The organism is Arachidicoccus ginsenosidivorans, from assembly GCF_007971385.1.
In the GTDB taxonomy this organism is placed as follows: domain Bacteria; phylum Bacteroidota; class Bacteroidia; order Chitinophagales; family Chitinophagaceae; genus Arachidicoccus; species Arachidicoccus ginsenosidivorans.
Genome location: NZ_CP042434.1, coordinates 576,713 through 692,055, shown reverse-complemented (window position 1 = coordinate 692,055; position 115,343 = coordinate 576,713). Strand labels below are relative to the sequence as shown.

At 41.5% G+C, this 115,343-nt stretch carries 99 protein-coding genes, 1 tRNA gene, 1 other RNA gene and 2 pseudogenes (2 of these 103 running past the window's edge); 48 read left to right on the top strand and 55 right to left on the bottom strand.

From position 1 onward, the window contains the following. From FSB73_RS23850 to amaB, 4 genes are all read left to right on the top strand, one after another. Window positions 1-129 carry the 3' portion of a saccharopine dehydrogenase family protein gene (locus tag FSB73_RS23850; RefSeq protein WP_225974751.1) on the top strand. Its footprint begins 246 nt before the window's first position, so 129 of the gene's 375 nt are visible here — the last part of the coding sequence; its start codon lies beyond the left edge, outside the window; it ends in the stop codon at window positions 127-129. Next, the gene (locus FSB73_RS23845) at window positions 129-476 is read left to right on the top strand and encodes a saccharopine dehydrogenase family protein (RefSeq protein WP_225974410.1); all 348 of its coding nucleotides are present in this window, start codon (window positions 129-131) and stop codon (window positions 474-476) included. Before FSB73_RS23850 ends, FSB73_RS23845 begins: the two co-directional genes overlap by 1 nt. Window positions 477-518: 42 nt before the next feature. Further along, the gene (locus tag FSB73_RS02715; protein ID WP_146780021.1) at window positions 519-1,445 is read left to right on the top strand and encodes a DUF1338 domain-containing protein; all 927 of its coding nucleotides are present in this window, start codon (window positions 519-521) and stop codon (window positions 1,443-1,445) included. 81 nt (window positions 1,446-1,526) lie between these two features. Next, on the top strand, window positions 1,527-3,080 hold the full coding sequence (gene amaB / locus FSB73_RS02710; protein WP_225974409.1) for an L-piperidine-6-carboxylate dehydrogenase: 1,554 nt from the start codon (window positions 1,527-1,529) through the stop codon (window positions 3,078-3,080). A gap of 167 nt (window positions 3,081-3,247) precedes the next feature. On the opposite strand, the gene FSB73_RS02705 is transcribed toward amaB, so the two are convergent. From FSB73_RS02705 to FSB73_RS02680, 6 genes are all read right to left on the bottom strand, one after another. Continuing rightward, window positions 3,248-3,544 (bottom strand): GNAT family N-acetyltransferase, encoded by a 297-nt coding sequence (locus tag FSB73_RS02705; protein WP_146780020.1) that lies wholly within the window; start codon window positions 3,542-3,544, stop codon window positions 3,248-3,250. Between the two features lie 20 nt (window positions 3,545-3,564). Next, window positions 3,565-4,419 carry a pirin family protein gene (locus FSB73_RS02700; RefSeq protein ID WP_146780019.1) on the bottom strand — a complete coding sequence of 285 codons (855 nt, stop codon included), beginning with the start codon at window positions 4,417-4,419 and terminating at the stop codon, window positions 3,565-3,567. Between the two features lie 77 nt (window positions 4,420-4,496). Next, on the bottom strand, window positions 4,497-5,363 hold the full coding sequence (locus FSB73_RS02695) for a pirin family protein (RefSeq protein WP_146780018.1): 867 nt from the start codon (window positions 5,361-5,363) through the stop codon (window positions 4,497-4,499). A 96-nt stretch (window positions 5,364-5,459) separates the two neighbouring features. Then, window positions 5,460-5,810, bottom strand: a complete 351-nt coding sequence (locus FSB73_RS02690; protein ID WP_146780017.1) for a hypothetical protein — start codon at window positions 5,808-5,810, stop codon at window positions 5,460-5,462. 132 nt (window positions 5,811-5,942) lie between these two features. Then, entirely contained in the window at window positions 5,943-6,524 is a 582-nt protein-coding gene (locus tag FSB73_RS02685; RefSeq protein WP_146780016.1) for a Crp/Fnr family transcriptional regulator, read from the bottom strand. Window positions 6,525-6,754: 230 nt separating this feature from the next. Next, window positions 6,755-9,028, bottom strand: a complete 2,274-nt coding sequence (locus tag FSB73_RS02680; protein ID WP_146780015.1) for an aconitate hydratase — start codon at window positions 9,026-9,028, stop codon at window positions 6,755-6,757. Window positions 9,029-9,375: 347 nt separating this feature from the next. Between FSB73_RS02680 and FSB73_RS02675 the strand changes: the two genes are divergently transcribed. The 4 genes from FSB73_RS02675 (at window position 9,376) to FSB73_RS02660 (ending at window position 13,486) form a co-directional block, all read left to right on the top strand. Next, window positions 9,376-9,600 (top strand): PspC domain-containing protein, encoded by a 225-nt coding sequence (locus FSB73_RS02675; RefSeq protein WP_091394471.1) that lies wholly within the window; start codon window positions 9,376-9,378, stop codon window positions 9,598-9,600. A gap of 436 nt (window positions 9,601-10,036) precedes the next feature. Beyond that, entirely contained in the window at window positions 10,037-11,827 is a 1,791-nt protein-coding gene (locus FSB73_RS02670; protein ID WP_146780014.1) for a S41 family peptidase, read from the top strand. A 288-nt stretch (window positions 11,828-12,115) separates the two neighbouring features. Beyond that, entirely contained in the window at window positions 12,116-12,448 is a 333-nt protein-coding gene (locus FSB73_RS02665; RefSeq protein ID WP_146780013.1) for a HipA N-terminal domain-containing protein, read from the top strand. A 72-nt stretch (window positions 12,449-12,520) separates the two neighbouring features. Then, window positions 12,521-13,486, top strand: coding sequence for a HipA domain-containing protein (locus FSB73_RS02660; RefSeq protein WP_146780012.1), 966 nt, complete (start codon window positions 12,521-12,523; stop codon window positions 13,484-13,486). 148 nt (window positions 13,487-13,634) lie between these two features. Here FSB73_RS02660 and fsa read toward each other — a convergent pair whose 3' ends face one another. The 7 genes from fsa to FSB73_RS02625 form a co-directional block, all read right to left on the bottom strand. Then, window positions 13,635-14,288, bottom strand: a complete 654-nt coding sequence (fsa, locus tag FSB73_RS02655) for a fructose-6-phosphate aldolase (protein WP_146780011.1) — start codon at window positions 14,286-14,288, stop codon at window positions 13,635-13,637. Window positions 14,289-14,626: 338 nt separating this feature from the next. Continuing rightward, an RNA gene (gene ffs, locus FSB73_RS02650) (signal recognition particle sRNA small type) lies at window positions 14,627-14,726 on the bottom strand. A gap of 240 nt (window positions 14,727-14,966) precedes the next feature. Beyond that, window positions 14,967-15,173 carry a hypothetical protein gene (locus FSB73_RS02645; RefSeq protein ID WP_146780010.1) on the bottom strand — a complete coding sequence of 69 codons (207 nt, stop codon included), beginning with the start codon at window positions 15,171-15,173 and terminating at the stop codon, window positions 14,967-14,969. 187 nt (window positions 15,174-15,360) lie between these two features. Beyond that, window positions 15,361-16,023 (bottom strand): hexitol phosphatase HxpB, encoded by a 663-nt coding sequence (gene hxpB, locus FSB73_RS02640; RefSeq protein ID WP_146780009.1) that lies wholly within the window; start codon window positions 16,021-16,023, stop codon window positions 15,361-15,363. Between the two features lie 71 nt (window positions 16,024-16,094). Further along, the gene (locus FSB73_RS02635; RefSeq protein WP_146780008.1) at window positions 16,095-17,003 is read right to left on the bottom strand and encodes a lysophospholipid acyltransferase family protein; all 909 of its coding nucleotides are present in this window, start codon (window positions 17,001-17,003) and stop codon (window positions 16,095-16,097) included. A gap of 123 nt (window positions 17,004-17,126) precedes the next feature. Next, the gene (nadB, locus tag FSB73_RS02630) at window positions 17,127-18,749 is read right to left on the bottom strand and encodes an L-aspartate oxidase (RefSeq protein WP_146780007.1); all 1,623 of its coding nucleotides are present in this window, start codon (window positions 18,747-18,749) and stop codon (window positions 17,127-17,129) included. Window positions 18,750-19,004: 255 nt separating this feature from the next. Further along, a complete protein-coding gene (locus FSB73_RS02625; protein ID WP_146780006.1) occupies window positions 19,005-20,678 on the bottom strand; it encodes an amino acid permease in 1,674 nt (557 codons plus the stop codon). Between the two features lie 447 nt (window positions 20,679-21,125). Between FSB73_RS02625 and FSB73_RS02620 the strand changes: the two genes are divergently transcribed. The 11 genes from FSB73_RS02620 (at window position 21,126) to FSB73_RS02575 (ending at window position 36,537) form a co-directional block, all read left to right on the top strand. Then, the gene (locus tag FSB73_RS02620) at window positions 21,126-22,400 is read left to right on the top strand and encodes a dicarboxylate/amino acid:cation symporter (RefSeq protein WP_146788007.1); all 1,275 of its coding nucleotides are present in this window, start codon (window positions 21,126-21,128) and stop codon (window positions 22,398-22,400) included. Window positions 22,401-22,726: 326 nt separating this feature from the next. Further along, window positions 22,727-23,434, top strand: a complete 708-nt coding sequence (locus FSB73_RS02615) for a DedA family protein (RefSeq protein ID WP_146780005.1) — start codon at window positions 22,727-22,729, stop codon at window positions 23,432-23,434. Window positions 23,435-23,522: 88 nt separating this feature from the next. Beyond that, window positions 23,523-24,194, top strand: coding sequence for a phosphatase PAP2 family protein (locus tag FSB73_RS23840; protein ID WP_225974408.1), 672 nt, complete (start codon window positions 23,523-23,525; stop codon window positions 24,192-24,194). Beyond that, complete coding sequence (locus FSB73_RS27380; RefSeq protein ID WP_225974750.1) at window positions 24,110-24,292, top strand: phosphatase PAP2 family protein; 183 nt, start codon at window positions 24,110-24,112, stop codon at window positions 24,290-24,292. Before FSB73_RS23840 ends, FSB73_RS27380 begins: the two co-directional genes overlap by 85 nt. Before the next feature lie 202 nt (window positions 24,293-24,494). Beyond that, the gene (locus FSB73_RS02605) at window positions 24,495-25,826 is read left to right on the top strand and encodes a Pycsar system effector family protein (protein WP_146780004.1); all 1,332 of its coding nucleotides are present in this window, start codon (window positions 24,495-24,497) and stop codon (window positions 25,824-25,826) included. A 20-nt stretch (window positions 25,827-25,846) separates the two neighbouring features. After that, window positions 25,847-28,273, top strand: coding sequence for a polyphosphate kinase 1 (gene ppk1 / locus FSB73_RS02600; RefSeq protein WP_158639384.1), 2,427 nt, complete (start codon window positions 25,847-25,849; stop codon window positions 28,271-28,273). Window positions 28,274-28,436: 163 nt separating this feature from the next. Continuing rightward, window positions 28,437-29,435, top strand: a complete 999-nt coding sequence (locus FSB73_RS02595; protein WP_158639383.1) for an SdiA-regulated domain-containing protein — start codon at window positions 28,437-28,439, stop codon at window positions 29,433-29,435. Between the two features lie 45 nt (window positions 29,436-29,480). Beyond that, complete coding sequence (locus FSB73_RS02590) at window positions 29,481-29,849, top strand: hypothetical protein (RefSeq protein WP_146780001.1); 369 nt, start codon at window positions 29,481-29,483, stop codon at window positions 29,847-29,849. A gap of 32 nt (window positions 29,850-29,881) precedes the next feature. Next, on the top strand, window positions 29,882-33,430 hold the full coding sequence (locus tag FSB73_RS02585; protein ID WP_146780000.1) for a BamA/TamA family outer membrane protein: 3,549 nt from the start codon (window positions 29,882-29,884) through the stop codon (window positions 33,428-33,430). 56 nt (window positions 33,431-33,486) lie between these two features. Next, the gene (locus tag FSB73_RS02580; RefSeq protein ID WP_146779999.1) at window positions 33,487-35,856 is read left to right on the top strand and encodes a GAF domain-containing protein; all 2,370 of its coding nucleotides are present in this window, start codon (window positions 33,487-33,489) and stop codon (window positions 35,854-35,856) included. A gap of 117 nt (window positions 35,857-35,973) precedes the next feature. Then, window positions 35,974-36,537: a hypothetical protein gene (locus FSB73_RS02575; protein WP_146779998.1), complete on the top strand. Its 564-nt coding sequence runs from the start codon at window positions 35,974-35,976 to the stop codon at window positions 36,535-36,537. 16 nt (window positions 36,538-36,553) lie between these two features. Here the strand turns inward: FSB73_RS02575 and FSB73_RS23835 are convergent, their stop codons facing one another. The 3 genes from FSB73_RS23835 to FSB73_RS23825 are packed head-to-tail and all read right to left on the bottom strand — an operon-like array spanning window position 36,554 to window position 37,757. After that, window positions 36,554-37,156, bottom strand: coding sequence for an MFS transporter (locus FSB73_RS23835; RefSeq protein WP_225974407.1), 603 nt, complete (start codon window positions 37,154-37,156; stop codon window positions 36,554-36,556). Beyond that, window positions 37,042-37,500 carry an MFS transporter gene (locus FSB73_RS23830; RefSeq protein WP_262712597.1) on the bottom strand — a complete coding sequence of 153 codons (459 nt, stop codon included), beginning with the start codon at window positions 37,498-37,500 and terminating at the stop codon, window positions 37,042-37,044. The genes FSB73_RS23835 and FSB73_RS23830 overlap by 115 nt, the downstream gene beginning before the upstream one ends. Further along, entirely contained in the window at window positions 37,488-37,757 is a 270-nt protein-coding gene (locus tag FSB73_RS23825; protein ID WP_225974405.1) for a hypothetical protein, read from the bottom strand. The genes FSB73_RS23830 and FSB73_RS23825 overlap by 13 nt, the downstream gene beginning before the upstream one ends. A gap of 365 nt (window positions 37,758-38,122) precedes the next feature. Here FSB73_RS23825 and FSB73_RS02565 point away from each other — a divergent pair, with 365 nt between their 5' ends. Next, entirely contained in the window at window positions 38,123-39,031 is a 909-nt protein-coding gene (locus tag FSB73_RS02565) for an alpha/beta fold hydrolase (RefSeq protein WP_146779997.1), read from the top strand. A gap of 292 nt (window positions 39,032-39,323) precedes the next feature. Here FSB73_RS02565 and FSB73_RS27900 read toward each other — a convergent pair whose 3' ends face one another. Together FSB73_RS27900 and FSB73_RS27895 are read right to left on the bottom strand one after the other, a co-directional pair. Further along, complete coding sequence (locus FSB73_RS27900; protein WP_317132829.1) at window positions 39,324-40,358, bottom strand: AAA family ATPase; 1,035 nt, start codon at window positions 40,356-40,358, stop codon at window positions 39,324-39,326. Continuing rightward, window positions 40,352-41,929 carry an ATP-dependent Clp protease ATP-binding subunit gene (locus FSB73_RS27895; protein ID WP_317132828.1) on the bottom strand — a complete coding sequence of 526 codons (1,578 nt, stop codon included), beginning with the start codon at window positions 41,927-41,929 and terminating at the stop codon, window positions 40,352-40,354. The genes FSB73_RS27900 and FSB73_RS27895 overlap by 7 nt, the downstream gene beginning before the upstream one ends. Window positions 41,930-42,459: 530 nt before the next feature. On the opposite strand from FSB73_RS27895, the gene FSB73_RS02555 reads away from it, so the two are divergent. From FSB73_RS02555 to FSB73_RS02510, 11 genes and pseudogenes are all read left to right on the top strand, one after another. Further along, complete coding sequence (locus FSB73_RS02555; protein WP_146779996.1) at window positions 42,460-43,602, top strand: efflux RND transporter periplasmic adaptor subunit; 1,143 nt, start codon at window positions 42,460-42,462, stop codon at window positions 43,600-43,602. Window positions 43,603-43,720: 118 nt separating this feature from the next. After that, window positions 43,721-44,713, top strand: a complete 993-nt coding sequence (locus FSB73_RS27180) for an efflux RND transporter permease subunit (protein ID WP_317132827.1) — start codon at window positions 43,721-43,723, stop codon at window positions 44,711-44,713. 17 nt (window positions 44,714-44,730) lie between these two features. Next, window positions 44,731-46,943 (top strand): annotated as a pseudogene (locus FSB73_RS27370) (efflux RND transporter permease subunit). A 129-nt stretch (window positions 46,944-47,072) separates the two neighbouring features. Continuing rightward, window positions 47,073-48,419 carry an efflux transporter outer membrane subunit gene (locus FSB73_RS02545; RefSeq protein WP_262712467.1) on the top strand — a complete coding sequence of 449 codons (1,347 nt, stop codon included), beginning with the start codon at window positions 47,073-47,075 and terminating at the stop codon, window positions 48,417-48,419. A 218-nt stretch (window positions 48,420-48,637) separates the two neighbouring features. After that, window positions 48,638-50,193, top strand: a pseudogene (gene porX, locus FSB73_RS27890) (T9SS response regulator signal transducer PorX). A 25-nt stretch (window positions 50,194-50,218) separates the two neighbouring features. Further along, the gene (locus tag FSB73_RS02535) at window positions 50,219-51,583 is read left to right on the top strand and encodes a DUF1835 domain-containing protein (RefSeq protein ID WP_146779994.1); all 1,365 of its coding nucleotides are present in this window, start codon (window positions 50,219-50,221) and stop codon (window positions 51,581-51,583) included. A gap of 186 nt (window positions 51,584-51,769) precedes the next feature. Then, entirely contained in the window at window positions 51,770-52,576 is an 807-nt protein-coding gene (locus FSB73_RS02530) for an OmpA/MotB family protein (protein WP_146779993.1), read from the top strand. A 397-nt stretch (window positions 52,577-52,973) separates the two neighbouring features. Further along, window positions 52,974-53,345 carry a fluoride efflux transporter CrcB gene (crcB, locus tag FSB73_RS02525; protein ID WP_146779992.1) on the top strand — a complete coding sequence of 124 codons (372 nt, stop codon included), beginning with the start codon at window positions 52,974-52,976 and terminating at the stop codon, window positions 53,343-53,345. A 7-nt stretch (window positions 53,346-53,352) separates the two neighbouring features. Continuing rightward, window positions 53,353-53,799: a universal stress protein gene (locus FSB73_RS02520; protein ID WP_146779991.1), complete on the top strand. Its 447-nt coding sequence runs from the start codon at window positions 53,353-53,355 to the stop codon at window positions 53,797-53,799. 252 nt (window positions 53,800-54,051) lie between these two features. Continuing rightward, the gene (locus FSB73_RS02515) at window positions 54,052-56,286 is read left to right on the top strand and encodes a S41 family peptidase (protein WP_146779990.1); all 2,235 of its coding nucleotides are present in this window, start codon (window positions 54,052-54,054) and stop codon (window positions 56,284-56,286) included. A gap of 75 nt (window positions 56,287-56,361) precedes the next feature. After that, window positions 56,362-58,575: a S41 family peptidase gene (locus tag FSB73_RS02510; RefSeq protein ID WP_158639382.1), complete on the top strand. Its 2,214-nt coding sequence runs from the start codon at window positions 56,362-56,364 to the stop codon at window positions 58,573-58,575. A gap of 138 nt (window positions 58,576-58,713) precedes the next feature. Here FSB73_RS02510 and FSB73_RS02505 read toward each other — a convergent pair whose 3' ends face one another. From FSB73_RS02505 to FSB73_RS23805, 9 genes are all read right to left on the bottom strand, one after another. Beyond that, entirely contained in the window at window positions 58,714-59,061 is a 348-nt protein-coding gene (locus FSB73_RS02505; RefSeq protein WP_146779988.1) for a YciI family protein, read from the bottom strand. Between the two features lie 89 nt (window positions 59,062-59,150). Beyond that, entirely contained in the window at window positions 59,151-59,978 is an 828-nt protein-coding gene (locus tag FSB73_RS02500) for an alpha/beta fold hydrolase (RefSeq protein ID WP_225974404.1), read from the bottom strand. Between the two features lie 71 nt (window positions 59,979-60,049). Beyond that, window positions 60,050-61,063 carry an alpha/beta hydrolase gene (locus tag FSB73_RS02495; protein WP_146779987.1) on the bottom strand — a complete coding sequence of 338 codons (1,014 nt, stop codon included), beginning with the start codon at window positions 61,061-61,063 and terminating at the stop codon, window positions 60,050-60,052. A gap of 125 nt (window positions 61,064-61,188) precedes the next feature. Then, window positions 61,189-61,857 carry a hypothetical protein gene (locus FSB73_RS02490; RefSeq protein ID WP_146779986.1) on the bottom strand — a complete coding sequence of 223 codons (669 nt, stop codon included), beginning with the start codon at window positions 61,855-61,857 and terminating at the stop codon, window positions 61,189-61,191. A 256-nt stretch (window positions 61,858-62,113) separates the two neighbouring features. After that, window positions 62,114-62,869, bottom strand: coding sequence for an SDR family oxidoreductase (locus FSB73_RS02485; RefSeq protein ID WP_146779985.1), 756 nt, complete (start codon window positions 62,867-62,869; stop codon window positions 62,114-62,116). 123 nt (window positions 62,870-62,992) lie between these two features. After that, window positions 62,993-63,445 (bottom strand): helix-turn-helix domain-containing protein, encoded by a 453-nt coding sequence (locus FSB73_RS23820; RefSeq protein WP_225974403.1) that lies wholly within the window; start codon window positions 63,443-63,445, stop codon window positions 62,993-62,995. Window positions 63,446-63,471: 26 nt separating this feature from the next. Next, entirely contained in the window at window positions 63,472-63,966 is a 495-nt protein-coding gene (locus tag FSB73_RS23815; RefSeq protein ID WP_262712464.1) for a sigma-54 factor interaction domain-containing protein, read from the bottom strand. After that, entirely contained in the window at window positions 63,963-65,711 is a 1,749-nt protein-coding gene (locus FSB73_RS23810; RefSeq protein ID WP_225974401.1) for a GAF domain-containing protein, read from the bottom strand. Before FSB73_RS23810 ends, FSB73_RS23815 begins: the two co-directional genes overlap by 4 nt. 395 nt (window positions 65,712-66,106) lie before the next feature. After that, window positions 66,107-68,908: a sigma 54-interacting transcriptional regulator gene (locus tag FSB73_RS23805; RefSeq protein WP_225974400.1), complete on the bottom strand. Its 2,802-nt coding sequence runs from the start codon at window positions 68,906-68,908 to the stop codon at window positions 66,107-66,109. A gap of 187 nt (window positions 68,909-69,095) precedes the next feature. Here FSB73_RS23805 and FSB73_RS23190 point away from each other — a divergent pair, with 187 nt between their 5' ends. Then, entirely contained in the window at window positions 69,096-69,248 is a 153-nt protein-coding gene (locus FSB73_RS23190; RefSeq protein ID WP_158639381.1) for a hypothetical protein, read from the top strand. Window positions 69,249-69,285: 37 nt separating this feature from the next. On the opposite strand, the gene FSB73_RS02470 is transcribed toward FSB73_RS23190, so the two are convergent. The 3 genes from FSB73_RS02470 to FSB73_RS02460 form a co-directional block, all read right to left on the bottom strand. Then, window positions 69,286-70,068 carry an SDR family oxidoreductase gene (locus tag FSB73_RS02470; RefSeq protein WP_146779984.1) on the bottom strand — a complete coding sequence of 261 codons (783 nt, stop codon included), beginning with the start codon at window positions 70,066-70,068 and terminating at the stop codon, window positions 69,286-69,288. A 182-nt stretch (window positions 70,069-70,250) separates the two neighbouring features. Then, a complete protein-coding gene (locus FSB73_RS02465; RefSeq protein ID WP_146779983.1) occupies window positions 70,251-71,630 on the bottom strand; it encodes an NAD(P)/FAD-dependent oxidoreductase in 1,380 nt (459 codons plus the stop codon). Window positions 71,631-71,927: 297 nt separating this feature from the next. Continuing rightward, on the bottom strand, window positions 71,928-72,509 hold the full coding sequence (locus FSB73_RS02460) for a MarC family protein (protein WP_146787997.1): 582 nt from the start codon (window positions 72,507-72,509) through the stop codon (window positions 71,928-71,930). Between the two features lie 376 nt (window positions 72,510-72,885). Between FSB73_RS02460 and FSB73_RS02455 the strand changes: the two genes are divergently transcribed. The 4 genes from FSB73_RS02455 (at window position 72,886) to rpe (ending at window position 75,956) form a co-directional block, all read left to right on the top strand. Further along, complete coding sequence (locus FSB73_RS02455; protein ID WP_146779982.1) at window positions 72,886-73,761, top strand: DNA-processing protein DprA; 876 nt, start codon at window positions 72,886-72,888, stop codon at window positions 73,759-73,761. Between the two features lie 3 nt (window positions 73,762-73,764). Beyond that, window positions 73,765-74,352 carry a hypothetical protein gene (locus FSB73_RS23185; protein WP_158639380.1) on the top strand — a complete coding sequence of 196 codons (588 nt, stop codon included), beginning with the start codon at window positions 73,765-73,767 and terminating at the stop codon, window positions 74,350-74,352. Window positions 74,353-74,503: 151 nt separating this feature from the next. Continuing rightward, window positions 74,504-75,295: a tetratricopeptide repeat protein gene (locus FSB73_RS02445; protein ID WP_146779980.1), complete on the top strand. Its 792-nt coding sequence runs from the start codon at window positions 74,504-74,506 to the stop codon at window positions 75,293-75,295. Between the two features lie 10 nt (window positions 75,296-75,305). Continuing rightward, on the top strand, window positions 75,306-75,956 hold the full coding sequence (gene rpe / locus FSB73_RS02440) for a ribulose-phosphate 3-epimerase (protein ID WP_146779979.1): 651 nt from the start codon (window positions 75,306-75,308) through the stop codon (window positions 75,954-75,956). Between the two features lie 159 nt (window positions 75,957-76,115). On the opposite strand, the gene pdxH is transcribed toward rpe, so the two are convergent. The 4 genes from pdxH to rlmD all read right to left on the bottom strand — a co-directional run bounded on the left by pdxH (window position 76,116) and on the right by rlmD (window position 80,009). After that, window positions 76,116-76,784 (bottom strand): pyridoxamine 5'-phosphate oxidase, encoded by a 669-nt coding sequence (gene pdxH, locus FSB73_RS02435; protein WP_146779978.1) that lies wholly within the window; start codon window positions 76,782-76,784, stop codon window positions 76,116-76,118. 49 nt (window positions 76,785-76,833) lie between these two features. After that, window positions 76,834-77,760: a rhomboid family intramembrane serine protease gene (locus FSB73_RS02430; protein WP_146779977.1), complete on the bottom strand. Its 927-nt coding sequence runs from the start codon at window positions 77,758-77,760 to the stop codon at window positions 76,834-76,836. Window positions 77,761-77,879: 119 nt separating this feature from the next. Beyond that, a complete protein-coding gene (locus FSB73_RS02425; protein WP_146779976.1) occupies window positions 77,880-78,554 on the bottom strand; it encodes a rhomboid family intramembrane serine protease in 675 nt (224 codons plus the stop codon). Window positions 78,555-78,569: 15 nt separating this feature from the next. Beyond that, window positions 78,570-80,009, bottom strand: coding sequence for a 23S rRNA (uracil(1939)-C(5))-methyltransferase RlmD (gene rlmD, locus FSB73_RS02420; protein WP_225974399.1), 1,440 nt, complete (start codon window positions 80,007-80,009; stop codon window positions 78,570-78,572). 39 nt (window positions 80,010-80,048) lie between these two features. Between rlmD and FSB73_RS23460 the strand changes: the two genes are divergently transcribed. The 5 genes from FSB73_RS23460 (at window position 80,049) to FSB73_RS02405 (ending at window position 83,149) form a co-directional block, all read left to right on the top strand. After that, on the top strand, window positions 80,049-80,198 hold the full coding sequence (locus FSB73_RS23460; protein ID WP_192904124.1) for a hypothetical protein: 150 nt from the start codon (window positions 80,049-80,051) through the stop codon (window positions 80,196-80,198). 24 nt (window positions 80,199-80,222) lie between these two features. Then, on the top strand, window positions 80,223-80,495 hold the full coding sequence (rpsO, locus tag FSB73_RS02415) for a 30S ribosomal protein S15 (RefSeq protein WP_091394360.1): 273 nt from the start codon (window positions 80,223-80,225) through the stop codon (window positions 80,493-80,495). A gap of 172 nt (window positions 80,496-80,667) precedes the next feature. Then, window positions 80,668-81,603 (top strand): hypothetical protein, encoded by a 936-nt coding sequence (locus FSB73_RS23800; protein ID WP_225974398.1) that lies wholly within the window; start codon window positions 80,668-80,670, stop codon window positions 81,601-81,603. After that, window positions 81,600-82,904, top strand: coding sequence for a polyribonucleotide nucleotidyltransferase (pnp, locus tag FSB73_RS23795; RefSeq protein ID WP_262712463.1), 1,305 nt, complete (start codon window positions 81,600-81,602; stop codon window positions 82,902-82,904). The genes FSB73_RS23800 and pnp overlap by 4 nt, the downstream gene beginning before the upstream one ends. A 174-nt stretch (window positions 82,905-83,078) precedes the next feature. Next, window positions 83,079-83,149 (top strand) — tRNA-Gln (locus FSB73_RS02405). A gap of 99 nt (window positions 83,150-83,248) precedes the next feature. On the opposite strand, the gene FSB73_RS02400 is transcribed toward FSB73_RS02405, so the two are convergent. From FSB73_RS02400 to FSB73_RS02375, 7 genes are all read right to left on the bottom strand, one after another. Beyond that, window positions 83,249-85,966, bottom strand: coding sequence for a family 20 glycosylhydrolase (locus FSB73_RS02400; protein ID WP_146779974.1), 2,718 nt, complete (start codon window positions 85,964-85,966; stop codon window positions 83,249-83,251). 185 nt (window positions 85,967-86,151) lie between these two features. Next, window positions 86,152-87,420, bottom strand: coding sequence for an SbcC/MukB-like Walker B domain-containing protein (locus tag FSB73_RS02395; protein WP_225974397.1), 1,269 nt, complete (start codon window positions 87,418-87,420; stop codon window positions 86,152-86,154). Further along, on the bottom strand, window positions 87,387-87,827 hold the full coding sequence (locus tag FSB73_RS02390; protein WP_146779973.1) for a hypothetical protein: 441 nt from the start codon (window positions 87,825-87,827) through the stop codon (window positions 87,387-87,389). Before FSB73_RS02390 ends, FSB73_RS02395 begins: the two co-directional genes overlap by 34 nt. Next, complete coding sequence (locus tag FSB73_RS02385; protein WP_146779972.1) at window positions 87,797-89,905, bottom strand: AAA family ATPase; 2,109 nt, start codon at window positions 89,903-89,905, stop codon at window positions 87,797-87,799. Before FSB73_RS02385 ends, FSB73_RS02390 begins: the two co-directional genes overlap by 31 nt. Window positions 89,906-89,914: 9 nt before the next feature. After that, window positions 89,915-90,538, bottom strand: coding sequence for an exonuclease SbcCD subunit D C-terminal domain-containing protein (locus FSB73_RS23790; RefSeq protein WP_225974396.1), 624 nt, complete (start codon window positions 90,536-90,538; stop codon window positions 89,915-89,917). Then, window positions 90,457-91,185 carry a metallophosphoesterase family protein gene (locus FSB73_RS23785; RefSeq protein WP_225974395.1) on the bottom strand — a complete coding sequence of 243 codons (729 nt, stop codon included), beginning with the start codon at window positions 91,183-91,185 and terminating at the stop codon, window positions 90,457-90,459. The genes FSB73_RS23790 and FSB73_RS23785 overlap by 82 nt, the downstream gene beginning before the upstream one ends. A gap of 346 nt (window positions 91,186-91,531) precedes the next feature. Then, window positions 91,532-92,284, bottom strand: a complete 753-nt coding sequence (locus tag FSB73_RS02375; RefSeq protein WP_146779971.1) for a dienelactone hydrolase family protein — start codon at window positions 92,282-92,284, stop codon at window positions 91,532-91,534. Between the two features lie 294 nt (window positions 92,285-92,578). Here FSB73_RS02375 and FSB73_RS02370 point away from each other — a divergent pair, with 294 nt between their 5' ends. From FSB73_RS02370 to FSB73_RS26190, 3 genes are read left to right on the top strand one after another with little or no spacing between them, the layout of a single operon-like run. Continuing rightward, entirely contained in the window at window positions 92,579-92,908 is a 330-nt protein-coding gene (locus tag FSB73_RS02370) for a nucleotide pyrophosphohydrolase (protein WP_146779970.1), read from the top strand. Then, a complete protein-coding gene (locus tag FSB73_RS26195) occupies window positions 92,905-94,137 on the top strand; it encodes a DUF2075 domain-containing protein (RefSeq protein ID WP_146779969.1) in 1,233 nt (410 codons plus the stop codon). The genes FSB73_RS02370 and FSB73_RS26195 overlap by 4 nt, the downstream gene beginning before the upstream one ends. A 17-nt stretch (window positions 94,138-94,154) precedes the next feature. After that, window positions 94,155-95,048 carry a DUF2075 domain-containing protein gene (locus FSB73_RS26190; protein ID WP_262712462.1) on the top strand — a complete coding sequence of 298 codons (894 nt, stop codon included), beginning with the start codon at window positions 94,155-94,157 and terminating at the stop codon, window positions 95,046-95,048. A 27-nt stretch (window positions 95,049-95,075) separates the two neighbouring features. Here the strand turns inward: FSB73_RS26190 and FSB73_RS02355 are convergent, their stop codons facing one another. The 7 genes from FSB73_RS02355 to FSB73_RS02325 all read right to left on the bottom strand — a co-directional run bounded on the left by FSB73_RS02355 (window position 95,076) and on the right by FSB73_RS02325 (window position 103,867). Beyond that, window positions 95,076-95,888: a hypothetical protein gene (locus FSB73_RS02355; protein WP_146779967.1), complete on the bottom strand. Its 813-nt coding sequence runs from the start codon at window positions 95,886-95,888 to the stop codon at window positions 95,076-95,078. After that, a complete protein-coding gene (locus FSB73_RS02350) occupies window positions 95,873-97,534 on the bottom strand; it encodes a hypothetical protein (protein WP_146779966.1) in 1,662 nt (553 codons plus the stop codon). The genes FSB73_RS02355 and FSB73_RS02350 overlap by 16 nt, the downstream gene beginning before the upstream one ends. Continuing rightward, a complete protein-coding gene (locus FSB73_RS02345) occupies window positions 97,497-97,949 on the bottom strand; it encodes a hypothetical protein (RefSeq protein WP_146779965.1) in 453 nt (150 codons plus the stop codon). The genes FSB73_RS02350 and FSB73_RS02345 overlap by 38 nt, the downstream gene beginning before the upstream one ends. A gap of 724 nt (window positions 97,950-98,673) precedes the next feature. Then, window positions 98,674-99,540, bottom strand: coding sequence for an outer membrane beta-barrel family protein (locus tag FSB73_RS02340; protein ID WP_262712596.1), 867 nt, complete (start codon window positions 99,538-99,540; stop codon window positions 98,674-98,676). 17 nt (window positions 99,541-99,557) lie between these two features. Continuing rightward, window positions 99,558-100,679 carry a hypothetical protein gene (locus FSB73_RS02335; RefSeq protein WP_146779963.1) on the bottom strand — a complete coding sequence of 374 codons (1,122 nt, stop codon included), beginning with the start codon at window positions 100,677-100,679 and terminating at the stop codon, window positions 99,558-99,560. Then, window positions 100,619-101,398, bottom strand: coding sequence for a carboxypeptidase-like regulatory domain-containing protein (locus tag FSB73_RS02330; RefSeq protein WP_146779962.1), 780 nt, complete (start codon window positions 101,396-101,398; stop codon window positions 100,619-100,621). Before FSB73_RS02330 ends, FSB73_RS02335 begins: the two co-directional genes overlap by 61 nt. Window positions 101,399-101,521: 123 nt before the next feature. Next, entirely contained in the window at window positions 101,522-103,867 is a 2,346-nt protein-coding gene (locus tag FSB73_RS02325; protein ID WP_158639378.1) for an outer membrane beta-barrel family protein, read from the bottom strand. 439 nt (window positions 103,868-104,306) lie between these two features. Between FSB73_RS02325 and FSB73_RS02320 the strand changes: the two genes are divergently transcribed. From FSB73_RS02320 to FSB73_RS23775, 3 genes are all read left to right on the top strand, one after another. After that, window positions 104,307-104,606: a hypothetical protein gene (locus FSB73_RS02320; RefSeq protein ID WP_146779960.1), complete on the top strand. Its 300-nt coding sequence runs from the start codon at window positions 104,307-104,309 to the stop codon at window positions 104,604-104,606. 79 nt (window positions 104,607-104,685) lie between these two features. Next, complete coding sequence (locus tag FSB73_RS02315; RefSeq protein WP_146779959.1) at window positions 104,686-105,255, top strand: DUF3347 domain-containing protein; 570 nt, start codon at window positions 104,686-104,688, stop codon at window positions 105,253-105,255. Window positions 105,256-105,505: 250 nt separating this feature from the next. Beyond that, window positions 105,506-108,184 carry a multicopper oxidase domain-containing protein gene (locus FSB73_RS23775; RefSeq protein WP_225974394.1) on the top strand — a complete coding sequence of 893 codons (2,679 nt, stop codon included), beginning with the start codon at window positions 105,506-105,508 and terminating at the stop codon, window positions 108,182-108,184. A 140-nt stretch (window positions 108,185-108,324) separates the two neighbouring features. On the opposite strand, the gene FSB73_RS02305 is transcribed toward FSB73_RS23775, so the two are convergent. The 7 genes from FSB73_RS02305 to FSB73_RS02275 form a co-directional block, all read right to left on the bottom strand. Further along, window positions 108,325-108,846, bottom strand: coding sequence for a molybdopterin-dependent oxidoreductase (locus FSB73_RS02305; RefSeq protein ID WP_158639377.1), 522 nt, complete (start codon window positions 108,844-108,846; stop codon window positions 108,325-108,327). A gap of 52 nt (window positions 108,847-108,898) precedes the next feature. Continuing rightward, complete coding sequence (locus FSB73_RS02300; RefSeq protein WP_146779957.1) at window positions 108,899-109,303, bottom strand: cytochrome-c peroxidase; 405 nt, start codon at window positions 109,301-109,303, stop codon at window positions 108,899-108,901. Continuing rightward, entirely contained in the window at window positions 109,281-110,042 is a 762-nt protein-coding gene (locus FSB73_RS02295) for a cytochrome-c peroxidase (protein ID WP_146779956.1), read from the bottom strand. Before FSB73_RS02295 ends, FSB73_RS02300 begins: the two co-directional genes overlap by 23 nt. Then, window positions 110,033-110,458, bottom strand: a complete 426-nt coding sequence (locus tag FSB73_RS02290; RefSeq protein ID WP_146779955.1) for a TonB-dependent receptor — start codon at window positions 110,456-110,458, stop codon at window positions 110,033-110,035. Before FSB73_RS02290 ends, FSB73_RS02295 begins: the two co-directional genes overlap by 10 nt. A gap of 143 nt (window positions 110,459-110,601) precedes the next feature. Next, a complete protein-coding gene (locus FSB73_RS02285; protein WP_146779954.1) occupies window positions 110,602-111,147 on the bottom strand; it encodes a hypothetical protein in 546 nt (181 codons plus the stop codon). Between the two features lie 26 nt (window positions 111,148-111,173). Further along, entirely contained in the window at window positions 111,174-111,887 is a 714-nt protein-coding gene (locus FSB73_RS02280; protein ID WP_146779953.1) for a DUF1266 domain-containing protein, read from the bottom strand. A 53-nt stretch (window positions 111,888-111,940) separates the two neighbouring features. Then, window positions 111,941-114,436 carry a WG repeat-containing protein gene (locus FSB73_RS02275; RefSeq protein WP_146779952.1) on the bottom strand — a complete coding sequence of 832 codons (2,496 nt, stop codon included), beginning with the start codon at window positions 114,434-114,436 and terminating at the stop codon, window positions 111,941-111,943. Between the two features lie 481 nt (window positions 114,437-114,917). On the opposite strand from FSB73_RS02275, the gene FSB73_RS02270 reads away from it, so the two are divergent. After that, window positions 114,918-115,343, top strand: the 5' portion of a protein-coding gene (locus tag FSB73_RS02270; RefSeq protein ID WP_146779951.1) for a SufE family protein. 33 nt of this gene lie beyond the right edge of the window; only the first 426 of its 459 coding nucleotides appear in the window; the start codon lies at window positions 114,918-114,920; the stop codon falls past the right edge of the window.

The following is a 115,343-nucleotide window of genomic DNA, read 5'->3' as shown; positions in this document are numbered from 1 at the left end:
ATGGCTGATGGCATAGATTATGAGGCCTTTAATACCTCAGGTGGGTTATCTGCTTTGGCAGAAGTGTTGGACGGAAAGTGGGTTCCCTGGATTATAAAACGGTACGTTATCCGGGACATCGGGATTTAATGCAATTTTTGCTGGTTGATCTGGGGTTTAAAGCGCACCGGGAAAAGCTGGTGGAGCTCTTGGATAATACCTTACCTTTTACGCCCCAGGATAAAGTTTTGGTCTTTATTACGGTAAGCGGTCAAATTAAGGGTAGGTTTACACAAAAAGTATTTACCCGCACGATCTACAATCAGGAAGTGGCGGGTAAGGAACTGACCGCTATTCAGGTGACTACAGCAGGTGCAGTATGCGCTGTTATGGATCTGCATGCGGCAGGAAAACTTCCCCAAAAAGGATTTATTCGCCAGGAACAGGTGGCGCTGCCAGATTTAATGGTCTCTGATTTTGTTCGTTTTTATAAGTAGGGATGTGATTTGTTTATTGTTTCAACTTTAAAATTTAAAAAAATGACGCAGCACAAGGAAAAAGGCAAAAAAGATGAAATTAAGACTTTGGATCAGGTACTTGGTGGGTTGATGCGTCGTTATATCCAAAGGGTACCTGATGTAGAGAAGATCACGGGAGCCATGGTTGAAAAGGGTATCATCCCAGAAAAGACGGCCATTGAAAACGATCATATTGCCTTTAGGACAATGGGCGTACCTAATCTGGGGATAGCGTCGCTGGAAAAGATCTTTTTGCATTACGGTTATGAAAAAAGAGATTATTATCATTTTGAAGCAAAGAAACTGGATGCCTATTGGTATAGCCCGCCTGAGGATAAATATCCCCGCATCTTTGCCAGCGAACTACGGGTCGCAGACCTTAGTGAAAAGGCTCAAAAAATCATCCGCAAATATACAGATACCGTAAATGTAGATCCGGTGGATCAGCTGAACCTGGATGACGGCGCAGCCGTAGATCATTTTCTGCATACGGGGCGTTGGATGATTCCAACGCTAGCTGATTATGAAAGTTTACTGGAGGAGTCAGAATACGCCGCATGGGTGATTTACAATCATTATTACCTGAATCATTTTACAATCAGTGTCCATAATTTACCCAAAGGATATAATACGCTGGAACAGTTCAACAGCTTTTTGGAAGCCCTGGGTATCAAACTAAATAGTGCAGGCGGGAAGATCAAAGAAAGCAAAGATGGAAAACTTAGGCAAAGTTCAACGGTAGCAGGAAAACTGATGGCCAGTTTCCAAAACGGCAGGAAAAGAGAAATTGCCGGATCTTATGTTGAATTTGCGGAGCGTAAAATCCTGGATACTTTTCAGGATCTGCCTGCCAGTGAAATCAGGCGCATCCACAGGCGCGATGGTTTTGAAGCGGGTAATGCTGACCGGATCTTTGAAAGTACGTACAGGGCACAAACGGATGGGTAGGTAAGTAAGAAAGAAGCGTTGAGCTAACAAATAACTTAAATCACCAACTGGGCTTGAGCCGGGTTGTATAAACAATGATATATGGATTTACAAAAAGAAATGGAAGCTGTATTGGATCAATTTGCGATCAGGGCACATAATAATGGTGGATTTGACGGGATCGCGCATCAGCTAACCAAGGGGCAAGAAATCAGTTCTTTCTCGCCGGTAGACGCCAGGTTAATTGCAAAAGTTACCACCGCAACGCAAGCCGATTATCAGGCGATCATCCAAAAGGCGGCGGACGCTTTTTTAATCTGGCGGACCTGGCCGGCGCCCAAAAGGGGCGATATTATCCGCCAGTTTGCTGAGGCGCTGCGAGCGCAAAAACAAATGCTTGGAAAACTGGTTTCTTATGAAATGGGTAAAAGCCTGGTGGAAGGTGCAGGCGAGGTGCAGGAAATGATTGATATCTGCGACTTTGCCGTAGGACTATCCAGACAACTGCATGGACTGACCATGCATTCTGAAAGACCCAGTCATAGAATGTATGAACAGTGGCATCCACTAGGCGTCGTGGGTATTATTACGGCCTTTAATTTCCCGGTAGCAGTCTGGAGTTGGAATGCGATGATTGCACTGGTAGCAGGTAATGTTACGGTTTGGAAACCTTCTGAAAAAACGCCTCTGGCCGCACAGGCTTGTTTGCAGATCCTCTCCACGGTATTTAAGGTTAACCAGGTACCGGCTGGTGTCTGCAACCTTGTGCAAGGTTCTGGTGAGATCGGACAAATGATGGCGGCTGATCCGGCAATCAGCCTGGTATCCGCCACCGGATCTACTAGAATGGGTATGAGTGTTGGGCAGACGGTGGCGGCTCGCCTGGGAAAATGTCTTTTGGAACTAGGGGGCAACAATGCGATCATTATTACTCAAAATGCAAATCTTGACCTGGCACTCACCGGCGCTGTTTTTGGCGCTGTTGGTACGGCAGGGCAGCGCTGTACAACTACCAGAAGACTGATTATTCATGAGGCCGTTTATGAACAGTTTGTGGAGAAACTAAAAAAGGCTTACGAGCAGCTCGTTATTGGTAATCCTTTGGATCCTAAGGTTCATGTGGGCCCATTAATTGATCAGCAGGCGGTCTTGCAGTATGAAGCCGCACTGGTGGCTATTGAAAATCAAGGCGGGCAGATACTTTCAAAAGCTGGCAAACTAAGTGGTGACGGCTTTGAATCCGGCTGCTATGTCCGCCCCTGCATTGCCGCCGCAAATAGCGACCTGGCTATCATGCAGCAGGAAACCTTTGCCCCGATTTTATATGTCATAAAATATAAAACACTACAGGAGGCTATCCAGATACAAAATGGCGTGCCTCAGGGTTTGTCCTCAGCTATTATGACAGATAACCTAAAAGAAGCGGAACAGTTTTTATCCGTCTTAGGTTCTGACTGCGGTATTGCCAATGTTAATATCGGTACCTCAGGGGCGGAGATCGGTGGTGCTTTTGGTGGTGAAAAACAAACAGGTGGTGGCAGGGAAAGTGGCTCTGACGCCTGGAAGGCTTATATGCGCAGGCAGACAAGTACCATTAATTATGGCGATGATTTGCCACTGGCCCAGGGCATTGATTTTCATCTGGACGGTGCTTAAGTTTAACTAAAGTGGTTTTACGATCGGGGTATTGCATAAGACAGCGGACTGAAATATTGATAGCCGCAGTAGCGAAAGCAACTTGGTTTATCAATATTTTATACCGCTCCTTGTCATTGTCCTTGTCATTGCAACCACCATCCCGCAAAAAAAACGTAGCTCTAGTCCTAATTATCGCTCTCTTTGCTATCTCTTCTGTACTTCCAGGTCTTTAAAAAACTGCAATAGATCGTATAGTCTAATTGCTTTTCAGCGATAAAAGCAAATACTTTTTCTGCCAGCACAGAGGCAATGCCCTGGCCCCTGAGACCGGGTGATACTTCTATATGATGGAGATCTATATGATGATCCCTAAGACCGTACCTGACAAAAGCATACCCTTGCTTTGGATCAATAGGTAATGCCAATTTATGCTGCTCTTTATTGTCCACGAGTTTCATGGAGCTGTATATTGAAGTACTCAAGGTGTTATGTGTTTTAGTGACTAAAAATCTAAAGTGCCAAATTTGCCTGCCTTGTAATCGGCCTCGGCTTGTTTTATTTCCTGGGTGGTATTCATGACAAAATTGCCTGCAGCAGCAACGGGTTCTTCTATTGGCTCACCGCTTAAATACAAAAATTGACTATCTGTACAGCTACGAATCAGTAGTTCATCATTGGGCTGCTCAAATACAATAAGTTGATGCGCCTGGATCTGTTCTCCGCTGATAAGCAGCGAACCTGATATTAGATATAATAGGGTCCAATAACCGGGTTTTGCGAGCAGTTGTTGCTGTTTGCCTGGGGTTAACTCCCCGTATATAATCGTCAAAGGCGTTTGGCTCTTCAAGGGACCATTAAGCCCTTCATACTGGCCACTGATGAGTCGAAGTAAAGACCCGTCACCTGAAGCAATAAGCGGCTGCTCATTTTTTCGGGCTAATTGATAACTCGGTGGCTCATTTTTTAAATTAGCCGGGCTATTAATCCAAAGCTGAATCAGCGCATAGGACCCGCCATTTTTGAGCAATTCTTCTGTCGGACCTTCACTGTGTAATAAGCCGCTGCCGGCAAATATCCACTGTGCATCTCCTGGCTTTAAAACGCCACTGCCGCCATGATTGTCCTTATGAAAACCCTCGCCTTGCAGCATAATGGTGACTGGAGAAAAGCCTCTATGGGGGTGTGGATGGATCCTTCTGGCGGAGCCAGGCGTAATCTTCTGCTCGGCTATATGATGCAGTACAATAAAAGGACTGGCAAATCGGAAGTCCCGGTGTGGTAAAGGCTGTAAAACGGTTTCTGTCTCTGTTATCCTTTTTGAACGTGCGTCCAGAATATGCAATATTTTCTTTAACATGATAATTACTTTGATCTTGTTGGTTCCTAAAACAGCTATCCGCTTTTTAGAAAAAGCGGATAGCTGTTTTTATGTATTTAGGCTAAATGGCCAAATTTACCGGCATTAAAATCATCAATGGCTGCTATGATCTCTTGCTGCGTATTCATTACAAAAGGTCCGTAACTTGCGATAGGTTCATCAATTGGTTCACCACTCATGAGTAAAATGACTGCCTGTCTGGTGGCCTTTATGTCAATGTCTTCCCCCTCATGGTCAAAGAGGACAAAATCATGTTCTTTGACCGGTTTGCCATTGACCTCACCTGTGCCATTAATAAATAATAAGGCTGTATTATGCGTTTCTGGGATAGGAAGCGTTACAGTAGCTTCATTTTCCAGGTGAATATCCAGTAGATTCACCGGCGTATAGGTATTGGCAGCTCCTTTTTGCTGGCCAAAGCTGCCTGCTATGACTCTTACAATACCTTGATTATCTTCTAACTTTACAACCGGAATATCTTCCTTGGTTAAGGGCTGGTAATGCGGCGATACGGATTTATCTTTCTTAGGCAAATTGACCCATAGCTGCACCATTTCAAAATTGCCGCCTTTTTTAGAGAATTGCTCTTCATGATATTCCTTATGCAGGATGCCGTTACCAGCCGTCATCCATTGCACATCTCCTGGGTGAATAACCCCGCTGTTTCCCGCACTGTCGTGATGAGCGACACTGCCCTGATAGGCAATGGTGACGGTTTCAAATCCCTTATGTGGATGAACGTCTACGCCTCTTAAGTGGTCAGAAGGCCCAAAATCATATTGGGCATTAAAATCCAGCATCAGAAAAGGGCTGATCCGTCTTTGAGCCAGGGTCTGGGGAATAAAATTAAAGACCCTGAATCCGTCCCCTACCATGCCTGGATTGGCTGGTCTTGGGATGACTCTGTCTATTTTCTTTTTCATATTATTGTTTCCTTGTATCGTTTTATTTAATGTAAAATAAGGTGCATAACAAATCCGGGTAGCCCTTATCAAAGATGCTCTGTCGCTGGCAATATGCTAATTCAGACAGATTTTGAAAAGATCATTTTCAATACCTCCATCAATAAAGTTTACATGAACGCGTAGAGATCTGATTAATTCATCCAGACTCGCTGCCCAGCTTTGAATGCTATCCTTTCTCAAAATTTCTGGAGGTTCGGGATCCAAAGACAGAATCTTCCTTAATTTTCTTTCTTGTCTCTGATCTGTTCCCGGATCATATAATATCCCGTCAAAGACGATTTGATAAAGCTGTTCGATGCCAGCCTCAACGCCGATGACTGCTTTAATGTCATGGCGGGTGGAGAGTTGCTGCACCTCCGCTAGATCGGCTTCGCTATTAACGATGATCAGGATACTGTGTTTCATATGCTGTCTTTTTTTTAACGATACAAAGTTAGTTATCACAAAAGGGGTGCCCAATAATCCAGATTAAGAATGCTACTTAATCTGGATTAAGAAAAAATGTAAATTATTGATAATGAACCTTTTTTTATTAGGTTAATCTGGAAGGGGAGTATTATTGATCATTTTGGAAAAGAATTCCGGGGTCACACCGATAAATGAGGCGATTTGTTTATGGGGCAAGCTCCTTGTAAGGGTGGGATAAAGACGACAAAATGTGGCAAACCTTTCAATGGCCGGCAAACTGAGATTACCAATAAGTCTTTGCTGATAAGCGATAACGGCATTTTCTGCCAGCATTCTAAAATGTCTTTCCAGCTGGGGGATTTCTTTAAATGCCAGATCCAGTTTTTGTCGGGTTATAAACAGATACGCAGTAGGTTCCAGTGCCTCAATAAACAGTTCGGCGGGCTCCTGGCGGTTAAGACTTTTCATATCAGCCATCCACCAGCCCGGAGGCGCAAATTGCAAAACATGTTCAAAGCCATTACTATCCACCTTATAGCTGCGCAGAAGTCCCTCTGTTACAAAGGCTAGCCCCAGGTTAATTTCTCCTTCCTGTAATAAATAGTGCTTTTTTTTCAGCTGTCGCGGCTGAAAAAATCCCTCCAGCTCGCTCAACTGTTCATCCGTTAAATGGATATTTGATTGCAGGTGGGTCAGTAATAACGGATCCATAAAAGGTTGTTTTATCGGTTAAGGTTTGGGTTGCCAGTATATTTGTTGTTTTACTTGCACAAAATAAAAGTACATAATTTTCAAAAGATAACCGCCTGCTTACAGTATTAAGTCGCCCCATAATGTCCATAAAAAAGAGGCCTGCCAGTTATTTTTTGATAACGGGCAGACCTCAAAGGTCATTTGATTAAAGCGTTGCCGTATTAATCAAGACAATGCGGGTTGTAAACTTATCTGTTTTGCTCGAAGCTCTTACGAATGATATTGAGCGCCGCACCATGTTTGAACCATTCAATCTGTTGTTCATTATAGGTATGATTGACATCAAACTGTTCTGTAGTACCATCTGCGTGATGTAAAACGATGGTCAGTGGTTTTTCCGGTGTAAAAGTGGTTAAACCCAGAATATCGATAACGTCGTCTTCCTGGATCTTATCATAATCATTTTTATCCTGGAAGGTCAAACCCAACATACCTTGTTTTTTCAGGTTGGTCTCGTGGATACGGGCAAAGCTTTTGGCAATGATAGCACGAACACCCAAGTGACGTGGTTCCATGGCTGCATGTTCTCTGCTGGATCCTTCACCGTAGTTTTCGTCTCCTACCACGATGGTGCCGATACCAGCCGCTTTATAAGCGCGCTGTGTAGCAGGTACTGGGCCGTACTCCCCGGTGAGCTGATTTTTAACACTATCGGTCTTTTCATTAAAGTAGTTGACAGCACCGATCAGCATATTGTTGGAGATATTGTCCAGATGACCTCTGAATTTCAGCCATGGTCCTGCCATAGAGATATGGTCAGTGGTACATTTACCCTTTGCTTTGATTAAGAGTTTTAGCCCTTTCAGATCTGTACCTTCCCATTCCAAAAACGGACTTAAGAGTTGGAGGCGTTTAGAATCCGGTGAAACCTGAATCTGAATGCCTGAACCATCTTCGGCTGGTGCCTGATAACCCGGATCTTCAACATCAAATCCTTTAGTGGGTAATTCATCTCCAGTTGGGGGATCTAATTTGACCTTTTCACCTGCTTCGTTGATCAGGTAATCCGTCATAGGGTTAAAAGTAAGGTCACCCGCAATGGCAATGGCTGTTACTAGTTCCGGTGAAGCGACAAATGCAAAGGTATTTGGATTACCATCTGCTCTTTTGGCAAAGTTCCGATTGAATGAGTGTACGATGGTGTTTTTTTCTTTTTTCTCCGCACCGACTCTGTCCCACATACCAATACAGGGGCCGCAGGCATTGGTCAATATTTTTGCACCGATCGATTCAAATACATCCAGAATCCCGTCGCGTTCCACTGTGAAACGGATTTGTTCAGAGCCTGGGTTGATCAAGAATTCTGATTTTGCTTTCAGATTCTTTTCAGAAACCTGTTTGGCTAAAGAGACAGCCCTGGAAAGGTCCTCATAAGAGGAGTTGGTACAGGAACCGATAAGACCCACTTCCACTCTTTCAGGCCAGCCTTGCGCATCAGCAACTTCTTTCATTTTGGAAACCGGTGTTGCTAAATCTGGAGTAAATGGACCATTCAGGTGTGGTTCCAGTTCGGACAGGTTAATTTCAATGACCTGATCGAAATATTTTTCAGGATCTGCATATACTTCAGGATCCCCGGTTAAATGCTCTTTGATAGAATCTGCGACATCTGCGACTTCAGTCCTGCCAGTGGCTCTCAGGTAACGTCCCATAGAATCGTCGTAGCCAAAAGTGGAGTTAGTGGCACCGATTTCAGCACCCATATTACAGATGGTACCTTTACCGGTACAACTAATAGATTGGGCACCTTCGCCAAAATATTCAACAATGGCTCCGGTTCCACCCTTCACGGTGAGGATACCAGCTACTTTTAGAATAATATCTTTAGGCGCAGACCAGCCACTGAGTTTGCCGGTCAGTTTTACGCCGATTAGTTTAGGCCATTTTAATTCCCAGGGCAAGCCAGCCATTACGTCACAGGCATCGGCACCACCAACCCCAATGGCTATCATGCCAAGTCCACCGGCATTTACCGTGTGTGAGTCGGTACCAATCATCATACCCCCAGGAAAAGCGTAGTTTTCTAGTACGACCTGGTGAATAATCCCTGCACCCGGACGCCAGAATCCGATACCATATTTATTGGATACAGAACCCAGAAAATCATATACTTCTTTACTTTCTTCTTTTGCGAACGCCAGGTCTTTTGCTGCACCTTCTTTTGCAATGATCAGGTGATCACAGTGTACAGTAGATGGAACGGCTACTTTTGGCCGACCAGCCTGCATAAATTGCAGTAGCGCCATTTGTGCAGTAGCATCCTGCATGGCGACACGGTCAGGTGCGAAATTAACATAATCGTGTGCTCTTTGGAATTTTTTTAAAGGTTGGTCGCTGTGTAAATGCGCATACAAAACTTTTTCGGCAAGTGTGAGTGGTGTGCCGGTAACGGCGCGTGCTTTTGCAATTCTGTCAGGTAGCTCACTGTAGACCTTTTTGATCATGTCAATATCAAAAGCCATAACATTACAATTTAAATAGTGTGATATAAAATTGTTGCGAAGTTACTAAAAACAGGTGGATTTTTAAAACTTCAATCTGTTAAAATTTGGTTCACCTAATTTTTATGTTTGATGCTCCTAAAGCATGAAATCCTTTGATTGTTATAGTCTTGTAATAATATACAAGAAGATATTTTTGAGTTTTTCAGGATTTTGTATATTTGTCTGTCCATTTAGATACAAGACTTGACGTTGAAGGCCCAAATCTTGTAATCACGTGCGGTCCTTTTGTATGGATTAGGCATTTATACATTGCCCGATTCAAACAAGAAGCTATTTAAAATCTTTGGACACCAAAGTTTACTTAGATGAACAGATTTAGAAGTTTTATTGAGTGCAGGGCATTTGGGGTTTGTGCCGCTATCGGTACCAAACTGGGTATTGCCAGCTCCAGGATCCGTCTTTGGTTTATCTATATTTCATTTCTGACCTTCGGATCCCCGGTGATTATTTATATGGTACTGGCTTTCTGGATGAATATTAAACGCTATGTTTTATTTGCCAGACGCAATCCCTTGAAATATTCAGACTAATATTCAGTACATTATTTAGCCTAATACTCAGCCTAATTTCAGCGCAACCTTCCAACAGAAATTGGATCTGTGTAGCCTGCCTATGCTGGATTCTCGTGTCTGTATCTTGCAAATAAGGTTATTATCTGGACTTAATTTGCACAGCAATGCAAATTATATTCCCGAACCTTTTCATTATTAATATGCTATGTTTTCCCTTCTGGTAATAATAGCATCATGTTTATGAGAAAACAAGTTTATAGATGCCTGTGTTTAAGTTTGCTAATTTGTCCGCTTAAATCCTAAAATCCTAAAAGGTTATCGTCGTAATTTTTCCATTTAAGGTTGTTTTTTTCTGATTCATAGATTTTTATATTGGAATATGTCAAAAACCGCTATCTTTATTACAGTATTATTCAAATAAAATAATGCTCATATTCAACTTACAAAGCAATCTATGATTAATAAACGTGTATCAATTTTTTGCCTTTTACTGGCGGTGGTAACTGCATTTTCCTTTTCCTGTAAAAAGGTAGTGGATAGTCCTTCTAATGGTGGGGATGGCGCTGGAACAGAGACTGATCCCTATTACGGGGACTATACTTTTACGCATTCTTTGTACGATTCTCTATATATGTATGCTAAGGCATTCTATCTCTGGAACAATGATTTGCCCACTTTTGGGAAATTTAATCCCAAACAATATCAAAGTGCAGACAGTCTGGCTGGCCTGAAAAAGGAATTATATGCATTCACTCAGATTCCTATTAACGCAGAAACGAGTGAGCCCTATGAGTATACAACCTATGCCGGAGAATCTAAGTATTCCTATATGCTTTTGACTGCCGACAATACGGGTGGAGGCAATTCCTCGTTTTTCGTTCAGCCCAATACAAAATCATTTACGCTGGACGGATATGGCAATGACCTGGGAATCCATTTTGGATTTACCCCGCCTTACGCCGTAGATACTGATGGTAATTATATTTTAGATTCAGATGGAGACAGGACCTTTAATAATGATACGATTGTCACTGTTTTAAAATATGTGGACAATGGTTCACCGGCCCAAAAGGCAGGATTTAAACGAGGAGATATTATTTATAAAATGAATGGAGAGGCTAAAAGTTTTAATGATTTTACCAGCAATGATGCCTTAAATAAATACTACAATGATATCCTAGATGGTACCAGTCTGGATATAGTCACCATTGACTCTTTGTATCCCAAGAGCGGTAAGTGGAAAACCACTGAAAAAACACTGACAAAAACAAAATATGAATTTGATCCGGTGATCCTGGACTCAGTGATTGCTTTACCTAACGGGAAAAAAGTAGGGTATCTGATTTTGGAAGGGTTTACCGAGTTAAGCAATGCAAAGAAGCCGCTAGATGCGGCATTGGCAAAATTTGCAAATGTGACCGATCTTGTTGTAGATCTTCGTTATAATGGTGGCGGTGCAGTTGAAACCTCCCAGTATCTGGCTAATGCATTTGTTGCCAGCGGCAATGACGGTAAGACCTTGTTTTCCATGAATTACAACGACAGTCTAAGAGACGCGTCTACCTATTCCAGTTTTTTAAAAAGCGTGCTTAAGTCCCAGAAGTTATATAATGATGATGGCTCACCTTCAGGCAATACTACGTTTGATATTGATTACAGTGTAAAAGGCAATACTGAACTGGTGGCTAAGACAGGCGCCATCGCAACAACCAGCAAAAGAATTTATTTTATAGTAGGTGGCGGCACGGCTTCAGCCAGTGAACTATTGATCAATGCTTTAAAACCCTATAACAGCGTATTTTTAGTCGGCGCCTGGTATGCAGAATCCCCGGAAACAGATAATAATGGTAATACAGAAATCAGAACCTATGGCAAACCAGTCGGGTTTTTTGATCTTAGGGTAGGGGATTATACCGTCTATATGTCCATGTTCCAATCATTAAATGCTGCAGGAGAAGGTGATTATTATGATGGAATGTTGACAGATGCCCTGGGGTATGATGATGTGCTGGCAGATTTTGGTAAGTCTGAAGACCCTTTGGAATCACTGAACCGTATTTTGCAATCTTTGGACGATACTTATAAGGTGCCAGGTGCAAGTTCCAGGGTGTCATTAAAGAGCAGTTTTAAGGCTAGTAAGGTCAGGGGAAACAGCAGGTTGCGGTCTTCTTTGAAAAGTTTTGAAGATCAGCAAAACAGGCGCAATTTTAAGCCAATGGTCAGGACGCATGCTAAGTTGAAGTAAGCATACATTTTTTTAAGTTATTAAATAACAAAAGCCCAATTCGTTTTTATAAAACCGGATTGGGCTTTTTGGTAGCGGTGCGCTTGCATGTGGGAGCTTGCTTATTGAAAATGTTAGGCTATCAAGGATTCTTATATTAAGTTTGTCGCTGGTTTTATAAGCATAGTTTAAGTGTCTAAAAATTACCGCAAATAAGGCTGATTACACAATCATGCTTATATTTGCACCAGTTAATTCGGTTTGCCATAAATGCCTACCTGTGGTTAGAGCATAAAAAAAGAGGTTCATATGAGAAAGGCGATTATTAAATACACCAATAATATTGCGGGTATTTTAACTGAGCAAAATGATGGGAGCTTTATTTTTGAATACGACAAAAGCTATATCAGAAACTTTTCAGACAAATTTATTTGTTTTAGTATGCCTGTTAGTAAATTTCCTTTCTACAATCAACAGTTATTTCCATTTTTTGATGGGCTATTGCCAGAAGGATGGCTGCTTGATATTGCATGTAAGATCCTTGGTATTGCCAAGTCGGATCGCATGGGACTTTTATTAGCCTGCTGCAAAAACTGTATTGGCGCTGTCAGCGTCTACCCATTGGAAATAAATGAAAAGTAGATTAATGCAACCAGCAGTTAAGGTGTAACCATTGTTGCATTAGGAATGGAAAAGTTTAAAAATATTGATTAAATGACAAGGTGTTTGTATTGTTACGATAAGATAGATGATGCTATGGAAAGTGAGTTTCATCCGGCCTGTGCTAAGAAGTTTTTCGGCGTTCCAGAGTTGCCAAGACTGCCATATGACTCATCTGATATGCCCAAGTTAGCAAAAAAAATTTTAGAGAGCTCAGTGGCTGTTCCTGGAGTACAGCCTAAAATTTCTATGGGTTTAATTGAGGAAGTTTTGCAAACAGGGCAAAATGAAGAATCGACGGTTTTGGATGCACTTAAAGGACAATATATTTTAAAACCACAAGATGAGGATTTTCCGCTGATGCCGGAAAATGAGCACCTAACCATGCGGCTGGCGGAACTATTTAAAATTTTGGTGGTTCCTTCCAGTCTTATGCGTTTAAAATCCGGAGAGTTATGTTATGTTTCCAGAAGAATTGATCGCACTTTGACTGGAGAAATGAATCATATGATTGATTTTATGCAGATCCTCGGTTTGGAAGATAAATACTCTGGAACGATGGAACAGGTTGGCAAAAAAGTAGGGGAGTTATCTAGCTATATTCTCTATGATAAATTTCGTTTTTTCGAACTGGCAGTCTTTAATTTCATTGTCGGCAATAATGATATGCACCTAAAGAACTTCTCCATGCTGTTACTAGAGGATAAATGGAGCCTGGCACCTGCTTATGATCTGTTGAACGTGAAAATAGTTTTACCTAAAGATAGTGAAGAACTGGCCTTAAAGCTAGGCGGGAAAAAGAAAAAATTAAACGGTGCCTATTTTGAACGATTTGCGGTAGTCCTTGGCTTAAATCCTAAACAGGTACTTTCTGTATTTAACCGGATAGGTACCTGGCTACCCAAGGCAGAAAAGCTTATTGCCCGCTCATTTTTGCCTGAGGCTGCAAAGCAGGCCTATTTTAAAGTCGTCCAGGACAGATTAGGCATACTGGGCCTATTGCCCATGCGTAATCAGTAAAAAATAATCGCAACAGAAAGTCGATAATAAAAAGGTAGTAATAAAAAGGTCAGCTTTCTAATAAAGATAGCTGACCTAACTTAAAAACATGACAATTCACAAGAAATGTTTTGTTTTATCTGACTTATGCAAGATGCTTAGCCAGGATTTATGCGAATTTCTTGGCATCTTCCAGGAACTTAGCAAGACCGATATCAGTCAGTGGGTGTTTGAGTAATCCCAGGATAGGTTCAAGTGGGGAAGTCACTACATCAGCACCAGCTTCTGCACACTGGATAATGTGGTTGGAGTTACGGATAGAAGCCGCAAGAATTTCTGTTTCGAAGCCTTGCACGGCATAGATTTCGGCGATCTGAGAGATCAGGTTAATTCCTTCCCAGCCACTGTCATCGATTCTTCCGATAAAAGGAGATACGTAGGCGGCACCTGCTTTAGCCGCTAATATAGCCTGACCTGCAGAGAATACCAGCGTACAGTTAGTACGGATGCCATTATCTGTAAACCACTTGATTGCTTTAACGCCTTCTTTGATCATTGGGACCTTAACAACGATATTTTTATGCAATGCAGCGAGTTTCTTTCCTTCTTCTACAATGCCTTTAAAATCTGTAGATACCACTTCAGCACTGATATCACCGTCGACGATTTCGCAAATGGTCTTGTAATGCTGTATTACGGCTTCATGTCCTTTCACACCTACCTTCGCCATTAAGGAAGGGTTGGTGGTCACACCATCCAGGATACCTAAATCATTGGCTTCCTTAATTTGTTCCAGATCTGCCGTGTCAATAAAAAATTTCATCAGTCTTTTTTTTAGTTTAATGATTGGTAAATATATATTCTTTTAAAATCTTTAATTTTTCGTTTTTTTGCTGTGCGCCTTTAGCAGGGTGCCTAACAATCTTCTCCCAAAGGTACACAAAAATTAAAAATAGAATTAATAAGTATTAAAAATTTGCATTTAGTTGATGTAAGGCTAAAATAAACTTAAATAAGAAGGAAAACGGCGATTAGGGGCATAAAAAAAGGAGGTAATCCTCCAAACAACGCATAATGCTTATATCCTGCAAACGATCTAAGATCCAATACCTTCTTTAAACCCTTTACATTGATTCAGTTACCGATGCCTTCTGGAAATAAAGAAGGCAGGCTACTCACATCGCGCCGCTACAACCACCTACTCTTGCTGCCTTCCGGCCCTGGGAGGATTCAGTAGGAGCTGGCCGTGTGAGACCTGCCGGGTGCAAATGTAAAAGCCTTAAAGGTATTTGCCAAATTTTGCCGTCGTTTTATGGAAATAAAAAAACAGATCCGTGATTAGCGTTAAACCAACTGTCGGATCTGTTTTGTTTTTTGAGGAACCAGTCCCTCTAAAATAGGCTATCGTCTTAACTAAATGCAAGGATGCAATAATATTATTTGCGCATTGCAAGACTTTGACCCCAAATAAGTTAACCTATACTCGCCTCGCCGTGAAAACCTAGAAGTCTTTTTTAGCAGTGCCGTCAGCAATTGCTTTTAAGGCATTGGTTTCACTAAGGATTGCACTCATTTTGTTGCCTTTTCCATCATCGCCTTTAGCGATATAACCACCACGGGCGGTTTTAGAAACAACAGCATTATGCATGGGAACGTTCTTTTCTTTTGTTTTCAGACAATAAGCCTTAATAAATTTTGAAGTGTCCATCTTTTTAATTTTTGTTTGATAATCTAATGAAATTATGGGCAGAGAGTGTGTGTTTGCTTACTGGAAACGAACCCTAACCCCGGCACTGAAAGATAAATGTAAGTAGAATTTGCCAAAAATCGGACAATTAGGAAGCGTTTTTTCTCAAATTCCAATTTTGGCATTCTCTTGATTATCACACTATTTGTTAATTATCTAAAAGATTCAAGTGTAACTGATTGAAATTCTGTAAAGAAGATAATTTAAGGTCTGCAGCGGCCCATCTGGGCTCTTTATAATGCTCCGGACCCGGTACAATTACGCAACGCATTCTGGCGGCTTTAACGGCGATCATTCCATTAAAAGAATCCTCAAAACAGATACATTGGGTAGGCGGGGTGCCCAGCGCCGCTGCACAGTCCAGATAGACCTGCGGATGGGGTTTACCAAAGGGCAGATTACCCGCAGAAGCGATGGTATGCAGATACTTACCTATGCCCAGCTTTTCTACGACCAGATCAATCAATGGCAAAGAAGAAGAAGAGGCAATACCGATTTTAAAATTCAGTGCACTGAAAAATTCAAAGATATGATCCACGCCAGGCATCACCAGCCCCCTTTTGTCTACCTTATCCATCACTGACTGAAGGATTTTAGCCTCTGCCTTGTCATAGTGCGTCTCAGCTATCTGGTGCCTTGAAAGCCACCACTCGGTAAATTCCTTGGTTCTGAGCCCTGTGGTGGTAGCATACTGGGCGTCAGAAAGGACAATACCATACTCAGCAAAAATTTCCTGAGCAGCTTCTTTCCATAAGGGTTCGCTATCAATTAAAAGTCCGTCCATATCAAAAATAACCGTCGATAATCGCATATGAATTTGTGTTGTTTGTCTTTAAGCGTTTGACCTTCCATCATTACATTATTGGAAGGGAATGTTGTTGTTTAATTTGAATGATTCATTTGATCCGTTTGCAATAAATTTCGCGCATCTCTGTCCGGGGTAAAAGTATGTTTCCACCGGCGGTGACTCCAGAGATATCCAGGAGGGTCCTCCCGGATGTTGTTTTCCAGCAGTGCTGCGGTCTTCAGGGTAATCTCCCCTTTTTCAAAACTGCCGGCGGCCTTGGTGATACATTTTAACTCGGTGGTATAATAGCCCCTTTTAATTCTTTTGATATTGCAGAATACGACGGCATTATTCATTAACCTGGAGTTGGCGTCTGGTCCTTTGGCAAAGGGGGTTAATCTGCCAAAAAAAGGCAACCAGTAAGCACTTTTTAGAAAACGTGGATTCTGGTCGGCGACCAGTACAAAGGCCTTGCGCTCATTTATATAAGGTTTAAACTGTTCTTTAAACTTTTTACTATCAATAAGTACCGTTCCAAACCTGCCACGGATTTTTTGCATCAGCCTTTCCGCAATGGGACTGCTGACATGTGCATACACAACAATCTGTTTATATGGATTTTGATAGCTGTAAGAGAGATTGCACCATTCCCAATTAAAAAAATGACCCAGGACAAAATCAATACTAACACCTTCATTATAAAGTGCATGAATCGTTTCATGATCCCTTTTAAACCGTCGGTTAATGGCTTTCACCGGTAAGGAAATTAATTTGATCAGTTCCACAAAGTTATCAGTGAATCGGTAATAGAACTGTTTGCAAATCAACGCTCGCTGCGCATCTGATTTTTCAGGGAAGGCGATTTTTAGATTGTTTAAAATAACCTGCTTCCTGTACCTGACAATTCTGTAAAGGATAAACCCCGTGAAGTCACTAATGGCATACAACACCCGAAAAGGGAGCAGGGAAATCAGATAGAGGAAACCGTAAACAATATAATACATATTTGCTGACTGCTTTAGTGACTGATTACAAGAGTAGGTGCTCAGCGATATAAGTCGCAAATATACAAATAGGGCACGGGTAAGCTGCCCTATTTCAGGATAAATAAATAAAATAGTATAAAATTATAATATCACGCTTTGTAAGAGATCATTTTTCTTGGGATAATCTGTATTAAAATGAAGTCCCCTGCTTTCTCTTCTGAACTGTGCCCCTTTGACAATCAGGTAGCCCACAGAAATCAGGTTGCGCAGCTGGCAAAGCTGCGGGGAAACCTGGGATTGTTTGTATAAGGCTTCCGTCTCCTCAAAAAGCAGGTCCAGTCGGCGCATGGCTCTTTCCAGTCGGACATTGGTGCGGACAATGCCGACGTAATCGGTCATAATCTGTTCCAATTCTTTTACGCTTTGTGTAATCAGGATCATTTCTTTGGGTTCAGCCGTACCTAGTGCATCCCAGTCAGGAAAATTAAGGGCGGCAATTTGCTCGTTAAATTGCCCCAGTTGGCCGTTATTATACTGATGTAGAACATCCTCAAAGGCACGGTGAGCGAAGACCATCGCCTCTAGTAAGCTATTGCTGGCCAGTCTGTTAGCGCCATGCAGGCCTGTGGAAGAGCACTCACCGCATGCATACAGATGTTGAATGGAGGTTCTGGCTGATAAATCCGTTTTAACGCCCCCACAGCTATAATGGGCTGCCGGTGCCACCGGGATACCATCTTTAAATACGTCGATACCAATATTTTTGCAGTACTCAAAAATATTGGGAAAATGCTGCATGAATTTCTGCTGATCAATCGGCGTGCAGTCCAGATAGACATGTTGGGTACCATGCTTTTTCATCTCACTATCGATCGCTCTGGCTACAATATCGCGCGGCGCCAGATCTTTTCTAGGATCGTAGCGCTCCATAAAGGCTTCTCCTTTATGGTTACGCAAAACTGCTCCTTCCCCGCGGACAGCTTCTGTAATCAAAAAGGCAGGAGAAACGCCCGGTTCAAATAGTGCCGTCGGATGAAACTGAATAAATTCCATATTCTCAATACGGCCTTTGGCCCTATAAGTCATGGCTACACCATCTCCTGTGGCTACTTTGGGATTGGTGGTTGTCCTATAAGCCTGCCCGCAGCCGCCTGTTGCCAGCAGGGTGGCAGAGGCAAGGATCTTTTCTATGGTGCCGGTTTCTCTATTTAAAGCGTAAACACCATAGCAATTAATATCCCTGGAAGACTTAGTGACTAAGAAACCCAGATGGTGCTGCGTCAGCAACTCCACCACATAGTATTTATCCAGTATTTTAATGTTGTTATATCGACTGGCCTCTTCTATCAAGGCTCTTTCTATTTCTCTGCCAGTGATATCCTTATGATGCAGAATCCTGAAAGCACTGTGTCCGCCTTCTCTGCCTAAATTGTAATCGCCCCCTTCATTTTTGTCAAAACGGGTACCATAGCCTATGATTTCCCGGATGCGGTCGGGCCCTTCCTTTACCACTGCTTCCACTGCCGCCGGGTCACACAAGCCGTCACCTGCAATCAAGGTATCTTCAATATGCTTTTCAAAGCTGTCTTTCTCGAAATCCCAGACACCAGCCACGCCGCCCTGGGCATAATTGGTATTGGACTCTTCAGCAGAAGCAGCCTTTGTAAGTACCAGTATTTCTTTATCGGGCATTGCCTTTGCCGACTTGATGGCAAAAGTAAGTCCGGCTATTCCCGAACCAATGACCAGTAGATCCGTCGTCATATGTGGATGGATAGTTTTTTTAAGTAATGATTGAGTTGTCCAAGGTTTTTGTCATGCATATTTTGAATGCAAATGATTGTCAAAATTAAGGAATAATCCTGCTTGTGACTTAAAATAAAAATATTGGGCAAAAAAGAATAGCGATAGTGTCTGACCCATCAGACACTATCGCTATTCTATAAAATCTCTACAAATATCCACTATTTTCTGCACCAGCTTCGCTGATTGCCTGCAATAGCGGTTTAAACGGCCTTTTTATGAGCGTCCTTTTAATTTATTACCCTTGGCCAGATATAGGCCATAATAGATTAAATGGAAGATCACCATCACAAAAGAGAAGATAACCAGGCCTTCGTCTGACCCTTTGGTGTTAAAATGATGACAGGTGCCCAAAATGGCTAATATGATCGTTAATGCCAGGCCGCTAATGGCAGTGATATTATAACTGCGGCTGTGATCTTTAAATGAATCTGCCGCATTCAGGTTGCTTTTCAGTATGCCGCGTGACAGATAAACGTCCAGACCGATCATCATCCAGGCGATCAGACGGATCCAGGTATCCAGGGGCAAAAATACCATCATAAACAGGCAGGTAAACACGCCCAATATAGGCACTAGTGGTACAAATGGTGTTCTGAAAGCCCTTGGAGCATCCTTCATTTTACTGCGCATCACAAGGACACCGATACACACCAGGATAAAGGCAAACAAGGTGCCGATACTGGTCATTTCGCCAACGATTCTGCCCGGGATAAAGGCCGCGAACAGACTCACAAAGAGCATAAAAAGCAAATTGGACTTATAGGGTGTCTTATGACGTGGGTGCAGTTTAGAGAATATAGAAGGCAATAGACCGTCCTTGCTCATGGAGTAGAAAACACGACTCTGGCCTAAAAGCATAACCAGGATAACAGAAGAGTAACCCAGTAAGATAGCCACAATAATCAAGGTATTCAACCATGGGTAGGCAGGTATAACGACGCCGCCTGCGCCAATGGTACCCATTTGCTTGATGGCTATGGCTACCGGCGCCAGATCACTACTGCCACCGGTATTGAACATGGTATAATGCGCTACACCGGTCATTACATACGCAAAGGCAATATAGAGAACTGTACAGATGATCAGAGAGCCTAATATTCCGATTGGCATGGCTTTTTTAGGGTTTTTCGTCTCCTGGGCCGCCGTTGAAACCGCATCAAATCCGATATAGGCAAAGAAGACAACAGCTGCTGCTCTTACTACCCCAGACCAGCCAAAATGGCCAAATTCACCGGTATTTTTAGGCACTAAAGGCTCCAGATTTGCCGGTTGAACATAATGTAGTCCCAGTGCGATAAATACAATGACAATGGAGACTTTGACCACAACAATAATGGCGTTCACCCAGGCAGATTCACTGGTGCCTCGTATCAGCACCATGGAAATAATGACCACGATAAACACTGCCGGCAGGTTCAGGATGCCTGGCACACTATCAAAAGGCGTTGCGGTCAGCATATGGGGAAGGGCGATGTCGAAGCTTTTGAGTAGCTCATTTAAATAGCCCGACCAGCTGGAGGCAACAGTGGCTGCCCCAACGGCATATTCCAACACCAGATCCCACCCAATAATCCAGGCGATAAACTCACCCATGGTCGCATAGGAATAAGTATAGGCACTCCCAGCCACAGGGATCATAGACGCAAATTCTGCATAACATAGACCGGCAAAAGCACAACCGACAGCAGCAATAATAAAAGAGATCATAATCCCAGGACCCGCCATATTGGCTGCCGCAACCCCTGTAATGGAGAATAATCCGGCTCCGATAATAGCGCCAATACCCAGTGCAACTAAGGAACGGGCACTGAGCGTTTTTTTCAGGCCATCCGCGTCGGCGGATTCGGCAATCAGGGAACTAATTGACTTTTTTGCAAATAAGCTCATAATAATATTTAGATTCTTAAATTAGTTACGAGGTGGAAAATTAAGGATTAATTCTAAACAGTTTAACAAAACCTGCCTTTTTTTGGTGCTTTTGAATAAATTGAGCAGAAAATCAACTAATATCTGTTTGTTTTATTATCTTTCCGGATTTTGCGTTAAAATGCGTGGAAAATGGGCGCATTATCGTCAAATTTTATTGAAAAAGCCGTTTTATGGAGCAGGTATTGGCTTCAGTCGGTGGATAAAAAAGTATAAAAAGAAACCCTGTAAGCTAATGTCTGTTTGTTTTTTTGATTATCTTGCGGCTGTTTTTGTTCGCTTTCTCAAAAGCAAATCAATAAATAGAAGACTATAAATATAAAATAATATTAACCCTTTTTAAAATTGAATAAAAAATAGACCTTTCCAGGTCTGTTTTTCTAAGTAGAAAAGTTCCTGATGAAGTTAATGAAGAAGAATGCTAAAAACCGGCTAACCTTATATATTATTATTGCCATGGCCGTGGGCGCTATTATTGGCTATTTTGCTTATATATATATGCCTAAGCAGGATATACCCACCCTGGTTTCTATTGGCAAAATGATGACTACCTTGTTTTTAAGGCTGGTGCAGATGATTATAGCCCCGTTGGTATTGTGTACGCTGACAGTAGGTATAGCTAAGCTGGGAGATCTGAAAAGTGTGGGCAGGATCGGTGGTAAAGCCATGCTTTGGTTTATCTCAGCCTCCATTGCCAGTCTGTTTATCGGTCTAATGATCGTCCATTTAGGCAAACCAGGTATGGGCCTGAATCTAGGTAGTGCTAGTGGGGATGTAGGCGATATAATTTCAGGAACGCAGTCTTTCTCCGCAGAAAATTTTATCAACCACCTGGTGCCCAAAAGTGTGGTTGAGGCCATGGCGACCAATGAAATTCTCCAGATTGTGGTTTTTGCCATGTTCCTGGGTGTATCGTTAGCAGCACTGGGTGAAAGAGCTAAACCTGTCGTCAAAGCGCTGGATACGCTTTCAGAAGCCATTCTGGTGATGGTGGGCTATGTGATGTATACGGCACCTATTGGGGTTTTAGGCTCCATTGCCGGTACGATGGCCGTCAATGGCCCGGGCATATTTTGGTTTTATGGTAAATACCTGCTTTGGTTTATGCTGGCTATTGCCATTCTTTGGTTACTAATGGCCCTTGTTGGCTATCTGATTTTGGGTAAACGATTGGTACCCCTGCTTAAATGCATTGTCCAGCCCATGATTATCGCCTTTAGTACCACCAGTAGTGAGGCTGTATTTCCTGTATTGACAGAAGAACTGGAAAAATATGGCTGTAAGAATAAAATTGTGTCCTTTGTACTGCCACTAGGGTATTCTTTTAACCTGGATGGCTCGATGATCAATATGACTTTTGCTTCTATGGCCATTGCCCAGGCGTATGGCATACACTTAGATATCGGTACTCAGGTGACCATGCTCTTTGTACTGATGTTGACCAGTAAAGGCATGGCCGGGGTACCCAGGGCTTCGCTGGTCGTTGTTGCAGCCACCTGTGCTATGTTTGATATTCCACCGGAGGGCATTGCCCTGATTTTGCCCATTGATCATTTTTGTGATATGCTGCGTTCCATGACCAATGTTGTGGGCAATGCTTTATCGACGGCTGCGGTCAGTAAATGGGAGGGAGAGCTTAAAGATCCTGCGCTACTGGAACAGGCGCCCGCCAGAGCCGCCTGAGCTAAATAGTGATCTCGATGCTGTTCGGTGTAAAATCGGTGAACAGGACTGGTGTCTTGTCGTTTTAACCTTGCTTTGACCTATCTTTGGCACGGTTTATTCATTTTAAAGGTCGGTATACCATGTAGCAATAGAAGTGGATTTCTTAGTAACCACATGGTGCCAAAGGGGGTTGGTCCATTATTAAATAAAATTTAGGTTTAATTTTAATATTAATTACCAAAATCTGCGGTCACTACTGGTATGGGTAACTTAAATTTGCTGAGATACCAGATCGATTAATCTGTTACCTTATTTTCAATAAAAAGACAATATAATTAGAATCCATGCTGGATGCAATACTTTTGAGTTTTGACTGGAAACAACTTTTGAGCCCTGAGTTCTATATTCAGGCGGGTGGCCTTTGGTTAATCCTTTTTATCATCTTTGCGGAGACCGGGTTGTTTGTAGGCTTTTTCCTGCCGGGAGACTCCTTGTTATTTATAGCCGGCATTTATAGTGATGAACTGGCCAAATCCTTTGTGGATATAGGTAGTCCATTTTTAAACCTGATGGAGATTATTGTTTTGGTGTTCATTGCTGGCGTCCTGGGTAATATCTTTGGGTTCTGGTTTGGTCGCAAAAGCGGCCCGTTGCTATTTAAGAAAAAAGATACCTGGTACTTTAAGAAAAAACACTTGCAGCAGGCACATGACTTTTTTGAACAAAAAGGTGGGGGCGCTCTTATCCTGGCCAGGTTTTTACCGATTATCCGCACCTTTGCCCCTATTGTGGCAGGCATTGTAGGTATGGAAAAGAAAAAGTTTATGGTTTATAATATGATCGGCAGTTTCAGTTGGGCCTTGCTGCTACTGGCCGGTGGTCATTATCTTTACAGAGCCGTGCTTAAGGCTTATAATGTGGATTTAACCCATCACCTGGAATATATTATTATAATATTAGTGGTGATTACTACAGCACCCGTAATCATTAAGATGGTTAGAGGCGATAAAGGCAAAAAAGCCTCTAAAAACGCCTCCAAAGAAATCTCCTGAGGATATTGCTTCCATCAGCTTATTCAAACCGGTTTGGCTATTAACCTTTACCTTTACTACTGTAAGCAAATTATTATAGATAATAACGATGCAAACAGTAGCAGCAAATGATATTTCAAAATCCGTTTGGGTTATAGAGGAGCAACTTCCGAGCGTTCATTTTTCCTTAAAGACCAGGCGTGCCCTGCTGCATTTACTGGTAGTGCTGATATTGCCCTGCCTGGTCTGGGGCCAGAAAGGGTATAAGTATCCGTATAAATACGCAAATTCCTACCAATATCAGCACCAGGATAGCTTATCCTTGCCATCCAGTCTCGGTGCCAATGACAACCATTGTCGTTTTGATATTAATTTATTAGACAAAATCAACCCGGATACACCGGCCAGCCAATATCAAAAGCAGATCAGCAATAGCGCTTATTGGCTGCCGGCAGCTGTTGTCGTAGGAGAACTGGGGTATGGTTTAATTAATAACGATGCTTTAAATAAGCGCTATGCAGTAGAAACGACGGTAACAGTGGGCATTGGGCAGGCCATATCCATTGGATTAAAACAGCTTTTTAACAGGCCTCGACCCTTTATGACATTTCCGGATAGAATCCATCCAATTAATTACGGAACAGGTCCTTCTTTTCCCTCGGGCATACAACGCTCGCATTTTCAACAGCTACCTCCCTGGCACTTACCCGCAAGCAATGGACGGTTACGGTGCCTATTACGCTATGGGCCGGCTCAGTTGGGTATTCCAGGATGTATTTAGGACGGCATTATCCAACGGATGTTCTGGGTGGCATAGCGACGGGGATTGTAAGTGGTATACTTGGGCACTGGCTTACGGGAAGAATCTACGGGGATTAAAGCGGCCTTTGACTAAAAACAGGATTTTTGACCGGATAACACCATTATTTTTGCCAGGGTACAGTTAAAAAATAAGCGGTAAATTTGTTATGAATACAGGTAGCAGCAGAAGGGCAATTAGGTGCTTTTCAAGAGCCTTGCCTGCTTACCATAAATTGTTTTAATAAATGTAAAGTGGCCGTTCAGATTATAAATAGAGTATATGATTGAATCTTCTTTAAAATTAGTGGAAGCAGTGCAGGCTGAAGTCCAGGCATTTTTTGAACAGCACCAGGAAGAAAAGCGTGCTTATCATAACCTGGCCCATACGCAGGCCGTCGTAGCTGCAGCTAAACAAATCGGCGATCATTATCAGCTTAACGACCAGGATTTTGAAGTGGTGCAGATCGCCGCCTGGTTTCATGACATTGGTTATCATATTGAACCTGACGCTCATGAAAGGGCAGGCGCCGAGGCAGCAGCCGCTTTTCTGCAAAAAAAAGGTCAATCTGAGGCGCTGATAACTAAAGTGCAGGGTTGTATAATGGCCACTAAAATGCCGCAAGATCCCCATAATCTTTTGGAGGAAATTGTCTGTGACGCTGATCTTTTTCATCTGGGCCAGGACCGGTTTAATCAGATTAATGAATGCATGTGTCAGGAAAAAGGGCAAAGTCTGGGTAAAGTCCTTACCAAACAGCAGTGGCGACTGGGCACCATTGCCTTTTTAGAAGCACATCATTATCATACCGATTATTGTCAGATGTTGCTCTCCGATAAGAAAGCAGCTAATTTGGCGAGGCTTAAGAAAAAAGCCGCCTCGGCAGCGGCCAAAATGGCTAAAAAGCCCCAGGAGGTAACGCTAAAGCAGCCGGAGCCAAGTGGTAATATAAAGGGAACATTACCGGCAGATGGAGCGGTGGCGCTGGAGCAGCCTGAAAAGGTTGACCAAGGTGGCGACAATGCACCATATCAAAATAAGGAGCAGAAGGGAAGGAAGGAGAAGAAGCAGAAGAAAGAAAAAACAGATAAGCCCGATAAGGGAATAGAGACTATGTTTAGGGTAACGGCAGGTAATAATCAGAAACTCTCTAATATGGCGGATAATAAAGCCCATATTTTGATTTCGGTTAATTCGATCATCCTGTCTGCGGTCATCAGCTTACTTTTAAGAAAGCTCGACGCACATGAAGAGTTAATTATTCCCACTTTTATCCTAATTACAGTTAGTCTGATTACCATTATATTTTCCATACTGTCCACCAGGCCAACCATTCCTAAAGGAACATTTACCAGGCAGGATATTGAAGAAAAGAAGACCAACCTTTTATTTTTTGGGAACTTTTATAAAATGAAACTTGAACAGTATACAGAAGGCATGTGGAAAGTGATGGATGATCGGGACTTCTTATATGGCTCCCTGATTAAGGATGTCTATGCACAGGGGGTGGTACTGGGTAAGAAATACAGACTGCTAAGAACCGCCTATAATGTATTTATGTATGGGTTGGTGCTGTCTGTCATCGCTTATATGATTGGTGTAATGGTCTCTTAATAAAAAATGAAGTGAAATCAATGCAATCCAAGGATACATATTGTTATTTTGACAGAGACTTAAGCTGGCTCTCCTTTAATGAGCGTATTGTTATGGAGGCGGCAAGACCAGGTGTGCCGGCAAAGGAAAGATTGAGCTTCTTAGGGATTTTTGCGTCTAACCTGGATGAATTCTACCGGGTAAGGATGCCGGCTATTATGGCTTTGAAGAACTTCCCTGTCCATCCCAATGTCCATCCCAATCAATCCATTAAAGAAGAAAATTATAACTTGGGCGAGAGCGGCGAAAATACAACTGGAAGGGAGGTTGAAAATGTTATATCGGTAAATGCGGCTAAAGGATCAGATGCAGATACAGATGCCCTTAGCGCTACCGATACAAATATTTCTTCTAAAACCAATGTAGCTCAAACAGCCTTACTGGCAGAAGTGCGTGGTAAAATCGATGGGCTGCAAAACAGATTCGGTCTTACGATGCTCACGGAAATCCTGCCCGATCTGGCCATGGCCGGCATTGATTTTAAATACAATGCGCAAATTCCAACAGCAATAGATCCAAGGATCCAGGCCTTTTTCTTTGAAAAAGTAGCCGCTAATCTGCAGATGAGTTGGTTGGAGGATCAACAAATAGATACGCAAACAGACATAATCTCAGATACGGATACACAAACAGATGCTCAAGCGACTGGCAAGGAAGGGCACAACAAAAAACGTCCCCGTTTTTTTCCTGAGAACGATCAGATTTATCTGGTCGTCTCGGGCAAACTATCCGGGAGGCAAGGCCTGGCTATTATACGAATCCCTTCAGTGGAGTGTGGCCGTTTTGTACGCCTGGATAATCCACGTGGCAGGACTAAGAGTGATGTCTGGTTGCTGGATGATATAATCCGTATGCATATCGGGCAACTCACGGGGAAAGAAGATTTTGTCATTGAAGGCAGTTATAGTTTCAAATTAAGCCGGGATGCGGATATTGATTATAAGGATGAGTATGGTAAAGATCTGGCTGGATTTATACAAAAACAGGTCGCTAAAAGGAATTACGGATTGGCTACCAGACTGTTATATGATCAACAGATGCCAGAGGCAATCCTTCAAAAATTAAGGCAGGCCTTAAATTGCCCAAAAGCGGCCTTGGTTAGCGGTGGAAGGTATCACAACCTAAGAGATCTGATGGATTTTCCGATTAGTCAACATAAATACGAAAAGTGGCCCGCCATCCGACCTGCCTTTATGCAGTATCGTCAACAGGCACCTTTTGTCTCTTTATTGGATCAGATTGCCAAAAAGGATCTGCTCATTAGTACGCCGTATCAGGATTATAGTACTGTACTGCGCTTTTTTAATGAAGCAGCTATTGATCCCGAAGTTCGCTCTGTTGCGGTTACCCTTTACCGGATTGCCCCCGACTCTCTTATTGCCAGGGCACTGATGAGCGCTGCTAAAAATGGAAAAGCAGTGACGGTGTTTGTAGAGCTCAAAGCCCGTTTTGATGAAGCCAATAATATTAAATGGGCACGCAAGATGAAAGCTGCCGGTGTGAAGATTGTATATAGTATCTGGGCATTGAAAGTCCATGCTAAAATTGCCCTGGTGAAAAGAAATTACGCAGGGCGCTTACATTATAGTGGCATTGTAGCGACCGGCAATTTTAATGAAAATACTGCCAGAATTTATGCGGACCATATCCTGATGACAGCTGATAAGGCGATGATGACAGATATAGAAACGCTCATGCTTTTTTTAGAAAAAAGAGCACGTCCGGAGTCCTATCAGTTTTTCCAGCCAAAAAAATTATTGGTGGCCGGCTTTAATCTCCAAACAGCATTTCTTACAGAGATTAATCGTTGCAAGAGGGCTGCCCTTGAGGGGCAACCCGCAATGATCACCATAAAACTGAATAATTTAGAGGAACAAAAGTTAATAGACGCATTATATGATGCCTCTAATGCAGGTGTGCAGATACGACTGATGGTGCGCAGTATCTGCCGGCTTATCCCGGGAAAAAAAGGGATGAGTGAAAATATTGTAGTTTACCGATTGGTGGACCGTTATTTAGAACATGCCCGGGTCTTTATATTTGACGCAGCTGGTAAGCAAAATATGTATATCGGTTCTGCTGACTGGATGAACCGCAATGTTTATAGAAGAATTGAGGTGTGTTGTCCTGTATTGGACCCTGAAAACCTGCGCACGATCCTGGATATTGTAGCGCTACAGTTTGCAGACCAGTTACACTTGGTACAATTAACCAGTGATTTGCAAAATAAGTGGATGCTGAGTGGGTCAGAGGCAAGTACGCAAGAGGGCAGGTGGCGTGAAGCGCAATTTGAAACTTATCAGTATTTGCAGGCGCAGGCCACTGAAAAGTTAGGTGAAGACCTGACAGCAGTAAAAAGTGAGAAAACGGTGCCTGTTCCCTCATCTGATGAAAACAGACAAGGATGATCTGAAACTTTTAAATTTTTAAGTAAAGTACTCGCTTTTCCTTGGTATCTGTGTGCTAAGCTCACTATTCATCTATCTAAGGAGGATCAATGGGATTTAAGTTACCCAAGGATGCGTCCCTTAAAGGCTACCATAAAATATTAAAAGATAAATCACAATGAAAATGATTCCAGTTATATCCACCTTGGTTACCCTGAGTAGTTCCTTAGTCTTATCGCTAGGTGCAAGTAGCTGCGGGACAGGGCAAAATAATAGTGGTAGTCCTGACAGCAGCGTGCCGTCTATCGTCAACTCCAATATGGCCCGGGCCGCAGGCGGGGTTTCAGAGAGCTTTGTCTATGATTTAGAGCACCCAACCTCCATTTATAAAATGCCAGAGGCATTGACAGAGATTTCTGGGATAAGTTTCCATCAGGGCGATGACACACAGATTTATGCAGAGCAGGATGAAAAGGGCAGATTGTATTGGCTCAAGCCAGGAGATCAGACCGCAAAATATTATGATTTTGGCAAGGATGGTGATTATGAAGACCTGGCCTTTGTGGGAGAGCAGGCCGTTTTACTCAAGTCAAATGGGGTACTCTATAGTTTTGATTTTACGCCTGCAGCTGACAAGGAGGGAACACCTGTTACTGGGTCATTACAAGAGTGGAAAGATTTAGTTCCTAAAGGAGAATACGAAGGACTTTTTGCAGATGCTGCCAGAAATCAGCTGTATCTGCTTTGCAAGGATTGTAAAAGTGAAGATCATAAAAAAAAGGTTTCTGTTTACCGGTTGGATAATGACGCAGGCCATTGGGTAAGGGGTGCTGTTTATCACATTGATGTAAGTCAGATTAGTACCCTGGTAGATCCAACAGGTCAGGACAATGGTAAGAAAGGGAAAAAAGGCAAGAAGGAGAAGAAGGTCGATTTCAAACCCTCTGCTTTATGCCAGGATCCTTTAACCCATCAGTGGTACGTATTATCTTCAATTAACAAGATGCTGGTTGTCCTGGGGACCGATTGGCAGGTTAAGGCTGTTCATACACTAAGTCGTAAGTTATACGCGCAGCCGGAAGGTATCTGCTTTGATAAGCAGCATAATCTTTATATCTCCAATGAGGGGCAATTGCCTGGGGAGGCTACTTTGCTGAAGTTTGCACCTCGGGAACAAAAATAAGATTTTCACCAAATGGTTCAATTAACAATCCTGAAATTGACGTAAATGGCCTTTAAATTTACCTATAACAAAATTCAAAAACAATGGCTTAGACACATAAACTTTGCGTGTGTAAGTTGGACGAGCAGGAGGCGTAGCAGAATTACCGGCGACCTTTTAACAACGCTTACTATACCCACTCGAGTAGTGGATAATTTAAACGGACATCGCATTATACAAAAGCTAATAAAAAAGGGTCTTTATCTGGCTGCTACCTGCACTTCGCTGCTACTGCTTATGCCAGCAAGCGGGCAGTCAGGTTCGACGATAGATCCGCTGTTAGGTTCAGTGTCAAATAAAAGTTTGCCACAACCAGATGATTCTGCCAAGAATAGTAGCGTTGTGGCCAGGATCATTGCGCTGGGGGAGATATAAGTGATACAGGAATTGCTACTTTCAAAGCGCTTATGCAAGCCGCTGCCAGCAAGGTTTTAACTGGCAAAACCACCGTGCTGTTTTTAGGAGATAATTTACCGCCAAAGGGGTTTGGTGGTAATGATGAGGATGAAAAAGCAGCTGAAACAATCCTTAAGGCTAAATATGAACCTTTTATCCGTCAGGGGGCATCTGTTTATTTTACCCCGGGCGAAAAAGACTGGGACAACAGTGGGCCAGCCGGCTTAAGCAAGGTGAACCGGGCAGCTGCCTATATTGCGACTTTGGAGGATTCACTGGTACATCAGGCACCCGAGGGGGGCTGCCCGGATCCGGTACTTATTCATGTTTCTGATAAGCTCGCCATTATTGTAATGGATTCTCAGTGGTGGCTGCATGGATTCAATAAACAAACAGAAGGTGCTGACTGCGGTTGTGCCAATGAGCGGGATGTGACTAGCGCTCTTAGGGCATTACTCTATCAGAATCGGTATAAGACGGTTATTTTGGCCACCCACCATCCCTTTGCTGATTATGGATTTTATAACAGTAACTTTACCTGGAAGGATCATCTCTTTCCACTCACCCACCTTCAAAAGGACCTGTATTTACCCCTGCCTGTAATTGGCAGTCTTTATCCAGCTCTTAGCCGGGCATTCCAGTCGCCGCAGCAGCTTTATCATCCGCTCTATAAGCAAATGAGAAGTATGGTAAGTAAGGTCTTTACTGGGTTCCCCAATCTAATCCACCTCTCAGCGCATGAACCGGGTTTGCAAATCATAAACGAAGCGCGTAACGGGAAGCATATCTTTCAGGTCATAAGCGGTGGACTAACCGAGGGAGGAACCTCTAAAAATGGAAAATACAGTCTTTTTAATAGTAACGATCCGGGCTTTACTGTGCTGGATCAATTGCGTGATGGTCGTATCCGCATTCAAGTGGTGACGGAAAATGAAACGGGAGAGTCGCATAATAAATCGCCTGATAAGACGGTGCCTGCATCTACTTTTACTGCGCCATTTCAATATGTTTTTAAACCCAGTGCCTACCAAGAGGTGGAAGCCGCCAAAATGGCTGAAATTACTGGAGATAGTATAATGGCGGCAGCTCATCCGCCCTATGCAGCCATAAGTGGTGCCCATAAAGTGTTATTTGGTAAAAATTACAGAAAGGCGTGGGCTTTGCCGGTGCAGTTACCCGTGCTTCGGGTCTCTAGTATTAATGGGGGGCTTCAACCGGTCAAGTTGGGTGGGGGCTTTCAGTCTACTTCCCTTAGAATGGCTGACAAAAGTGGAAAGGAATATACCCTTAGAAGTGTTGAAAAGTCCTCAGATTTAATCACACCTGAGCAGTTCCAGGGAACTTTTGTCAAAGACTGGCTGGATGATGCCACCAGTGCGCAACACCCTTATGGGGCACTGGTGGTGCCGCCACTGGCCGCTGCTGTGGATGTCCTGCATGCGAGTCCTGTGATCGGGGTTGTGGCGCCTGACACCGCTCTTGGAGCTTATGGCCGGCTCTTTGAAGGTAAAGTGACACTGCTGGAACAAAGAGAACCGGCAGGTAATACAGATAATACCTTAAAAACACTTGATCATCTCCAGGACGATAATGATAATGATTTTGACGCCTACGCATTTTTAAGAGCCAGGGGATTAGATTATTTGCTGGCTGACTGGGACCGCCATGAGGATCAATGGCGTTTTCAAAAGACGGGAAAAAAAGGCAAGCCTAAATATTACAGGCCGGTACCCAGAGACAGGGATATGGCGCTGAATGTGACCGAAGGACTGATTCCCGGGATTGCCAAAAAGCTCGTTTTGATGCCAAGAGTATTTGGCTTTAGTTATAAAAACCCGATGCGCGGTAGTAATTATTATTTTTATAAGTCCGCATTTTTGGATGCGCATCCCAGTTTTCAGATCGGGTTTGACAAATGGCATCAAACAGCAGTAGCAGAACAGGCCGCATTAACGGACGCGGTGCTTGAAAAGGCGCTGGAAAAAATCCCTGCTAGTGTGCTGGCGCTTGATCATGAAAAATTATCCAGGGAATTAAAAGCCAGAAGAGACCATTTGGTAGCAGCGATGGATAAATATTACGCCTTAAGCAATAAATATGTGGATATCCATGCCAGCGATAAAAATGAATGGATCGCTATTAACGATGTACCTGGCAGTAACGGCCTTGATATTTTGATGCGGAAAATCAGCAAAAAAGGCAATATCCAGGATACCTTAATGCATAAAGTCTATCCAAGAAAAGACACAAAAGAGATTCGGCTATATTTAGGCAAGGGCGATGATAGTGTTTTTATTAATAATGCGTCTTCTACCGTCCGGCTCCGACTCATTGGTGGCAAAGGACATAAATATTATCATGTCACCCAGTCCAGGCGTAAAATCCCGGTTTATGATCATGACCGGGAAGCATACTCCGGTAAGGATCTGCATCAATTAAAAGTGTCTGTCAGTAAGGACAGTGCACAGACGGCTTTTGTAAGGACCAACCGTTATAGTACTGTTTTACCGCTGGTAACCGGAGGGTATAATGCAGATGATAAAATCACACTTGGTCTGGGCGCAAAATTTATTTTGCAAAACGGCTTTCGTAAAAGTCCTTACGCCTCCACCCATCAAATTATGGTGGCGCATTCATTTGCCACAAAAGCCTATAGTATTGATTATAAAGGTATTTGGAAATCAGCAATCGGTAAAGCCGATTTGGTAGCTGATCTGGACGTCAAGGCGCCTAATAATACACAGAATTATTTTGGCAGAGGTAATGAGACCGTGATGGATAAATTTGAGGGGTATCAGAAGTATTACCGGACCAGGTTTACTACAGTAGGCCTGGCCACTGGTCTTAGGTGGAATTTTGAAAAAGGATCCCTTTTAGAATTAGGACCTGGTTTTCAATATTATCATATGAACAGTTCTGACAATAATGGCCGGTTTATCCAGGGTGATCCTGCGCTGATTGGTAGTTATGACAGCAGTTCATTATTTAAAGATAAGATGCACCTCGGTTTGAAAGCGGTATATGAGTTGGATCATCGTAATAATCAAGTATTGCCCCAGTGGGGCATTTACGCCAGAGTGCAATTAAAGGCTTATAAAGGGTTGAATCAATTATCCCGTACCTTTGCACAGTTATTGCCTGAGTTGGCTGTCTATAAACCGCTTGATAACCGAAACAGACTCATATTGTCAGAGCGGCTTGGTGGTGGTTTAAGTGTTGGACATACAGCGTTTTATCAATCCATCTTTTTGGGAGGCGAAGGTGATTTGCTTGGTTATCGCAAATATAGATTTGCAGGTCAACAAGCCCTCTATAATAACTTGGCGCTGCGCTGGTCACTTATGGATTTTGGCAATTATATTGTTAAAGGTGAGCTGGGACTCAGCGGCTTTTTTGATATTGGACGGGTATGGCAGCAAGGGCAGCATTCAGGTAAGTGGCATAACGGTCAAGGCGGCGGTATTTATTTTGCACCTGCCGGACTTACCGTATTTAGTTTTGAAATGGGACATTCAGCCGAAGGCTGGTATCCCTATTTTTCCATGGGTCTCAGGTTTTAAAAGACAAATTTGAGTGTTTTAAACTTAATACCCGTCAATAATTAAATTGTATTCGGATGAAAGCCGAAATCATATATCTGAGTGATCAAAGAAGTGACTTAGCTGTTCCACAGGCAGTTTTGTCGCTGCACCGGTTTGCCTTGTTTCTACGGGAGCGACAGGCGAAGGAAAAAGGGATGAAAGTCCGTTTCTTTACATATATTCTGGAGCAAATTGAGCAGCATCCTGAATTGGAAAAAGAAGTGCCACTGGAGAAAATTGTTGATTATAAAGATGTATTGGAATTTGTTCAGATGGCACTATTGCCACCAGTGACAGATGAAAACGAAAAATATTGGGCTTTAAGTTTGCCTTTCTCCCCTGTCATTTTTTATGGTACGCGGGCCATCTATCATTTTCTAACGGATAAACAAGGCTTTTTAAGAGGAAGTATCGTTCATTCTATGACGGAAAAAGAGCGAATTAGGCATATTCAGACTATTTGCTATACGTTGGCGCTGGATAGGTTATATCAAAAGAACCTCCCCGTTAAGTTGGAAATATTCCAAAACCTGGCCTCGGATGCAGATAACCTGCAAAGAGCCTATGAAGTTCAGTTTGATTCCAGATTTGTGGATGTGCGCTATACTGGTAATGAATTGCCAGATCTGGATCTGCAAATGATAGAGGTTCATGATAATAATATTACGGATGAGGGGTTGACTTTATTGCAGGAAAACTTGCCTTTGGATCATTTGCGCTTTGAAGGTTTTAGTATTGTTCAGGTAAGCGATGTAACTGCCCGCAAGGCAATTGAAAATATAAAAAATATTATAGTCAACTTAAAGCCTGGTGCCAATGTCTATGATGAGGTCGGCGCGTGCATCAAATCCTTAATTGGCAGTCCGCATGTTGTTATCCGGTTGATCCCTATGCTCAGGGTCAATAACCGGATGGTGCTCGATGAATATGGCAATATGGGTAAAAAGCTTCGGGAAATTTGCACTAAAAACAGGGTAGGAGAGCAGGTCTATATGGATGCTGTAGAAAGGTTTTATCAGCATCCGGAAATGGTCCTGGATCAAGACATTGCGGAAAAAAACGCTGCGCCCGAATCCAGGGATATGTACCGCATGCTGGAAAATATGGGCGTACGAGGACTACTTATTCAGCCAGTTTATTTTAATAAACAATTGGTGGGCATCTTTGAGGTATTTGCCAAACAGCCAGGTATTGTTGCACCTGAATTATTAGCGACCCTGGATCCGGTGATTCCATTATTAGAACAACTCTTTCAGGCGCATATTAACGATTTTGAAGCTTCTTTGGATAGAGTCGTAAAAGAGCGTTTTACCTCTTTACAACCCTCTGTGCAATGGGCTTTTACAGAGGCCGCCTGGCAGTTTTTGCAAAAAAGAAAGCTGGATAAAAAAGCCCAGATAGGTAATATTCGCTTCGAGGAGGTCTATCCATTATATGGCGCAATTGATGTGAGAAACTCAACGGTGGAAAGAAATCTGGCCCTGGAACAGGACCTGAGAAAGCAACTAAACTTATTGACCGATCTTTTACAAGCGCTTAAAAAAGTCCATTTTCTGACAATTATCGATGAAATGATTTTCAAAGCGAAGTTGCTGCAGGAGAAAATTGATAAGCAGTTTGGTACCGACGAGCAATATGAAATTTCTCAATTTCTGGATACAGAAATCGTGGCATTCCTACTGCATTATCATCAGCATTATACAGGAGCGGAGGCCTTAATTAATCAATATTATCTGGATGCCGGACCCGGCGGATTTGCCTATAAAAACAGAGATGACCTGGAACAATCGCTGGGGCTGCTCAATGCGACCATTGGCAGTTTACTGGACAGGATGAATGAGGAAATTCAGATGGAATTCCCGTGTTATTTTGAAAAGTTTCGTTCTGACGGAGTGGAATATGATATATACATCGGACAGTCGATCTCACCTGACAGGTCCTTTGATCCTATGTATCTTAGAAACCTAAGGCTTTGGCAACTGACTTCCATGGCCCTGGTGGCCAGGCTGACCAAAGCGTTGATTCCGCAGATGAAAAAAAGGCTGGAAACCACACAGCTTATTTTTATTCATGCCGCCACGATTGATATTGAGTTCAGAAATGATGAACACCGATTTGATGTGGAGGGTGCTTATAATATCCGCTATGAAATAATTAAAAAGCGTATTGATAAAGTCCATATCAGAGATACCGAAGAAAGACTCACCCAACCAGACAAGATTGCACTGGTTTATTTTCAGCAGCGGGATATTGATGATTACCTGGGCTATATTCGCTATTTGCAGCAGCAAAACATATTAAATGATGATCTGGAATTTTTAGAGTTGGAAGAGTTGCAAGGTGTGGCCGGTTTAAAGGCGCTCAGAATCGGGGTGAATATGGAAACTGAAGATATGGAAGCTTGATTTGTAGCGAATCGTGGATAAAGATTAACAAGATGCACATGCAAAGCAGGGAAAAATCCCCTTATCTTTATGAAAGATAAAGTTGGTGCTCACCTTAAAAATTATTGATTAGACACCGTGCATACCATTGAACCTTTTTTTAACTGGCGGTATCTCTATGAGGCTGAACAGGATGAACGTTCACCGTTTTACGGCAGAACCTATAGTGAATTTGAGTTTACCAATGCTATTTACAACTATTACATCCATCCCCAATGGGATAATTTTGGTAGTTCCACCTTATTTTGTAAGATCCTCTATGCAGATTATGATATGCAGTTTTGTGTAATTGAACTCATTGGAGAATGGAATGATGCCATAGAAAATGATGTAATGACGCTGCGATACAATCTGACAGATTTTTTATTTGACCAGGGAATTTCTCATTTTATTTTGATTGGCGAGAATATCCTGAATTTTCATGGCAGTGACGCAGAGTATTACCAACAATGGTACGAAGAAGTTAGTGACAGTGACGGCTGGGTCGTTTTACTGAATATGCCTGAACAATCTCAGGCAGAGTTTAAAAAATATAAACTTCAGTATTATGTTGAATTGATGCAGCTAGAGGACTGGCGCGTTTATAAACCCCATCATTTATTCCAGAAAATAGACCAGATTATCACTTCGAGACTGGATTAATTTTCCCATGATTTCTCTACTCTAAAGATTCTCCTGCAGCAGGCAATATAACGTCTGAAGATAAAGTAGCTTTATCAGGTCTTTTTGAAAGGACTCGATAAGCAATTATTACGCCAAGTAGCATACAGATGGCGCCAATTAAAAAGTGTACACCGGGAAATATAAATGGCGCTTTGGCAGAGGTGAAAAAAGCGAAGCTGCCATTCATGATCAGTGGACCGATAATGGTCGTCAGGCTCATAAGGCTGGTAAGAGAACCTTGTAGCTCTCCTTGTTGGTTGGCAGGGACTTCTCCGGAAATAACAGATTGCAAAGAAGGACCGCAGATCCCGCCCAGGCAATATGGTATTAAAAATGCAAACATCATCCATCCTTTGGTGGCAAATGCAAATAAGGCTAGTCCTAGTACATATAAGCCGAGTCCCAGATATATGCTCTTGTTGTTGCCTAGTCTGGGTACAACAAGCCTGGTCAATCCTCCCTGCACCAGGCCCACTAGAACACCTACGACTGCCAAAGAAATGCCCACCATTTTATCGGACCAGTGAAAGCGATAGATCGTGAAAAAGTTCCAGTTACTCTGCACGGCCTGGGCGCCCAGATAAACCAGGAAAAACATAAGGCTAAACTACCGATTTGTGGATGGCGGGTTAAGAATTTTAAGGAACCAAAAGGATTGGCTCTTTTCCAGTCAAAAGCTCTTCTGTTTTCTTTGGGCAAAGACTCTGGTAGGAAAAAATAACCATAGATACAGTTAAGTAGACATAATACGGCGGCAGCGTAAAAAGGCGCTCGGATGCCCCAATGTGATAACAATGCACCTAATGCAGGGCCTAATACGAAGCCTAGGCCGAAGGCCGCGCCGATTATACCGAAATTTTTGGCCCTGGAAGTTGCATCCGGGCTGACATCAGCAATATAAGCAGAGGCAGTCGTAAAACTGGCACCGGTTACACCTGCCACCACTCTTCCAAAAAATAATAGTGCATAGGTTGGAGATATTGCCTGAATAATATAATCCACACCAAATCCAAAAGGGAAAGCAGTAAAATGGGCCTTCTGCCGTATTTATCACTTAAATTGCCAATAATAGGTGCGCACAGAAACTGCACGACCGCAAAGGCAGAGAGTAAATATGCCCCATAGGTACTGGCCTGATTGATTGGAATATGTTTTAATTCTGCTACCAGATCCGCAATGACAGGTATAATAAGCCCCAACCCATACAATCTATGAGCAAGGTGATAAAAATAAAACTGATGGCGGACTTTTTCGATAAGGCCATAAAAGTGAAAATTGAGTCTACAAATTTAAGAGCAAATATTCTATTTTGCCAAATAATTTGGAATTTAATTATTACTTTTTCGGTAAAATATGTGGGTTTTACGCACTAACTGCCGTTTCTAATCTTTTTTGATCCTTACTTTATATCAAAAGTTGAATCATTTTGTGGTCAGCGAGTTGCTTAAGTGATGGCAGCTATAAAATAAAGGACGCTTTAGAATTTGGCAGAAAATGGATTAAGAAACCTGAAATTTAGAAATCGTAAACTATATTTGTTTTACAAAGTACAAAAGAACGACATATGAATAAATTTTCAATCGCCATTATGATGGTATTTGCCTGTCTTGGCTTGCAACTTTTTGCCCAAAGCAGAGGAGACCAATTTCTAACCACAGACGATGGTGCTAAATTGTTTGTAAAAAAATCCGGCAATGGTGCCATTTGTATTTTTATTCATGGAGGGCCGGGGGCATGGAGCAAATCGTTTGAAGATTTAAAAGGGCGTAATTTAGAAAGGAATCTCTCCATGGTTTATTATGATCAACGTGGGTGCGGGCGATCCGAAAAGTCTCCCAATGGAGATTATTCACTGCAAAGAATGCTAAAAGATATTGATTTAATTCGCCAGCATTTCAATGCTGATAAAGTATATCTACTCTCACATTCCTTTGGTGGTATCCTGGCCGCAAACTATGCGCTGAAATACCCTGATCATGTAAAAGGGATTATTCTGGTGAGTTCAACATTAAATCTCCGCTATTCCTTAGATAATCAAATCACTTATATGGGCAAACTTTTGCATTCGAGTTTTACGCCTGCTGACCAGTCAGATACCTCTCTAATGTCGACTTTTTTGAAAGCCAAGCATTTATTAACAGAAAAAAAGCTTGATTACAAAATGCTTTCTGACAACAAAAAAAGTGTCGAGCTGGTAAGTAGCGTTGACCAGCAAAATCCAAGTGATTATGATTTTGCCAGACATGTATTTAAGGTGGAAGATTATTGGAAGGATTACACCAAACGTACCAATGATATAAAGGTGCCTGTATTGGTTATAGCCGGTACAAAGGACCATGCTATTGGTGAAAATCATTATAAAACATTTGATTTTGCACATCAACAGATCGCAAAGATTAAAGGTGGTCATTTGCTTTATTATGAAAATAATGCAGCGTTTCTTAAGACTATTTTTGAATTTATTAAAAACTGAGCTGCATAACTTATCAAAGCCATTGACAATAGGTGTTTTTTCTTAGTTTCCTGTTATGCCGACTTGATCTTGTATTCTATTTAACGCCGCATGTATAATATTGTATTGTTTTGGATTTTGTTCATAAATTTGGACTGTTCATGTTTTGTGAACATAATAAAATAATGAACAGAGAATTTTCAAAATCACTTTAGTTAAGGTATAAAAAACGCCTGATCAATTTTATAATTTAACTGATCAGGCGCATAGTTGCCTTTAATTTTATCTATGTGTCACAGCGCAGCTATTAAGGTTACGATGAGGCGGTTTCTTCGTTTCTAAAGACCACAATCCCATCAAAAACATCGACCAAAACCGGATGTTCCCGGTCAATCTCACCGGCAAGGATTTTTTTACTGAGTGGATTAACGATGGCTTTTTGGATAAACCTTTTCAGCGGTCTGGCACCAAACTGTACATCATATCCATTTTCGCTTAAATAATCGATCACATAATCACTGAAGTCAATTTTAATCCCACCCTCGGCGATTTGTCTTTTGAGCTGTCTAAGCTGGATATTGATGATATTTCTGATTTCCTTTTTAAGTAATGGGTGAAACATCACAATTTCGTCGATCCTATTTAAAAATTCAGGACGAATGGTCTCTTTAAGTAGGTTCATGACCTCATCTTTGGCCACCTCTTCTGCCTTTTCTATGTCCTCTCTGTGATTTTCAAAGGCATCCATAATTAAATGACTGCCGATGTTACTGGTCATAATAATGATGGTGTTTTTAAAGTTCACCATGCGGCCTTTATTGTCAGTGAGGTGACCATCATCCAGTACCTGTAATAAGATATTAAAAACATCCGGATGTGCTTTTTCAATTTCATCAAATAAAACAACACTGTAAGGTTTACGCCGTACGGCCTCTGTTAATTGTCCACCTTCTTCATAGCCTACATACCCGGGAGGCGCGCCAACCAATCTGGAAACACTGTGTTTTTCCTGATATTCACTCATATCAATGCGGGTCATCATGGATTCGTCATCAAAGAGGAATTCGGCCAGTGCTTTGGCGAGTTCCGTTTTACCCACACCTGTTGTTCCCAGGAAAATAAAAGAACCAATGGGCTTTTTAGGATCTCCCAGGCCAGCCCTGCTTCTACGGATAGCATCAGAAACTGCTGTGATGGCTTCCTCTTGCCCAACAACTCTTTGGTGTAAATGATCTTCCAAATGCAGCAATTTGTCTTTTTCGCTCTGCAGCATACGGCTGACAGGGATACCAGTAGCTCTGGCGACATTTTCTGCGATATCTTCCGCATCAACCTCTTCTTTCAACAAGCGTTTTTCGGAGATGTCGGAGAGTTGATGGGTGGTCTGGTCAATAATCTCTTGCTGTTCTTTGATCTTGCCATAACGGATTTCTGCGACTCTGCCATAATCCCTTCTCTTTCCGCTTTCTCTGCTTCCAGCTTGAGGGTATCAATAGCTGCCTTCGCATTTTGCATTCTTTCAACGACCTCTTTTTCCTGTTGCCATTTTGCTTTATAGGTATCACGCTCCACCATCAAATTGCCAATATTTGTATTCAGCTCTTTGAGTTTTGCCTGATCATTTTCCCTTTTAATAGCCTCCCGTTCGATTTCCAGTTGACGGATTCTTCTTTCTAGTTCATCCAGCTCTTCCGGCATGGAATTCATCTCTAATCGAAGTTTGGCTGCGCTCTCATCGATCAAGTCGATTGCCTTATCGGGAAGAAATCGGTCTGTAATATATCTGTTGGAGAGTTCAACCGCAGCGATAATTGCTTCGTCTTTGATCAGCACATGGTGGTGAGATTCATAACGCTCTTTCAGACCTCTTAGAATGGAGACGGCATCCTCAATAGTGGGTTCATCAACCATCACCTTTTGAAAACGACGTTCAAGTGCTTTGTCCTTTTCAAAGAATTTCTGGTATTCGTTCAAGGTGGTGGCACCTATAGCTCTGAGGTCTCCCCTGGCCAGGGCTGGTTTTAATATGTTGGCGGCGTCCATGGCACCTTCGCCACCACCTGCTCCCACTAAGGTGTGGATTTCATCAATAAAAAGGATAATCTCACCGTCGCTTGAGGCAACGTCTTTAATGACGCCTTTTAGTCTTTCCTCAAATTCTCCTTTATATTTAGCACCTGCTATGAGTAGCCCCATGTCCAGGCTATAAATAATCTTAGTTTTCAGATTTTCCGGTACATCTCCATTAATAATACGATGCGCCAGTCCTTCCACAATGGCGGTTTTACCTACGCCGGGTTCCCCCACAAGAATTGGGTTGTTTTTAGAACGTCTGGATAGAATATGCAAGGTCCGGCGAATTTCTTCGTCTCTACCAATAACAGGATCTAGTTTTCCTGCCTGCGCCAATTCATTTAGATTTTTGGCGTATTTTTTAAGAGAACCTACCTCTTGGGCCGAAGTCTGGGAATTGACAGTGCCGCCCTGTCGCAGGTCCTTAATGGCGGCGATCAGTCCCTTTGCCGTTAGGCCGCCATCCTTTAAAAGCTTGGCTGTATCATCACTGCCTTGTACGATGGCCAGTAGCAAATGCTCCGGATTGATAAATTCATCACCAAACTGCGTGATATCTTTTGCTGCACGCAATAGCGTGTTGTTCATTTCACGACCCACTTGTTGGGCGGGTTCTCCGCTCGCTGCTTTAGGTAACTTGCTGAGTGATTCCCGGGCTTTTTGTTCTGTGTAGGGAATATTGACGTCGTTTTTTTTCAACAAAAATTCGATGGTACTTTCCTTCTCTCCAAGAAGTGCCAGTAGCAAATGATTGGTCTCAATATTCAAATCGCCATTATTATAGGCGATTTGTTGAGCTGCCTGAATCAACTCCTGGGCTTTAATGGTATAATTATTTGGATTCATATATTTATGGTGGTTTTTATTTTTTGTTTTGTGTCAGCTTTAAAAGATTTAGCGACTGCCTATCAAAGTTAAAAATTCTAATGCTAAACCTTCTTTAAGGTTTAGCTGAGCCTTTAACCGGTTGACGCTTCCTTTTACCGCTGGTCTTATTGCTATAGTCCGATCTTTATATTTTGATACATTTCTATTAACCGGACGCATAAGCAGAAGCAAAAAATATACAAAAGGTGGTAAACTGCTAAATTGGCATAATTGTTTGATTTGTACTGACTTAAAGTCATGCTTTGTGACTTCTTGCTGAAAAATTGTCCTATATTTAGTCGCTTATTATCTAAGCTAGCATACTTCACGGGATTTATTTAATTTTAGCGCTGTCAGCCAATTGGAGGCAGGATAGGTAATTCAGCTTATATCAGGTTCGTTTTGGTTATTAAACTTCAAAGGAGAAATCCCATCAAAGACCCGTTTTAACGACAAGTATGCCTCATTGGAATATTATATTTAAATAAAAATAATATATTTAATTTTTTATGCGTTCATTTTCATTGCTTTTCTGCACCTGTATTTTGCTTTCAGTGGTAGCATGTAAAAGCAAGGCCAAAAAAAGCCATCAGGTTACCAATAACACTTATCCTGTTATAACTTTAAAATCTGATACGGCCACCTTATATGCGGATTATCCTGGCACCATTCAAGGAATTGAAAACGTAGAGATCCGGCCTAAAATAGATGGATTTATTTCTGGGATTTATGTGGATGAAGGGGCCAGTGTAGACAAAGGCCAATTACTGTTTAAAATCGATGCGCCCCAATATGAACAAGATGTTCGCACTGCGAAAGCCAATATCAATATTGCCAAGGCAGATGTAGATGCTGCAGTAATGAATGTAAATAAAGTAAAGCCACTAGTAGAAAAAGGGATTATCAGTGATTATGAACTAAAATCAGCCAAATTTACCCTGGAAGCCAAAAAAGCAGCCTTATCCCAGGCTGAAGCAACGCTGGAGAACGCTAAAATCAATTTGAGTTATACTTCCATCTACAGTCCTGTCAGTGGTGTGATTGGTATTCTGCCTTTCAAAGTGGGGAGCCTGGTGGGCAGTGGAACGGCCACAGCGCTCACAACGGTTTCCAATATATCCCAGATCTATTGTTATTTCTCCATTAATGAAAAGCAGGAGCTGGACTTTTTTGCCTCTGCAAAAGGCAATACCATTCAGGAAAAATTATCCACCCTGCCACCAGCAATGCTGGTACTATCCAACGGAAGTGTCTTCTCTCACAGAGGTAAAGTGCAGTCGGCCAGTGGTTTTATCAACGCCCAGACAGGAGCGGTTAATCTAAGAGCCGTTTTCCCCAACCCCAATGGGATTATTCGTAATGGAAGCAGCGCCGTAGTACGGCTACCAACTACCATTGCGGATGCGCTGCTTATACCACAAAAGGCCACCTATCAGATTCAGGGGGCTTTATTTGTTTATAAAGTGGATAAAGACAATAAAGTGAGTTCTGTAAGTATAAGTGTCAATAGTTCCAATAACGGTAAGTTTTATGTAGTGAAAAGTGGGCTAAAGCCAGGCGACCGGATCGTGGCAGATGGAATCGATAACCTCAGAGAAAATTTGGTGATCGAGCCCAAGATGGTCACCTTACAGCAATCCATTAGTGAATAAACACTAAGTAAGCGTTATTGTAATTTCAAAGACAATATTAAAATTTGATATAGACTAGATTATAGATTCATGAGTCAGATCAGGTGATGGACTCACTGTTCGGCGATATTCTCCAATTATGTTAAAACTATTCGTTAAAAGACCTGTCCTTGCTACTGTAATTTCCGTATTAATTGTGATACTGGGGATTATCGGAATTATCACGCTGCCCATCTCTCAATATCCGGATATAGCACCGCCCACAATTTCTGTGAGTGCAAAATATTCGGGTGCCAATGCCGATGTGGTGCTGAAAAGTGTCGTAGTGCCCTTGGAACAGCAAATTAATGGTGTGGAGAATATGGATTATATCACCTCTACAGCAGGCAATGACGGATCCGCCAGAATTACCGTCAATTTTAAAATTGGCAGTGATCCAAATATTGCGGCAGTCAATGTACAAAATGCGGTTGCCCGGGCGACACCTCAGCTGCCTCAGGAGGTAACCCTGGCTGGGGTGACGGTTAAAAAAAGACAAACAAGTACGCTCTTGGCCTTTTCTGTTTATAGTGATAACCCGGCTTTTGATCAGACTTTTTTACAGAACTATGCCGATATCAATATTGTGCCTGTCATTAAACGTATTCAGGGTGTAGGAGATGCATCTGCCTCTGGGCAAATGGACTATTCGATGCGTATCTGGCTGAATGCCTCCAAAATGGCCTCTTACGGATTAGTTCCTTCTGATATAACAGCTGCTTTGAAAGAACAAAATATTCAGGCGGCTCCAGGACAGTTCGGCGAAAGCAGTAATCAACCTTTCCAGTATGTTATTAAATATCCAGGTACCCTGACCGATACCAGTCAGTTTGGTAATATTGTAATTAGAAGTGATCTCAGAGGGCGACTGCTGCGTTTAAGAGATGTGGCCAAAATTGAACTGGGCGCTTATAGCTATCTGCAGACTTCTTCTACGAATGGTCACCCCAGTGTCTCTATTTATGTCAGCCAGGTCGCTGGATCTAATGCCCGGGAGGTGATCCGCCAGACCTTGGAAGTGATGAAAACCGCTGAAAAGTCTTTTCCCAAAGGCGTTCATTTTGCTGTACTTAAAAATGTGGATGCTTTTTGACCGCATCCATTGATAAGGTGGTCCATACCTTTGTGGAGGCATTTATTTTAGTATTTATTGTTGTATTTATCTTTTTACAGGACTTCAGATCTACTTTGATTCCGGCGATTTCTGTACCGGTAGCCATTATTGGGACCTTTTTCTTTTTAAAGCTCTTTGGTTTTACCATCAATCTATTGACCTTATTTGCCTTGATTTTAGCAATTGGTATTGTGGTAGATGATGCTATTGTCGTCGTGGAGGCGGTGCACGCCAAATTGGATGAAGGCTATAAATCTGGCAGAAAAGCCAGTATTGATGCCTTGGGAGAGATATCAGGCGCTATTATATCCATTACATTAATAATGGCAGCAGTATTTATACCCGTGAGTTTTATCGGCGGATCGGCCGGGATGTTCTACAAACAATTTGGCTTAACCCTAGCTATCGCCATTACCTTATCCGCCATCAATGCACTTACGCTTAGTCCTGCACTTTGCGCCCTGTTTTTAAAAGGGCATCAGGATAAAAAGCCCAAACGGGGCTTTATTCAGAAATTCTATGTGGCTTTTAATACTTCCTTTGAGAAGGTTACTAACCGCTATGTAGATGCAATAGGTTTTTTCAATAAGAAAAAATGGATACCCATTGGTATTTTGCTGGCTTGCACCGCTGGATTATATTTGATTAGCCGTACTACACCAACAGGATTTGTCCCTAAGGAAGATTTAGGGACGATCAATTGTGAAATTTCTTTGCCGCCAGCCGCATCCTTGGGCCGGACCGGCATTGTGACCCGTAAGGTGGTCGCTATTGCCAGTTCTATTCCAGAAATTAGTAATATAATGGCTGAAACCGGAAGAGGTCGCCTTTCTGGTTCGGGCAATAACTATGGTATGCTGGTGATGTCACTGATTCCTTGGGATAAGCGACACCGTGATGTAGATCAGATCATTGAAGAGCTTTTTGAAAAAACGGCTAATATTAAAGATGCGGAAGTTAAATTCTATACCCCGCGACCATCCAGGGATTTGGTACCACCAGTGGATTTTCCTTTCAGTTGCAGGATAAGACAGGGGGAGATATTGCCCGTTTCTATAAGGTTAGTAAAGACTTTTTAAGTGATCTTAACCAGCGTCCGGAAATTCAATATGCCAATACGTCGTTTAATCCGAATTTTCCGGAGTATCTCATGAATATTAATGTCCCTAAAGTTAAAGATGCGGGTCTTGCGGTAACAGATATCACAGGGGCGATGCAGGGATATTTTGGAGGTATCTATGCTTCAAATTTTAATAAATTCGGGCAGCAGTTCAGGGTAGTGGTACAGGCTGCACCACAATACAGAATGACGCCTGAAAGCCTGAACGGTATTTTTGTTCGTACAAAGAGTGGTCAGATGGTGCCTATTTCTGAGTTTGTCTCCTTAACGACGATATACAGCTCACAAACGATAACAAGGTTTAATCTATTTAATTCAATTAGTGTCAACGGGTCCCCGGCAGCAGGTTATAGTTCAGGTCAGGCACTTACCGCCATTCAACAAGTTGCACAGGAGACCTTACCTCCCGGATTCAGCTATGAATACTCTGGTCTCTCCAGAGAAGAACAACACGCCGGCAGCCAGACCATATATGTATTTATGCTCTGTCTGATATTTGTATATCTGTTATTAAGTGCACAGTATGAGAGTTATATTCTGCCTTTATCTATTATCCTAACCATACCTATTGGGATGTTTGGAGCTTTTGTTTTTATCAAAATGCTGGGCGTCAGCAATAATATTTATGTTCAGATTACCCTGATAATGCTGATCGGACTGCTGGCGAAAAACTCGATCTTGATTGTAGAATATGCAGTCAAACGCAGAAGGTCAGGTATGTCCATTACACAAGCCGCGATCTCTGGGGCTAAAATGCGGTTAAGACCCATTTTAATGACCTCCTTTGCTTTTATATTTGGGTTATTGCCTTTGATGTTGACTACAGGAGCAGGTGCCAATGGCAATCACTCCATTGGAACGAGTGCTGTGGGTGGGATGCTGATAGGCACCTTATTTGGTGTTTTTATTACGCCTATTTTGTTTGTGATTTTCCAAAACCTGCAGGAAAGAATAAGGAAAAATAAACATTATGATGACGATGAAGATGATGATGATGATGACAATGATAAAGTGGCACGCGTTCAACAACCTGCATCCACAAACCTAAGTCATAACAAGGGTAATCCCTTAGGATGGCAACCCTTGTAACTGGTGGATTGCGATAGGTACAGAGAGTTATTGATTATAAGCCTTATTTGAATAAGAAAGAAAAGTGTACAATTTCATATGTGTAAAAGCCGTAATTTCTATTTAATATTTTTCACTGTCTCGACCCTTATGGCAATCAGTGGTTGTAAGTCCGTATTAAAGACCTACCAAAGTCCGACTGTTCAGATTGACAGCCTTTTTAGAGGGAATCACTTAATCTCGGATGATAGCTCAAATATCGGTTCCCTGCATTGGCAAGACCTATTCAAGGATTCAATGCTACAGCAGTTAATTCAGGAGGGGATTGATAATAATCTCGATCTGAAAACAGCTTATTCCAGAATTAATCAGGCAGCTGCTTACCTTAAGCAAAGTGAGCTGTATAATTATCCTGAACTCAATGCAAATGCCAGCATAGAATACGCCAAAAAGATTGGTAATTCCGGGTCCATCAGTCATGTGCATCAGTATCAACTGGGGGTGGATGCCAGTTGGGAGGCGGATATCTGGGGAAAACTTAAAAGTGCTAAAAAGGCCCAGATGGCGGCATTATTACAATCTGAAGCCTATGAGCAGGCTGTAAAAACAAACCTGGTGGCATCCATAGCCAGAAATTATTATACGCTTATGGCTTATGATAAAGAGCTCAGTGTGACCATGCAAACGGTTAAAACCTGGAAGAGAACAGTAGAGGTGATGAAAGATCTTAAAAAGGGGGCTAAGGTAACAGAAGCGGCTGTTGTGCAAAGTGAGGCCGGGTTATATGCAACACAAGTATCCATTCCAGATCTTAAAAGAAATATCAGAGAAACCGAAAACGCCATTTGTTATTTATTAGGAAGAGACCCCGGTAGAATTAATAGAGATAGCTTGACGGTCAAAGAATTTATTCCTCTGTTTAAAACAGGCGTACCCGCTGAGATTCTGGCCAACCGGCCAGACGTAAGGGAGGCTGAATTGAACTTCAGGCAGGCTTTTGAAATGACCAATGTCGCCAGGACCTATTTTTATCCTTCCCTTACCATCACTGCTAATGGAGGGCTTTCAAGCAATAGTTTATCCACCTTTTTTAGTACCGGTTCTGTTATTGGCGGCATACTAGGTGGCCTAACACAACCGATATTTAACAGAAGAGCCAATAAAACCCGACTTAAGGTAGCACAGGAAGATCAATTGCAGGCACTCTATAATTTTAAGCAGAAGTTACTGGGCGCTGGTCAGGAAGTCTCTAATGCCTTATATAGTTACAAATCTGCTACCGATAAAATAACGCCCAGAACCATGCAGCTTAACAGTCTGCATAAAGCGGTGGATTATACCCAGGAATTAGTCCGTAATGATTTTGCGGATTACAGTGAGGTACTGATCGCGATGCAAAGTTTGCTGTCGGCCGAGATTAATCAGGTAACTGATTATCTGCAACGCAATGAGGCTATTGTAAATCTATATGCTGCTATGGGAGGTGGCTGGCAATAAGACGTGATTACCTGCTGTTTAGGGTAGATACTGGAGCGCCCGGAATTAAATTAAGGTTTCTTTTTGATTTGTAGTTTAGCCTAATTTGTAATTGGTTGATTTGCTGAAATTTATATTTATCTTAGGGCAATTTTACTGGCAAAATTGTATCTTTAAAAACTTAAGTGAACAATATTTGCTTTTTGAACAGTATAAACAATAGAAAACAACCAAGATAAATGACAAATGCGCGTATAGTATGGGTCGATGATGAGATGGAAAGCCTAAAGAGTCAGAAAATGTTTTTAGAACAGAAAGGCTATGAGGTGATCACCTTCAACAATGGTTTCGACGCAATTGAATATATAAAGGAAAATAAACCGGATGTCGTACTGCTGGATGAGTCAATGCCAGGCCTAAGTGGACTGGAGACGCTGGCCGCCATTAAAGAGATACATAGAAGTCTGCCTGCAGTATTGGTAACGAAAAATGAGACAGAGAATCTAATGGAAGAGGCCATTGGCAGTCAGATTGCTGATTACCTTATCAAACCAGTCAATCCAAACCAAGTCTTACTCAGTCTTAAAAAAATATTGGATAATAAGCGACTGGTGGCTGAGAAAACTACCTCAGCCTACCAAATGGAGTTTAGATCCTTGTTTTTGGCACTCAGTGACAATCAGGATGCCGAAGGCTGGCAGGAAATTTATAAAAAGCTGATTTACTGGGAACTGGAAATGGAAAAGAGCAGAAGCCCGGAAATGATGGAAATCCTCCAATCCCAAAAACAGGAAGCCAATACGGCTTTCTTTAAGTTTATCTCTAAGAATTATACGGATTGGATACAGGCAGGCAGTGGTAACCGGCCGATTTTGAGTCCCGATCTGTTAAAAGAAAAAGTAGTGCCATTGATAGAGGCAGGGACGCCGACCTTTTTCATCCTGATCGATAATCTGCGTTTTGATCAGTGGAAGATGATTCAGCCCTTATTTGAGGAGGACTTTAGGATGATTAAAGAGGATACCTATTTCAGTATACTGCCCACCGCTACACAATATTGTCGCAATGCGGTATTTGCGGGTATGATGCCCATTGAGATTGCCCAGAAGTTCCCTCAGCAATGGAAAAATGATGAAGAGGAAGGGGGAAAGAATTTATATGAGGAAGATTTTTAGCTGCTTTTATTAAAAAGATGCAGAAAAAAGATATTAAATACAGTTATACGAAAGTAGTTGGTAATCAGGATGCTCAACAACTCCTCAGTGGTATTCATAATCTGCTCAATAATGACTTGAATGTGATCGTTTATAATTTTGTGGACATGCTCAGTCATGCCAGAACGGAAATGGAAGTGCTCAAAGAACTGGCTGGCGATGAACATGGCTATCGCAGTATTACCAAAAGTTGGTTTGAGCATAGCCCGCTCAGACAGGCATTGAAAAAAATAGCCGACCGTAAAATACGCCTGGTTATTTCCACAGACCATGGTAGTGTTCAGGTGAAAACGCCTTATAAGGTCATAGGCGATAAACAAACCACGAGTAATTTGCGCTATAAGCATGGTAAAAACCTGAATTACAGCCCTAAGGACGTGCTGGCTTTTAAAAATCCAAAAGAAGCGGGACTTCCCTTGCCTCATGTCAATAGTTCTTTTATTTTTGCCAAGGAAGACGGTTTTCTATGCTATCCTAATAATTACAATTATTATGTCAATTATTATAAAAACACTTTCCAACATGGTGGTGTGAGCATGGAAGAAATGATTATTCCGGTCATCCAGATGGAAAGTAAATAGAGAACTTTATTAGAAAAATATTTATATGAGCATTGAAAAGGATCCACAGGAAAATGCAAAAGCAGCACAGCAAGCCGCAAATCAAAATGAGTTGCATGATCAACAGGATCATATGTATTTAAATAAGGAAAATGATCCAGATCAGCGTACAGATCAGGCCCAAGAACTAGAACAAGAACAAGAGCAGCATCTGGATCATGAACAAGATGATGTCCTCGCTCCGCATTTAACCCTGGACTCAGAATCAAACCCAAACATTGAAGTAAAGGGCAAGGACGCTGAAGATAATGACGATCAGGCCCAGGATACAGGTGATCATCAACCTGATGAAGAAGAGGACGGGGCAATTGAATCTGATGCGGCAAATCAAAATGAGGACAAGCCTTCTGCTACCGCAGATGAGACAACACTTGATGCACCCGAACCAGACGCGGAACTGCCGGCGCCTAAGCCTAAATCGAAACGAAAAAAGAAAGCAGGCAAAACCGCTGAAGTGCTGAACCCTGTGAAGATTCTCCATATGGTTTTTGATCAGGCGGGTGGAGAACAGATCAAACAAAGCTTTGAACTGGAGCCAGCTAATGCAGGAGATATACTCTATATAGAGGATAATTACAGCCTGGGACCCGTCGCAGATTTAAGTGAAGCGGAAGGCTGGCAGGCCCGGAAAAACTGGTGGCAGTCGGTACTTGGTTTGCCAGAAGATGTGCAGCCAGAAGTAATGCGTTCTGATAAAATGAAATTACATCAGCTGTTCCAGCAATTAGAAGAGGATGAAGATACTGTCTTATGGATCTGGATGGGGCAAAATGAACGCGATGTTGCCGGTTATTATTATATCATCAGTTATTTAATGGAATTTCAGGGGCGTATAAATGTTCTGTATTTAAATAACCTGCCTTTCATTGATGAAAAGGGTCACATTTTCTATCCCAAACAGCTATCTGAAATACAACCTAAAGAATTTGTAAAAGCTGCTCGTTTGGCAAGAGTGGTAACGCTCAGTGAATTTGAACTAGATCCCGAAGAATGGGATAAATTATCTAAATCACCGGGCCCGGTCAGATTGTTGGAAGGAGGCAAGAAACTATCTGCCAGGGAAAACGATTATTACGATAAAATTATTTTAGATCAGTTAGGATCTGCTACGATGAAGCTCTCTAAGCTATTGGGACTGTTGACCTCCAAAGCCAAACTAGGTGTACCTGAATATTATATCATATGGCGTATTAAATCACTTATTGAAACTGCTCAGGTGATCAGTCAGGGAGAATTTGAAAAAGGACCAAAAAATGTTAGCCTCAAAGCCACCCAGGGACAGTTATTTGTGGAACTGAACCCTGAAGAAAGTGAGGAGGGGATGGAGTATAAAAGTGTAAGGATCCTATAGCTGACTGCTAGTCAATTACTTCTAATTGAACTATAAAAAATGATGGATTTTAGGCATGGTGTTGGTAATAAGAGATATGTAAGTGATTCTTTGTTTATCTATTAGTGTGATTTACAGTTATTTACATAATGAATTACCCTTCTTGTGCTGGTAATAAATAATATCTTAAATCAAAAAACAAATATAATGAAAAGTAATACATTGAAACTTTGCGGGTTAGCACTCGTTTGTTTTGTGTTTGTCTTTAGCAGCTGTGTCCCTAAACGGGATTTAGTGGCTTCCCAGTTAAGAACAAGACAATTGCAAAGTGATAGCGCGCGTATGGCCAGCAATATTGGTGATTTGCAGGACCGGATAACCGGTCTTAAAAATGATATCTCTAATCTGAACGATCAGGTAGCCTCTTTGTCGCACAATAATAATGCAAAGGAAAATCAACTCGCACAAAGTAAAGAGGCTTTGCAAAAGCAACAACAAAAGTTACAGCAATTGCAGGATCTGTTGGACTCTCAGAAACAAAAATCCGAGGCACTCAGAAAGAAAATGGCTGATGCCTTATCTGGATTTAACTCCAATGAATTAACGGTTACCCAGAAAAACGGGAAGGTATATGTAAGCATGCAGGAAAATCTCTTGTTCCCTTCAGGCAGTGCGGTGGTCAGTACAAAAGGGGTAGATGCACTGGCTAAATTAGCGGCAGTGCTCAATACCAACCCAGATCTTCAAATTGATATTGAAGGACATACGGATTCTATTCCTATCCGTGGTAAATTTCAGGATAACTGGGAACTCAGTACTGCCAGAGCCAACTCAATTGTAAGGATTTTAGTGGGTCGTTATCAGGTAAGTCCATTGAATCTTGTGGCTTCCGGACATAGCCAGTATGATCCTGTTGCTACTAATTCAACACCGGAAGGCAGGGCGAAAAACCGCCGTACAGATATAATTCTGTCTCCAAAACTGGATGAACTGTATAATTTGATTAATCAGTAGCTATCATTATATAGCCCTACCTTTTAAAATAACTAATCCCTTGTGGGTACCAATGTAGGTATCCCAAGGGGATTTGTTATTTTCAGCACAGCTTTTTAATAATATTTTTGTGTCCTGCACGCCTGCATTAATCAAGATTGTTTTAACTTTAGATAGCCCAGGCGCATTATTGCCTACCAGAGGGATGGTCTCCATTTAAGGGTGGTTTTGTGTGAAAATCGGGTGATAGGATAGTGTTTTCCAATTTACAACGGCCGCTTTAAAGGCGGATAGCACCTGCAAGTTTTTTGTTTTGAATAAAGGCTTAACTTGTGGTGACGGAATTAAACATTTTTTTTTTATCTCTGGATAGCGCTGGGCAAGTTTTTATAACCGCTAGTTATTTTAATTATTGAGCATGTTAAGATCAATTTTGGTGATTGCTTTAGGAGGCGCAATCGGTAGCGTTTGCCGGTATTTGCTTCAGGTAGGCGTTCATAAAATTGCTCCCATAACATTTCCATTGGGAACTTTAATTGTGAATGTTCTGGGCTGTTTTATTATTGGCCTTTTATATGGGATGGCTGTAAAAATGCCTCAATTTTCAATACAGTGGCGACTTTTTTTGATTACAGGCATTTGTGGTGGGTTTACCACTTTTTCCAGTTTTTCATACGAGGGTATTAGTCTGATAATGGAGCGTAATTATTTTTACTTTTTTATGTATTTAGGTGGCAGTGTGCTGCTCGGTTTGCTGGCCACCTGGGTGGGGCTTATCCTTGTGAAATAATTTGGTTATGGGTCAGGAAATTAATAGAATACTCATCGCCATAGATGACAGCCGTTTTTCTAAGAAAGCTGCTAAAACGGGATTCTCACTAGCATATAAAACACAAAGTTTAGTGGCACTTGTTTACGTTGTTGATTCAACCAAAGAGCAGGTCAATGCGGATCTGGGTATCACTGCCAAAGAAAGCGAAACGAATCTCTTAAACGCTGCGCGGCGTACCATTGAAGAATATATTAAGTTGTATGATGGTAAGCAGCAGGTCGCTTGTTTTACCCCAATTGGCATCCCGGAGGAAGAAATATTAATAATTTCCGAAGAGTGGCGAGCGAATTTGATTGTGATGGGTACGCATGGTCGCAGTGCGATTGGTCGCATACTTAGTGGGTCCAAAGCTGAATATGTTGTTCGTCACGCCACCGTTCCCGTATTACTTACACCCCCCAGGATGTTATAATGCATTTTCCTGGCTTTTAATTGTAACAGGGCGGATGCTAGTAGGGCTCCGTGGGGCAATTATTTATTAAAGGTTATATGGATTAAGAAGATGGCAAGGTTAAAAATATTGATTCGCTTTGGTGGCTAATGTATGAAAAGACTGAAAAGAACGTGGAGATCGCCTGACAAGTGCGGGCGCACTGATCATGTGTTATTTTTTATACCTTTAATTTGTTCATAAATACCCACATTTTTAAATTTATGCACCATTATGAAGTTTCTGACAACGATCCTATTTGTATTTATTTTGACTGGCATGGCCATGGGGCAGCAGAATGCCGATGTGCCTTTTTCTGACACGACCTATAATTTAGGATTTGAAAGAATTCAGCAGGGAGGTGCGCTTCATTTTAAAAAAGCAGCGACTACAGGTTATGAAATCAGTGTGGATTCTACTATTAAACATAGTGGTAAGTATAGTATGCGTTTTCACTTTTCTGGTGATTCGACCTCGTTTACGGCTTACATGATGAATTTGCCTCATTTATATAAAGGGCATATGATTGCATTGTCGGGGTATATCAAAACCGACCGGATTGAACCAGGACGTGCAGGGCTTGTGCTAAGATTGGATCCCCGATTAGGAATCAATAATATGTATAATCATGTTGTTAAAGGAACGACTAATTGGCAAAAAAATGAAATTAGCCTGCCACTCGATGCAGAAAAGACAAAATCAATTGTCATTGGAGGAATATTGGAGGGCAAAGGGACGATGTGGTTGGATGATCTGGAGGTGAAAATAGATGGCAAACCTTTATCTGAGGCGCAGATAATACCTGCTTCGAATTACCCGGCTGAGGCTGATACTGAATTTAGTAAGGGCGCTGGAATAACGCACATGACAACAAATCCTAAAACGGTCAAAAATTTGCAGGTTTTGGGCGAGGTTTGGGGGTATTTAAAATTTTTTCATCCCCGGGCCACTGCGGGTGATTTTAACTTTGGCCACGAACTATTTAGATTACTGCCTAGTGTGGCCAATGCGAGTTCCGATGCTGAAAGAGATGAATTATTAAGTAGCTTTCTTACAAAACTAGGCACTGTATCCCAAAATGACGCTGGAACGCCATTTGCCAGAAAAGATTCCATAATGTTTGATACGGACACTACCTGGTGGCATCAAGGTGGATTGTCTGAAAAATTGCTAGCTCAGTTTAGAAGGTTGTTGCTTTCAAATAGGCCACATTCTTTTTCATACTATTATAATTTTACGTCGGCGGGCAATGTTTTATTTACCAATGATGCGGAGTATCCGTCGATTGAAAATCCAGACATCGGCGTTCGCTTGCTCGCCTTATACAGGTATTGGAATGCGATTGCTTATTTTTATCCCTATAGAAACCTGATAAAAGATTGGCCGACAGTTTTGGCAACATATATTCCTATTATGATCCAGGCAAATACCCGGTTGAAATACGAACTGGCTCTGGCTGGTTTAGTTGCAAAAATAAAAGATACTCATGCCGGGGTCTCAGGATTAATTAATAGTACCCTTGAATATTATGGAAAGTTACAACCGCCTTTTGCAGTAGAATATATCCAAAATAAATGGGTCGTGACAAAATATTTAAATAAGGTAGCAGGACGCCTCTCAGGTGTTGAGATTGGTGATATACTGGAAAAGATTGGAGGTAAGCCAGTAGCAGCAGTTGTAAAAAGCAGGCTGGCCATTACCTCTGGCTCAAATGCGGCGGCAAAATACAGAAATATTGGCTGGAGCCTTTTAAAGACTAATGAACCTTCGCTAAGACTTGGTTTTTTCAGTGAAGATACCTTTGCGACGAAAAATGTCCAGACTTATCCAGCAGACAGTTTGTTGTCCATTGGTTTTACGGACGACACAAAACCTGCCTTTGGATATGCACGTCCAGGTATTGGCTACATCTATGGTGGCACATTTCAAAGAAAGGATATCCAGCCGGTGATCGCCGGCATTAAAAATGCAAAAGGATTGATTGTAGACCTTAGAAACTATCCTAATGGATCAGGTCTATTTATGATGATATCCAGCTTAAGCAGAAGTGCGGTGAAATACACAAGGTATTCCCATATTGATCCTGTGCGGCCAGGAAGGGCTATTATGGGACCAGCGCAGTCTTTAGGAGCTTTCAATCACAATTATTATGGAGGAAAGATTGTCGTTTTGGTAAATAAGAATACGCAAAGTGCAGCTGAGTTTTATGCTATGAGTTTAAGGGCAATAGGAGCGACCGTCGTAGGATCTACCACTGCAGGTGCAGATGGTAACGTTTCTGAGCTGTATTTGCCTGGCTCTATACTGACGACATTTTCCGGCTTGGGCATTTATTACCCAGATGGAAGCCAGACGCAACAAGTCGGCATTGTGCCGGATATTTTTTGTGAACCTACTGCAGAAGGCATAAAAGCCGGTAAGGACGAACAACTGGAAAGAGCAATTGAATTTATCAATACAGGTAAATAATTGAAAAATGGGTACAGCATGTTTAAATAAGGGATCTATGCGGCTTTTATGTTATTTTTAATAATTGTTTTTTGTGTGGTCAGTAACGTATCCGCCCAGGTTATAAAAAGCGTACAACGTAACTCAGCGATTATAAATGATTTGAATCTGGATTTTGAAAAAGTGATCGGTGGAGTACCCAAGGGCTGGGATATACGGAATTCACAAAATTATACAATTACGGTAGATACCGTCAATAGCTTTACAGGCAAGCACTCCATTTGTTTTCAATATACAGGAATTAAAACCACGGCCCCAAAAGAAGGCTCAGGTATCGTTTTGAAACTGCCCCATAATTATAACGGTAAAATCCTGACACTGACAGGGTATATAAAAACAGAAAATGCAACGGGTGGGGTTGCTTCATTATTGGTAAATATTCCTAATGTTACTTTTGGTATATTAGATCAACAGATAACAGGTACAACGCCCTGGAAAAAATATACCCTTTCTGTGGGTTTGATACCTGCAAAGACAAAAGAAATTTATATAGGTGGCCTATTCACCGCAGAAGGCACAATGTGGCTGGATGATCTGGAGGTGCAAATCGATGACAAGTCCTTATCTGTGGCTGAGATCAGACCCGTAAGGCGTTTTCCTGCAGAAAAGGACACCGCCTTTATTCGTGGTTCAGGACTAACTACCATGAGGATGAATAAGCAAACGCTGACCAATCTAAAGGTCCTTGGCATGGTCTGGGGTTTTCTTAAATTTTACCATCCAGGGGTAGCTGCCGGGAAATATAACTGGGCCAATACCCTTTTTAGACTTTTGCCAAAAATTGCTTCAGCTAAAACTGATCAGCAGCGCGATACAATTTTGACCCGTTTTATCCAAGGCCTAGGTCCACTCAAAGGTAAATACAAAGCCCGCGCACTTCCCAAAGGGGCCTCCATCAAAATGAGTGTGGATACCAGTTGGTTTTATGCTAAAGCGATTACACAGCCTTTGCAAAAAGTATTAAGTGCAGTTTTCTACGCCAAACCCGCATCTGAAAATTACTATTATTCATTTGACCAATCCACCAATGTAGTTTTTCCCCATGACAAAGAATTTGTGGATATAAAATCTAATGATATTGGCCTAAGGCTCTTGGCGCTGTTCAGATATTGGAATGCGGTGGAATATTTTTATCCCTATCGCTATTTGCTTACTGATTGGGAGCAGGTATTAACGGATTATATTCCCAAAATGATTCTTGCAAATACGCGGCAAAAATATGATCTGACGCTACTTTCCATGATTGAGAAGATAAAGGATTCACATGGGGCTTTATTTGGTAGTCAGCAGGAACGGTTATTTTTTGGGGAAAATACACCGCTGTTTACAATAAGGTATATAGGAGGGAAATGGATTGTGGATCGCTATTTAGATAGCGCAATAGCGTTTCGTTCGGGTATACAGATAGGAGATGAATTGGAGAAAATAAACGGGCAGTCAATTAAAAATATTGTCAAGGAGCGGCTTGATATAACGCCCGGCTCAAATATGGCCGTGAAATACAGAAATCTTTCCTGGCATTTACTAAATACAGCAAACGACTCCATGATCTTAACCTTAGAGAGAGATGGTCGACAGGAAATTAAAAAAGTAAAGACATACAACGGTGCTATTTACCAAAATAAAATTTATGGTTTAGTGAAACGTGGCCAGCCTCCTTTTAAAATCATAGGCGATGGTATTGCTTATATCTATCCGGGTACCTTTAAAAATAGCATGCTGGATAGCGTTATGCAGATAGCCCGTTCAACAAAAGGTATGATCATTGATCTTAGAAGTTATCCTGCGGATTTTATGGTATTTACTTTGGGGAATAAGCTTGGTCGCCACCGGTCAGGTTTTGCCAGATACGCCCATATAGACCCCTTAAGACCTGGCCAGTCGATATTAGATTATATAGCCTCAACAGGTACAGAAAACCCCGATTGTTATAAGGGGAAGGTTGTCTTGCTCATCAATGAGTACACCCAAAGTCAATCTGAATATACTGCCATGGCTTTTATGGCATTAGGTGCTACAATAATTGGTTCTACTACAGCCGGTGCCGATGGAGATATCAGCTATGTGTCTTTGCCAGGAGATATGTCCACCGTTTTTTCAGGTCTGGGCATATATTATCCAGATGGGGGAGAAATACAACAAGTAGGCATTGTTCCAGATATTATCTGTAAACCCACTATTACTGGGGTAAAAGCCGGTAGGGATGAACCATTAGAAAGGGACGTTTTATTTATTGAAACGGGCAAATAATTTCTAAGGACATTATCGCCAATCAATTTGTTAAAATGATATTCAGGTAATTATTTTATTTTTCATAATCCTAAATTGGAGGATTTACAAAAAAAAACTGGCGATACTCCAAGTGTACCGCCCGTTTGAAAATTAACCCTATGCAGTAGGTAAAGCCATCCTTACCTCAACCACAGCCCCGTATTTGATGATCGGGCATAATTTAGCGAGGGTAACAGCCTCGTCATAATCTGTGGCTTTGATCAAGAGTAGTCCCCCTATGGAAGTTATTCCATCTACGTAAGGACCCTTTTTGACCTTTTTACCGTGGCTTACTACTTTTCCTTCCAGATCCCATCTTTTGGGCGGGGCGACTAATTTGTCTGCATCAGCCAGATGTTGAATCCACTGCTGATAAGGTTGCAGGGCTTCCTTTAGCTCCGCAGGAGAGGGTTTGGGATTTTTACTGGTTAAGTCTCTGTGAATAACGATTAAAAAAACATTCATCTTTTTTGAATTTAATGATTAAAAATCGGGTTGTCTAAAAATTATTGAGCGTTATTAATGTATGAGTTGGTTTAACGAATGTGTTTGCCTTACTGTTCAGATGCTTCCATGATAAAGTCTGCGACTTGCTTGGGCTGGGAGAGCATGGGCACATGGCTGGTCTTAAGTTCAATGGATTTTGCGTGGAGCATTTTTGCCTCGGCTCTTGCCAGATGAGGGGTAACCATATGATCGTTTAACCCAATAATGCACCAGGAGGGTTTTGATTTCCAGGCGGCATTTTTTACTTTAGCGGTAGTGGCCACCGCTGCCCAAGGTGTTTGGGTAGCATAGAGTATGTCCCGCTGGCTAGCAGACAAATCTTGTGCAAAAAAAGAATGGATGCCTTTATAGGTCAGTGAAAGAAATCCTGAGGTGTCAGGCTTGATTTCTGCACTGCCGGGCGCATTTGGATCCTTTTTTGTGATATCCACTACAGATTCATTATCATTAGGGATTAGCGCGCAAACGTATACAAGAGCGGCGACTTTTGGATCATTACCGGCCACTGAAATAACGACTCCTCCATAGGAATGCCCTACCAGCAGTACCGGGCCATTCATCAAAGCGATGGCCCGCCTGGTGGCAGCCACATCATCTTCCAGGGAAGTCAGCGGATTTTGAACGGCGATGACATGATATCCGTGGGTTTGCAAAATAGCGATGGTTTTATTCCAGCTGGAGCCATCTGCAAATGCACCATGAACAAGTACGATATTTTTAATGGTGGTATTATGATTTAACTGGGCTACTTGTCTTGACTGGATCTTTTCGGTAGAATGAGCACGCTGTGCATTTGATTTTGAACTTAGCATGCAGGTAAAGGTGGCAAATGCCATAAGGTAGGCCACATATGTAAAATGTTTAATAATAGACATAACGTAAAATTTTAAATATTTTGAAAATGATTAGATAGCTTAATGCGATAAGCAAACTGGAACGGGTGATCTTATGCATAGAGTACACGTTTAAGTGCCTGAGCGGCCTGTGAAATAGCGGACTTAACCGCTGGTATGAAAGACAGCGCATTCAGCAGTCCGTAATCGTGGATTAAGCCGTTATACCGGACGACGGTTACGTCAACACCGGCTTCATTTAGCTTTCTGCCATACGCTTCACCCTCGTCTCGCAGAACATCATTCTCAGCTGTTTGGATCAGTGCAGGTGGCAGACCACGCAGATCTTCAATGGATGCCTGTAGCGGTGCGGCCAGAATGTCCTGACGCCCTTCAGGATCAGGCAGGTAATTGTCCCAGAACCATTTCATCATAGCGGTGGTCAAAAACCGACCTTTCCCGTACTGGACATAGGAAGTCGTCTCAAAATTTGCATCTGTTACCGGCCACAGTAAAACCTGTAATAGTAGTGCAGGGCCTGCCAGTTGTTTGGCCATAATGGTCGTAGCTGCCGCCATATTGCCACCTACGCTGTTCCCTACGATGGCCAGTTTTTCGCCATTGATGCCAAAAGGTTGTCCTTCAGTGACTGCCCATTGCAAAGTGGCGTAGATTTGTTGTAATGCCACTGGGTATCTGGCCTCTGGAGATGGTGTGTATTCAGGGAAAATAGCGATGACGCCAGACTGAACCACTAGATCACGTACGATTCTACGATGCGTTTTGTAATCTCCCAGGACCCATCCGCCGCCATGAATATAAAGGAAGCCAGGGGCGGTCGTGCTTAGTCCTTCGGGCTTAACTATATAAACTTTTAGCGGCGCATCCAATACCGTAATGGTGTGTTCTGATTCCTGAATACCGGTATAGTCCACTACAACAGCCTCCTGGGCATTGCTCAGTACTTCTCGGGCATCTTTTGGAGGTAGCGTTTCAATCGGCGCTTTATCCCCGCCATTAAGGACCTGTAGGAATTCTCGTACCTGCTTGAAAAGCCTTGGATCTTCTGCTGGATTTGTTTCATTTGATGCATTCGGATTTGCATGTAAGTTTAACGATTGGTTCATGATTATTGTGATTTTTGTTTGAAGGTGATAATTGATTTTTTTTGAGGTTGTTTTGTTACGTTGCGTTTGCCAATAATATTGCTGCTTTTTGTTTTTGTTCTTGTTAACTTATTAAGTTCGCATAATTACTTGTTGGTGTATATCTTGCTTATCATGTCCGGATGGAGTGAACAAGTGCCTGTTGAGTCCGTAAGCGTGCCTTTTACACCCGTTGTGGACGTAATGGCATAGACGATGGGATTTCCTTGTGGTCCACAATTTTTATTAAAACGAAAGGTTTTGTCAATGGTGAAATCACCTGGATGAAATCGTATATCCTCCTGATCTTCACTATATAGACTCATGGCCTGCGTTGCAAAATTTTCTGTATAACCTTCTTGTTTTAATGACCTGATCACCTCTTCCGGACTATTGTATGTGGGAGCGGTAAGCACGGTTGCAGGGGTATGTCGCCAGGGGTCTGGGGTGGCATGACCACTGATATTCGTAGGATTTTGTTTCGCAGGAGCTGATGATGATAGGTGTTCTTGATAGTTAAATATGGGTCTGAGTGCCTGACGCTCAGACTGGATTTGGATTTGCAGTGGATTATAATGTTTAGCTGACTGTGGTTCACTAAAGAACGTTCTAGTCAGCGGTTGTTCTTTCATGCGCATACCGTCATCGATAAATTCTGCACCATCGGTAATGTCAAAGTCTTTAGACATGGCAAATACGATGGCGTCCTGAATGGAAACGCCGTTTTCTTTTTTGGGTTGTTGACGATGGGTTCTTTTTAAAAATGGGAAATACATGATTAATTGGTTTTAATGATTGAAAATTACTAATTGATAAGTAGTTGTTACCCGGGTTTAGTAAAGTGGTTTTGATTTGTGTTAAGAAAAGGGCTTGTTTGAACTGCTGTGTAACTGACCGGTTTTCGTATGCATTGTACGCCGGCGTTAGGTAATGCGCGTGCACGAACAGGTAGAAAGTGCACCCCTTATACAGTCTCCTCGGCAGCCTGACACCTGTCATCTTCGTTTCAAACAGCACTTATCTTTCTTCCTGCTAATTGCGTGACTTCTGATCTTCGACCCACTGATCAAAACTGATCCTGCCGAATTTAGCTTGCCCAACTGGTACCAGCGCTTCATGAGTAACTGTGCCACCAAAGTACACCGGCTCGCCTGTTGGTGTAACTTTGCGACTGTCACGCATAATGCTCAGGTATTGCTGAACGATCTCATACATAGGATAGCGCTTGGGCCCCGCAATTTGTACGCGGTCATTTAAGGGATTACCCAGTGCAAATTCTGTCAGATAATTAGCGACATCTACTGCAGCAATGGGCTGGAGGGAAACGCTTGACAGATGTACTTCATCCCCTTGGGTAGCTTGGTCAGCTATCCCTTTTATGAATTCCATAAACTGGGTGCTGCGCACAATGGTATAAGGAATGCCAGATTGAGTAATAAGATCTTCCTGTACTTTTTTGGCACGCATGTAACCAATGTTCTGCATCTCTTCCACACCTACTATGGATAAGGCGACATGGTGTTTAACACCTGCATTAATTTCCGCTGTTAGCAAATTATTGCCAGCAGTTTTAAAGAAGTTCATTACTGCTTCATCTTCAAATGAAGGGGAGTTTGCCAGGTCAATGACAATGTCTGTGTTCTTCAGGGCTTCTGCCAGCCCTTCACCCGTGATGGTATTTATGCCTGTGGCAGGTGATGCCGCGACAACCTGATGATTTTGATCACGCAAGTTTTGAACGACTTTGCTTCCGATGAGGCCTGTGCCTCCGATTACAACGATTTTCATAATTAAATATTTTTATTGTTAATGCTAGTAGCTTTTGGAAAACAATGCCAATATTTGAATTTTTATGAGAATCAATGTGTTGTTGATTTAGTCGTGATTATTTTTTCACTTTATATAGTGTAATCACGACGCTTTCCACTTTATTACGCTATAAATCGTACTTGAGAGACACTGTGGCCTAATCGAAGTATTCACTTTTGCGGATTTGCAGTTTTTTATTTTTGAATGCAGGGTATTGCCGGGTACCTGAAGGATCTCAGCAGCGCCTCCGGCACCAGAGATTTTACCACCGCAGCGTTTTAGGGTCTGCAATATATAACTACGTTCTACATCTTCCAAAGAACGGTTCATAAGTGCGGCCTCCTGACTTTGATCAGAGGCAGTTGTTTTTGGTATTTCTATTGTGTCCAGTACGCCATCTGTACTAAGCAAGATGTTGCGTTCTATTAAATGCTCTAACTCCCGGACATTGCCTGGCCAGCTATAGCTGCGAAGCTGATGTAAGACGCTGGCGGCCACTTTCTTTATTTTTCTACCGGTAGTGCGGCTGTATTTATTGATAAAAAAATGTAACAATGCTTCTATATCCTCTTTTCTGTCTCTTAATGGGGCAATAATACCGGAAAGACATTCAATCTAAAATATAAGTCCGCTCTGAATCTGCCTGCCTTGACCTCCGATTCCAGATCGCGGTTGGTGGCGGCAATTAACCGGACATTGACTTTGATGGTTTGTTTGCCGCCAAGACGTTCCAGTTCTTTCTCTTGAATGACTCTAAGGATTTTCGCCTGTGATTCCAGCGGTAATTCGCCGATCTCATCCAGAAATATCGTACTGTTTTGGGCCAGCTCAAATTTGCCGATGCGGCGATCTATAGCCCCTGTAAAAGCTCCTTTTTCATGACCGAAAAGCTCACTTTCAATAAGGTGAGTGGGTAGTGCGGCACAATTGACCTTTACCATTAGTTTATTCTTTCTCTGAGATGCACCATGAATAGCCCGTGCAATCAGTTCCTTACCCGTACCGGTCTCACCCAGTACCAAGACGGTCGTGTCTGTATCTGCCACTAGTCTCATTAATCGGTATACTTCTTTCATATTGGCGCTATTACCGATGATTTCTGAAAAGTTATAAATGATTTTAATTTGTTCACGTAGATAATCGTTTTCTTCCTCCAATTGTTTTTATAAGTTAATAGTTTCTCACTAGCGATGATATTAGCAATGGCGATGGAGATTTGTGCGCAAATGCCTTTGAGTAAAAGTGGGCTCAGTTTATTAGCCAGCAACCAGATGGTGCCCGTATTTATATTGCCCACCCGCATGGGAAGCGCATACATGTTTTTTAGCCCGGTGGTTTTCCAGAGTCTGGCATAGTCATTCCCTTTTTTTAGTTCTTCTTCCACATTGAAAACCACACCTTCCTGACTGGCGAGTACTTCCATGTTATAAGCTTCTTTCACTGTTACTGCAGCAGCGGCCATTTTCTCAAAGCTACCTTTACCATTTTCAAATAAACTAGGATCATTCATAAAAACCGGCATTTGAATACCGTCTTCATGGATGATACGGATCATCGCCAGTTTTGTATGCATGATCTTATCCAGTACGCGGAATATAGCTGATTTCAATTCCTCTCTGTTTCTGATATGCGTAATGTCCTTGCTAAAATCAAGTAAGAATGATTGTTCGGCCTGTTTGGTGCGAACCTTTTCTTCTGCCAGAATATTAGCCAAAGCGATAGAGATCTGAGCGGCAAGGCCAATCAGGAGCTCAACGTTTATCTGTTCAATATTTAAAAATAAAATGCCTTGATTGACAGCAGCGTTACGTAGGCGGATGCCCACAAAGTTTTCTGTATGAAGTAATTGCCAGATTGAGACGTAATTAGATTGGACACCCCTGGTAATTTCTCTTTTGACATTAAAAAGTTGTGGTATACCACTGTTTAATATGCGGTTTTGCAGGCCGTCAATAGCTGTGTTTTCTGTGTTATGCAGTAATTTAGCTACCTGCATACGCAGCTTCTTTTCTGGATTACTGCTCATGCGATGCTTAAATACCTGGCTGTCCAGATCGTGGATATAAGTATTAAGTAGCTGGGTTTCGGGGTTTATTCTGGCTATTATAAAATGATATGTCGGGTCAATGTTATGTATGGCGTTTTGAATGACCCAATTGAGCTCCTCTTTTGTGCGTACCTGGGCGATGGCACTTGTAAATTCCAATAGAAATGTCTTTTCTTTTTCTTTTTGCAGAATTTCTTCGTTTTTAATGATATTGGATACTGCGCTGGAAAGCAAAGGTGCAATGTTTTTCATAACATTTCTAAAAGCAGTTGTAAAGCTGTCCAGGCGGTCGGAATATACATGGATAAAACCCATAGTCTTGCCTGCTTTGGTAAGTTTGGTCATGAGGATTTCCCGGACACCTTTTTCATAATTAACTCTAAGGAATGGAGCCATGCCCGGTAAGTCCATAATGGGTTCCAATATAAAGGAGACGGGCTCATGAGCGGCCAGAACCTTGGTTATAAAGGCATCTTTTAGAGAGAAATGAGTCGCCACCATTTCTGCATACCGTGGATGCTCCCTAATAGGAGAGCCGTCATTATCCAGTAAAAAAGGCGTGTAGGTTTCATCCTTAGGATCAACCAGTGTGACGATAATATGGGTAAAATAGAACTTACTTTTAATCCTGCTTTTAAATAGTGTGATCAAGTCATTTTTCTCCCTGACGCTGGTGATATCATTACCGAGTGCTAATAAGAAGTCTTTATCAAGATCATTGCTTTTTTTTCCAGGAGAAAGCGTTGTTGTTTTATTTGCCGTATTTTTTTCCATAGCCGCACCAGATTAAAACCATAAAGTAAAAAAAAGCATTCTTTGTTTAATGGATAATATATACATCGAGCTTTGACATATGCAAGTTAATAAAAATGTGTATCAAATAAGAAACAGGAATTTAATTTATAATTTTATTGGAAATATTTTATAACTGATTTTGAGGCGTTCTGCTGAATTGAGGCAAGGCGTAATTGCCATCTCAATTTACTTATCGACGAGCCCCAAATTTACTTAGAACGAACTGCTTTATCATTAAAAAGTGAAGTTGAAATATTAAAATATAATTGAATGATATTGTTTAAACTGATCTCTTTTATGTGTTTGCATCCCCTTTCCACTATAAGAACGCTAAGTATTCTGAACGTTGAATCCGCCCTGTTATTTAAGATTTGTCAATCCAGATAGTCTACTTTTTTGATATCCAGCTTTTTGATTTTGGAATGAAGAGTGGTGGCGGGGATGCCTAACAGGGCGGCTGCGCCATCTACACCAGCAATCTTACCCTGGCAAATTTTTAGCACCTTCACAATGTGTTCGGCTTCCATATTCTTAAGCGTCATTTTTTCACTGGTCGGAACCATGTCGTGTTGCCCGGGATTGAGTCCTTGGCCAGCAACAGGACGCTGTTCTGCATTTTTTGCCTGACCCAGGGGTATTTGTACTTGTTTTAAAACACCGCCATCCATTAGTAGTATGCTTCTTTCAATCAGGTGTTCGAGCTCTCTGATATTGCCCGGCCAGTGGTAACTGCGCAGCTCCTTGAATACACCAGTCGCGATTGTCTTGATTTGATGGCCGGTACGCTTGCTGTATTTACGCACAAAATACCAGGTAAGTGCTTCCAAATCTTCCTTTCTGTCCCTGAGTGGGGGCAAATGAATGGGGAATACATTTAAGCGGTAATATAGATCTGGACGAAACCGCCCCTCGTTGACCTCTATGTCTAGCTTTCTGTTGGTGGCAGCGATGATGCGCACATCTACTTTTATGGGTGTTTTTCCACCAATGCGTTCAAATTCCCTTTCCTGAATCACCCGAAGTAATTTTACCTGGGTTTCCAGGGGCATTTCTCCGATTTCGTCCAGAAAAATGGTTCCGCCATTAGCAAGTTCAAACTTGCCGATTCTACGCTCTACAGCGCCTGTAAAAGCGCCTTTTTCATGGCCAAACAGCTCACTTTCAATTAGGTTAGTTGGTAGGGCCGCACAGTTGACCTTCACCATCAATTTGTTCTTTCTGGGGGAGGCGTTGTGGACTGCCCTGGCAATCAATTCCTTGCCCGTACCGGTTTCTCCCAACACTAATACAGTTGAATTGGTAGTCGCTACAAGGCGTATCAAACGGTAGACTTCCTGCATTTTTTCCCCACTGCCGATAATCTCTGAGAAATTATAAAGGCTATTAATCTCTTCTTTTAGCTGTACATTTTCCTGTTCCAGCATTTGTTTATATTGAAGCACCTGTTCATTGGAACGAATATTAGAAATCGCCACGGCCAACTGATGGGAGACCGCTTGCAATAGTGCACTGTAGGCAGGTGTTTTCGTCACCGGGTCCACATGGAAAAAAGCCGCTCCTATGACTTCACCGCCCACTTTTAAAGGTACGGCGGCGACCTGCCTGAGGTGAATGGCTTTCCAAAAATGGACATAGGCAGGCATATCGGGTAGTCCAGACAATGTAGCTACGTCAAAATAAACAGGTTCGGTAGAACTGGCGATGCGTTGAAAGACTGCATCTGACGCTTGGAACTCCATTTCCAGCACAGCTTCCTGTCCTGGATGCAAACGGGCAAAAGTAGCGGCCTGGTCGATGATAATCTTATAAGTCTTTTTCTCCTGGTCCAGCAAAACCATTCCAAACTCTTCAATATTTAATACTGTGGTGACCTTGCTATAAAACTTCTGAAATAAATCATTTCGGTCTCTTAGCGCTGCCATCTCCTGGCTCAGTGAAAGTAATGTGGCTTTTTCGCTTTCCTTTCTCAGGATTTCCTCATTGGCCTTGATATTGGAAATTGCAATGGCTATTTGTGCAGATATCCCCTCCAGCAATCGGTTATCTATTTTTTCTGTTATGACCCATAATATCCCAATGTTTTTTTGTCCCACTGAGAGCGGGATACCCGTTATCTTGGAAAAACCGGATTTTTCCTCGCCAAGCATTTTCCAAAATTCCAGGTAAGGGTCCTGGGTGCCATTTTCCACTTCTTGCCTAAAGTCTATATTCAAAGGGCCGCCAGCCTGAAGTACGTTTCTGGATATACCTTCCTTGATACTGATTTTTTTTCGCAATAACTGTTCAAACTTTGCTTCTTTCGTATAAAAGGCTTCTTTGTCATGGATAAATGGGAGCAGATAACGGTCAGTTGCGTCAATAAGGCGAATAAAATAAGCCCGAACCATACTGAGCTTTTTTAGGGAACCATAGATCACTTCTGAGAGATCTTCCTGGGTTCTAACAGCGGCAATGCCGCTGCTGAAGGCAAGCAGAAAGCTTTCCTCCCAGCTTTTCTGCAGGATCTGTTCGTGATCCATAATATTTAAAAGGGCACTAGTTATTAATGGGGCAATTTCTTCAGTCAGCAGGGAAAATTCCTTGGGGAATCCTGAAGGTAAGCAGGTATGGATCAATAGCAGTCCAATTAGGTGATCTTTGGCTTTAAGTTCCATAATAAGACAGTCTTCCATTTGCCCTTTGTTGGCTGTAACAGAAAACTGAGTGATAAAATCTTCTAATGATTTGTCAAGACTTGAGCCAGTAGTTTTGGTTGTCTTTTGATTTATTTCTTTACCTGGGTTTTTACTGGCCGGATCCAGGTGCACGACAACAGGACTTGTCGCTTTAGAAATGTATTGCAGCAGTTCTGCTTGTATATTGACCAAATAAACGGCATTTAAATGTGCCTCATCGTTATTTTTCAATAAGGTATTCATTCGCTCAGTAATGCCTGAAAGGTTGCTTTGATCTTGCCTGTTGAGCAATACTAACTGGGCATAATCGTAATGATGGTCCTGTCCTTTTATTTTCTTCGAAAACAGTGTGATCAAATCCTGGATATTACGTACCTGCGATGTAGCCCTGATTAATGAAAGCAAGGTTTCCTTTTCTCTGATCAGCGCGTCGATATCCTGATGAATAGGTTGCTTTGTCTGCGCCTGGGCGGGCGGTAAAGGTAAAGAAGTAGCACGCATGATTTCTTTTTTTAAGGTTGGATCATCATAAATGTGGCAGGAATTTTAATAGCGTAACTTATTAGATTCGTAATGGATTCAAATGGGTCTTGTCTTAATATTATTTTAAATTATGCTGTTTGTATTATACTGTTTGCTTTATCCTGTTTAATGTCACTTTAGCATATTTTGTCAAATTTACAAAATTATGAGAACTGAACAATGTGCCGGGGCAGTACAAAAGTGGTTGACGGCCTTATACTTTTTCATGGCTGCCAAAAGAACCAATCCTGCCTGCTTCCAATTTTTGCCTAATATACCTGCTGACCATCCTGGATGGGCAGCAGGTGTAGGATTGTAGTAGGCATTGTCATGGAGACTGTGCAAGGCGCGCGATACTATTTTTTGCTTTTCTGATTGCCTTGTTTCCCATTTTGCTGTGCTAACCAGTCAATAAACCGTATTTTTCCCAGACGGGGCTTAGGATCAGCCGCGGGTACTAATGACTCATCGTTTAGGCTAATGCCAAAATAAAGCGCATGGACATCTCTTAATAATTTGCGTTTATCTCCGGTAGCCTGCATGTAGGTTTTGACAAACTCGTCCTGAGGTCCTCTTTCGGGACCGGCAATTTCAACGATTTTATTTTGCGGAGCGCCGAGTACAATGTCTTTTAAAATTTCTGCAACATCTTGGGCCGCAATTGGCTGGAAAGCCGCAGGTGGAACCCTGACTTCTTCTCCCGAGGTGGCTGATCCAACAATGGCTGGCATAAACTCATAAAACTGCGTAGCATGCACGATTGTATAAGGAATGCCAGAGGATTCAATAATTTTTTCCTGCTCTAGTTTGGCCCTGAAATAACCGCTTGCCAGTAATCTAGAGGTGCCAACCACGGAAAGAGCGATATGATAGCCTACACCCGCTTTTTTCTCTGCGGCAAATATATTAGCGCCCGCAGTTTTAAAAAAATGCATGGCTACTTCGTCCTCGAAATTGGGAGAATTAGCCAGGTCGACTACAATGTCAGCTCCTGTAAATGCCTCATTCAGGCCCTCACCGGTAAGGGTGTTGACACCCTTGGAAGGTACCGCCACAATCACTTCATGGTCCAAGGCTTTTAACTTGGCCGTCAGTTTGGAACCGATTAGTCCGGTTCCTCCGATCACTACAATTTTCATTTTATTTTTATTTTACTGGCCTTCAGTTGTCTGCCATACTTTTAAATGGTTTAGTTTCTCTACATGTTATAAGTAGGCGCTGCAGACCATTATTAGGAAAAACGAAGTTTAATTAGCCGGATCAGAGATATAAACAGCTGATTTATATCTATCATCTTTTTAGCTTTTGATCTTTGCTACACTTAAAATAAGACTCGCTGCTTTCCATTGGCCACTTTTTTAGGCGCCGCAGGCTGGTCGGGAAGCAGGGAGTGAGGATGAGGGCGGGGTGTTTTTTGTGAAGTGGGTTTATCTGCATGAAAGATCATCCTTAATACCTGGTCATGTGTGAGATAAGCCACCAGCCAGTTATAAAATGTTTTTATTTTATTATTATAATTGACCAGAGAAACCAGGTGAATAAATAACCAGCTCAATAAACCTAAAATGCCGCCCAGGTGAACTGGATGCTTTTTGTGCCTGAAAAGGTCAGCCACCGCCCAGGAGCGCCCGATAATGGCCATGTCTCCCCGATCAAAATAATGAAAAGGATGCATGGGTTTTCCTTTGGCAGCCAGAAGAAGGTTTTTAGCCAGTCTTTTCCCCTGTTGTATGGCGGGCTGAGCTAGTTGCGGATGTCCCGAAGGATATCTGGTGTCACCATATTGCACTGAGATGTCACCAATGGCATAGATTTGTTGGTAACCTATTACCCTGTTATAGGCATCGGTTATCATCCTGTGGGATTTATCCAGGCAGTCCTGGTCAATGCCTGGAAAAATCCTGGCGGTTACACCCACGGCCCAAATAAGCGTGCCGGCATGGATTACTTCACCAGTGGATAGATAAACGAGGTTTGCTTCGTATTTTTCCACTCTTGTATTGAGCCTAATATCAATTTTGAGCCTGTTCAAGGTCTTAAAGGCTTCTTTGTGAGAAGCATCGCTCATAGGTGCCAACAGATTAGCTGACCCTTCAATCATATACAGCTGGAGGGTTTCTCCTTTCAACTCTGGGTAATCCATCCCCATCAGGCACGCTTTGAATTCTGCGAGCATGCCAGCCAGTTCTACACCAGTTGGACCGCCTCCGGCGACCACCATCGTGAGTAAGGCTTTTCGGATAACCGGGTCTTTCTCTACGCTGGCCCGTTCCATAACATCCAATAACGTGTTGCGCATGTTGATGGCATCTTCAATGCTTTTAATATACAAGGCGTTTTTTTGGAGTAATGCGTTACCGAAAAAATTGGTGGTGGAACCGGCTGCAAAAGCAAGTATATCATATTTTAAAATGCTATTATCTGATAGAAATAATAGCTGTTTATCCGGGTCCACCCTGTTTAATTCTGCCAATCTAAAATGAATGCCTGTATGCTGGAATAACTTCCTGAATGGATAGCTGATGGCCGAAGGTTCAAGAAATCCGGTGGCTACTTGGTATAACAGTGGCGTAAAATAGTTGTAGTTATGCTTGTCAATAACCGTGACTTCATAATATTGATTATTATAGAGTTTTCTTGCCAGATTGATGCCAGCAAAGCCGCCGCCTATAATAATGAGTTGTTTTTTGTTCGCTTCCATGGGTACCTTTTTTTTACACTGATAAATTTATCAACTGTTTTGCCAATTGGCAATTGGGGTGCCATGGTATAAATGATTAGTAATGAATAAGAAGTGATTGTTACGACTCGGAAAATTGACGATATTTAGTGAAATGACCGGTTTAGTGACGATATTTCGTGGATCGTCCTTAATTATTTGATAATAAAAGGGTTGATTTTATTATTTCATAGGCACAAGCTGATAGAATCGACCAAATGGATTGTGTTTTTTAGGCAATGGGCTTAAATTAAAATTTGATAATCAGGTAGTTGATTATTAAGAACCGAATGCCCCCATATTGGAAGAAAAGATCTTCACTGCTATGGCTAGTAATATTACACCAAAGATCTTTCTAACGGCAATAATACCTCCTGGCCCCAGCATTTTTTCAAACCACCTAAGGGATGTAATGACAATATACACAAAAAAGAGGTTGAGCAGGATACCCCCAATAATTTCCAGTTGGCTGTAAATGGCTTTGAGAGAAATGATCGTGGTTAGTGTAGCACTGCCTGCAATAAGTGGAAATGCAACCGGAACGATAATACCCAACTCTGGATTATTGTCGCCTTTAAAAATTTCATGTCCAAGGGTCATTTCCAGGCCCAATAGAAACAGTACGATGGCACCCGCCAAGGCAAATGATTTAATATCAAGACCCATTAGGTCTAAAAACTGCTGTCCCACAAACAAAAAACCGATCATTATTATGCCTGAGATGATAGAAATTTTCCGGGCATTGAACTGTCCTTTGCTTTTTTCTTTAATGGAGATAAATAATGGGATGGACCCCAGGGCATCAATAACCGCAAACAAGGTAAAAGTAACTGTGAGTAAATGATTAAACTGGAAGTGCATATAGGATTGACTTTGACGCAAAAATACGAATAATTGTAAGTATTTAAGTAGTAAGGTACAAGATAGTGTACAATCAATATTGCTAATTAAATTGGTATTTATTGTAAATGTATTTAAGTTTCTGATATTATTTGTTGTTATTTGTTAATTTTTGTACTGTTATATATTGCATTAAGGAGTAGAATGATTTTATAAATATTAGCAATTTTGTTTTTTTTTGTTCTAAAAGTTAGTTTTTTTGTGTAAATTTACATATTGTCTTATGACGCCTTTTTAAGGTCAATACAGGAAATTAGATCTGAATCAAATTTGATCTTACTTTTGGGCAGCAATTAGATTTTCGTATTTTTTAAATAATAATTTTAAAACAGTAATAATGTTAACAGGTAGACCTCCAATTGAACCATTAAAGGAAATTGTTGCATACGAAGCTTTATGGAATGAGCAGAAAGCTAGCTATAAACGTCTTGCTGTTTTATTTTCACAGCATCCAGGTAGCCGCCCGTCAGATTTTCTAAATGAAGGAGTGACCACGGAATTCTACGAAGAAATCAAAGCAATTGTTGTTAATAATGTTTTTGGTTATAAGACAAATCTTTTGATAAAAGGAACTTATGATTATCCTGAAAAACTAAATGATGCAAAGGAACCACTTGAACTATTATATTATAGTGGAAATTTAGATTATTTATCAACCAGGTCTGTATCTATTGTTGGTACTCGAAATCCTACACCTGAAGGGTTAAAAAGGACTGCAAAGCTTGTTAAACTTTTAGTTGAAGATGATTTTACTATTGTTTCTGGTTTGGCTCGCGGGGTTGATACTCATGCACATAAAACGGCTATTGCGAATGGAGGGAGGACTGTCGCCGTTATAGGGACACCCTTGGATAAGGTTTATCCCAAAGAAAATAAAGAAATTCAAAATGTTATTGCTCATAATCATTTGCTGATCTCGCAAGTTCCTTTTTATCGATATAGACAACAAGGAATTATGGGTAATAGATTATTCTTTCCCGAGCGCAATAAAACTATGTCAGCATTATCAGAAGGCACTGTAATTATTGAAGCGGGAGAAACCTCAGGCACATTAGTTCAGGCCAAAGCTGCACTCCAACAAGGACGTAAGCTATTTATTTTGGATAGTTGCTTTAAAAATAAGGCGATTTCGTGGCCGGAAAAGTTTTTAAAATTAGGTGCGATTAGAGTAACAGAATATGCAGATATAATAAATGTTTTAAACCAAAGCTAAATTATGTCTTCATTACTTTTAAAGATTGATGATCTTGTTCGCTGTGACCATTCTTTTTTAGATAAAAATGATGAATGTTATTATTTTCATGAATTTATTGCAAGGGGAGGCTATGAAGCTAGTGACTCAAATAGTTTGATAAGCAATTTTAAAAAAGATGTGGGTCGTAGACATTTACCGGAGTGGAAATATAAAGAAGTTGCTATAAATCGCATATCAGAACTATTAATAGAGACGGTCCCTTCATTCTTAAAGAATAAGGACACGACCTTTGTTCCAATTCCACCCTCGAAAACAAAGTGCAATCCAGAATATGATGACCGTCTGATTCAAGTTTTGTTTAAATATAAACAAAAGTATTCTGATGCAAATTTAAAAGAATTGCTTTTTATAAAACAAGATGTTATAGCTGTCCATACATCCTCGCGAAAAGAGATGTTAATGCCCTTTTTCAAAACTTGGGAATTGATAAAAAGGCTTGTGCAGATATCACTAAAAATGTGGTGTTATTTGATGACGTTATCACTACAGGTGCACATTTTAAAGCTTGTAAACGTGCAATTGAGCACATCCCCGGTGTTGAAAGAGTGATTGGTATATTTGTAGCTAGACGTTCGGTGATGGCAACAATTCAATATGAATTCAAAGATTTATTTGGGAGTGATCGTTAAATGCAGATCTCCAATTCAAATTGCCATAAAAATGCTTTGCCCATGCGGCCAACATCACCTAAATTTGTGGCATGAATAAGACAACTGGCCTGTTAAAAGGTCTCATCGGTGTGGTGGTGGCAGCAATAGCTATTAGTGGCTGCAAACAGGGAACTGAAGACCCACATTCACTTTTATTTAAACAAAAGCAGGCAGATGCTTATCTGGGTTTTCTGGCTGCACATCCGGATAGTTCGGGCCTTCGGTTATTAACTGCCCAAAAACTCGACAGTGTTGGTCGATACAAGGATGCGCTGTGTCAGATGGATACCCTCTTAAATGAAGATAGTAGTAAATACGGACTTTGGGTGGTAAAGGGCAATATTTTGCTGGACAGCACTGATACAACTGGTGCCATGGCTGCCTATAGTAAAGCATTGACGCATTTTCAGGGAGAAGAGGCTTTGCTGGCTCAAGGTGTTATTTTTGCGCTAAAAAGTGAGGATACCTGCCTGAAAATAGCCGACCGCATCCTCACAAATCAGGCATATAGTCACTATATCAAAGGTTTATATGCTGCTCAAAAAGCAGATACCGCAGCCGCCTTGCCTTTACTGGATAAATCCATTCAACTGGATCCGGGCTTTGCCGAAGCTTATTGCACTAAGGCCAGGCTCTGGCTGCGACTTGGACAGTCCGCTTCCGCCAAAGAGGCGGTGTTGGAGGGATTAAAACATAATGCCCACTCAATTGAGCTCCTTAATACCGCCGGGACCGTATTTGAGGCATTGAAAGAAAAAGACAGTGCCCGCAAATATTATCAGCAAAGTCTTAGGATAAAACCTTTTCAGCCTAACATTCAACAAAAAATATCCGCCACTTAAAATCTAGTATATGAAGCGAATCATCGCCCCATCTTTTCTGGCATCTAATTTTTTACAGCTGGCCTCAGAAGTTGCTATGGTCAATGAGAGTGCAGCTGAATGGTTACATCTGGATATTATGGATGGCCGATTTGTTCCCAATATCAGTTTTGGACTACCGGTTGTAGAACATATTGCCAGTGCTACAAAGAAATTCTGTGATGTACATCTGATGATTGTGGAACCAGAAAAATATATCACCGATTTTAAAAAGGCCGGCGCGGATCAACTCTGTGTACATATTGAAGCCTGTCCGCACTTGCACCGAGTATTGGAACAAATCCATGATCAGGATATGAAAGCAGGGATTGCGGTCAATCCTCATACTCCTATCGATTTTCTAAAAGATATTATTCAGCATGCAGATGTTGTTAATTTAATGAGTGTCAACCCGGGATTTGGGGGACAAGCATTTATTGAGCATACTTATACTAAAATAAAGGAGCTTAGAAAAATGATCGATGACAAGGGGTTGGACACGCTGATTCAAATTGATGGTGGCGTAACCCAGCAAAATGCACGGACTTTATTTGATACAGGCGCCAATGTGCTGGTTGCAGGGAGTTCCGTTTTTAAAGCAGCTGATCCAAAACGAGCGATTGCCGATTTGCTGGACGCCTGATTTTCAAAGGTAATTCAGTAAAAAAGAAAGTAAAAAGAGGAGGAAGCGCTCTTGTATGCTCCTTATCGCTCCTTGTAAACCCAGATCACAGTCATTGAGTTGGGTTATCTGGCAGTATAGGGGGCTGATAAACGGTTAAACGAAATGGCATAATCGGATTTAAGGAGCCAACCTTGTAATCTGCCAGCTATCCTTATTTTTGGTATACAAAATACGGTCATGTAGTCTGCTAGGACGACCCTGCCAGAATTCGATGGACTGCGGAATAACAACATAGCCACCCCAGTGTTCTGGTCTTGGAATTGTCTCCCCGAATTGGGCTTTAAAATTGAGCTCATTTTGCTGGAGAATGACTCTGGAGGCAATAACCTGGCTCTGAGGAGAACTCCAGGCACCTACCTTACTACCCGTAGGTCTGGAAGCAAAATAACTGTCACTAAGTTCTTGGCTTACTTTTGTTACTTTTCCTTTAATGCGTACCTGCCTTTCCAGTTCCTTCCAAAAAAAGACCAATGCGGCATGCGGGTTTTCCAATAACTGTTGTCCTTTACGGCTGTCGTAATTTGTGAAAAAGACGAAGCCGTTTTCAGCAATATTTTTCAAAAGCACGATCCTGGCATCTGGGATCCCATCCTGGGAAGCAGTAGCCAGTGTCATGGCATTGACTTCACCTGCTTCGGCACTAATAGCCTGCTGCCACCACTTGTCAAATTGTAAAAAAGGATCCGGTTCGACATCCTTTTCATCTAAGGTAAGTTGTTTATACTCCGTTCTGATCGCTGCTATGTGATTATGTAATGATGAGGAGTGATCCTTTGGCTGGCTCATGAGGTCCTGCATTAAAATTAATAAGAAAAATTAAGTGTGCCCGCTTTATTTATTTTTGGCTGGCTCGTTGTAAATAGGCTTTTTCTTCTTTTGAAAGAGATTTGTAGCCTTTAAGTCTGATTTTATCCAGTAGCTCATCTACGCGCTCTTGGGTAATGAGTTCCGTTCTTTTGTAAGGCTGTCCTTTCGCTTTGTAAAACAGTTGCTGCCCCTTACGATTTTTTTTTATGGTTTTCTTTTCTGGATTAAAGATATCGTCGATTCGGTAGACTAAGTTATACATCCACTCGCAGTAATCTCTGTTTTTTCTATCATAGCTCCACATCAAAAAGAAACCCAGTAGCGCTGCACATATATAGGCTAATATCAGCGGTAGGCCTGCTGCTACACTGGAGCTGAGGGTAATGGCAATAAAAATGACAAAGAGGATCCAGAGTGGAATACCACCATTTAGCCTTGGGAAGATTTTGTATTTTGGTCCGAGTGCAGTTGTGCCGGCAGCTACAGCAATAACCGCCGTTGTTGCACCTTCAAGCTGTGCCATGTGTGCTGTATGTGGCATGGCCACGCTACAAATAAGGAAAACCAGGCCACCAAAAAAACCGCCATATAAGTATAAAGGAATCATTTTACGATTGGCCGCCAGGCTTTGGAGGATAAATCCAAAGGCAGCAAGCCAAAGCAGATTGGAAAGTAGCGCAAGTAAAGACTCATGGGAAAACATATAACTAAGTATCGTCCAGGGGCGATGCAAAAATACTGATCCATCAGCTGGTAAAACAAAATAATCAAAGATCTCTTTATGGAAGAGCGCAACATTTTCACTGGCCACATTGCTGGTGGCTGTCATGAAGTAAAAAATCTTAAAAAAGATCAGTAGTACAAAAAGCACTGCATTGCTCATTAATAAAAGTACCAGTGCATTGCCTGTGCTACCCAGTGTGATCCTGTTTTTATGGGGTAAGATGTCGTTCATTTCCTTTGTATATTATTTTAAAGATGCAATCTTTTGGATTGCCTATTTGATCAAAATCCAAAAATTGCTTCTTTTTTAGTAAAAATGTCGCTTGTTATACCGGTTCCAGAAATATATAATTAAAAAGCCGGTGAGCGCACCCCCAGGTGTGCCACATGTGCGACATTATCTGTGTTACTGAAAGCACCGTAAAGTTCATAAACTAAAATGCCGATAATCGCCCATTTAGTCGGAATCGGTAAGAAGAAGTATAAATATAATTGGGTATTGGGGAATAGATAACCAAAAGCAGCCAGTACGCCAAATACGGCTCCACTGGCCCCTAACATGCCTTCATTAATAACAGCCCTGTACTTTTGCAGGTATAAATCCGGTGCGCCAGAGCTGATAAGTGCATGGTATTGATCCACGACCGGGGTGAGTTCATACTGGAGATAACCCAGGTAAATCAGGGCTGCTCCGATACCTGATAACAGATAAAAGGTTAAAAAGCGCTTGCCGCCAAAGTTGATCTCTAAGGCTGAGCCAAACATCCAAAGTGCAAACATATTAAATAGAATATGCATAATGCCATATTGCCCGCCAAAGGGACTGTGTAAAAACATATGGGTGACGATCTGCCAAGGCTTAAACAGCGGGCTGTAAAAGGAGTGTAACGCAAAGGTGGATTCCATAAATGCCGTTACGTGCTGACCTAGAAAACTCTGGATCATCCAGACCAGGAAGTTGATGATAATCAGATTCTTGATGATGGGTGGGATAGGGGGTAAACCAAGTTGCCTGCCGTTTTGCATAATTTATTGAGTCGTTTAAGTCGTTTTTAATTTTAATTGAACCACATTTTCAATATGTAGTGTATGAGGAAACATATCCACCGGTTGAACCCTTGTAATCATATATTTTTCACTCAGCAAGGCCAGGTCTCTGGCCTGGGTAGCTGGATTGCAACTAACATAAACCATTAGGGGTGCCTGGATCTCCAGTAATTTCTGTACAAGTTTCTCATGCATACCAGCCCTTGGGGGGTCAGTGATAATAACATCTGGACGCCCATGTTGCTCGAAAAATGCGTCATCACAGATTTTAATGACATCGCCAGCATAAAAATGGCAGTTATCCAGATTGTTCAATGCCGCATTGGCTTTAGCATCCGTAATTGCATCTTCTACAACCTCTACGCCAACGATCGAACTGGCCCCAGCGCTGCAAAAAATGCCAATACTACCAGTACCGCAGTATAGATCATACAAAATCTGGTTGCCGTCTGGCTTTAGTTCGGCAAATTCCCTGGTTACCTTATATAAGGTCTCTGCCTGCCTTGAATTGGTCTGGAAAAAAGATTTAGGACTGATTTTGTATTTAAATCCATCCAGCTGCTCCAAAATATAGCCATTTCCTTTTACAATAACAGGCGCTAAATCATAGAGACTGTCGTTTTTTTTGTCATTAATGGTATAAAGCAGACAGGTAATCTCCGGAAATTTCTCCTGGAGTAGTTCCATTAACTGTTCTCTGTGTTCCGCAATATCATAACCGAGCACTACATTTACCATCCACTCACCGCCCTGGGTATTTCTGACCTGTACTGTTCTGATCCAGCCGGTATGTTCGCCAATGTCGTAAAAAGGCAGATTTCTAAGCCTTGCAAACTGAGCAATAAATTTTCTGATTTTATTGGTCGGTTCAGCCTGCAAGTGACAGGTGTCGATTTCGACAACCCGGTCAAAAAAACCTTTTGCATGAAAACCAGCCACACCTTTGTCGGCGGTAGGGTCGTAACTTTCTCCCTTAGCCTTGATCGCTAGCATTTCCTGCTGAGAAATGTATTTTTTGGTAGAATAGGTGTATTCCATCTTATTGCGATAGGCCACTGTCTGATCACAACCTATAATTGGCTGAATATCAGGGAATGTAAATTTACCAATGCGCTCAAAATTATCTTGAACCTGTTTGGTTTTATAGAAAAGCTGCTTTTCGTAAGGTAATGATTGCCAGGAGCAACCACCACAAATACCGAAATGATCACAAAAAGGCTGGATTCTATCGGGCGAGTAACTTCTGAACTGAACAGGAAAGCCTTCAGCCCAATCTTTTTTGTTTTTGGTCAGTTGAACATCCAGCCGGTCACCTGGGATGCAGTTTTCAATAAAGATGACCTTACCCTCACTTTTGCCAATGGCCTTGCCACCGGCGGCATAATCAAGGGCGAGTATGTCTTCTACAATGATTTTAGGGCGTTTTTTTCTCACGTTGCAAAGATAGTGGATGATTATCCAAAACCTACCCCGATGGAAAGCTATTTTGTTAGTAAATCGCTTATTTTTGGCCATGAAGTGACAAAATTGATCATTATGGGAGAAGCTCCCGCTAAAATTATTTTACAATATAAATATTTAGCTGTACTTTTGCCAGCGAATAATAAAAGAAGAAAATTTTAAAAGAGGTTTAAAAACAGATTTTTAATGTCTTATTTAACAAAAGAAAAAACAGCAGCAATCTTTGCTAAATACGGTGGAAACGCCGCTAATTCTGGCTCTATTGAGGGTCAGGTTGCCCTTTTAACTGAGCGTATTCTGGGAATTTCCGCTCACCTGAAAGAAAATAAAAAAGATTTCTCCTCTCAGCGTGGTTTAATGAAAATGGTTGGCCAGCGTAAACGTCTGCTTGCTTACATGCAGAAACATAACTTACAAGGTTACCGTACGCTCATTGAGCAGTTAGGATTGAGAAAATAATTTATATAGTGATCTACACTGGCTATTCCCAACGTACAGTTTATTGTTAGTTGGGAATAGTTTTTTGTAGCGCACTGTTATTCAGTCAACCGTAGGGGAGATCCTCCGTGCTATTTCGAGTTCCCGCCTTTATTACTAAGCACAACTCCTTTACAAATTCAAAAAAATATTTATGTTAACACAACCACTAAGTGTTTCATTTGACCTGGGTGAGGGCCGCGAGGTTTTTATCGAAACAGGTAAACTGGCCAGGCAAGCTGATGGCGCCGTTACAATCCGCCAGGGAAACAATATCATTCTGGCTACTGTCGTTGCTAGCCAGGAACCAAGAGAAGGGCAATCCTTTTTTCCATTAAGCGTTGATTATCAAGAAAAATTCTCCTCTGCTGGGCGTATTCCCGGCTCTTTTTTCAAAAGGGAAGCCCGTCTGAATGATTATGAGGTGCTGACCAGTCGTTTGATCGACCGCGCTTTAAGACCTTTATTTCCAGAAGATTATTTATGTGATGTGCAGGTACTCATCTCCTTGGTTTCCAGCGATGATGAAGTATTACCTGATGCATTGGCCTGTCTGGCCGCTTCAGCAGCCCTGGCCGTTTCAGATATTCCCATTAAAGAAATCATTTCTGAGGTTCGCGTGGCGCGCATTGATGGCAAGTTTGTTGTCAATCCTAGCCGTTCCGCAGTTGTGAATGCAGATGTGAATCTGATTATTGCAGCTACTGAGAAAAACCTGATGATGGTCGAAGGTGAGAGTAAAGAGTGCAGTGAGGAAGATTTGATTGAGGCTTTGGGTATTGCACATGAAGCTATTCGCGTTCAGATTAAAGCCCAGGAAAAACTACGCGATTTGAAAGGTATTACTTCCAAAAGAGATTATACCAAACCTGAGCAGGATGAAGCGCTGAAAGCAAAAGTTGCCGAATTCGCGACCGACAAGATCAATGAAATTGCACGTGCCAAAACAGCCAAGCATGAAAGAAGCGAAGCATTTAAAGCATTAAAAGATGCGCTTATTGAAAGCCTGGGTGAAGAGCCAGAAGAGCTGACTGTAAAATTGGCCAAAAATATTATGAAGATCTGCAATGGGAACTGGTACGTAATATGATGCTGGATGAGCGTATCCGGCTCGATGGCCGCCAGCTGAATGAAGTGCGCCAACTGGCTATGGAAATTGATCCACTGCCTACCCCCCATGGTTCTGCCTTATTTACAAGAGGAGAAACACAATCCCTGTCTACGGTAACCTTAGGTACGCCTTTGGATGAGTTGTTGGTTGAAACAGCTGCTTCCTCAAGTTATTCTAAATTCTACTTACATTATAATTTTCCTCCATTCTCTACCGGTGAAACAAGACCAATGCGTGGACCGGGTAGAAGAGAAATTGGACATGGTAACCTGGCTATGCGTAGCCTGAAACAAATGATCCCTACTGGAGACTATCCTTATACCATTCGTATTATCAGTGATATTTTGGAATCTAACGGTTCTTCCTCTATGGCAACTGTTTGTGCCGGTTCTCTGGCGCTGATGGATGCTGGGGTACCGGTGCCCAAACACGTGGGCGGTATCGCTATGGGGCTGATCACAAGAGAAGATGGTAAATACGCAATCCTTTCTGATATCTTAGGTGATGAAGATCACCTGGGTGATATGGACTTCAAAGTAACGGGTACCAGAGACGGTATCTGCGGTGTACAAATGGATATTAAGGTGGATGGTCTGAGCATGGATGTAATGCGGGAAGCCTTAATGCAGGCGAAAGCCGGTAGACTCCATATTCTTGATGCGATGTATAACTGCATCGAGAAAGCGCATGATGATGTGAAGCCGCATGCACCAAGAATGGTTAAGATCATTATCGATAAAGAATTTATCGGTGCAGTGATCGGACCCGGTGGTAAAGTGATCCAGGAATTGCAAAAAGAAACCGGTACGACCATCAATATCGAAGAAGTCAATGACAAAGGAGAAGTAAGTATCTTCTCTAATGATAAAGAAGGCGTGAACAAAGCACTGGAAACCATCAAAGGGATCATTGCGGTTCCTGAAGTAGGTACGATCTACGAAGGTACCGTTAAAGGTGTGAAGGAATTTGGCGCATTTGTTGAATTCTTACCGAAAAAAGAAGGTTTACTGCATATTAGTGAAATTAGCTGGAAACGCTTGGAAACCATGGATGGCGTCTTCAATGACGGAGACAAAGTTCAGGTTAAACTGATCGCTGTAGATCCTAAAACAGGTAAATACAAATTGAGTCATAAAGCACTGGAACCAAGACCAGAAGGAATGCCAGAACGTCCTGAACGTTCGGAGCGTTCTGATCGCCCTGAGAGAAGAGACCGTCCTGAAAGAAGAGATGGCGGTTTTAGAGGTAATGGCGATAGAAACAACAGACATAACGGATAGGACTTAATCCATCCACAGTCTAATATAAAAACTGGCCCCGTTTGTTGCCTTAGCAAAAAACGGGGCCTGTTTTTTTGTGCTATCTGCCTGAAAAAGAATTAGAAATATTTCTACCTCGAATAATTTGGCGGTACAAAAAATGCCTTTTATATTTGCACTCCCAAATGGGGCAATTGCCCGATAGTATAATGGTAGTACGACGGTTTTTGGTGCCGTTTGTCTAGGTTCGAATCCTGGTCGGGCAACAATCCAAAAAATAAAAAAGCTCCTAATTTAGGAGCTTTTTTGTTTGTAGTAATTCCTTTGTATAACTTGACAGTAGCAAAATATTAGAGGCGCTCATCTTATAAGGATAAGGGGGCTCTATAAAGCATTTTGTTTTGCTCCATATTATTTACCGGGCTACCTGGTTGTGGCTCAACAAACATTGCCGTAAACATCCATTTCACAGGAGCATACCATTTGCCTGAATTGAAACTGCCTACTGGCATTTTCAACAATAAATAATTCCAACCCTTTTTTATGGGTACTTCACGAGGTGCCCTAAAGTAGTAATTTTCGTCTAAATAGGGGATTTCCAGATCGCCCTTTTGGCCGGCTCGTTGCCAGTCAGGTGGTCCAATAATTTGCCCATTTAGCCAGACTTTACTTCCCAGGTTATTCCAGCTACCGGCTTTGGCCGGTGCAGTGGCTGTTGATCTGGAGTTATCATAAAAGCCTACCCAGAGTAGCGCTGTTGTATCTACCGGACTATAGTAACGCCCTTTGGCGTAATAGGTCGTATTTTCTTTTGGTGTATCCAGTAACCCCCTGACAACCGGATCCCAAAAATGACGCAGAATAATTGTACCACCTGTGATTGTTTCTCCAGAATCGGCATTTATTGTATCGGCGTTTTGCTCGGTAGTTTCTGGCGCAAAGCCTGCATTTAGATGTCCTTTGTTATTAAAAGGCCCCAGAAGTTGCCACTTTATATTGGATTGTCGTATATATTGAAAGGGAATGTTTTTATAAAAGGTTTGTTGGATGGACAATAAGCGGTCTTCAAAATTAGCAAATTGATGTTTTTCAAGAGCGTTTAGATGATTTAAACCAATTAGATTACCTGTCTTACCACCTCCACACCAACTTCTTTCTGCAAAGGCTAATATTGAAGCCAGGGTCGGATTCTGTGTCAGGTTGCCCATAGGACTTGCCAGTTTTCTGTCATTCCATAAACAAAGTGTAGCGCCTAAATTATTGTGGTCGCCGTGCTGGCTATCATCAATTGCATGGTTATATATGGAGAGGACACTTTCCTCAGGAGCCATATGGTTAATATAAAGATTACGGGAGTCAATTCTTTTATAATTAACCGGTTTGAGTGTTTGGGTCGTGCCGCGCCATAATTGCCGATAGACAGAAGACGGGTAGGTGCCACCCGGATCCCATCCTATAACTTTTTTACCTTTATTTTCCAGTAGCTTAATAATGGATGGCAGAAATTTGTCATTGTGTATATGCACCTCATCTGCACCAATGTGGAAATAAGGAAGATCATAGGTATTGCATATCTCCGTTAAAATGTTATTGAGGGCTATTATTCCTGAATCGCTCTGCATATCATATCCCATAGCCCGTTTAAATGCGGCACTATGACCTGGCATATCAATCTCTGGAATAAAAGTGATAAACCGTTCTTTACAATACTGAATCAGTGATTTTATATCTTTTTCAGTATAGAAAAGGCCCTGATCCCTGGTCATGTTTGCTGCTGCAGTTAACTCAGGGTACTGATGGATGGCTAGTCGCCAGGCCACATCTTCCGTTACATGAAAATGGAAAACGTTTAGTTTCAGATCTCCCATCAAGTCTATTTGCCTTTTTATCAGGCTCACAGGCTGATAATTGCGACCAACGTCAATCATATAACCGCGCCAGGCAAAACTAGGATAATCACTAATTTGACAGTTATCTATAAAACTACCATCTCGCATCAGTTGTTTGAGGGTCTGTAAACCATTATAAATACCATGTCGTGTGCCGGCCGTAAGGGTAATCTGCTGTTCAGTTACCTGTAGGGTATAGGCTTCTTTATTACCAGAGTTCGTTGGTGCTTTACCCGCAGTAGCAGGCCAATTGAACTGATGTGCACAACGGATGATTAAGGAAGGCTGATTGGTTTTAAGGTTTTGACTAACGAGCATTTCTGGATGAAGATCTTTGGTCTTTTGAACAAAGGCTATGGCCAGATCTTTTAATGAGTCTTGCAGGTAAGTGATCTGGCGTAACTTATATAAGGGGAATTTACCTGGTTGCCATTGAAGGTTTTTGGGGGCTGGCAACAGTGCTGGACGTGTAGAGACATCCATGACATAAGGGTAGATAAGGTGTTTCCAGCGCATATAGCCTGGACCCTTTTGGTGTAACCCATCATTGGTTAAATGGATGTCGAGTAAGCCGTCAGGGCCTTTTAGCTCAGTAAACACGTCAATATAGGTATAGTTTAATTTGGCTGCATTCGCAGATAAAGCCTGATTGATTGACCTGATTTTGGTCATATTGCCGGTATGACTGGCAAACTTATGATAATAGGCGTTGACCGGGAAAATACTTTGAATATATAGCCTGGTCAGAGGACTGTTTTTATGAATCAGTTTTGCAATTAAAAATATATTGAATAGCACACTGTCAGTAGAAAGACCATGAGCCAAATCATTGGTGCCAATCAACAAAAAAATTTTGGAAGGCTTTCTGTCGGTAACTTCATCCAGGCGGTTAAGAATGCCCGCTGTCATGTCTCCACTAATGCCCCGATTAATGATGGGAGCCGAACCAGGGAATAGTTCATCCCACTCTGCCCCATCGGTAATACTATTGCCTAAGAAAACGATTTGGCCAGGCTCCTTGGGCAGCAATCTAAATAGACTAACCCTTTGCTGGTAATAGGTAGAAAACATCGTGTCAGAAAGATCCGCGGGGACTTGTTGCGCCAAAGCCTGCTTAACAAAAAACTGCGCGCCAATGATTAAAATGGCTACCAGTAATTTTTGTTGCACAGTACCAGAGAATAAAGATTTCATAACAATGAAAATGACTATTTTTAATTGAGTGGAAATGATTACCGTTCACCAAATATATAACATGTATGACATAATACCTATATTTAGCACTTTTTATAAGGCATAAATATGGATGAAGCAACATGATGTCTTTATATATTGTTGATTTTTATAGAGTTGTATAGTCGCCTTCGCATTGCCTATTTTTAAGCCAAAGATTCCACGGATATATTACTTTTTCCACTGGGTTTTTTATGTACCTGAATTTGAACAGCTATTCTTTCTGTCATCTCCTGCACATGAGAGATGACGCCTACTTTTCTGCCCTGGTCTTTGAGTCTTTCCAGGGCATCCATGGCAACAGAAAGTGTCGTTGGGTCAAGAGAACCAAAACCTTCGTCGATAAACAAAGACTCTACTTTTAAGCGCCTAGAGGATAGAGAGGCGAGCCCAAGGGCCAGCGCCAGGGATACTAAAAATGATTCTCCGCCGGATAGAGAATAGACCGATCTTAGCTCATCTGCCATATCCTGATCGATCACTTGGATGGCCAGAGAATCCGGGATTCTGCTAAGCACATATCGTTTACTTAGCACATATAAATGTTTATTGGCATAACCTAGTAATAAATCCAGGGTATATTGCTGCGCAATCTCCCTGAACCTACGCCCATCCCTGGAACCAATCAAACCATTTAAAGCGGCCCAGCCCTCATATTTTTGCAATTGTTGTTCAATTTGCTTTTGTACCTGACCTTGCTTTTTTAGATTTTTTTGATTGTTTTCTATTCTTAATTGCCGTTCCATAACAGCCATTTGATGTTGTTCCAGCTGGCTTCCTTTAGACAGTTGTAATGCCAGTAAATCTTCCAGACTTCTCTGGTCACCGGTAGTAGCTCGGTGTTTTTGTAAGTCACGATCCCTCTGTTCTAATTTGCTTTTGGCAGTTATTACCTGCTGATCAGCCAGTTTTATTTTTTCCAATTGATCCTCCATCCACTGTTCAGTGTAACTGAGTAAGTGGTCTACCTGATCTCTGTCAAGTGGAATTTGGTCTGCCGCATTATTTTGTTGATTGTAATAATCAATCCAATCGATAATTTTCTGATCCAATTGCGCACATCTGGTCTTTGCTTGTTTCCAATTGTTTTCTAAGATCGCCTGCTGCTGTTTTGAAGCTATCCAATCTTTTTGAAGTTCCTCGTTTTGTCTATGAGCTATCTCTACCTGTTGGTTAATATCCTCAAGCGCTTTTTCCAGATCGCTTTCAATGGAGGAAACTGATTTGCCTTCAAAAATATTCATGCGACTCTTGCGTAGGTCATCAAGTGCCACTTGTTGTTTATTAACGGTGGCCATTTGCTGCGTCAATTGGTGGGTCGCGCGTTGTAAAGCGCGCCCCAAACCTTCCAGTTCAATTTTGAGACCCTCTAACTGGACGTCTAGATTATCGGATTGTTTTTGTTTTGCTTCCAATCTGAGGCAAACTTTTGTATAGCACCTGTAAATTTATCGGGTGCTGCCTGCCAGTTGGAGAACCAATCTGCCGTAGGGAAATAGGCATTCAAATCACTTTGTATTTGTCCAAGGATTTGATCAGCTTCCAGTTGATTTGATTGGCTGACGACTAATTGTTGATTTTTTAAAGCCAGGGCAGCATCCAGGTCTTTTTGGGCGTCTTTTAGCTTTTGCAGTCTCTCCCTTTGTGTTTCGGTATTAGTTTGCAATAGCTCGCGTTGCTGAAACAGTTGCTGGAAATGCGATTTCTTTTGATGGAAGTCTGTGAGTGTCTCCTTGGCAGCGGCGATTTGCTCCTCTAGCCAACCCAGGATGGCATCTGCCGGCTTGTTATTTAGTGTTTGCCAAAAGGTGTTGCTTCCCATAATTTTTTGGCTGTTTGATAAATGGATTGTTTATTTTCATGGTTGGCCATCAGCTGTTGTTGCTGATTTTGTCTCAGTTCGATTTCTGAAATAAGGGCGGCATGTTTGCGTCCGGCATCCTTATATGCGCGCTCTGTCGTATTTAGCTCCTCTTGCAGGGCTGATAAAAGTTGATCTGCCAGATCAGGGTGTGCATTACTTGCATAAGGATGATCGGTACTGCCGCAAACAGGGCATGGGGCCTTATCCTGCAGGCTTGCTCTTAGTTTTGCAATATTTTCTGTATTGCGAAGGGTTGCCTTTTCAATCAGAGATCTTGTCGTATCAATTTGGGTCTCCAGCGTCTGGATTTTTGGCTCCAAAAGTGCTGCGGCGGCTGTCAGAGATTCAATTTTTTCGGTATTTTCTGTAATCTGCTCACTGACTTGTCCAAGCTCATAGCTTGCTTTTTCAAAATCTGTAAATAAAACTTGCGTCTTTTCAAAGTCACGCTGTTTATTTTGAAGTATTGTAATATTTTCTTCCAGCTGGTTGTTATCTATCTGCGCCAATTGTTGTTGAACCTCTTGCAATGATTGTACATTTTCCAAATAATTGCCACTGGTTTGATCCGTTTGGTCTTTGATTGTAATCAATTTGTTTTGGAGGGTCTCCAGTTCAACGTTCAATTCTTTTATAGCCTTTTTGGCATTTGTAGATTTTAGCAATAAGCTGGATGCTTCTTGCAACCTGCTACTGATAAATTCTGTGCTTTCTGCGATTTTAATTCGGTCTTGTCGTTGGTTGAGCCAGGTTTTGAGGGCTGTCAGTGTAGATTCGTTAGCTTTTAATTTTTCCTGAACAGTCTTTTGTTCTTGCTCAATTTGCTCCTTATTTTGACGGATTTCTGTGAGGTCGTTGTTTTGTTGATTTAGCTGGTCCGTTGCAATTTTGATTTGGGTATCCAGGTTACTGGCCTGGGCAAGTAGGGGCCTGGCTTCCTTTAGCGCTTTTTCCTGTTGACCCTTTTTAGCGAATACTTCCTGGTAAAAGTGATCTGACAGCTGTTTTTTGTCTGTAAGTGACTGGAGTTGTTGCTCTAGCGTTTCTAAGGCAGTTGTATGCTGATGGAAAATGTCTTTTTCTGCCACTAGGTTTTCCTGGATGCTTTTTAAAGGTTGCAGCTTTTGTACCAACGCCAGTTGAATCTTTGTTTCTGCCAACCCTTCTTGGGTTGACAGGGCCTGGTTTAGAGAATTGGTTGCCTGCTGGCGTTTATTTTCAAGATCTGCATTTACCTGATGCCAATTTATGGCTTGGTCTATTAACGCCTTTTCTTTTGTTTGCTGCGCTACTTGTTGTTGCAGCTCAGTAATCTGTGCTGCGATTTGGTTGATTTGCTCTTCGTTTAATAGATCAATATTTTCTGCCTTTGCCTTCAGATTGTTAAGCGCCTCAGCTTCATTTTTATAATGCTCATAAATGACTTTTGAGATCTCTGAATAAATCTGTGAACCTGTCAACTTCTCCAGTAAAGCGGATTTTTCCTCTTTATCCGCCTTCATAAAGGCAGTAAAATCCCCCTGGGCTAAGAGTACACTACGGGTAAACTGCTCGAAATTTAATCCAATCAGCCTTTCTATCTCCTCTTTTATTACCGTATTGTTGCCTGGAACATCCCTTTGTTTGCTTTGGTTTCGCAAGGAGTGGGTATAAGCCATCAGTCGGCCGGTTACTTTTAACCGGGCCCTTTTTACGGCCCAGGTAGCTTCATATTTATCCCCGTCTATACCGACAAAATAAACCGAGGCACTTCCAGCGGTAGTGCCATCTCTAAGGATTCCTCTGGGATCTCCCTGGGAAATAGTCTCCCCTGAAATGTCCTGTAATTCAATGCCTTTGCTTTTGGCTTGAACATATCGTGGCGTTCTTGCATACAGTGCCAGGCAAAGAGCGTCTAGTATCGTGGATTTGCCTGCCCCTGTAGGGCCGGTTATCGCAAAAATACCTGCAGAGGCTAATGGCTCGCTAGTGAAATCAAGGGTGGTTTCACCTTCCAGTGAAGCCAGGTTATTGATTGAAATCTGTAGAATTTTCATTTTTTAAACTTATGCTTGATCTTGATTTTGCGACGCTTCGATGGCTGCTTGCTTAAATAATCTGGAAAGTTCCTGCGGCGGAGGACTTTGGAACTGCGCTGAATAAGTGCGGCTAAAAACTTCCTCTGGCGTTAATTCTCCCAGATTTTCTTCCATATTACCATAATGGTTATCCTCTGCTTTTCTGGAAGGATATTTTACGTCTATTTTGGCGAGGCGAATGTTTTTGCCTTCCAGTGCTTTTTCTATCTGATGTCGTAAACCAGGCCGGGGTTCGTCGAGCAAAATCCTGATTTCTAAAAAGGGTGGGTAAAGATCCGGCTGCAAAGTGGAGGCGTCAGGCAATTTTTCCAATTCCTGTATTACTTCAGGTAGGGGCGCATGCTTTTGGGGCACTCTGATTAAAGGAACGCTTACAGGGACTTCAATGGGCATAATTTGATCGATGCCACCTGCGGTTACTTCAAAACTTAAGACCTGATGCTTATAATTGAGCTCAGAGAATGAAAGTGGAAGCGGGCTGCCGCTATAGCGAATACGCTGCTCTCCACCTATTTTTTGCGCTTTGTGTATATGTCCAAGGGCAACATAGAGTAAGTCTGGATGAAAGGCACTGGCGGAGATACATTCCAATCCCCCATAATAGCTCTCTCCGCTTGATCCATATCCGTTATCTCTGCTTGGGCGGCATGTAGGTGCCCCATGGCAAGGACAAATTGATCCTTTGTTTTCTTGTTCATGATGAAAGCATGTGCTTCTTTATAAAATAACTCAACGCCTGCCGTGTAGCTGTGATATTTGATTTCTTCTGGATGATCTTTATCTGGTTTTGGATAATCGCCGGCTCTTAAATAAGGAATGGCCAGGCACCAGCCGGTGATTTGATTTGTATGATCAAGGATCGGAATGGAGATTTTATCGTAATGAATCAGGCCATCGCCTTGCCTCTCTATTGTACCTACAATATGAATCCTGGAGGATTCCAGCAGCGGACTGGGCGCTTCCAGCCTGGAGGCGGAATCATGATTGCCTGCTGTAATAATAATTTGCAAGTCAGGGCATTTTCTGGTTGCATTATTTAAAAAAGTATAAAAAAGCCGGATAGAGCTTGCCGATGGATTGGAAATGTCGAATACATCTCCTGAAATCAGTAATAGATCAATTTTTTCCGTACATAGCGTCTCTGTCAGCCATTTAAGGAACTGTTCGTGTTCATAAGTTCTATCATATTCATAAAATAATTGCCCAATATGCCAGTCTGCTGTATGTAATACCTTCATAATTCTTGTGGAATTATTGTTTTTAATAATATAAATGAGGCGTGCTCCTGCGCATGCTGCCCCGGTAAATTTAGAAAGAATTGAGCAATTATAAGGTAAAGATCCTAAGCTGATAGGGTGGTGGTTAACCGTAATATTATGTAAAATGTGGCAGACTTGGATGATGGGTAGCTCAGGATGTGTTTTAAATTATATTTAATTGATATAAGCTTTTTCCTGATTTAATTTTACCTTCAAAACTGCATTGAAATATATCGTGATAGCTTTGTTTTAGAGACAATGCGTTGGATGAATTAGAAGAGGCATTGTGCATTGAATAATCCAAAAGGGTTCCATTAGTGTTTTTCTAATTCCTTCGCAAACAATTCTTGCACGCGTCGCCAGGCATCGTCCCTGGCGTACATATTGAAAGTTTCGGGGCGCTGGTCACAAAAAAGCCATGTTTTGTATCTGGATACACGACGAATTCAAATTTTGTCTTAGTTGAGCCTAGGGCCGCTTCCATCGTTTTTAATTGATCTTCGGTCACCAAACTGTCTTGGTCGCCTACAAAATATACAATATAACCATCATTTTTTGCAATCCCAGCTGTCAGTGTAATTGTGGGCTCAGGTTGGCTAAGTGCAATGTCAGTATTTGTTAACCATCCTGCATAAAAGCAGGCGGTTGCCTTTATATCTAACTGTGTTGCTGCCAAATAGGCAATATGGCCTCCAATACTAAAGCCAAGACAACCAATTTTTCCTGTCACATCTGGCCTTGAACGTAGAAAATCAATGCTACTTTTCACGTCCAGCAAGACCTCTGAACGTTTTAATTGGTGCATCAATTCCAATCCTTTGGTGCGACCTTGCTGATTGTATGGCAGATCAGTCCCTGGGGCAGTACGATGATAAAAGTCCAAAGCTATGGCCACATATCCAAGCGCAGCCATATTGTTGGTGATTTCTTTTATGTGATCTGTAATACCGAATATTTCCATTCCAATAATAACAGCAGGAAACTGGCCTGAATTTGTTGGATAAGCAAGATAGGCGCCCATGGGGTCCGCTTCGCCATTAACTTTTATTGATACGACCTCTTGATTAATTGCATGCATAATTCGTTGTTTATTGGTTCCATTATATGGATTGTGGAATTATTTATTTTAATAATATGATAGGTAAATTTGCTTGCGCATAAACTGACCTGGTAAATTTAGAAAAAATTGCTGAATTTTAATCCAGGCGTGGAAAGTAGTTACGCACACCTGATTGGGGTGATAGGGGGATGTCTGAGCGACAAAATTGCTTGAAATTTATTGTCTGGGTAAAGAAATGGTGCTTTAAATTCTCTGAAAATTACTTAAATTGCAATCAGTTACCGGGTAAATCTTACTGCATAAAAATGGATCATGAAGGAAACAGAGGCATTAAAAGAAAAAATAAGACAGTTTAGAGATCAAAGAGATTGGGCGCAGTTTCACAATACGAAAGATCTGGCCTTAGCACTTTCTATTGAGGCATCTGAATTATTAGAGCTTTTCCTTTGGAAGGCACCAGAAAGTGCGGATCCTCAAAAAATCAGAGAAGAACTGGCAGATGTTTTAATGTATGCATTGCTTTTGGCGGATAAACAGGGTTTGGATATCACGGAAATTATTGAAGAAAAGCTGCTTTTGAATAATAAGAAGTATCCTGTAGATAAAGCTAGAGGAACTGCCAAAAAATATAATGAATTATGAATGAAAAAGGGGTATTTAAAATCCAGCGTTATGATTTTAACCAAAATGTATTAAACCGTATTAAGCAATCTCAGGACTATTTTGAGAATAATCAATGGCCCCTGGTATATATCCTCAAAGACGAACATGAAAAACAAGCTTATATAGGAGAAACAACCGATACTATTGAACGCATGAAAGTGCATCTTAAAAATGAGCAAAAGCAGAAGTTGTCTGAGGCCCTGTTAATTTCCAGTAATCTTTTTAATAAATCTGCCACGCTGGATATTGAATCAAGTCTAATTAAATATATGTCAGCTGATGAAACCTATCATCTGATTAATAGCAATATTGGCATTGCCAATCATCATTATTTTCAACAAAAAGAGTTGTATGAGGGCCTATTTGAAAATGTATGGGAGCAATTAAGGCAATTGAAAGTTGTTCGGAAAACTTTAAAGGATATTGATAATTCAGATTTATTCAAGTACTCGCCTTATAAATCGCTTAGTGCTGATCAAGTTATTTCTCTGAAAGAAATACTCGAAGCCTTGGTATCAGATAATTTTGAAACGATTATTGTAAGTGGAAGTGCTGGTACTGGAAAGAGTGTTCTGGCTATTTTTCTATTTAAGCTCCTGAATACAGATTTGGAAACATTTAAATTTGTTGAACTAGGGACTGCAGATCAGCAAATTGTTGAATTGGTGGAAGCTGTCAAAAAGAAATATTCAAACCTGAAAATGGGATTGGTGATTCCTATGGGCTCCTTTAGAAAGACCGTAAGCAAGATTTTTTCGCAGATAAAAGGCCTGAACAGATCTATGGTCATCGGACCCAGTAATGTTGCCAAGGAAAAATATGATATATTGCTGGTGGATGAATCTCATCGGCTCAGAAGACGGGTTAATCTGGGACCAGTATTTTCCAGCTTTGATAAAAATAGCCAGCGTCTTGGATTGAATCCAAGTAATACCTCCGAATTACAATGGGTGCTTAAACAGTCTTCTAAGGCTATTTTATTCTATGATGCCGGTCAAAGTATCAAGCCATCTGATGTACAGAAATCTGAATTTGATCAGGTTGCTCAAGCAGCTGATACGAAAAGACTAAGGTTGAAAACGCAGTTGCGTTCAAAAGGAGGAGATACACTTGTTCGTTTTATTCAAGGTTTGCTGCAAATTGAAGGCTCGACTGCTGAAATTCTTCAAAAATTAAAGGGTATGAACTGTGCTTGTTTGATGATTTAAGTGATTTAATTCAGCAATTGGAAATTAAAGAAAGACATTTTGGGCTTTGTCGGTTGGTGGCGGGTTATGCCTGGCCATGGGTGTCGAAAAAAAATAAATCACTATTTGATATCCAGCTGGATGGCGTTGAATTAAGATGGAATACGAAGACGGAGGACTGGATTAATAGCGAAAATGCCAGATATGAGGTTGGCTGTATTCATACGGTTCAGGGATATGATCTTAATTATGTGGGAGTGATTTTTGGACCTGAAATTACATTCAATACCCAAACAGGGTTAATAGAAGTGATAAAGTCAAATTATAAAGACCGGACGGGGAAGGATAGTATTAAAGATCCTCAGGAGCTTGATAGGTATATAAAGCATATTTATAGTACAATGATGCTTCGTGGCATTAAAGGGGCATTTGTCTATGTTGCAGATCCTGCATTGCGAACTTATTTTGAAAAGTATATGGATAAATATGATCCAAGTATTAAAAGCAATCATAGAGTGGAAGTGCCACTCATTCAGTTGAGTGTTGAAAATGAACAGTTAGTGGAGAAATATGCGTCTACTATGTATTTACGTGAAGAAGATCTGCAGGGGAATTCTCATGATTTTATAGCTTGTCAGATCCAAAAAGATGGCAGTGATGAAAATGGAGCTGTCGCACTTATTCAGATTGTACATGAGGAGATAGTTGCTACAGAGCAAAACTTAAGTGACCGTTCAGATGCGAAAGCCAGCACAGCATTCCAATGGCAGGTAGCGGAGCAACATGCCTTTTATGGAAAAGAAAATTGGCTACCATCTTCCTTAACTATGAGTCGTTATGTCGTTATAAGACTTAAAAATAAAGGAGGTATAAATCGCACCGTTGTCGGTCGTATTGAAAAACTTCTTGGTGGAGTGGCTTTCAATAAATAATATTTTGGCGGTTCAAATGACATTTAATTAATTTTTTCTAATAAAATCCCTGTAATAACTGCAAGTATTATAAATGGCTTTACTAAATTCATTGGAGCCATATTGCGTTTTAAGAATTTTAAAATAAGGATTGGTTAGCGAATAACCAACATAGTTTAAATCTGAATACCCGGTCTTACTTGCCCTTGTACATCTTTTCTGCCAGCATTTTGCTGCGCCGAAAATACATTTAGCCTTCAATGTGTTGGTTTTTGCCGCTTTGGCTGCAAGATTGAAATATTTTTCTGCTGTGTAGAGCCCGTAATACTGCTGGAACGGCGCAGGAAGTTGGTCCCGTTGCTTGGTTTTGTAGTATTTGTACTCATCTGCTGTGCTACGAAAATAAGAAAACAGATTAGGTGATCTTCCATAATAGGACATGCCATATAAGCCAAGGGCGTATTTATATAATGCAGGAGCATTATCTGTATCTTTTTTTATAATATCCTGCAAATCAGCCATTTGTTTGGCAAATGTCCATTTAGTAGTAATATGCGTGGAATCCAGTTGGTAAATGGTATCAGTAATATCATTTATATGCATTTCAAATGGGTAGGCCAGACTGTCCAGATTGGTGTTGTCTTTTAAAATATCTGCGGCAGTTTTGAACTTAAAAGCGCGTAGATATTTTGTCCCTTCCATTTCCTTAAGCATTGTTTGGGTATAATAGGTGCCAGATACTAACCAGCTATTGAAAGCCGAATAATGACTACTGTCTACAAATGCCTGCATTGCCTGTATGCTTTTAAGACTTATTTTGTCCAGGATTTGTCCAGGCCTGTCCCTTAGATGCGTATCCACATTATATTCACTGGTCGCTTCTGGATAGTCATAATAAACCAATTATAATCTCCATAAGATTGACCTTTAAAGCGTTTACTATGGGCCATACAGTAAAGCGCTTTAATGGTATCCTTTTGTGCTAGATATCTGGGCGCCAATAGTAAATTCATGATACAATAGAAATTATGGTCCTGGTCTGCATTTTGGTTAGATAATGAATCCAAGGTTTTTAATTTAGGTAATAGCTCGCTTTCCTCTAAGGATGTTATAGTAGAATGATCTTTTATAGTTTGCAAGATTTTGAATACCTGATAGAGCTGCGCTTCCTGAGGCTGCATACCAGCTGTTTTTGCTTTTTCCATTTCCAGATTCATCTTTTGGGTGTCATTAAGCATATAACTGATATAGGCGCAGGCTAGGTGCCAGAAGGCTGGATTTCCCGCTTTTTGTTCTCTAATCATTTGTTGAGAAAAGCTATTTAAGGCACCAAGGTAACCTGGATAAGTGCTAATTAAGGAATCCATCAGGTAGTCTTGTTTATCAGCGGGTCGCCCTTCAAAATAATAGTAATAACTGTCGTATTCTATATGGTTTGTCTGATTAATGCCATGCTGCTCATATCGTTCTTCCATCTTGTTTATTTCTCTATTGACAAGCACATCGATGCCTTTTATATTTGGATCGAGTGCGTAGGCTTTTTTTATGAGTGGAAGGGCTTTATCATTGGATCTGAGTGCCTGCATTACTGTAATGACCGCACGCTCGTGATCATTTTTGCATAATTGAAAAGCGGAATCAATGATCGCTGTTTTATTTTGCTTTGCCCATCGGCTGGTGCTCCAGACAAATGAAATCATGGCTGTGTTTTTTAAACCGTCAGGCCCGTCAAACATTTTTGCGTATAAATAGGTGGCCATCGGATAATTTTTCGTGCGGTAATATACGCCGGCTTTTAACCCCAGACTGCGATAATCGGACAGCATTGCTGTTTTGGGATCAAATGTTCCTATTAAGCTGTCAAATAAATGAAGGGTTTGATCATACCTTTTATTATAAAAGGCGAGTCTTAGCACCTGGAAGGTGTAACGCGCTTTTAAGAACTTATCTGTTGTATTGTGTCGTAGAGCCAAACCGGTCCGGATCAATATCTGAGAGGAATCAATATTTGTGACTAATGTGTCCCAATCGCTTTGTGGAATCACATAGGGTTCACACTGCTTTGCATAAATCAGGTAATTTATAACAGCTGCAGCTGAATGTCGCAATAACCATTGGGTAAAAGCATTATTTTTTTTATCGCTGGCGAGCATTTTGACTTGGCCAGCAGCGATTTTCTTAATATCCTGGATGGTGTATTTGTTCACCAGGCTGTCGATGTCTTTCAAGGGGATATCAGCCTTGGTGTAGTGCTTCCAGTCCTGAATGTTTTCTTGGTTAAGTATGTCGCTGTTGTCTTGGAGATTGTCATCATAGTTATTATAGAATGGATCTTCTGCGACATAATAAAAAGGTCTGTAAGCAGGTTTGTTCGTTGCCTTGTTGCCGAAAAATGAAGGATAGGCATAATAGATCTGCTCCGGCAGGCAGCTGTAGGCGATTTTTACTGCGATTATGATCGTTACAATACTAGTGCATAGTACGATAAATTTTTTCCAGGTCATCATTACTATATTTTGAAATTGTTAGGCTATCGAGGTGATAGAATATTATGGTGGAGCAGTTAGGAACTCTGCCACTTATGAGTGACGCTAATTTGGTTAAATCCTGCGTACTGCAGGATTCAAAACGTATTGTGGCAGCTCTTTTTAAATTGTACCCTTGCCACGTGGTATCGGTTTTGACCTGATACAAGTGGTTGCCGAGCGGATTAAATAATGCGGCGTTTTTAAGTTGCTCTTCTGTAATCTTGCTAAGTATTCCAGAGAACCGGTGTTGATCGTCAAATAAAAGGGACCAGCTAAATAAGGGAAAAGCGACGTCTAAAGTGAGGGGGTAATCCTGTACATATACCAAATACTTTTTGGCAACAGATAAGTCAAGGATGGAATTATTGTCTCCTGACAATTTAAGGTTTCCCATATTATAACACATTAATAGCCCTTTGTCCACAGGAGGAATACCGCTTGATTTTGGGTTACGTAGCTGGTGGAGTCTAATGGTGCTACTTAATACTTTTCCTTTAAAGAAAGATTGCTTATGGCAAAGGCTCAAAAAATAGAAGTAATTTTCTTTAGTGCTTTGAGTCCAGTCACAATCGATTTGGATTTCTGTTGGTTGGATATTTGATTGTAAACACTTCTCATACAACAATTTAGTACAGTTTTTTGCAAGCAATTCCAGCTGCTCCCTTTGAATTTTATGCATTACCTCATTGGTGATAAATATAACTGGCACGTAAGTATAACCTGTGGGTCTACTTTTTGCGATCTGACTAACTGCTATTGGCTGGGGCGTATTTGATTTTCATTCCAGTCGATATCAAAAAAACGAACATATAAGGAATTGCAGTGGAAACTATCCAACCGTTTTAATTCGTAATTAGTTGGCTTGAAAGCGGTTTTCCAATAGTAAAATCCTTTTTTTAAATGGCTTTGTGGAGGTTTATGACAACTGAGGGCCATACAGCTGCCAATCAGAAGGCCAATACTGCCTTTTTTAAGGAATTTTAATTGCATGTAAGAAGTATCGATTATAAAGTTGCCTATTCAAAGATACAAATTAGCCTGAAAATTAAAGGGAGCCAGTCAGCGTTTCTAACCACGGAGAATATCAGCGCTTTAATGGTTAAGCAAACTCTAAGTTGTTAATTACCAATCTTTTTGAATTTATAAGAGATCGTCAGCATAAAATAACGTTTTTGTACGAGATTCTGGGATGTAAAGATTTGATTTTGGAAGGCAAACTGGTAGCTGCCCTTGTTTTGATTGAACAGATCATAGCCGCTTAGTCTTAGCTCGACATTTTCTGCTTTGAAGAAGCTATAGGCCATTGATGCATCACTAAAGTACCATTTGGTTTTCTGACCAGGATTTGGGTTAGACTGTGTATTATAGCGGTTGTTCCACTGAAATACCAGCCGGTGTGTTGGCTTCCATTTTAAATTTAGATAGGTAGTGATGGTATGTGTTTTATTGGTCTGATAGGTGGCATCTTTACTAAAACTGTTGTTGAAATTAATTCGCCAGCCTCCATCGACTTGAATCAGTTCTTTATAAGAGGCGTTGCCATTTAGGTTAAGGTAAATGTTCTGGGTCGTTGTCTGGGTAATGGCATTGTTCAGGTATAAAGGCGTCTTATTTTGCATCGCATAGAGATTGATACCGGTGCCAAGATTAAAATCCTTTTTATGATAACCTTTGTTGATGCCAATATTTAAGGTGTTATTAGCCCCATGCCCATAGTTGATGACAGTTGATCTGGAAATACCTTGCGCATCGATATCTGTTTTGTTTACGATATTATCCTCAGTCCAACGCTGGGTAAAATTCGTGTAAATAGAAAACTGGCTTTTGCGCCAATATTTATTAAAATGAATGGAAAGGTTGCTGTTGGTGGTAGGAGATAGGTCTGGATTGCCGGTTTGGTAATACAGATTGCTGGAACTATCTGTGATCGGTGACAGGTAGTAAGAAGAAGGGGGTTGCATTGATCTGGAAAAACTTACGCCAATGGATTTATAATTGATACTCAGGTCAGGTGATAGAAAATTGTAATGTTTGTCTGTTTGCCAATAGCGGCCTCAGAATAGGTGTTGACAAGCTTATACTGGTAAAATTTACCGCCTATCGTAAAATTCAAATTTGATTTGTCGTCATGGAATCGGTAGGAGAGGTTGGAGTTGAATTGCCCGTTCTCGTGTTTAAACTTAATGGATTGGCCAGGGGTGTATTCATATTGATTTAAAATTGAAAATCTTTGATAAACCTCATCCCCGCTATGGCCTACATCATTATTGTAATGGATAGCGGCCATGAGCATATGCTTTTTGCTGAAGGATTTGTGTATTGAGGCACCAAAATTATAATTACTTGAAGGTAAATGATTGAGTTCATGGCGTAAAATGGAATCAGGAATATAACCTTTTACGTATTGAGTGGTGATATTGTCCACATAATGATCTGCAGCGCTTAGACCAGATGCATAGTTGCCGTTCAAGGAAATATCAATTTTAGATTTGGTGAAGGTTTTGTTGTAATTGATATCAGTGCTTAGGTCCCGCTGAGAATCATGGTTATTATTTCGATAGGAAGTGGTATTGAACAGATCTACATGGGTAGTTTTAGTTTCTGAAAAAGTTGAATTGAAAAAACTACTGGCAGTATGCGTCCAGTCAAAATTGTAGTTCAGATACCCTGTACTATCTTGTTTCCAGGAAAAACCAGCATGGATTTGATGACTGTGGTTGGCATTGTTTGAATTACCAGTAGAGTGAATATAGGAGGTGGAATCTATATAATCAATTTCATTGATTCTTAAAAAGCTGTTTCGGGTTTCGTTTTGTTTATAAAAATATTGCAGGTTGAGCTTAATATCTTTGGTGAAATTATAATTGATATTGGTGCCAGCCAGCGATTTTTTGGGAATGCCTGAAGACCCGTAGCCACCTAAATTATAGCCTTGCTGCCCGCCCATATCTCCTGAACGGTCAAATCCGCCCATTTCGTTGAGATCCTGCATAGAAAATCCCTGACTGCTTTGATTGTTGGAAGTACCTATAAGACTTACTTGTAAAGTATCTCTGAAAAGATTCAAAAGGCCTCCCGTCTCATATCTTTTATCAGTTCCATAACCTGCAAATACTTTACCCAAAATGCCTTGGCGAACCGCTTTTTTAGTTTAAGGTTAATGATTTTAGGAATATCTTCTTTTTGTCTGGTTTCGGTGGCAACCGTATTTTTCTCATCCACGATCTGCACTTTTTTGATGAGCTCCGCCGGCAAATTTTTTAAAAGGACTTTCGGGTCACTGCTAAAGAAATCTTTTCCGTCCACTGTAATTTTACTCACTCTTTGCCCATCGGCATAAATTTCATCATTATTTCTGAATTCTATGCCTGGAAGTTTTTTTAGTAACTCCTCTACCACGGCATTGGGCATCGTTTTGAAAAATTCAGTATTATATTCTAAGGTATCTCCGTTCATTTGTACTGCAGTTGCCGACTGCACAATCACATCTGCGAGTAACCCAGTGTCTGGTTTAAGCGAAATGTAGTGGTGAATCAAGGCTGAGTCAGTGGACTTCACGGGTACGCTTACTGGTATAAAACCTAGTGAGGAGACCACGAAACTGGTTCCGGATTTTAATTTGAGTTTGTTGAAGGTGTACTGGCCTGTGCTGTCCGTGATGCCAAATCCAAGGAATGCCGAATCTTTGTTACGGATTAAAATTATCGATGCCTTTGCGAGGGCCAGGCTGTCAACGTGATTAACGACTTTAAAAGCGACATCTGTTTTTTGTGCATAGAGCGAACGATTGGCGCAAATACTCAAAATAAAGGCCAGACATAAGTAAATTAGCGTTTTGTTCAACTCGGTAATGAGATTTAGTAATAAGATTCTCGAATTTAAGAAATGTATGTGAAATTATAGGGTTTGTATCTATTTAGAAATCATAAAATTATGTTATAGCTATTGGGTGATTTATACAATAATTTATAGTCGACTCCTTTCTTCCTGGTTACCGGATTCTGTTTGGCTGCTTGCTTTTGGTCGCCTTCCAAATTGATATGTCAGTGAAAATACCAAGGATCTGTTTAATTGAAAATGTTCGTAGCTCTGTTTTAAGCCATTGACCTGCGTATAATATGTTGGACAGCTATTTTTAAAAATATCTGTTGCATTCAGTCCAATAGTCCATTGCTTATTGTCTGTGGTATAAAGCAGGCCCAGATCCAGTGAATTATAGGTATTGGTTGTGCCGATATGATCAACTTCAGGAAACTGACACCAGAAATTTACGGCGCCGCTAAAGTTTTTCTTTTTATTAAAATAAAAGGTATTGCCGATGGAAACATACTCTCCCCAGCCCTTTTGATCAGTCACATAATTTAACTTTGATGTGCTCTTTGTATAATACAGATTGAACTGCAAGGCGGCGTCCCACCACTGGACAGGTGTCAGGTTGGCCCTTTCTTGTAACCCCCAGGTGGTGGTGGTTAGGAAATTCAGCGGCGTTCTATATACCAGAAAAGTGTCCAACGAGCCAATTGTCAGGTTGTCAAAACTGTTCGTAGTATGGTGGTAATATATAGAACTGTACAGTAATTGCTTATAACTATGGCCTAATTCCACCTGCGTGGTATATTCAGGTTTCAGGGCAGGATTGCCGTCATAATAGGCGTAGGCGGTAAGCATTGACCTGTATGGATTTAAATTCCAGAAGGTCGGTCGATTGATGCGTCTGTTATATTCTAGCCAGAAATTATTATTGTTACTGGCTTGATAGGTGAAAGACACGGATGGATATAGTTTGATATAGCTATTCTGGTCCGTTTTTCCCAGTAGGATAGAATGCCCGGTCGTTGTGGTGTGCTCCACGCGCACACCACCGTTCAGGGCAATATCTGCCCATTTTTTGGAACCCTGAATATAGACGGCCTGCGTATTTTCGCTGTAGTCGTATATATTGCTTTTGCTACTGTCAAAGACAGGGGAGCCAGTGCCGTGATTAAAGTAGAGGGCATCACTGTATATACTAATGTCACTCAGTTTGAAGCCAAACATCCAGGTTGCAAAGGGAGTGGGTAGGGTTAGATCGGCCTTTGCCGTATAGATCAGAATATTTTGTTTTGCGGTATTTGAAAATATTGCATTTTCTGTACCATCCTCCTTGAGTTCAGGCTGCATGTAGCCCCTGAAATTGGAATAATCGGTTCTAAAGAAGTTAAAATAATCCGCGTCCGCACTAAGGGTGGTGCCTTTCTCGTCCAGCGTTGTCGTGTAATGCAGGTTCAGTGCATTGGTTTTGGCGATTGGATTGTAGGTAGCATAACTTCTGATAATTGAATCCAACTTACCGGTTTTGTTATCGGTAATATAGTTTTTCACATCATCATGTCCATCCAGATGATGGCCTTCCTCTCGGTATCCGTAGTGGTAGCTCATTTGAATCTGGCTTTTTTTGCCAATCTGATACCCTACACCAAGTGTCGCATTATAGTCATCAATGCGGTAAATACCTGTATCATTGAGTGACCAGTTGTAAGTAGGGTAATCAACGCCTATAATCCAGCCCATTAATTCTTTTCGCCGGTTTAAATTGACATTTGCAAAGGCGTTCCATTTATTCTTTTTGAAGTTAACTGAACCATTCAGTATATAATTATTGTAGGTGTTTTGTCTGCCGTAGCTGCCTTGCATAGAACCACTCCAGCCTTCCTGTTTGTTGGTTTTTGTGATAATATGGATAATTCCTGCATTGCCGGCTGCGTCATAATTGGCGCCTGGGCTGGTGATGACTTCTATTTTCTCAATATCCTTGGCAGCTAGCGTGGATAGGTAATTTGTTAGATTATCGGCACTGATTTCCAGTATTTTATCGTTTACCATCAATTTGACTGAACCTTTAGAGACCAATCCGATATCAGTGCCTGTAATCTTGACTCCCGGGATTTTCGAAAGTGTTGTAAGTGCGTTGCCTCCTTGTGCGGTAACACTGCTACCCACATTAAAGGTAATTTTACCTGCCTTCTGGTCAATGGCTTTCTTTTTGCCGGTGACGGTAACCTGGCCGAGCTGTTCGGTGTAGGACGACAAAAGAACGTTGATGACGGTATCCTGGTTAAGTTGGATATAGGTTTGTGAAGGTGTATACCCGACTTTGGAAACTTTTAGAGCGTATAGGCCTTTTTTTAGTCCTGTAAAACTAAAAACGCCATTAGTACTGTTTTGCCCAGAACTGATAGTGGTATCAGATAGCAGCTGGAGACGGACAGCAGTGTTGCTGACATGCTTATTTTGGTCATCGGTAATGTGACCTTGCACGGTTATTTGTGCCATTATCTGGCTGTTCAAAAACAAAATTGTCAGGATGGTTAAAAATAATCGTGTAAAGATGTTCATATATGTGTGGAAATGCGAATATGTTACTAAAACTTCAAATCTACTGTCATTGTGTGGATTAAATTGATAAAGAACCTTAAATATCTTAAGTTTACGCAAACGATTGATTTAGTTGCTATTCGCGTGAATTTTGTAAGGTTTAAAGGAAATTTTATAACAGGTAGGCCCGTAAATAATATACCTTTGGAAGGTATTAAAATCCTTGTTTTTGCGGCAAAAGCAATTTATAGTATCCTGGGTGTTCCTCGCTGTATTAGCTTTGGTTTGTGTGCCAAAGCTAGGGGTGGCCTGCTCTATAAATGATATGGGAGCAAATAAGGTCATGTGTCAGCGTTCTTGTTGTGTTACTAAAAGCAACAATTGGCAAAATACAAGGATGACTGATACATCTGTCAGGCCTGAATCGGGTCATGCAAGGTTGAAGCATCTGAGCGAAATTGCCAACACGACGACCTGTGCAAGTAATGGAGGGCAGGACAGGGAAGGTCATTGTGGCCATGGTTGTCATTGCAGCCTCATGGCAATAAGTCCGCTATTTCTATTTGCAAAATCGGCTATTTATATCCCATTGACTTCCCATCTTCAGCAACGAAGTGTTTTTATACCCCTGAGGTTGCCACCCGGTTTTGATTTTATCTGGCGCCCGCCCAAAATAGGAAATAAATTAATTGGTTAAGGCCAGTAGCGTTTTACCATACTAAAAATGGCCCTTAGGTTTTCGGTTTTCCTATTTTGAATAATTTAAAATCATAATTATGAAAAAGATATTTTGCTTTATGCTCTTGTTATTTATGACAACAATTGTCATGGCAGCAGGGTTTACAAAAAATTACGGAGTTGACTTTACCCCAGTATCAAATACAAATACGAATATTAATACATTAGCATTTAAAACCTCTTTCAACCTTGTTTTGCCAGCCCAGGCAGATTCTCTGATCAGGGTTTATTTAATAGTGAAAAACGCATTGGTGGCGGACAATCCCTCCTTGGTCCGTGAGGCCGGCAAAGCACTGGTCACTACTTTGAAGCAGTTGGAGAAAAGTGCAGATAAAAATACTTTTGGTAAGGCCGGGAATGCAGCCATAAAAAGCGCCTTATTAATAAGTAATGCAGCTGATATTAAGGGGCAAAGAAGTGCTTTTAAGGATTTAAGTGACTCGGTGTACCAACTGGTGAAAAAAAATGGCAGTTCTTCAACGCTGTACTTCGATTATTGCCCGATGGCAAAAGCCAGTTGGCTGAGCGATAAAAAGGCTATTGCTAACCCCTATTATGGTAAGTCAATGTTGAGCTGTGGTACGGTTAAGGAGACCTTGAATCCTTAAAGGATCACAAATCAGTTGTTGGGTAAAATATTGGCGTTCTACCCATTTTTAACAAACAATGTATTTTGTTTCTGATCTATGAAACAAAGGACACTGGTGGGCATTATTCAAGGCGAAGATTGATGGCATGCATGGCTGAAAACTGAATACCAGCCTACCTGAATGCATGGTAATGCCATTTGTCTTCTGCTTTGCAGGTGACTTTAGCGGTGTCTGACATTTTTGATGAACCTTCTAATAATTAATTCAGATGAAAATATATACCAGGCGGTTTATTGGTTTTTTGTTGTTGATGCTAATCATTAGCATTTACAAGGCAAATGCCCAGACTAAACCGACCTTTGATCACGGAAATAATCATGAATTTACACCCTTTAGAGATTTTGCGGTGCCGGTAGCCCGGCCGACATTACCTGGAAGTGAGCCGCCTACGGGCAAACTTTCTAATATGGAGCAGGATATTGCGCAAAGGCCAGTGCAGGCGGCAGGAGCCGGGATTCATTTTGCCCCCGGATCCATTAATGCTAAGACGATCAGGTATGATCTTTATATAACAGACTCCACGGTTAATTATGCCGGGAAAAAAAGCAAGGCCATTGCGGTAAATGGGCAGTTGCCTGGGCCGACGCTTGTTTTTACAATAGGCGATACAGCGCTGATATATGTCCATAATAATACAGATGAACCAACCGCTGTTCATTGGCACGGCGTGCAACTGGCCAATCAAATGGATGGAGTGGCTTATCTGACGCAGCATCCCATTGCTGCGCATACGACTTATATCTATAAATTTCCGGTGGTGCAGGCGGGCACCTACTGGTACCACAGTCATTATGCTTTGCAAGAGCAAATTGGGCTATATGGAGCGCTTATCTTTAATAAAAGAACGGAACCAAACATCCCAACCATCCCAATTGTGTTGAGTGATTGGAGTCATATGAAACCTAAGGAGATAGATCGCAGACTACATACGGCTTCTGATTGGTTCTCCATTAAAAAGCATGCGGTTCAGAGCTATAGTGAGGCTATCGCAGCGGGCAAGTTTGGTGTAAAGCTGCTTAATGAATGGAAAAGAATGAAGGCCATGGATGTCAGTGATGTCTATTATGAGCAATTCTTATTAAATGGCAGCCCTTCCAGCAAGCTCCAAAAATTCAAAGCAGGTGATAAAGTCCGGTTAAGAGTCGTGAACGGGGCGGCCTCCACTTATTTCTGGCTTAAATTCAGCGGTGGAAAATTAATGGTGGTGGCCAGTGATGGGAATGATGTAATGCCAGTTATGGTAGATGACATGATTATTGGTCCTTCAGAGACTTATGATATTGTGGTTACCATTCCTTCAAATAAAAGTTATCAGTTTTTAGCCACAGCGGAAGACAGAACAGGTGCTGCCTCACTATGGTTGGGATCAGGCAGGGCAGTGCCTGCAAAATCCCTGGGTCGCCTTCATTATTTTGAGGGCATGAAAATGATGAATGCAATGATGAGAACCAGCGGGAAGATGGATGATATGGGGATGTCCATGACTTTGCAGACCATGGATATGAATAAAGTCATGTATCCTGAGGGGGAGCAGGCAGCAGCGCATAAATCCATGTCGATACCCGCTATGGGCATGGATGAAAAGCAAAAGATGGATATGGGAGGTCTCGGTCAGAATCAGGGCCATGACGCTAGTCAGTATCGTGATAATAAATCTGATGCTAATGGCGCTGCTATAATATACCGCTGCCCGATGCATCCAGCGGTTGAGTCGGATAAACCGGGCAAATGTCCCAAATGCGGTATGGATTTGGAACCCGTATCTGCAAAAGCGCACACGCAAAATAGGTCTGCTTCCCATGGCAGTGCTAATATTGGCAGTGAAATGGACATGGATATGGCTGGAATGCAAAATAGTGGTGGAGCAGATAGCAATTCCTCTTCCAAGACTTTGAATTATAATATGCTGCAGGCAACACACAGTACCGTATTACCAAAGGGCCCGTGGCGAACTTTTCGTTTTGAACTGACCGGTAATATGAACCGTTATATCTGGACGATTAATAACAAAACCGTGTCGGAGGCAGATAAGATTCTGATAAAAAAGGGAGAGAATTTGCGCATTATCCTTTATAATAATTCCATGATGCGACATCCTATGCACCTGCATGGGCATGATTTTCGGCTCCTGAATCAATATGGAGACCGTGCTCCCATGAAAAATGTAGTGGATATTATGCCGATGGAAACTGATACCTTGGAGTTTAATGCATCAGAAAGTGGAGATTGGTTCTTTCATTGCCATATTCTCTATCACATGATGAGTGGGATGGGTAGAATCTTCAGTTACCAGGATAGTATCGTCAATCCAGAAATGCCGCATCCAGAAATGGGGTATAAAATGTTGAAAATGGATGACCGGATGTTTCATTTAAAGGCTGAAAATGATTTTGCGACCAATGGTAATGATGGGAGCCTGGTCTATGCTAATACGCGCTGGGCTTTCCAGGGCGAGTGGCGACTGGGATATAATAACACGGACGGGTATGAAGTAGAAACGCATTTTGGCCGATATCTGGATCAGATGCAATGGCTATTTCCATATGTGGGGGTAGACTGGCGACATAGACGCCATAAGCAAGAAGAAAAAAGTCTATTTGGCCAGAGCAATACAAAAGATGACCGTAAAGTCTTCCATGTGGGGATGCAATATACGCTGCCATGGCTAATGATATTGGATGGCAGTGTAGATCATCATGGTTATTTCAGGATGCAGTTAAGTCGGGAAGATATTCCACTAACCCCACGTTTAAGGGCAAGTTTTATGGTGAATTCTGACCGGGAATATTCTTTTGGCGGGAAATACATCCTGACAAAACTTTTTTCTGTCTCTTCTCATTACGACAGTGATATGGGATGGGGTGCCGGTATAACTTTGACCTATTAGACATTGAACGGGGCATTTGCAGGCATCAATAGACAGCTACAGGCAGCTTACTTTAAAGCTGCCTGTTTTAAAAGCAGGAAGTAGCTGTGACAGACTATGATTTTGAACCTTGTCAAAAATAAGCGCCAACAGCAAAATCATTACTCTTTGGCAAAATGCACGCTCAGTGATTTTAATTGAAAGCAGTCTCTGGCTGGCTTTTTATCTTGAGGCATCACCATGCGCAAGGGGCCTTTACTCTGAAACAACGGCTGACCATCCATCTGATAGGCGATAATCGGTGGGTGGGCGGTAAAGCTGCTATCGAGTTCTGCCAAAGAATATAGAACCTGATAACCATCTGCACAATCGGCCAATACGTATTTGGTTAGATTTTCTCCTTTAAGGTCGTGGCCAGTAGTGACCCCAGCCTTTGTCAGGACATCCTGCACATAAACGCCCGTATAGCGGTGCGATTTACCATTTTTGTCTTTGACGTCGACTTGGTGTGTTGGGTATTCTTTTAGCTGTTTAATCGTCAAATTTAAAGGAGTTAGCACTTCTCCCTTGATTTGTAAGGCGATATTCGTTGTAGTATTGTTTTGTGCGCTAAGGGCGTTTGATTGTCCGAGACCAAAAAATAATAGGATCAGTGGCAAGGTTATATATCTTAATTTCATCATTAGGATTGTTTTTGAAGCTTGAGGAATCATTCAGTGACGAATTTATTGTTTTTTAATTATTTGTGGTGGTTTTCTGTATAAAAGGATCCGAAAATTGAGGGTTTGTAATAAAGCTGGAGTCTGTCAGCATCTTTAGAAAAGCAAGTAAATCTGCTTTTTCCTGCCGGGTAAATGAGCTGTGCTGTGGCCCCGATACGACGGTTACCGTATTTAAAAACGGACTGAGGGTTTGACTGCTAAGGATGTGATCGCTATAATGATCAAGCACCGCCTCGAGCGTTTTAAACCTTCCGTCATGCATATAGGGCGGCGTGAGTGCAATATTTCTGAGCGTTACCACGCGAAAACGTCCCCTGTCATCATTTGCATTGGTTATGTCGGCTCTGCCAAGGTCCTTAAAAGTACTGTCCAGTCCATTATTCATGTACAGTTCTTCATAAGTCTTTGGCCCCCCCATGACAATGGCTACAATTAGGTCTCCGCGTATAAGCCACTGTGGTGGGATTGCCATAAAACAACTGGATCCCCCTAAGCTCGCTTTGTGTAGGTGTACATTTGCCCTGTAGATACTTGTCATATTTGGCGTTACAGGAAATTAAACCTCGCTCAAACTGTGCGAGCGCCTTTTCGATTCTGTCCTTGGTGATTTTTTCGTCGCCAAAGGCTGCCTTGAATTTCTTACCGTAGAACTTTTTCTCCTTTAGTTTTTGGATGCTTTTTTGGAAGGATTGTCCCATCTCATGTTGGTTGATCATTGGAGTGTCCACTTGATTTTCAAGACCTGTCACCCGACCATCCCAAAAGAAATGCCGCAACCACAGCAAATTGATAAGCGCCATCGTATTGCGGGTTTGCTTTATGCCATCCACGCCCGTGCTAAAGGCTACCGTATCACTGAAAGCATGCTGCTGCTGGTGGCAGGACGCACAGGATATGGTATTGTTTATAGACAGCGCTTTCTCGTAAAACAGCATTCTGCCCAGTTCAAAGCCTTCGATTGTTTGTGGATTGTTCTCAGGGATACTGTAATGGTGCCCAAAGTAGGCCGGGAAAGCCAGCTGCAATGATTGGGGTCTGGCAAGTGTATCTACCGGTAAAAATGGTTGGCTGGATGTAAATGAACAGGCCATAATTGCACCAGCCAAGCTTAGGAGCAGCACCATAAAAACTGTAAATAGATTGACGCCTAATCGCATTGGAGGTTATAATGGAGGTTAATCAAGAAATTTCGGCCTGCCTGCGGATATCCTTCAGTTAATGCATAGTTTTTGTCGAATATATTATTTACGCCTCCTTCCAGAAAGAAGCATTTCCAGCGGTGCAATTTTGCACTGGCATTCATTAAAGTATAGCCATCTGCTATGGTACCATAGGAGGTACTGTAACGTTTGGCGTCCAACGCTGCATCCGCATGTAACGATAAGCAGGAATTAATAGCGTACTGCACAAAAGTGAATAATTTACTTTTAGGGACATCTGTAAAATAGATTGCCGGATTGGTCAGGTTGTTACGTTTGATGTAAGTGTAATTGATGCCTGTAGCAAGTGCTGTCCAGGGATGATAATTTACCCCTAATTCAAAGCCCTTATAGGCGGATTTGCCCCTGAGCATTCTTTCTCTTTAAGCACTTTTGGTGCTTTTACGTGTTGGGCAAGTAAGATGCCCCCTATACAAAGGGGATTACCTGCATGTAGAGGGCATTGCCAAAAGACAATCAACTTTTATGGATGCATGACCCATAGGCGGAGATGATATTATTGAATCTTGTCTATCCTGATATCTGTCAGGTAAGTTGGATAGACTTTTATGGCGCTGTCCATTATTGGCAGTCCTGCTGCATTTAAAGGGTATTGGGTAATACGGGTACGATTATCCTGGATGGACAGGGTAAAACTAAACTGTAATTTTTCAGCATAACTATGTTTTAGCCCGTCATTATCATAAAGAACAATATCGTGATTAGTGAATGTCTCTGGAACATGAACTTCATTAGCACCCTTGCCAAATGGAATCGTAAAACTGGCGAGTAATCGACCTTTTCCATCCCGTTCGCTGTTGACATTAAGTACAGGATCGTCATTTATGCCCGTTTTAATATCTCCTGTGAAATTAGGGTAGCCAATTACGCTGACTCTTTTGCCTTTATTGGCCTTGTTGGTTTCTAATTTAAGTAACTGATTTTGTAACGGATCCACCAAAGTGCCTTTAGTGAGATGTGCATGGCCGCAACCACAGACTAAGGCAGAAGTCGTAATTATTACTGTAGCTAAAAACAAATGGGTTAATTGGCTGTGTTTCATAATGGAAAAATTTAATTGTATAATATTTAGAAGTTTTGAATAGGGTATTTACAACAGAAATAGGCCGCATTACTATATAGGTCCCTTAACGTATATACATAATCAATATATTCAGTTTCCTGTTCTTCATAAAATAGCGTACGTGCTTTCATGTACGCGATATAATAATCTGCCCAGTTATCATAATAGTTTGAGGCCAGTTTATAAAGCCGCTTAAGGTAAGCAATTGTTTCCTCCTTTGTGAGCCAACTAATATTATAACCATACCGGCATACCAGGCCGGCTCTTTCCAGATCCCAGGCGGTTACATTGCCTATGGCGTCAAAACGGATGCGATCAAAGGGATGGTCTTGACCAGTAAATATAGTCTGGCAATTTTTTTCCAGGCAAGTAAATAATTTTCCGGGGCTCACCAAAACACCGTAGGCGAGAGGATTTACATTGCACCTTTGCAGTAAGATAGCATTAATATAATCTGCCTGCTGAGTTTGATTAGGCAGTGTCAGTAATTCCTCAAGGAGTTGCTTGCAGGATACTGAGTCATTTAGCCCCCAGGCGCTACCCAGCAAAGCTATTAAATCTTGAGATGGCAACCTGGATCTAAGGGTCAGACTGTCTCTTTTTTGATTGAATTCCAAAAGTAGTGCGCCGATATTTAAAAAAGGCTCCAGTTGAGGGTCCAATTTATTTTGCTGATAAAAGTTATCCAGTAAAGGCTTTGATTTGAAGAGGTTAAGCATAATAGATGTTTGTAGGGTTTGTTAAAACGGAAGATTTAAAACGATGAAAGATTTTAAAAAATAGCTTCGTTAAATTGTATATGTCTAGCTACTACTATAGGGAGCATGGAGCTATCTTTTAGGTAATAGTGCCAGGAGCCACCTTTTTTGGCAAATATCGGAAAATGAAAACCATACTGCTGCTCATAAACTGGCCAGGAACTTAGACCAATGTCACTGAATACGACCGGTAATATTGTATTTCCCAACCGGTCTATTATGCCGAACAAATTATTTTTTTTGACAATATAGTACTGGCCTTGTTGCTGAGCAATAATTTTACTGTATAAAGGCTGGATGATCTGCCGGCCATTTTGATTGGCGAGTCCGGTCAAGTAATGACCTAGGCTGTCTTGCAAAAGGAGTACAAAACAACTATCCATAAAGTAATCGGAGACTTGTCGATTTTGATCCAGGTCATAACTTGCCGGTATGACTGTCCTGCCCGTGGAATCTAAAAATCCATATTGGAATACACCTCTTTTGTTTTTTCCTTTCAAAATAAGCGAATACCCATTTTTAAAACGCGTGAGGCCGTCATAGATAGCGGGTGCAATAAGGTTGCCATTAGTCGTTAACACACCTGCTTTTTTATGCCCATTGTAAAATATAGCCAGCCCTCGGGTAAAGACATCGATGAAGGTAGGCGCGCCATTTTTGTCATATGGCCCGTGAATGATTTGGCGGGTCGCGGGATTCCAAAGGAAATAATGCGCATTTTTTACGAGAATTGCCATGGTGTCCACATAAACACCTTCAAGGGTATCGCCTGGGGCAGTGTAATAATCCTTGCTTTGACTATTGTAAAAGCGGTAATGATTATTAAATTGCGCATCTCTGGACATGAGTACATATAAAGAATCATTCAACGAATGGATTTCATCATAGGAAGAATCTGTAATCTTATCCCCTTTAAAATCCTGTAGTCCATATTTTAGTCCGGCTTTCACAAGTAATGCCTTGTTGTTCTCTGTTTTATATAAAACGATATTTTTAAGTGGAATGATCATTGTTTTACTCAGGTAGTTGTATAGGCCAAATTGTCCATTTTGCGCAACAATCGCAAGTCCGGCAGGTAGTTTTTCAGTCTCTATGCTGTTGAACTTTGGCTTGATAATCCATTTGCCTGTTGTTACGTCCAATATACCAGATAGCCCGTTTTTTTTAACGACCACAGCGTGTGGAAATTGAGTGGAGAACTGATAGTGCTTAATCTCATCGAAATTAGGGGGGATTAATACTTTTGTAGCAGGATTATACAATCCAAACAGGTTATTTTTTTCAAGTTGGAGAAAATGTACAACAGGACTGTCAATTTGATGATCAGTGGCGGCTGCCTTTATCGCGTCATAATGATCCGGCAATATTTGCCCAATGTGCAAGTTTATCAAGACGTCTTGATAGATCCCGCCAATTTTACGGGTACAAATCAATAAACTGTCATTTGATACCATTGAAATATGGTCATATATGGGTGGCACCAAGAGCTTACCTGTTGTATCTGCTATACCCCAGCCATGCTCGTTTCGGATCTGAACATAAGGCGCTGGCACATTGATCCAGGCCGAATCTGATTCATAAAGGATTTGTGAATATTTATAATCCAGGATGTTTTTGCCTGCGGCATTTACCAAACCATACAAATTGTTTTGTTCGACAAGTTTAAATCCACCCTCTAAATCTATGCTATCCCCGTTATCATTTGGCGCGCATTGACAGGAGTCTACCTTGCCAGTAGTAAGGTTAATCTTCAGCTGCGTATTGTTATGGTAGAGGGCATAGACCATATTACCACTGGTCATATTAATATGGCGATGGTCGTATTGAAATGGCACCCGTATTTTGTTGTGGATATCTACAATGCCCCACTTGCCCTTTATTTTGGCAAATACGTAATCACCTTTATCCTGACAACTATAACAATAATCCATATCCTCATATAGGCAAGGAATTACCAGCGTGCTGTCTTTTTTACTATAAACGCCCCATTTTCCCTGTTGCACTACATTGTAATAATTGCTATCCATCTGCCAGACCTGTTCAAATTTAAGGGGAACTGCGAGGCCATTTTTAGTAAAGATAGATTGATGCCCATCTTTTTTGACAATCCACCCCATTGGATTTCTCGTGTCAATTGTATCGTACAAAGGCCTTAATAGCCAGTGTCCGTCACTGGTTAGTACGCCAAGTTTCTTTTTTTTCTCCACGACAACGTAATAGTGTTCAGGAAGCAAGGTGGTGTCATCTGGAAATTCCCACTTAGTTTTGGCAAGAAAGCCACCCCTTAATATGGAATCAAAGGCAATATGGCCTTCTGGGTCTATATAATGCTGGATATTTTGTGTACGCTGACCGGTGCTGTTTTTGTTTGTTAGTATTCTGGCAAAACCAAACTCAAAATCAGAACCTGCTTCATACTTTCTGGTTTGTGCCTGACCACGACAGCAAAGTATTAGCAATGCCGCAAATACAAATAGTTTTCTGTGCTTTAAATAGGTTAATGGATGCATAAGGTGTATTGAAAAAAGTCAGGCGATAAATTTTATTACATGCGTAGTGATATGAATGGGAACAAATATCAGCCACACATTACGGTCAACCAAATTAAAAGGTGCTACTAATGAACTACATAGCCTCCTGTTTGCGTCTACCATTCGTCTACAGGTGGTTGTAGATATCTGTAAATTAATTAGTTATGATTTTTATGGTTTTGGAAGACGGGGGAGATGCGGGGTAAATATCCTGATGAATAAGGACTACATTTATTAAGCTATATGCAGTTTTGTTCAGCGGTTCATATTATTTTCATGTAAATATTTAATTCAATCTATTTTTAGAATGTTATATATTATCGCTTGCCAATGCAGTTTTTATGAAATTTTGCAAGTCCCAATTTATCCACAACCGCATATAATTTAAACCTCCTTTTAACCAGAAAACATTAAATTTGTAATCCTCATTTTTATTTTTACACTATTTAACGAAAGCAGTATGAAAATTGATAACATTCAAGATAAGATCATTGAAGAGTTTGAACAGTTTTCTGATAGGGCACATCGATTCCCTTATTTTAGAAAACTTATTCAGATTGGCAATGAACTAGCGCCTATTGCTAAAGCGCAATTAGATAAGGAGCATCTTGTAAAGGGTGCCAGAAGTAATATCTGGATTAAAGCAAGTTTGATGGATAACAGGGTGTACTTTACAGCAGAAAGCGATAATGCGATTAGTAAGGGCTTGGTTGGGTTGTTGCTACGTGTTTTTTCTGGCAATACTCCCCGCGATATTATTAATACACATTTGTATTTCTTAAATGAAATCAATATGTACGAAAGACTAAATCAGGATTGGCTCGATGATCTGCAAGCGATTATTCAAAAGATTAAATTACTCACTGCAAAATTGCAGGTCCTGGAA

What these genes read in the sequence shown, in the direction of transcription:
- FSB73_RS23845 (WP_225974410.1), top strand. Translation starts at nt 129, where the DNA reads ATGCAATTTTTGCTGGTTGATCTGGGGTTTAAAGCGCACCGGGAAAAG.
- FSB73_RS02715 (WP_146780021.1), top strand. Translation starts at nt 519, where the DNA reads ATGACGCAGCACAAGGAAAAAGGCAAAAAAGATGAAATTAAGACTTTG.
- amaB (WP_225974409.1), top strand. Translation starts at nt 1,527, where the DNA reads ATGGATTTACAAAAAGAAATGGAAGCTGTATTGGATCAATTTGCGATC.
- FSB73_RS02700 (WP_146780019.1), bottom strand. Translation starts at nt 4,419, where the DNA reads ATGTTAAAGAAAATATTGCATATTCTGGACGCACGTTCAAAAAGGATA.
- FSB73_RS02695 (WP_146780018.1), bottom strand. Translation starts at nt 5,363, where the DNA reads ATGAAAAAGAAAATAGACAGAGTCATCCCAAGACCAGCCAATCCAGGC.
- FSB73_RS02690 (WP_146780017.1), bottom strand. Translation starts at nt 5,810, where the DNA reads ATGAAACACAGTATCCTGATCATCGTTAATAGCGAAGCCGATCTAGCG.
- FSB73_RS02685 (WP_146780016.1), bottom strand. Translation starts at nt 6,524, where the DNA reads ATGGATCCGTTATTACTGACCCACCTGCAATCAAATATCCATTTAACG.
- FSB73_RS02680 (WP_146780015.1), bottom strand. Translation starts at nt 9,028, where the DNA reads ATGGCTTTTGATATTGACATGATCAAAAAGGTCTACAGTGAGCTACCT.
- FSB73_RS02675 (WP_091394471.1), top strand. Translation starts at nt 9,376, where the DNA reads ATGAACAGATTTAGAAGTTTTATTGAGTGCAGGGCATTTGGGGTTTGT.
- FSB73_RS02670 (WP_146780014.1), top strand. Translation starts at nt 10,037, where the DNA reads ATGATTAATAAACGTGTATCAATTTTTTGCCTTTTACTGGCGGTGGTA.
- FSB73_RS02665 (WP_146780013.1), top strand. Translation starts at nt 12,116, where the DNA reads ATGAGAAAGGCGATTATTAAATACACCAATAATATTGCGGGTATTTTA.
- FSB73_RS02660 (WP_146780012.1), top strand. Translation starts at nt 12,521, where the DNA reads ATGACAAGGTGTTTGTATTGTTACGATAAGATAGATGATGCTATGGAA.
- fsa (WP_146780011.1), bottom strand. Translation starts at nt 14,288, where the DNA reads ATGAAATTTTTTATTGACACGGCAGATCTGGAACAAATTAAGGAAGCC.
- FSB73_RS02645 (WP_146780010.1), bottom strand. Translation starts at nt 15,173, where the DNA reads ATGGACACTTCAAAATTTATTAAGGCTTATTGTCTGAAAACAAAAGAA.
- hxpB (WP_146780009.1), bottom strand. Translation starts at nt 16,023, where the DNA reads ATGCGATTATCGACGGTTATTTTTGATATGGACGGACTTTTAATTGAT.
- FSB73_RS02635 (WP_146780008.1), bottom strand. Translation starts at nt 17,003, where the DNA reads ATGTATTATATTGTTTACGGTTTCCTCTATCTGATTTCCCTGCTCCCT.
- nadB (WP_146780007.1), bottom strand. Translation starts at nt 18,749, where the DNA reads ATGACGACGGATCTACTGGTCATTGGTTCGGGAATAGCCGGACTTACT.
- FSB73_RS02625 (WP_146780006.1), bottom strand. Translation starts at nt 20,678, where the DNA reads ATGAGCTTATTTGCAAAAAAGTCAATTAGTTCCCTGATTGCCGAATCC.
- FSB73_RS02620 (WP_146788007.1), top strand. Translation starts at nt 21,126, where the DNA reads ATGAAGAAGAATGCTAAAAACCGGCTAACCTTATATATTATTATTGCC.
- FSB73_RS02615 (WP_146780005.1), top strand. Translation starts at nt 22,727, where the DNA reads ATGCTGGATGCAATACTTTTGAGTTTTGACTGGAAACAACTTTTGAGC.
- FSB73_RS23840 (WP_225974408.1), top strand. Translation starts at nt 23,523, where the DNA reads ATGCAAACAGTAGCAGCAAATGATATTTCAAAATCCGTTTGGGTTATA.
- FSB73_RS02605 (WP_146780004.1), top strand. Translation starts at nt 24,495, where the DNA reads ATGATTGAATCTTCTTTAAAATTAGTGGAAGCAGTGCAGGCTGAAGTC.
- ppk1 (WP_158639384.1), top strand. Translation starts at nt 25,847, where the DNA reads ATGCAATCCAAGGATACATATTGTTATTTTGACAGAGACTTAAGCTGG.
- FSB73_RS02595 (WP_158639383.1), top strand. Translation starts at nt 28,437, where the DNA reads ATGATTCCAGTTATATCCACCTTGGTTACCCTGAGTAGTTCCTTAGTC.
- FSB73_RS02590 (WP_146780001.1), top strand. Translation starts at nt 29,481, where the DNA reads ATGGCCTTTAAATTTACCTATAACAAAATTCAAAAACAATGGCTTAGA.
- FSB73_RS02585 (WP_146780000.1), top strand. Translation starts at nt 29,882, where the DNA reads ATGCAAGCCGCTGCCAGCAAGGTTTTAACTGGCAAAACCACCGTGCTG.
- FSB73_RS02580 (WP_146779999.1), top strand. Translation starts at nt 33,487, where the DNA reads ATGAAAGCCGAAATCATATATCTGAGTGATCAAAGAAGTGACTTAGCT.
- FSB73_RS23835 (WP_225974407.1), bottom strand. Translation starts at nt 37,156, where the DNA reads ATGTTTTTCCTGGTTTATCTGGGCGCCCAGGCCGTGCAGAGTAACTGG.
- FSB73_RS02565 (WP_146779997.1), top strand. Translation starts at nt 38,123, where the DNA reads ATGAATAAATTTTCAATCGCCATTATGATGGTATTTGCCTGTCTTGGC.
- FSB73_RS27895 (WP_317132828.1), bottom strand. Translation starts at nt 41,929, where the DNA reads ATGAATCCAAATAATTATACCATTAAAGCCCAGGAGTTGATTCAGGCA.
- FSB73_RS02555 (WP_146779996.1), top strand. Translation starts at nt 42,460, where the DNA reads ATGCGTTCATTTTCATTGCTTTTCTGCACCTGTATTTTGCTTTCAGTG.
- FSB73_RS27180 (WP_317132827.1), top strand. Translation starts at nt 43,721, where the DNA reads ATGTTAAAACTATTCGTTAAAAGACCTGTCCTTGCTACTGTAATTTCC.
- FSB73_RS02545 (WP_262712467.1), top strand. Translation starts at nt 47,073, where the DNA reads ATGGCAATCAGTGGTTGTAAGTCCGTATTAAAGACCTACCAAAGTCCG.
- FSB73_RS02535 (WP_146779994.1), top strand. Translation starts at nt 50,219, where the DNA reads ATGAGCATTGAAAAGGATCCACAGGAAAATGCAAAAGCAGCACAGCAA.
- FSB73_RS02530 (WP_146779993.1), top strand. Translation starts at nt 51,770, where the DNA reads ATGAAAAGTAATACATTGAAACTTTGCGGGTTAGCACTCGTTTGTTTT.
- crcB (WP_146779992.1), top strand. Translation starts at nt 52,974, where the DNA reads ATGTTAAGATCAATTTTGGTGATTGCTTTAGGAGGCGCAATCGGTAGC.
- FSB73_RS02520 (WP_146779991.1), top strand. Translation starts at nt 53,353, where the DNA reads ATGGGTCAGGAAATTAATAGAATACTCATCGCCATAGATGACAGCCGT.
- FSB73_RS02515 (WP_146779990.1), top strand. Translation starts at nt 54,052, where the DNA reads ATGAAGTTTCTGACAACGATCCTATTTGTATTTATTTTGACTGGCATG.
- FSB73_RS02505 (WP_146779988.1), bottom strand. Translation starts at nt 59,061, where the DNA reads ATGAATGTTTTTTTAATCGTTATTCACAGAGACTTAACCAGTAAAAAT.
- FSB73_RS02500 (WP_225974404.1), bottom strand. Translation starts at nt 59,978, where the DNA reads ATGTCTATTATTAAACATTTTACATATGTGGCCTACCTTATGGCATTT.
- FSB73_RS02495 (WP_146779987.1), bottom strand. Translation starts at nt 61,063, where the DNA reads ATGAACCAATCGTTAAACTTACATGCAAATCCGAATGCATCAAATGAA.
- FSB73_RS02490 (WP_146779986.1), bottom strand. Translation starts at nt 61,857, where the DNA reads ATGTATTTCCCATTTTTAAAAAGAACCCATCGTCAACAACCCAAAAAA.
- FSB73_RS02485 (WP_146779985.1), bottom strand. Translation starts at nt 62,869, where the DNA reads ATGAAAATCGTTGTAATCGGAGGCACAGGCCTCATCGGAAGCAAAGTC.
- FSB73_RS23815 (WP_262712464.1), bottom strand. Translation starts at nt 63,966, where the DNA reads ATGAAAGAAGTATACCGATTAATGAGACTAGTGGCAGATACAGACACG.
- FSB73_RS23810 (WP_225974401.1), bottom strand. Translation starts at nt 65,711, where the DNA reads ATGGAAAAAAATACGGCAAATAAAACAACAACGCTTTCTCCTGGAAAA.
- FSB73_RS23805 (WP_225974400.1), bottom strand. Translation starts at nt 68,908, where the DNA reads ATGCGTGCTACTTCTTTACCTTTACCGCCCGCCCAGGCGCAGACAAAG.
- FSB73_RS23190 (WP_158639381.1), top strand. Translation starts at nt 69,096, where the DNA reads ATGAGAACTGAACAATGTGCCGGGGCAGTACAAAAGTGGTTGACGGCC.
- FSB73_RS02470 (WP_146779984.1), bottom strand. Translation starts at nt 70,068, where the DNA reads ATGAAAATTGTAGTGATCGGAGGAACCGGACTAATCGGTTCCAAACTG.
- FSB73_RS02465 (WP_146779983.1), bottom strand. Translation starts at nt 71,630, where the DNA reads ATGGAAGCGAACAAAAAACAACTCATTATTATAGGCGGCGGCTTTGCT.
- FSB73_RS02460 (WP_146787997.1), bottom strand. Translation starts at nt 72,509, where the DNA reads ATGCACTTCCAGTTTAATCATTTACTCACAGTTACTTTTACCTTGTTT.
- FSB73_RS02455 (WP_146779982.1), top strand. Translation starts at nt 72,886, where the DNA reads ATGTTAACAGGTAGACCTCCAATTGAACCATTAAAGGAAATTGTTGCA.
- FSB73_RS23185 (WP_158639380.1), top strand. Translation starts at nt 73,765, where the DNA reads ATGTCTTCATTACTTTTAAAGATTGATGATCTTGTTCGCTGTGACCAT.
- FSB73_RS02445 (WP_146779980.1), top strand. Translation starts at nt 74,504, where the DNA reads ATGAATAAGACAACTGGCCTGTTAAAAGGTCTCATCGGTGTGGTGGTG.
- rpe (WP_146779979.1), top strand. Translation starts at nt 75,306, where the DNA reads ATGAAGCGAATCATCGCCCCATCTTTTCTGGCATCTAATTTTTTACAG.
- pdxH (WP_146779978.1), bottom strand. Translation starts at nt 76,784, where the DNA reads ATGAGCCAGCCAAAGGATCACTCCTCATCATTACATAATCACATAGCA.
- FSB73_RS02430 (WP_146779977.1), bottom strand. Translation starts at nt 77,760, where the DNA reads ATGAACGACATCTTACCCCATAAAAACAGGATCACACTGGGTAGCACA.
- FSB73_RS02425 (WP_146779976.1), bottom strand. Translation starts at nt 78,554, where the DNA reads ATGCAAAACGGCAGGCAACTTGGTTTACCCCCTATCCCACCCATCATC.
- FSB73_RS23460 (WP_192904124.1), top strand. Translation starts at nt 80,049, where the DNA reads ATGGAAAGCTATTTTGTTAGTAAATCGCTTATTTTTGGCCATGAAGTG.
- rpsO (WP_091394360.1), top strand. Translation starts at nt 80,223, where the DNA reads ATGTCTTATTTAACAAAAGAAAAAACAGCAGCAATCTTTGCTAAATAC.
- FSB73_RS23800 (WP_225974398.1), top strand. Translation starts at nt 80,668, where the DNA reads ATGTTAACACAACCACTAAGTGTTTCATTTGACCTGGGTGAGGGCCGC.
- pnp (WP_262712463.1), top strand. Translation starts at nt 81,600, where the DNA reads ATGATGCTGGATGAGCGTATCCGGCTCGATGGCCGCCAGCTGAATGAA.
- FSB73_RS02400 (WP_146779974.1), bottom strand. Translation starts at nt 85,966, where the DNA reads ATGAAATCTTTATTCTCTGGTACTGTGCAACAAAAATTACTGGTAGCC.
- FSB73_RS02390 (WP_146779973.1), bottom strand. Translation starts at nt 87,827, where the DNA reads ATGGGAAGCAACACCTTTTGGCAAACACTAAATAACAAGCCGGCAGAT.
- FSB73_RS02385 (WP_146779972.1), bottom strand. Translation starts at nt 89,905, where the DNA reads ATGAAAATTCTACAGATTTCAATCAATAACCTGGCTTCACTGGAAGGT.
- FSB73_RS23785 (WP_225974395.1), bottom strand. Translation starts at nt 91,185, where the DNA reads ATGAAGGTATTACATACAGCAGACTGGCATATTGGGCAATTATTTTAT.
- FSB73_RS02375 (WP_146779971.1), bottom strand. Translation starts at nt 92,284, where the DNA reads ATGCATGCAATTAATCAAGAGGTCGTATCAATAAAAGTTAATGGCGAA.
- FSB73_RS02370 (WP_146779970.1), top strand. Translation starts at nt 92,579, where the DNA reads ATGAAGGAAACAGAGGCATTAAAAGAAAAAATAAGACAGTTTAGAGAT.
- FSB73_RS26195 (WP_146779969.1), top strand. Translation starts at nt 92,905, where the DNA reads ATGAATGAAAAAGGGGTATTTAAAATCCAGCGTTATGATTTTAACCAA.
- FSB73_RS02350 (WP_146779966.1), bottom strand. Translation starts at nt 97,534, where the DNA reads ATGATGACCTGGAAAAAATTTATCGTACTATGCACTAGTATTGTAACG.
- FSB73_RS02345 (WP_146779965.1), bottom strand. Translation starts at nt 97,949, where the DNA reads ATGGGAAACCTTAAATTGTCAGGAGACAATAATTCCATCCTTGACTTA.
- FSB73_RS02325 (WP_158639378.1), bottom strand. Translation starts at nt 103,867, where the DNA reads ATGGCACAAATAACCGTGCAAGGTCACATTACCGATGACCAAAATAAG.
- FSB73_RS02320 (WP_146779960.1), top strand. Translation starts at nt 104,307, where the DNA reads ATGACTGATACATCTGTCAGGCCTGAATCGGGTCATGCAAGGTTGAAG.
- FSB73_RS02315 (WP_146779959.1), top strand. Translation starts at nt 104,686, where the DNA reads ATGAAAAAGATATTTTGCTTTATGCTCTTGTTATTTATGACAACAATT.
- FSB73_RS23775 (WP_225974394.1), top strand. Translation starts at nt 105,506, where the DNA reads ATGAAAATATATACCAGGCGGTTTATTGGTTTTTTGTTGTTGATGCTA.
- FSB73_RS02305 (WP_158639377.1), bottom strand. Translation starts at nt 108,846, where the DNA reads ATGATGAAATTAAGATATATAACCTTGCCACTGATCCTATTATTTTTT.
- FSB73_RS02300 (WP_146779957.1), bottom strand. Translation starts at nt 109,303, where the DNA reads ATGGGGGGGCCAAAGACTTATGAAGAACTGTACATGAATAATGGACTG.
- FSB73_RS02295 (WP_146779956.1), bottom strand. Translation starts at nt 110,042, where the DNA reads ATGCGATTAGGCGTCAATCTATTTACAGTTTTTATGGTGCTGCTCCTA.
- FSB73_RS02290 (WP_146779955.1), bottom strand. Translation starts at nt 110,458, where the DNA reads ATGCTCAGGGGCAAATCCGCCTATAAGGGCTTTGAATTAGGGGTAAAT.
- FSB73_RS02285 (WP_146779954.1), bottom strand. Translation starts at nt 111,147, where the DNA reads ATGAAACACAGCCAATTAACCCATTTGTTTTTAGCTACAGTAATAATT.
- FSB73_RS02280 (WP_146779953.1), bottom strand. Translation starts at nt 111,887, where the DNA reads ATGCTTAACCTCTTCAAATCAAAGCCTTTACTGGATAACTTTTATCAG.
- FSB73_RS02275 (WP_146779952.1), bottom strand. Translation starts at nt 114,436, where the DNA reads ATGCATCCATTAACCTATTTAAAGCACAGAAAACTATTTGTATTTGCG.